Here is a 115,343-nt window from a genome sequence, read left to right on the forward strand (position 1 = left end):
CTTAGAATCGTGTTTAAAAAAGAGTTTGTTGCTGGTTAGGGTTTTTTAAGAGAATAGGGTGTTTTTAGGGTTTGGAAGGTAATAGAGGATAAAAATTTAAAATTTTCTAAGTTAAAATTACGTAAAATATATTAGCAATATTTTTGAAAAGATGTCGAAAATTTGAAGGCATCAAAATGGATTTTATAAAATTTCTTAATCATTTTCAACCCATATCTAAATCTTCTCAGCAAGCTAGTGTATATAAATCTTTTAAGTTGAATTTAAAACCAAAGATTCTTAATGAAAAAGACGAAAATTCCTCTTCATTTCAAGATCAAAAAACAGATGTAGCTCAAACTATGCTTCAAAGATTAGAAGATGAAAAAGTTTTCAATCAAAAGGTAAGTGATAAAGTGAAAAAAGCTGAAAGAGGTATGACTACTATATATTTTAGAGATCCTATTACAAATAAACTCGTTCGTAGTGCTTTAAGTTCAACAGCCATCAATAAAATGGGGATTGAATTTGACAAAGAAGATATGACTAAAAGACTTGATGGATCATATATATTAAGTGGAAAAGCTGAAAATTTCGTGGCTGGATGGTATGCTGATATAGCATATACTAGAGCTTATGTGGCTAGCGATAGAAATAATGATGGATATTTAGAAGATTATGAGCTTGAAGATACGAAAAGTGGTTTTGTAGCACAGGAAACAAATTTAGGACTTTTTGTGCAATCTTATACACAATTAAATGGTAGCGTGGATACTCTATTTGGTTTTGAAAAAGATTTTAGAGAAATGCGTCCAGATGATACTAAAGATACAGATTATGCTGGTAGAACTATAGGTTTAGAGCTTGATAAAATGATAAGACAAGATGGAGATTTTAATGGAGAGCTTAGTTTTAGCGAAACTGGCATGCAAGCAGTAAAAACCAAAGCTCCAAATTCTGGATGGACTGAAAGCGTAGGTATGTTAACTTTAACTAAATTTAATCAAACTAATACAATAGAAATTAAAGATATCTTGGATAAATTAGGTAAAGGTGTAAAATATGATGATTTAAGTGAAGATGAAAAATCTTTACTTAAAATGCAATTATCTGATAAAATTTTTGATGAAGTTGAAGATAAAGAAACTGGGGGTAAAAAACTTGTTTTTAATCCGGATAAATTTAAAATTTTCTATGAAGGTTTTGTGGATTTATTCAAACAAAGAAGTGCAAAAATGCTAGGTTTAAAACCTAAAGATGCAACTAAACTTAATTATGACAATCTTGGTGAAATTGTCAACGAAATGAAGCAAACTTATTTTGATACAAATTCTACAAGTTATGGAAAAATATCTGATTTGATTAAAATTTGGGCTTAGTTTTTATAATTATCTTATAAAGTGTATTGTTATTTTTATTTTGATATATTGTATTCTTATAAAAAAGTAACTAATAAAAGTTTAGTCATATAGACTAAATAAAATTAAGTATATTTTTTTATATTTATACTTGACAAAATAACACTCAATGTTGTATAATACTTCTAGCAATCAAAAAATAGAGTGCTAAAAATTTAAGGAAAGAGCTATGAAAAGCCGAGATAAAAAGGATTTGATTTTAGATTCCATCATCCAAACTTATCTTTTAGATAATGCTCCTATTGGTTCAAATGAATTGAATTTAAATCTTTGTATTCCTGCTTCAACTATACGCGTTTATCTTAAAAGGCTTAGCGACGAGGGGTTGATCACTCAGCTTCATATAAGTAGTGGTAGAATTCCTACTATTTTGACAATGCAAAATTATTGGCAAAGTTTTTGGAAAAAAGAACAAGATCAAGATATCAATATCAAAAGTGAGAATTTTTTAAAAGAGTTGAGCAAAGAATTTGAAATTTATTGTCTTGTTTATGGTGGTAGAAGCTTAGTACTTAAAGAAGTGCTTGATCTAAATGCTAAGTTTATAGTGCTTGATTTTAAAGAAGAAGAGCTCGTTTTAAAATATGAAAAAGAAGCATGGAATTTTTTACAAAGTCTTATAGGATTAGATCTTTTTAGTATAGAAAGAATAGCTTTGAGAGTTCATTTTATGGATCTTGTAGAAAAAATAGCTAGCTTAAGACAAAATTTGATTTGCTATAGAAGTAATGAAGAAAGAGCTTATCAAATTTATCAAAATGATGAATTTGTTAAGCTCTTAGATTGTGGAGTTCATCGTTATTTTAAAGAAAGTCTTGAATTTGAACCTTTATTTAAAGAAGGTTTTATGGGGCTTAAGGTGGATGCGCAGTTTTTGGGTGAAGATGTAAATATTATCTTAGCAGGTAGTGTTTATACGGATTATAAAAAAATATTACAATACATAAAGGAGGCGGCGTGAGCGAGCAAAAGCAAGAATTTGAAAACGAAAACGCAGAAAATTCTGAACATTTGCAAGATGAGAATTTGCAAAATATCGAAGATGTTGAGCAAAACAAATTGCAAAAAGACTATGATGAATTAAAAGACAAATATATGCGTGCAAACGCTGAATTTGAAAATATTAAAAAAAGAATGGAAAAAGAAAAGCTAAGCGCTATGGCTTATGCAAATGAAAGTTTTGCAAAGGATTTGCTTGATGTTTTAGATGCTTTAGAAGCAGCTATCAATGTCGAATGCCATGATGAAATTAGCTTAAAAATCAAAGAAGGAGTGCAAAACACTTTAGATTTGTTTCTTAAAAAACTTGAAAAGCATGGAGTGGCTCTTATCAAAGAAGAAAAAGAGTTTGATCCAAATTTACATGAGGCAATGTTTCATGTAGATAGTGAAAATCATCAAAGTGGTGAAGTGGTTACCGTGCTTCAAAAAGGCTATAAAATAGCCGATCGCGTAATCCGCCCAACTAAAGTTAGTGTAGCAAAATAAATTTTAAAAAAAGGATAAAAAATGAGTAAAGTTATAGGTATAGATTTAGGAACAACCAATTCTTGTGTTGCTGTGTATGAACGCGGCGAGAGTAAAGTAATCCCAAACAAAGAAGGTAAAAATACAACTCCTTCTGTGGTAGCTTTTACAGATAAAGGCGAGGTTTTAGTAGGAGATAGTGCAAAACGCCAAGCAGTAACTAACCCTGAAAAAACTATTTATTCTATTAAAAGAATTATGGGTTTGATGATCAATGAAGACGCGGCTAAAGAAGCTAAAAACAGACTTCCTTATCATATCACTGAAAGAAATGGTGCTTGTGCGATTGAGATCGCAGGTAAAATTTATACTCCGCAAGAAATTTCAGCAAAAGTTTTAATGAAACTAAAAGAAGATGCTGAAGCTTTCTTGGGCGAGAGTGTTGTAGATGCGGTTATTACCGTGCCTGCATATTTTAACGATGCGCAAAGAAAAGCGACAAAAGAAGCAGGAACGATAGCAGGACTTAATGTATTAAGAATTATCAATGAGCCTACTTCAGCAGCTCTAGCTTATGGACTTGATAAAAAAGATAGTGAAAAAATTGTGGTTTATGATCTAGGTGGGGGAACTTTTGACGTTACTGTGCTTGAAACTGGAGATAATGTGGTAGAAGTTTTAGCAACAGGTGGTAATGCTTTCTTAGGAGGCGATGATTTTGATAATAAACTTATTGATTTTCTAGCTAATGAATTTAAAGATGAAACAGGCATAGATCTTAAAAATGATGTTATGGCTTTACAACGCTTGAAAGAAGCAGCAGAAAACGCTAAAAAAGAATTAAGTTCAGCTAATGAAACTGAAATTAATTTACCATTTATCACAGCAGATGCAAGTGGGCCAAAACATTTGGTTAAAAAACTCACTAGAGCTAAATTTGAAGGTATGATTGATTCTTTAGTGGCTGAAACCATCACTAAAATCAATGAAGTAGTAAGTGACGCAGGTCTTAAAAAAGATGAGATCAAAGAAATCGTTATGGTAGGAGGCTCTACTCGTGTTCCTTTAGTGCAAGAAGAAGTGAAAAAAGCCTTTAATAAAGATCTTAATAAGTCTGTAAATCCTGATGAAGTTGTGGCTATCGGTGCGGCGATTCAAGGTGCGGTTATAAAAGGTGATGTAAAAGATGTGCTTTTACTTGATGTTACTCCGCTCTCTTTGGGTATAGAAACTCTAGGCGGGGTAATGACTAAGATTATCGAAAAAGGTACAACTATTCCAACTAAAAAAGAGCAAGTTTTCTCAACCGCTGAAGATAATCAAAGTGCTGTAACTATCAATGTTTTACAAGGGGAAAGAGAATTTAGTCGTGATAATAAATCTTTAGGAAATTTCAATCTTGAAGGAATTCCACCAGCACCACGCGGTATGCCACAAATCGAAGTTACTTTTGATATCGATGCAAATGGTATTTTAACTGTTTCTGCAAAAGATAAAGCAACAGGTAAGGCTCAAGAGATCAAAATCACAGGTTCAAGCGGACTTAGCGAAGAAGAAATTAATAACATGGTAAAAGATGCCGAACTTCACAAAGAAGAAGATAAAAAACGTAAAGAAGCTGTAGATGCTAGAAATGCAGCTGATAGCTTGGCACATCAAGTAGAAAAATCTTTAAGTGAGTTGGGTGAAAAAGTTGCTGCTGCTGATAAAGAAAATATCCAAAAAGCTCTTGATGATTTGCGCGAGACTTTGAAAAATCAAAATGCAAGCAAAGAAGAGATTGAAAGCAAAATGAAAGCTTTAAGTGAAGTTTCTCATAAGTTAGCTGAAAATATGTATAAAAAAGATGAGCCAAACACAGCCAATGATAAAAAGAAAAAAGATGACGATGTAATCGACGCTGAAGTTGAGTAATCTTTCAAAATCAAAATCTTCATTCAAGCCTTGTTAAAAGGCTTGAACTCAATTCTATTTTATCTTATTTAATTTTTAAAAATTTTTTAGTAGTGATTTTATATAATATATTATTAATAAAAATATAAGGAACACATCATGGAACAAAGCCAATTCCAGCCCATTGTCAACTTTATATGGAGTGTGGCAGATGATTTGCTTCGTGATGTTTATGTAAAGGGCAAATACCGCGATGTTATCTTACCCATGACAATCATAAGAAGAATTGATGCGGTTTTAGAGCCTACAAAAGATAAAGTTCTTAAAACCTACAATACCTATAAAGATGAATTTGAAAATTTAGAAATCTTTGCTAGGTGGAAAACAAGGGAATAAACTAGGCTTTTTTAATTATTCTCGATTTAATCTACAAACCCTTCTAAACGATCCAAAAAACATAAGAATAAATTTTGAAAATTATCTTGATTGTTTTAGTGAAAATATCAAAGATATCATTTTAAAATTTAAATTCAAAAACCAACTCGATACCTTAGAAGAATCCAATATACTTTTTGGTGTTATAGAAAGATTTTGCTCGCCTAAGGTAAATTTCGGTATAGAAGATATTTTAGATGAAAAAGGTAATGTTATCCATAAAGGCTTGAGTAATCTTGGCATGGGGTATGTTTTTGAAGAGCTTATCCGTAAATTTAACGAAGAAAATAATGAAGAAGCCGGAGAGCACTTTACCCCAAGAGAGATTATAGAGCTTATGACTCATCTTGTATTTTTGCCTGTAAAAGAGCAGATCAAACAAGGAACATGGCTTATTTATGATAATGCTTGTGGAAGTGGTGGTATGCTAACAGAATCAAAAGAATTCATCACAGATCCTGAAGGACTTATACAGTCAAAGGCAAATATTTATCTTTACGGACAAGAAATCAACCCTGAAACTTATGCTATATGCAAAGCAGATATGTTAATAAAGGGCGAAGATCCAGATCATATAAAATTTGGTTCTACCTTAAGCAATGATCAACAAAACTTACAATTTGATTTCATGCTTAGCAATCCGCCTTATGGTAAGTCTTGGGAAAATGATCAAAAAATTTTAGGCGTAGAAAAGAAAGGCTCAAATTCAACTTGCAATGACCCAAGATTTAGCGTAGGTATCACAAGCAAAAGCGATGGGCAAATGATGTTTTTGCTCAATATGCTTAGCAAGATGAAAACAGATACTCCTTTAGGCTCTCGCATAGCAAGCGTGCATAATGGCTCATCACTTTTTAACTCAGATAGTGGTATGGTAGCCATAAGAAAACACATCATAGAAAAAGACTATCTTGAAGCTATAGTCGCTCTACCTACAAATATGTTTTACAATACAGGAATTCCTACCTTCATATGGATCATCACTAACAAAAAGCCAGAACATAAAAAAGGTAAAGTCCAGCTTATAAACGCTACAAGCGAAGAGTATTTTTCTAAGATGAAAAAGTCTTTAGGCTCTAAACAAAATGAAATGACAAAAGAACATATAGAAAAAATCACTAAGTTATTTTTAGAAAATGTTCCTAACAAAGACTGCAAAATTTTTGACAATGAAGACTTTGGCTATATTAAAATCACCATAGAAAAACCAAAAAGCATAGAAATTTTAAAAGATGATGAAAAATTTGCAAAATTCAAAGACAAAGATAAAATCTTAGAAAAATTACAAGAATTAGAGCAAAACCCACAAGATTTTGAAGATAGAAACGAATTCATAAGCTTTTTAGGTGTAAAACTCAAAAAAAGCGAAGAAAACCTCATCATCGATAGTGACAAAACCAACAACACCGAAAAGATTCCACTCAAAACAAACATACAAAACTACTATGACACAGAAGTAAAACCCTATGTGAAAAATTCTTGGATAGCTTGGGATAGTGCAAGTGTGGGTTATGAAATACTTTTTAACAAATACTTTTATACCTATACTCCACCAAGAAAACTAGAAGAAATAAACAGCGAATTAGAAAAGCTAGAAAAAGAAGTGCAAGATCTTTTAAGAGAGATCATGCAATGAAAAATTTCAAAGATAGCGGTATAGAATGGCTTGGGGAGATTCCGCAAGATTGGAAAGTAAAAAGATTGCGTTATATTGGATATGTTTTTGGAGGACTTGTAGGAAAGACATCTAAAGATTTTAGTGATGAATATATAAAAGGTTTTAAGCCTTATATAACTTTTAAAAATGTATGCGATAACACTATAATAAACTTTAATAAAATAGAATATGTAAATATAAATGATTTAGAAAAACAAAATAAAGTAATAAAAAATGATATTTTATTTTTACAAAGTAGTGAAACACTTGACGAAATTGGAAAAAGTGCAATTTACTTAAATGATGAAGAAATTTATCTAAATACTTTTTGCAAAGGATTTAGAATTAAAAATTCAGCATTTCCTATATTTTTAAATTATCTTTTTAATAGTTTAACTTATAAAAAATATTTTATATCTAATTGTAGCGGTTTTACAAGAATTAATTTAAGACAAGAACATCTTTTGGATATTCCTTTAATTCTTCCACCCCTAAAAGAGCAAGAACAAATCGCAAATTTTTTAGATGAAAAATGTGAAAAAATAGATTTATTGATAGAAAAAACCGAAAAACAAATAAAACTCATAAAAGAATACAAAACCACACTCATAAACCAAGCCGTTTGCGGTAGGATTGATTTATAAAAAGGAGGAAAACAATGAAAGAAAAATATCAGATATTATCCGCTTTGGTAGTTTTTGATTCTTTACAAAAACAAGGAAAAAATTTATTTGAAATATTAGATTCTTTTATTATGTTTACAATATGCGATAAAAATCTAAATAATTTTACTAGTATTGAGATATATGAATGTCTAAAGAATGAATTTGAATTTGATATACCTAAAGCTGTTATAGAGCAAAGATTAAAAGCAATGACAAAAAATCAAAAATTACAATTAGATACAAATAGTAAAAAATATTCTAATTGTATTGCTGATGATAGTACACGACATATAAAAGATGAATTAGACAAAGTAATAGATGAAGAAAGAAAATTAATAGATCAATTATATATATCTATAGATTCTAATACTATATTAAATAATAGAGAAAAAGAGGCGTTAAATAAAGAATTGATTAATTACTTTTTAGGAAATACGCTTAATAATTATGAAAATGATATTAATAAATTTGTAATTAAAAATATGCATAATCCTATATTAAATAATATATCTAATGGTATTATTTTATATAACGCATTAAGATATAAAGATACATTTGATAATAAAAAATGGGAAAAATTAAATATTTATATAAATATGGAAATTATTTTTCATTTTATGGGATACAATGGAACATTTTTTTCTTCAATAATAAATGAATTATTTGATTTAATTATAGAAATCAATAGAAATAAAAAAGTAATTTATTTATATTATACTCAAAGAGAAGAACAGCGGATAGAAAATTTTTTCAATGCTTTAATAAAAAATCAAAATATTGAAAATAAATTAGCAGCAAAAACAATAAAAAATAGTTGCGGCAATGATGTATTAAAAATTAGGGAAGAAAAAGCAAAATTATTTAAAAAACTTCAAGAAAACACTATATTAAAAAAAGAAATTGACGAGGTAGATTTTAATTTAGAAAAAAATCAACAATACAATATTGTTTCAAGTGATATAAAAGAAAAGTTACCTGAAATTGATGATGAAAAAATAGAATTTTTAAATAAACTAAATATATTAAGAAAAAATAATGGAGCAACTATAGAAAATTCCAAATATTTATTTTTAACTGATGAAAATGAATATAAGGATATTTCAAAATACATAAAAACTACTTTTAATAGCAAAATTCCTATTGCAATACAAGTAATGTTCTTGACTAATATTTTATGGTTAAAACTTGGCAAATTTTCTAAAAGTAATAATAAACCATTAATTTTTAAACCTGAAGTAAGAGCTAGAATATCTATAGCGCTAAATTTGCATAATCGTAATATTAATTTATATAATGAGCTTGACAAAAGAATAAAAGATGGCATGGATGTAGAACTAGCTAAAGAAATTTTGCCTGAAATACTATTATCAGATGTTAAACCTGAAGACATTGATGAAGACAATATAGTTTCTATTTCTAATATGAGTGGCGATTTGGATTATTTTATCCGGCAACATAGTATTAAAGAAGAAAAAATAAATACAATGAAAAATGAAATAGAAACTTTAACCAATGAAGTTAATAAAGTAAATAATGAACATAATAAACTACAAAAAGAAAATGAAGAATTAAAACAAAACAATAAAAGTAAAGATGACGAAATTAAAAACTATAAATATAATGAACTAAAATATAAACAAAAAGAAATTGAAAGAAATAAAAAAGATCTTAAAAATGCGAAAAATTTTCGCAAGTTTATGATTTTAGCATTTTTTATATTTTTATGCATATGTGGTTATCTTGCTGAAAAAAATGAAATTTTAAAACCTATATGGAATATTGTTATAAATATTATCTTACTTTTTTTAAGTAGCATATTAGGCAATAAAATATTCTTTGCAGATAAAATAAAAAAATACGAAGAAGATTTAAAACAATTAGAAGAAGAAATATAAGGAAAAAACAATGACTAACTACCAAGAGAAAGATTTAGAAGATTTCATAGAATCATATTTGTTAGAAAACCATGCCTATATCAAAAGAACAAATGAAAATTACGATAAAAATTTATGTTTAGATATAGAGCTTTTTGAGAATTTTTTACAAGCTACGCAAAGTGTAGCACTCGAAGAGCTTAAAAAGCGTTGTGGGCAAAACTATAAAAAAGAACTTTTTGATCGTATTTTCTCACAGATCAAAGCTAAAGGCATAGTCAAAGCCTTGCAAGGCTATGTGGAGATCAAAGGCATCAAAATTTACCTAGCCTTTGCTAAGCCAAATACCAATGCAAACGAAGAAAGCGTGAAAAAATACGAGCAAAACACCCTTTCTATCATACGCCAGCTTTACTATAGCACGCAAAATAAAAACTCCCTTGATATAGTGATCTTTTTAAATGGCTTGCCTCTTATCACCATAGAGCTTAAAAACCATTTCACCGGACAAAATGTCTTTCACGCCATAAAGCAGTATAAAAAAGACAGAAACCCAAAAGAAGCTATATTTAACTATACGATAGTGCATTTTGCGCTAGATCATGATCTTTGTTACATGAGTACGAAATTAGATCAAGATGCGACTACATTTTTACCTTTTAACCTTGGTTTAAACAATGGTAGTGGCAAAATAGGCCTAGCAAATGGAGCAGGTAATCCGCCAAGTGATGGTATAAAAACAGCTTATTTGTGGGAGAAAATCTTTAAAAAAGATACTTTGCTAAATTTATTTTTTAATTTTGTGCAAGTTGTAAAAAAGAAAAATGAAGAAATCATCATATTTCCTAGATACCATCAATTCGATGTAGTAGAAAAGCTACTCGCCCATGCAAAAGAAAACGGCACAGGGCAACGCTACTTGATCCAGCATAGTGCAGGAAGTGGCAAGAGTAATTCTATATCTTGGCTTGCACATAATCTCGTAAGCTTGCATAGACTTGAAAAAAATATCTTTGATTCTATCATCGTAGTAACCGATAGAAAAGTGCTTGATAGTCAAATAAGAGAAAATGTAAAATCCTTTTCGCAGACAAAAAATTTAGTAGAAGCTATCACTCATGGAAGCAAACAGCTTAAAAATGCTTTAGAAGAAGGTAAGAAAATCATCATCACAACCATACAAAAATTTCCTTTTATTTTAGATGAAATCAAAACTTTAAAAAGCAAAACTTTTGCTATCATTATCGATGAAGCTCATTCAAGTCAAAGCGGAAGCAATGCTCAAAAAATGGCAGAAGCCATAAGGGATAAAAGCGGCGATGAAAGTCAAAATTTAGATGATGAAATTTTAGAAATCATAAAAAATAAAAAACTCCAAAGTAATGCTTCTTATTTTGCATTTACCGCTACGCCTAAGTCAAAAACCTTAGAAATGTTTGGTATGCCTTGTGATGTTAATGGAGAACAAAGGTTTATCCCTTTTCATCTTTACTCGATGAAACAAGCCATAGAAGAAGGATTTATACTTGATGTACTAAAAGGTTATACAACCTATAAAAGTTATTATAAAATCATATCTTGTACAAATGATAATCCAAAATACGATAAAAAAAGAGCAAACACAAAACTAAAAGCCTATGTCCAAAACAATATCAAAACAATCGAACAAAAATCACAAATCATGTGTGAGCATTTTTTCCAAAATAGCTTTAAAAAGATAAATGGTAAAGCAAAAGCTATGATTGTAACAAGCTCAAGAGAAAATGCTGTAAAGTATTATCTTGTTTTTAGGGAATATTTAAGAAAAAATTATCCACATTTTAAAGCCATTGTAGCTTTTTCAGGTGAAGTAAATTTAGAAGGTGAAATTTATAGCGAAAGTGCTTTAAATGGTTTTGCGGAAAATGTTTTAAAAGATGAGTTTAAAAAAGATGAGTATCGTTTTTTAATCGTTGCGGAAAAATACCAAACCGGATTTGATGAGCCATTATTACATACTATGTATGTGGATAAAGCATTAAGTGGGGTAAGTGCAGTACAAACTCTATCAAGACTAAACCGAACTTGCAAAAACAAAGAAAACACTTTTGTGCTAGATTTTGTAAATACTCATGAAGATATAGCAAAATCTTTTAGTGTGTTTTATGAGCAAACTTATTTAAGTGAAGCCACAGATGATAATAGAATTTTTGATTTAAAGGCAAATCTAAATGAGTATGAAATTTATACCCAAGAAGAAATAGATGATTTTGCAAATGCTATTTTAAGAAAAGAAAAAGAAAATATCATTCATGCAAAATTGGACATAATGCTAGATAGATTTAATCAAAAAAGTGATGATGAAAAATTAGATTTTTATAATAAAGCAAAAACTTATCTTAAAGAGTATTCTTTTCTTGCACAAATATTGCCTTATGAAGACATAGAGCTTGAAAAACTCTATATATTACTTAAAAAACTTGCTAGTAAGATCATCTTGCCTAAATCAGAGGATTTAGCTAAAGTAATTTTAGATAATGTGGATTTTGATAGTTATCGCTTACAACTTGATAAAACACAAGATATCATTTTGCAAGGAAATGGAGAGCTAAAGCCTTCATTTGCAGATGGTTCGAGCAAAAGTGTTGAAGCTGAATTAGAAGAACTTTTAAACATCATCAAAGATTTTAATAACAAATACGCAAATATAGACTTTAATGAAAGCGATAGAATCGCTAAAATCTTATACGATATAAAAGATGATATAGCAAAAAATGAAAGAATACGTGAAACTTTTAGCAAATCCGATATGCAAAATTCTCGTATCGAGTTCGATGCACTTTTAAAAGATAAAATTCAAGATATCTTGGAGTTAAATTTAGAACTTTTTAAACAATTTAATCAAAATATAGAATTTAAAGACAAGATAGCAAATACCATGTTTAATATGGTTTGTAATGATTTTTAAAGTATAAAGTTGTCAAAAAAAAGGATAAATTTTTGTGAGTGTAGATTTTTTTAAAACCTTTGATATTTCTAATGCACAACGATCAAAAGCTAAAAAAGTGCAGGGTAAAAAATATGAAATTTTTCTTAATGAAAATGAGCAAAGTCTTATAACTCCTAAAGTGTCTTTTAAAGAAATTTTGAGGTATTATTATCTTTATCCAAAAAATGCCATTCCTTCTTTTAAATTACCTTTTTTTAAGCCTGATTTGAGTGATTTTAGCACCCCACATATTACTTGGCTTGGGCATTCTTCGCTTTTTATAAATTTTAAAGAATATAAAATTTTGATTGATCCTATTTTTAACACTCATGCTTCGCCTATTTCTTTTATCAACAAGGCTTTTAAAAATGCTCCTGTTTATAATGTAAATGATTTTAATGAAATTTTTGCTGTGATTATCACGCATTCGCATTTTGATCATTTAGATGCTAAGAGTATAAAAGCTTTAAAAGAAAAAGCACGATTTTTTATCACACCTTTAAAAGTGGGAAATTATCTAAAAAGCTATGGGGTGAGTGAGAAAAAAATCATAGAGCTTGATTGGTGGAGTGGCATAGAATTTGGTGATTTAAAAATCATTGCAACACCTGCACAACACAGTTCAAGTAGGGGAGATGGTAAAAACAAAACCCTTTGGGCTTCTTTTGTGATGGAATTTTTAAGTGTAGATAAGAGAGTGTTTTTTAGCGCAGATGGAGGGTATTTTACACATTTTAAAAAAATAGGTGAGTATTTTGGAGATTTTGACTTAGCTTGTCTTGAAAGCGGACAATTTAATATCGCCTGGCCATATTCACACTCTTTTCCTGAGCAAATTTTAAAAGAAGCAAAAGATCTTAATGCAAAAGCTGTCATGCCTATACATTGGGGGAGATTTTTAGCAGGAACTCATGCGTGGAATGAGGTGGTAAAATTTCTTTATGAAAATTTAGATTTACCTCTTATCACGCCAAAAATGGGTGAGGCTTATAAAATAGGGGTTAAATTCGAACAGGATTTTTGGTGGAAAGAAGGATAAATTAACACAAGTTTATAATTTATATTTTGGTTTTTGCTATAGTTTTATAAAACTAAAAAGGAGATTTTATGAAAATCATTCAATGGAATGGAGCAGAATTTATCCCAAAAGAAGTGAAAATCAATGTTTTAATTGACAATGAAAAAGGCAAAGAAATTCAAATTTTATTAGCTAAAGATAGTGTGATGAAAGAGCATAAAGCTCCTTTTGCTATACATGTTCAAGTTTTAAGCGGTAAAATTTGGTTTGAAATGGAAAAGGAAAAATTTGAATTAAATGCTTTAGATATGATAAGCCTAGAGGCAAATGTAGCACATTCTTTAGGTGGATTAGAAAATTCTATAATAAGGTTGAGTTTAAATAAATCAGATAGTGTTCAAAGGGTAAATGCTGTGCTTATTAAGCCTTAAAGTAATTTTAAGACTTAATAAGAAGCAATGAAATTTGCTATTCTTTCTAAACCTTTTTTGATAAGCTCATCGCTTGTGGCATAAGAAAGTCTGAAGTATCCATCCATTCCAAAACCTATACCTGGAACAACGGCAACTTTTTCTTGTTCAAGCAATTTTTGGCAAAATTTCATAGAATCTTTTTCTATTTTTTGTATATTTACAAAAAGATAAAAAGCACCTTCTGGTTTATAAACACTGATATTTGGGATTTGTTTAAGCATATCTAAGGCTAAGTTACGGCGTTTTTCAAAGGCTTGACGCATTTTTTCTATATCTTCATCACATTCTCCATTTAAAGCAGGAATGGCTGCATGTTGAGTGATGGAGCAAATATTCGAAGTGCTTTGTCCTTGAAGTCTTTTAACGGCTGAAATTAGGGCTTTATTTTTGCTTGCCATATAGCCAAAACGCCATCCTGGCATAGCTCCACATTTGCTAAGTCCGTTAATAGTCACAGTGCGTTTTAAAGCATCTTCGCTTACACTTGCAAAAGCTACAAAATCAAAACTATCATAGCGAAGTTTTTCATACATTTCATCACTTAAAACAGTAATTTGAGTTCCTTCTAAAACTTTAGCAATTTGAGTTAATTCTTCTTTAGAATAAATCGATCCTACAGGATTTGAAGGAGAATTTAGCATCAAAACCTTGGTTTTAGCTGTGATAGCTTTTTTTAGTTGTTCAGCGGTAATTTTAAAGCCATTTTCTTCCAAGCCTTCTATAAATACAGGTTTTCCGCCTGAAAATTTTACCATTTCAGGATAGCTTACCCAGTAAGGACTAGGGATAATGACTTCATCATCTTTTTCTACTAAACATTCTATACATTCAAAAAGAGAGTGTTTTGCGCCTACATTGGTGATAATTTCATTTGTTTCATAATCAAGATTATTATCTTTTTTAAATTTGGTTTGAATAGCTTTTAATACTTCAGGAATTCCCGCAACAGCAGTGTATTTTCCACATCCTTTTTCAATAGCATTTATGGCGGCATTTTTGATGGTTTGCGGTGTGTCAAAATCAGGTTCGCCTGCTGAAAAACTAATGATATCCTCGCCTTTAGCTTTAAGTTCATTAGCAAGTGCAGTGATGGCTAAAGTGATAGATTCTTCTAAAACTTGAGATCTTTTTGTAAGCATTTTTCAATCCTTAATAGTTTTTGTTTAATTTTAGCAGAAAATTGCATTTTTGTAATAAATTTAATTTAAAAATGAGTTATAAATTTCAGCAAATGTGAAAATTTGTATTAATTTTGTAGGAAAAATTAATACGCATAATAATATGTATAATTTTATGTATTATAAAAAATTATTATTTTTGTGATTCAGGTCGTTTTAATATAAGATTTTCAAGTTCTAAAATTTTCTTTTCTAACTTTTCTAGTTTGTCATCGCAATTTGCATCTATAGCTCTAATGTTTTTATTTTTACGCTCTTCGATAATATAAGCAGGAATTCCAACGGCAGTTAAATTTGCACCTACATCTTTAACCACTACAGCATTTGAGCCTATTTTGGCATTTTCTCCTATGGTGATATTGCCAAGTACTTTTGCACCTGAGCCTATGATCACTCCTTTTTTGATGGTTGGATGGCGTTTGATTCCTTTTTCAAGGCTTGTTCCACCTAAAGTAACGCCTTGATAAATTAAAACATCATCTTCTATGATCGCTGTTTGACCTATAACCACCCCATTGGCATGATCTATAAAAATACGTCTTCCAAGTTTTGCTCCAGGATGTAAATCTACTCCAGTTAGAAATTGCGAAATTCCACTAATCATTCTGGCAATGCGTTTAAAATTTCTTATGTAAAAAAAATGTGCAAAACGGTAATTTACCACAGCCCATACTCCAGGGTAATTAAAAAAAAGTTCTATAGAAGAATTAAAAGCTGGATCTTGTGCCTTTGGTTGAGAAAAATCTTCTTTTATAATACCCCAAAAATTCATCTAAACTCCTATACTTTTTAAATAACCATTATCATTTAAGAAGAGATAAAGTTCCCCTAAAATATGTTTTTTTTGTTTGTCATTGACAAGCTTAGAATTACTTATGCGTTCATTAAGTATATTCATGATAGCGTGTATATCATAGTCTAAATCTTCTAAGGCATCAAGTATGGATTGTGCTTCTATAATCCCCTCAACTTCATAGCCTTTTTCATTGATACTTATAATAGCTTCAGTAGGATGAGTAAAAAGATTGTGTTTCATTCCAAGTACTTCTTGATAGGCACCTACAAGGAAAAACCCTAGAAAATAATTTTCTTTTTCTACATCTACATCGTGTAAAAATAAAGGCTTATCTTTAGAGTATGAAATTTCTCCATCACTATCGCAGGTTATATCCCAAATACTTGCACTTCGAGTCGGTTCTTCATCTAAGCGATCAAGTGGCATGATGGGGAAATTCTGTTCTAAGCCCCAAAAATCAGGTATGCTTTGAAAGAGCGAAAAATTTACCAAATACCTTTCTTGTACTTCATCTTGTATGGCAAGTAAATCCGCAGGATTTTGCTTATCGCCTAAAAGCAAGATGGCTTTTTTTGTAATCAAATGAGTTAAAATTTCAGCATTGGAGCGATCTTGTAAATCCACATAGCCCAAATCAAAAAGAGTTAAAATACTCTCTAAATGATCTATGCTATCGTGCAAGTATTCTAATGCATTGGAAGGTTTTATGCTTTTATAAAGATCATAAAGCTCATCGATAAGTTTTGGATTTTGTTTTTTAAGTATGAGTTTGTTTTCTGCATATTCTTGAGAAAAAAGTTCCAATACAGGAGCGATTAAAACAGCGTGATTAGCTGCTACAAAACGTCCACTTTCTATAAAAATATCAGGTTCTAAATCTTTTTTTTGTTCAGCTATGTTTTTTAGGATAAAAACTACATCGTTAGCGTATTCTCTTAGGGTGTAATTTCTACTTTTTTCATTTTTAAATTGTGAGTATTCTACAGCCAAACCACCACCAAGATTAATAGCTTTTAGATTTTTAGCCCCCATTTTTCTAAGTTCTGTATAGATATTTCCTGCTTCATTTAGGGCTTTTTTTAAAGGATGAATTTCGGTAATTTGTGAGCCTAGATGAAAGTGAATCATGGTAAATTGTTCTAAAAGTTTGTTTTCTTTGAGTAAATTTACTGCTTCTATGAGTTCAGTGGATGTAAGTCCAAATTTAGAATTAATCCCACCGCTTTTTGCCCAAATTCCAACTCCAGCAGAATGCAAACGCACGCGTAAGCCTATATTTGGTTTAGGTTTAAAGCGTTCTTTGGCTATGTCTATGATAGCTTCAAGTTCATTAAGTCCTTCTATGGTTAAAGTGATATTATGTCCCATTTCAGCTGCGATAAAGCCTATATTGATAAGTTCTCTATCTTTAAAGCCATTTACTGTAATAGGTGCGCCTTCGTTATTATAAGCCATAGCGAGTAAAAGCTCTGCCTTAGAACCTGCTTCAAGTCCGTAGTTATAGTCTTTTCCAAGCTTTACAAGATTTTTTACAAAACCAGGGTATTGATTGACCTTTAAAGGATAAACAGCGTTAAATCCTCCTTTATAGCCAAATTCCTTTCTTGCTTTATTGAAATTTCCGTAAATATTTTCAATTTGTTTTTGAATAAGATGAGGAAATCTTAAAAGTAAAGGCCCCTTGTATCCATCGTCTCTTAATTCTTTAACTATATCAATAATAGCAGGTTTTTTCTCATGATTGATACAAACTTTACCATTTTTGATAATAAAATTTTCATTTCCCCAAATATCAATACCATAATCCATTATAAAACCTTCTTTAAGTCTGAAATTTTAATCATTTTTTCTTCTTTTTTTGCTAAATTTTTATAAAACAAACTTTCATTTTGTGCTTCATTTTCTCCCATACAAAGAAAAATTTCAGCATTATTTTTATCCGCGTTTTCGAGATGTTTAGCTAGTTTTCTTGCCTCATAGCTTAAAAACACTTTATATTCTTTTCTTAAATTTGTAGCGATATGCAAAAGTTTTTGGATATAAATTTCATCCATAGCACAAAGATAAATTCCTTCTCTTTGGACTTTTTCTTCTTTTTGTTCTAAAATAGCTATAATTCTTTCTATGCCCATGGCAAAACCTACACCATAGCCACTTTTTCCGCCTAAATATTCTATCAATCTATCGTACCGCCCGCCCCCTGCTATGGCTGCTTTTGCACCAATTTCATCGCTAATGAATTCAAAAGCCGTTTTAGAGTAGTAATCAAGCCCTCTAACAAGCTTAGGATCCACTTCAAAATCCACTCCATTTTCTTTTAAAACGTTTTGTAAAATTTCAAAGTCTTTTTGGCAAGATGAGCATAAATTTTGATTTAAAAGCGGAACATCGTTAAGTAGGCTTTGGCAATGCTCATTTTTACAGTCTAAAACACGAATGGGATTTAAGTTTTTTCTACGCAAACAATCCTCGCAAAAACCTTCTTTGCTATCTAAAAAATGTATTAAATTTTCACGATATTTTGGCATACATTCTAAACAACCTAAAGAGTTAATCAGTAGTTTAAATTTAATATCTAAGCGTGAAAAAATTTCTACTAACATTAAAATAATACTTGCATCTTCATAAACGCTTGCGTTTCCAAAACTTTCAACGCCAAATTGATGAAATTCTCTTAAGCGTCCCTTTTGGGGTCTTTCATAGCGGAACATGGAACCATGATAAAACCATCTTTTCACACTAGTGTTTTTATCGAGTTTTTTTTCTATATAGGCACGCACCACCCCAGCAGTTCCTTCAGGACGCATACAAACATGATTTTCGCCTTTATCGATAAATTCATACATTTCTTTGCCTACTATATCAGAACTTTCTCCTACGCTTCTTTTAAAAAGGGTGCAAAGTTCTAAATGCGGTGTATTGATAAAAGTAAAGCCATAGTTTTTAGCTACTTCTTCACAGGTTTTAATCACTTTTTCATAATAATATGCATCTTTATCTAATAAATCTTTCATTCCTTTTAAAGCGTTAATCATTTAAAAATTCCTTTATTTGTTGGTGTAATTTTTCTTTACTTTCTTTTGCGTCAAGTGTTAAAATTTCTACAGAAATTTTTTCTTTTAAAAAATGAAGCACTTTTTCGAGTTTATCTTGCACGCTTAAAAAATACTCAATGCCACGTTTTTCTATGCTATCTAGTTCTTTTTGACTGAGGCGTTCTTGGATAAGGTTTGCATCTCCTTTTAAAAAGATAATTTTTTGTGGAAAAAAATTTTCTAAAGCAAAACTATTTAAAGCAAAAAGCAAATCGTTTTCAAAATCTTTGGCATAAGCCATGCCTGAAATAAAACTTCTATCGCTAATAATGAGTTTGTTTTGATTGGTTTTTAAGATTTCTTCAAAATGTTGAGCACGATCAGCTAAAAAAAGCAAGAGTTCAGCTCTTTTGCTAATAGGATGAGTTTTATTAAGTAAAATTTTTCTTAAATGTTTTCCAAGTTCTGTTCCGCCAGGTTCGAGTGTAAAAATGGCGTCTTTGTAAATTTCTTTTAAAAGTGAAATTTGCGTACTTTTTCCTACGCAGTCAATACCTTCAAAAACTACATACAAGATTGATCCTTTAAAAAAGGTAGAATTTCTTTTGGAACAAGAGAACTTACATCGCCCCCATGTGCTACTATAGAGCGAACAATAGAACTTGAAATAAAAGCATGTTTTAGACTCGGCATAAGATAAATGGTTTCCATATCTTCCCAAAGTGCGTGATTTGCATAGCCAATTTGCAATTCGTATTCAAAATCACTCACCGCTCTAAGTCCACGGATTATAGTATTAACTTTTAATTCTTTGGCTAAATCTACAAGTAAATTATCAAAAGCAATGATTTTAACATTTTTTAAATTTTGTGTTGCAAGCAGGGCTAGTTCTTTGCGTTTTTCTAAATCATAGCAAGGTTTTTTATGTTCACTTTTTGCTATGGCAACGATGACTTCATCAAAAATTTTTAAAGCCCGTTTTATAACATCTAAATGCCCGTTGGTAATAGGATCAAAAGTCCCAGGATATAAACAAGTCATTTTTGCTCCAATTTTTTTTAAAAATATAACAAATTTAAACTAAAAATTTTGCCATTTTTCATATAAATTGTGTTTTATTTCTAAAAGATCTAGCCATTTACCTACGATAAAATTTTCCATTTGTTCTAGATTGTTTGCTTTAGAATAACTTGCGATAATAGGAGGTGCGATAATAACTCCCATTTGGCTAAGTTTTAACATATGTTCTAAATTTAAAGTAGAAAAAGGCATTTCACGTATGCCTAAGATGAGTTTTTTTCTTTCTTTTAAGGCCACTGCTGCAGCACGCATTAAAAGAGTGTCTGCAAAACCAGCGTGAATTTTTGCTAAACTTGAAATCGAACAAGGAGCAATGATAGTTTTTTCTATTCCAAAAGATCCACTTGCTACACTTAGACTTAAATTTTTATCATCTAAAAAATGAGTGTATTTAAAATTTTCTTGACAAATTTCTTCTAAATTTGCTTCATTTTCAGCTTTGAAACTAAGTTTTGCACCTTGAGTTAAAATACAATAAAGTTCGCATTGATTTTCTAAATTTTTTAATAATTTTAAGCCTAAATTGACACTGCTTGAACCAGAAATTCCTAATAAAACCTTCATTGTATAATCATCCTATTTTTACCCACTACGATGCCTTGCATAACTTTACCTTCTTTGTTTTTTGCACGAATCCTTTCGCCCATATTTGCACTTTGCAAAGCCACAAGTTCGATTAAAACATCAACATTTGCTTCACTTAAAACTCCGATTATAGGATCATTTCGGCGTATTAAAGCTGTGGTTTTAAACATATTTGCTCTTAAAATGGCGTTTTTGTTAATATTGCTTTTAGCTACAAGATTATCTACATCATCTAAGGTTAAGGCATTTAAAGGAACTTTATCAAAATCAATCAATACGCTTTTATAGTCAAAAGCTCCAAGTTTATCTCCTCTTTTTATAGCGCGTTCGCTTTTTAAAACTTCTAAATTTGCTTGAATGAAATATCTAAAAAATACATTTTTTTGTATATTTTGCGGAGTTTTAAATTCAGCCCTTAAAAAGCCTTGTGCTTGATTAAAACGCCCATTAGCGATTCTTAGAAATTCATATTGATCAAAATCTTTAGGCAATGATGTTATTTTTAAATCAATTTGAGAAATTATAATTTTAGGAAAATTATTTCTAAATTCTTTAGCTAGTGCTGTTTTGATTTCTTCTAAACTAGTTGCTTGGATATAATTTATCACAATAAAAAAAGTTAAAAAAATAATTTTCATTTTTATCCTAAGAATTATAATGCAATAAATAGTATTTTAGCTTTTATAAGTTTAACAAAGCCTTTAGAAGGCTTTGTATAGAGTTAAAAAGTAGGGATAACAGAGCCTTTGTATTTTTCTATGATAAAATTTTTAATTTTATCGCTTGTTAAAATTTCTTTAATAACAAGACTTTTTTGACTTGTTTCTTCACCTTTTCTTGCAGCTAAAACAATAGCATATAAACTATCTTTATCTTCTATAAAAATACCATCTTTTAAAGGGTTTAAACCTGCTCCAAGAGCATAGTTTGTGGTAATAACAGCCAAATCAGTATCATTTAGGGCTCTTGGAAGTTGTGCGGCTTTAAGCTCTATAAATTTAAGTTTTTTTGGATTTTTACTTATGTCAATAGGGGTTTTAAGGGTGTTTTGACTTTTAAATTCTATTAAATTTGCTTTAGCTAGTAAATCAAGGGCTCTGCTTTCATTGGTAGCATCATTAGGTATAGCGATTTTAGCACCATTAGGAATGTCTTTTATCTTTTATGGAGTTAGAATATATAGCCATAGGAACTAAAACAATAGCACCTAAAGAACTTAAATTTGTTCCTTTGTGGGCTGTCCGTCCGTTCCGTTACTTCCCCCTGTGCTTCAAGGTCTGGTCGGATTCCCTGCAACGGCAGAACTCCGTGTAGGATAATTCCACATAGCCGCCACTTTCTCTGATATATACCTTTCTTGGTGCATATTTCACCATAAATACCTCCCATCTGAATTTTTGAAATGTAAAAAATCCAGATGGAGAGGCGGAGAACGACACCGCATATCAGAAACAGCCCTACGGCACTTTCCAACAAAAATCGACAAAAGAAAAACCGCAAAGGCTCTGTGACCTTTACGGTTATAGGAAATAGTAATTCTATTGTATGGAGATTGTACTTCTACTTTCAAGGTGAGAAGTACCGTTGCACTGGCAGAAATTTTTTTAACTGGTTTCCTGCCGTTCTCTGATATGCTATGTATTGATAAATTTTGCTTCGTATGAGCAGATAGATAACTGCCCGAAAAAAGGACATAAAAAAATCCCTCCAAATTTAAAAACAAATTCAGAGGGTAATTTAGGGTATAACAAAATAACCCACCCGAATATCGTTTTTTTTATTTGGTGAGTTTGTTCTTTCAAATACGAAACAAAAAGAGCCGATGATTCGTGAATTGTTCCACAATTTCATCGGCTCTGCGTCTTAAGCGTCTGGCTCTTTGATGACAGTTATCTTCAAGTTGTCAACTTTAATCAATCTTTCTTGTCTGCATTTTGGACAATAAAGGGGATAATTCTCCAAAACAGTGTCCTTCCTAATTTTATTACGGGTTTTGCTCCCACAAACAGGACACAATATCCATTCGCATTTCATCATAATTAGTCTCTAATCCTTTCAAATCTCATTTTATATGACTTTTGCAAGCTGTTAAGCTAACTTGTGGAACATATGCCGAACCTTATCTATACGGCTATTCGGGCGGCGGGGTTGGCAAATAAATTTACCAATAGCTGGCTGGTATCCTTTTAACTCTGTCAAGCAGACTCCCTGCCCATTTGTGAAACAAGTTAAATCGTTCCTGTATTCTTGAATACATCTAGCAGGGATTTCTCCTTTCAGAATGACCTCGTCATTCTTTATCTGAGTACTTACAATATCTGCACAATACCTTGGAGCATCATGATACGCCCGTGAGAGATATTCCTGCGGTGCATAAATTTCAAAGTGGAGATATGGCTCTAATAGTTCTGTCCCTGCTTTTTTTAAAGCCTGCTCCAATACGATAGGGGAAAGCAGCCGAAAGTCTGCGGGGGTACTTACAGGACTATAATACAATCCATATTCAAAACAGATTTTACAGTCTGTCACTTTCCATCCATACAGCCCCTGCTCGCAGCCATAAAGAACCCCCTCCATAACCGCATTTTGGAACGATTGATTTAAATATCCAAGTGAAACTCTGCTTTCATACTGCACTCCGCTTCCAATAGGGAGCGGCTCTATGGACAACCCGACAGAAGCCCAGAAAGGATTTGGCGGGACTTCTATGTGGATGGTATATTCTGCTTTTCTAAGCGGTCTTTCCATATATATAACAGTAGGCTCTTTTATTTCTGCCTCCACATGATATTTTTCCTCAAGGATGGCACAAATGACTTCCATCTGCACATTCCCCAAAAAAGAAAGTATAATCTCATGCGTTGTAGTATCCACATAATATTTTAAAAGAGGGTCGCCATCTGAAATTTCTGTAAGTGCCCCAAGCAATATTTCCCGCTGTTCAGATTTCTTTACTGCAATCGTTGTTTGGAGCATAGGGAGAGGATTTTCAATAAATTTTCTCTGCGGCAACAGTATTTCGTTCCCCAAAATACTGTTTAGCTGCAAAACATCATTTGGTAAAATTACAATATCACCAGAGCAGGCTGTATCGGATGAATATAATTCACCGTTTGTCGGAACACACATCTCTGTGATTTTTATTTTCTCTTTTTCAGATATTCTAATAACATCCCTCAAATGCAATGTTCCGCTATATATACGCACATAAACAAAACGCCGCCTTTTCTCTGAATATTCAATCTTAAAAACCTGCCCGCATAGTTCAGATTGACCTTCAGGCGTTGATGAATAAAATTTACTGGCAATTACTTCTATAAGCTGCCGAATCCCCAGATTGTTTTTAGCGCTTCCGTGATAAACGGGAAATAACGTTCCGTTTTGGAATCTCCTGTTTTCTTCCTGTTCCAGTTCTGACATTTTAAACGGTTTCCCTGACATATATTTCTCTAATAGTTCATCGTTTCCCATAATTACCGCATCCCACTGTTCCATATCGTCATTGTCCGTTACATTTATATGGGGATGCTGCCCAACCTTTTGCTTCACTATAATTTCCGAAGAAAGCTTTGCTTTCATTTCCCGATATACCATTGGCAAATCAATCCCCTCTTGGTCAATTTTATTGATGAAAAAAATTGTCGGAATCTTCATTATCTGTAGTGCATGAAACAGTATACGGGTCTGTGCCTGTATGCCATCCTTTGCAGAAACTAATAATACTGCTCCGTCTAATACGGATAAAGAACGGTATACTTCCGCCAAAAAATCCATATGGCCTGGCGTATCTATAATGTTGACTTTTACATCCTCCCACTGAAAAGATGTCACTGCTGTCTGGATAGTGATTCCCCTTTGACGCTCCAAATTCATTGTATCTGTCCTTGTTGTGCCTTCATCTACGCTCCCTAGTTCTGCAATTGCACCACTGGTATACAATAAACTTTCCGTTAATGTTGTCTTTCCTGCGTCAACGTGAGCCAGAATGCCTAAGTTAATTATTTTCATGTGATTTTCCTCCTATCAACACTCAAAAAAGGGCATAAAAATACCCAGTGATAAATACTCCTATCACTGGGTAAATAACTCCAATAGCCGTTTTCCCCTCCGGCATTATAGCCAACAAAAAAGAGTATCAAGGGTAAACGCTGCGGTCTATGACCGCCCTTGACACTCTTTTCCTTATGGCTTTGATGATAAACAAGGGGAAATGGCTTCTTGTGGCATTTCTGCCCCTGTGATATAATGAACGACGCTACCGCCCCCAGACAGGTAGAGAAAGGGGGTGAACCGCATGAGTGAACTTCTGTCATTTTTTCTCTCTGTTTTGGCAAGTGTAGTTGCCTACTACATCTGCAAATGGTTGGACGGAGAAGAATAACTGGTAGCCAGCCTTGGGATTAAGCCACCCACCCAGAACGGAATAGAAAAGCCCCGGAGTTGCGACCTCCGGGGCTTTTTGCTGTGCCACATGAGCACTTCTGTCATTTTCGCCTACTGGCATTATACCATATGCCTTTCGGCATTTCAAGTATGCCCTACTTCCACCACTTGTAAACTGTGGGCTTGCTCAATCCTGTCTCCCGTATGCAGTCTGCTTTCTTTCCGTCCGGGTGCTGACGCTGCCATTCTTCGACAATCTTCGACTTTTCTCCGCTGCCTTTTGGTCTACCATTTCCCTCTCTCCAATCCCTATCCTGTCTTTTCATACGAATATCACGAATTGCCCTTGCTTCTTCTAAGTGATCAGCCTGTTTTTGGTAATTCCTTTTATTCGCTGGCATAGGAATAGCCGATACTCTTTCCGCTTCACTTCGATTATATGTGACATAATTTTCTTGATAAAACTGCATAGCGTCCATTATATCACGCTTAGTAAAACGGTTATGCTCATCATCTGACATATCATCAAGAAACTGCAATAGGGAAAAAGCGTCCGTAAAAAGCTCATCTTCCGGAATATCGCACTTAACGGCATAGGACGCCAAAACGCAAAGGCAGCTGTATCTATGCCCTACAGAAGCTCCCTCTTTTATTTTCCGCAGCCACCAATCATATAAGTCCCTTTTGATATGCCAACGCTCACGGTATTAAAATCATCTAAAAAAGGTTTATGCTGATATAAATTTGCATCTAAATCTTTCTCATTTAAAGCGATATTAGGTATATTATAGTCATTAAATTCCTTAACTATTAACTTCCAACCTTTTTCTTGAAATAAGGGTTTAGAGAAATTTAAAATTTCAGCATAAGGCGTTGGTGTTGCACCTATGATTATGGTTTTATCTGCCCCAAAACTAAGGCTAATTGTAAATAAAACACTTAAAAATATTTTTTTAATATTCATGCTATACTCCTAAAAAGCTGGGATTAATATATCTTTATAATGTTTATTAATGATGGCTTTAAATTTATCGCTTCTTAAAATTTCATCAATTACTTTGGTTTTTTCGCTATTTTTATCTTCTGAGCGTACCGCAACATAATTTACATAAGGGCTATTTTTATCTTCCCTAAAAATAGTATCTTTACTTGGATTCAGACCGGCTCCAAGTGCGAAATTAGAATTAATTATAGCAATATCAACATCATCTAAAGCTCTTGGAAGTTGTGCGGATTTAAGTTCTATAAATTTAAGTTTTTTTGGATTTTTGTTTATGTCCAATGGGGTTTTTAGAGTATTTTTGTTAAGCTCTATTAATTTTGCTTTCTCTAAAAGCTCTAAAGCTCTGCTTTCATTGGTCGCATCATTAGGTATAGCAACTCTAGCACCTTCTTTAAGATTTTCTAAATTTTTGATTTTTTTACTATAAACTCCTACTGGAGCTATAAGTACAGGCGTTGTTGCAATTAAATTTGAACCTTTTTTTAGGTTGTATTCTTCTAAAAAAGGTTTGTGTTGATATAAATTTGCATCAAGTTCTTTTTCCTCTAATGCACGATTGGGCAAAATATAGTCTGAAAATTCTACTATTTTAAGCTCATACCCTTTGTTTTTAAAATCATCTTTCATTAGTTCTAGTAAGCTACCAAAAGGATTTGGAGTGGCTCCTATAGTAATGTTTTGTGCAAATAGACTAGATAAATTTAGAATGCAAGCGAGTATAATAATTTTAAATAAATTCATAAAAAGTCCTTTGTATTTAAAAAAAGTCCCTAGGCAAGGGACAAAATTAAAAAGCAGGTAAAACAGATCCGTTGTATTTTTCTATGATAAATTGTTTGATTTTATCACTTTGTAGAGCTTGGATTAAGGCTTTGATTTTTGGATCGTTTTCATGTCCTACTCTTACAACAAGAATGTTTGCATACGGGCTTTCTTTATCTTCGATAAATACGCTATCTTTTGCAGGATTTAGATTTGCAGAGAGAGCGTAGTTGGAATTAATTACAGCAAAATCAACATCATCTAAAGCTCTTGGAAGTTGTGCGGGCTTTAATTCTACAAATTTAATTTTTTTAGGATTGTCTATAATATCAAGAGGTGTTTTTAAAGCCTTATCTTTAAATTTTACCAAACCTTTTTTTGCAATAATATCTAAAGCTCTACTTTCATTGGTTGGATCATTTGGAATGGCGATTTTAACCCCTTCTTTAATATCATCTAGACTTTTATATTTCTTGGAGTAAACAGCCATAGGTTCTATGTGTATGGCAGCTACTTTGATAAGTTTGGTGCCTTTGTTTTTATTAAATTCTTCCAAATAAGGAGTATGTTGGAAAAAATTTGCATCGGCTTCTCCATTATCAACAGCTAGATTAGGTAAAACATAATCTGTAAATTCTTTGATTTCAAGTTTATAGCCTTGTTTTTCTAGATCAGGTTTTGTTTGTTCTAGGATTTCAGCATGAGGGACAGGGGTTGCTGCAACTGTGATGGTTTCTAATGCATTTGCATTAAGACTTAATGTTAAAATACTTGCTATAAATAAAGATTTGATTTTCATTTTTTTCCTTTTTAGTCATTTTGTGCTTGCTTTAATCTTAATAAATTCACTCTGACTATCAGGAAGAAGCATATAAAAACTTGTTGATAGTCAGATTAACGCATCTGATACATCATTTTAATTCCTTTAATTTTTTGTTTAAATTTTACTTAAAAAAACTTATATTTATCTTAAAAGGAGATATGATCTCCTTATTTTTTGAAACCTTTATAAAGCAAACTTCCTAAAAATAAGATAAAAACAATTACTTGCCAAAAGAAATTTTCATCATTGTTTATATTGATAACTATGCTAACTCCAAGTAAAATCAATAGAGTGGCAATGATATATGTAGTTTTACTATTTTTAGCCCAAGTATAAAATAAATTACCTAGAATTTGAACTAACTGAACTAATATAAGTAAAATAACTACAGTTTGAATCATAACTTCTTTGTTAAATCTTTCATAACCATAGCGAATAGCGACATCTCCCAAACCTCCACCACCGACAGTTCCAGCAAGAGCAGAAAAACCAATGGTAAAGATCAAAGTTAGGGTAATTCCACTAATTATAGCAGGAAGAGCTTCACTAAAGATAACCTTGAATATAATTTGAATATTGCTAGCACCATAACTTTTTGCTGCTTCTATGATTCCTTTGTCTATTTCTTTAAAAGCGCTTTCAAGCATCTTTGCCAAATAAGGAGCTATTCCGATAGCTAAAGGAACTATGGCAGCATTTGTGCCTATGCTTGTGCCTACTATGATTTTAGAAAGCGGTAAAAGAACAACTATAAGAATTAAAAATGGAAAGGCACGCAGTATATTTGTAATAAAATCTAAAATACTATAAGCGATTTTATTTTCTTTAATTCCGTTTTTATCCCAAATAGCAAGTAAAATTCCAGGAATGATAGCCAGTAAAAATCCGAATAGTACAGCCATTAAACTCATATAAATTGTTTCATTAAGCGCAGGTTTTAAAATGTTTTCATAATTTTCACTGAAACTTGTAATAGAACTTAAACTCACTTCTTTAATATCCTGCCAAGAAAATTCATTAAAAAATTGAGAAATTCTACTAAAAAAAGCACTGATGATAGAGATGTTTTCTTCATTCATGATGCCACCTCCCATAATACTCCACTTTTTTCTATGTAATCAAGAACCTTGTCTTTATCCTTTTCATTTATATTTATAACTAAATTTCCTAAGGCTTTTCCATTCAGTTTTTCTATTTTGCCCCAAACTATGTTAAAGTCTATATTTAGAGTTCTTGCCATATGAGTGATGACGCTATTTTGGGCAACTTCTTTTGGAAAGTAAAGTTTGATATTAAGTCCGTGTTCAGGTAAGAAATCACTTTCTCCTAAAAATTCTTTCATTTTGTCATTAGGTCTTAAAAAAAGCTCATCAATTGCTCCGCTTCCTATGATTTGTCCATGTTCAAGCAATAAAGCTTTTTGAGCTATGTCTTTTACCACATCCATTTCGTGAGTTACTAAAACAACAGTAATTCCAAATTCAGTATTGATTTTAGATATAAGCTCTAAAATATTTTTTGTAGTGTTTGGATCAAGAGCCGAAGTAGCTTCATCGCTAAGTAAAATTTTTGGGTTTAAAGCTAAGGCTCTAGCAATAGCAACGCGTTGTTTTTGCCCCCCACTTAGTTCTCTTGGGTAGGATTTGTTTTTATGATCAAGTCCTACGATTTCAAGCAAAGAATTGACTTTTTGGGCAATTTCTTTTTCGCTCATGTATTCTTTATTAAAAAGCTTGGCATGAAATTTACACTGAGTATAGTGTGTTCTTAAAGGCATAGCAACATTTTCAAATACATTTTTGCGCTCCATTAGGGCAAAATTTTGAAAAATCATCCCTATATCTTTTCTAAGCACTCTCAGCTCTTTTGATTTTTTTTGACTTAAATCTTTAATTTCTTGATCAAAGACTTTTAAGCTTCCTTCTTGATAATTCTCAAGTCCATTAATACATCTTAAAAGAGTGGATTTTCCAGCTCCACTATGACCTACTATGGCGTAAATTTCACCCTTTTTAATCTCCAAAGAAACATCGTTTATCACGAGTTCTTTGCCATAATATTTTTTTAAATTTTTTATTTTTATCAAATTTTCAACCTCTTAGATTTTGAAGTTCAACTGATATTTTTTCAAGTTGAATTTTTAAATTTTCTAGAGCTTCTTTATTTTGCTCAACCACCTCTTTAGGTGCGTTAGCGATGAATTTTTCATTTGAAAGCATGGAGTTAAGCTTGAAACTTTCTTTTTCAAGCTTATTTTTTTGATTTTCAAGTCTTGTTAAAATACCACTTAAATCAACATTTTCAAGCGTAATAAAAATTTCTAAATTCTCGCTAACATCACATATTGCCTTTGGTAATTTTTCTTCACTAAATTCTATTTGCTCGCACTTTGCGAGCATCATGATAAAATTCATATAAGCTTTGATTTCATTTTTGATTTTTCTATCGTTAAATTTGATATAAGCTTTTTCTATTTTAGAATTTCCAAGATCGATTAAACTTTTAGCACGGCGGATACCAACTATGCTTTCTATAAGTAAAGAAAAGATTTTTTCTATATTTTTATCTTGTTCTTTAAATTTTGGATATTTGCTTATCATAATAGAAGGGCTTGTTTTAAGTTCTGTATCGCTTAGTTTATGATATAAATATTCACTGATAAAAGGCATAAAAGGATTTAAGAGCTTTAAAGCTTCTTTGAAAATACTACCAAGTTCTTTAACACTCGATTTTTCTGCTTTGCTAAGCTCTATACCCCAATCGCAAAAATCATCCCAAAAGAATTTATATAGAGTATTGGCTGCATCATTAAAGCGATAATTGTCTAAATTTTCTCTTACATCCTTAACACAAGTTTGAAATTTGGCATAGATATATTTTGCTAATTCTGAATGAAGTGTGATATTTTCCAAATCTTCAAATTTACTTTCATTTAAAAGCAGATAATTTGTAGCATTATAAATTTTATTTGTAAAATTTCTAACTTGTAAAAGTTTATCATTACTAAGTTTAATATCGCGTCCTTGTATAGCAAGAAGCGCTAAAGTAAAGCGTAAAATATCGGCACTATATTCTTTAATACTTTCATTTGGGTCGATAACATTTCCAAGGCTTTTGCTCATTTTTCTACCTTGCTCGTCTTTCACAAGAGCGTGTAAATAAATATCTTTAAAAGGAAGTTTATGTAAGGCATTAGTGCTTTGAAACATCATTCTAGCTACCCAGAAAAATAAAATATCAAAACCTGTAATGAGTAAAGAATTGGGATAAAAATCTTTTAAATCCTTTTCAGACCAAATTTTATCTTTACCCCAGTTTTCATTTCCCCAGCCTAGAGTACTCATAGCCCAAAGCCCCGAAGAAAACCAAGTATCAAGCACATCTTCATCTTGTTTGAAATTTTGACTTTGGCATTTCGGACAAGTTTTAGGCGTATGTTGGCTTGCCCATTCATGAGAGCATTCGCAATAATACACAGGAATTTGATGTCCCCACCAAAGTTGTCTTGAAATACACCAATCTCTTAAATCTTTCATCCAGGCATTAAAGCTATTTATCCAGTGATTTGGGTAAAATTTACTTTCTCCAAGCGCAACTTTTTCTATACTTTCTTGGGCGATTTCTTTTTTTACAAACCATTGTTTGGAGATATAAGGTTCAACTATATTGTTACAACGATAACAATATCCTATTTGATTGTTATGCTCTTCTATTTTTTCTATAAAACCAAGACTTTCAAGTTTAGCTACGATTCTTTCTCTTGCTTCTAAGCGTTCTAAACCTTGAAACTCTAAACAATGCTCGTTTAAAATTCCTTTTTCATCAAAAACACTTATAAAATCTAAATTATGTCTAAGTCCTACTTCATAATCATTCATGTCATGAGCGGGAGTAACTTTTACAACTCCTGTTCCAAATTCTTTTTCTACATGTTCATCAGCTATAATTTTAATGGCTTTTTTGCTTATAGGCAAAATCACTTCTTTGCCCACAAATTTAGTATAGCGTTCATCATCAGGATGCACCATAACTGCAGTATCGCCAAAAAAAGTTTCAGGACGCGTTGTGGCTACTACTAAAAATTCATCGCTATCTTTTAAAAAGTATTTAATATGATAAAGTTTTCCTTTATTTTCTTTGTATTCAACTTCTATATCACTTAAAGCGCCATCGTGAGTACACCAATTGATCATATAGTTTCCACGTACAATAAGTCTTTTATCATAAAGTTCTACAAAGGCTTTTTTTACGGCATTAACCAAACCTTCATCCATAGTAAAACGCAAGCGACTCCATGCAGGAGTGATGCCTAGTGTTCTCATTTGGTCTAAAATTTTTCCACCGCTTTGCTCTTTCCACTCCCAGACTTTTTCTATAAATTTTTCTCTACCTAGTTCTTCTTTTTTAATGCCTTGAGCAAGGAGTTGTTTTTCTACAACATTTTGAGTAGCAATACCTGCGTGATCAAGCCCTGGTTGATAAAGAACCTTATAGCCATCCATTCTTTTGTAACGCGTCATAATGTCTTGTAGAGTAAAGGTTAAAGCATGTCCTATGTGTAAAACTCCAGTGACATTAGGAGGAGGCATCATAATGCAGAAATTTTTATCTTTTTCTTGTATGGTTTTATTGCCATCGATCTCAAAATATCCGCGTTCTTCGCAAATTTGATAATACTCTTTTTCTAAATTTTTATCATACATTATTTGCCTTTATTGTTTTAGCTTATTTAATAGAGCTAATTTCTATAATTTCACAAAACGGGAAGAAATATTGTGCTGTATTAAGTCCAGTTTTCAAACTTTTGATATGTTTAGAAAAATCACTTCCTTTGCCATCTTTTTTAATTTGAAGTTTAAGTCTTTCTAAAATTTCTTCACGTGCTACATGTTCATTTAATTCTTTTGGATTGTTTAAATATGGGCTTAATCTATCTAAGCTAATATATTTATAAGCTTTTTTCATATCTGAAAAGATAATTTCTTTGTTATAGATAGTTAATTTCATTTCCCCTTTTGGTAGCATTTTAACAAAAATACTTAGATAATAATCTTTTGCATTATCTTGTATAACGCTTAGCATATCTTTTAACAGATTGATTCTATATTGGCTTAAAAATTTTCCATCTAAAATATAAACTTTCATATTTTCTGTACTAAGTTCAGGTTCTAAACGACTGTTTTTTCCTATGCTTAGATACTCTCTAGCGGTATTTAGATATTTATTTTTGTTTGACTTGTTTGATTGAAGTTCTTTTTTTACGGCTCTCTCTCTTTCTAAGATCTTTTGTTGTTTGCTGATTTCTTTTTTAAGAGCTTCTATTTTGGCTTGTTTATTTTCTTGTTTTAATTTTTCTTTATCTGTATCTAAAATTTGTTTATTTTCATTTGTATTGATATTATTGCTTATGTTGGTGTCATTATTTAAGCTTTGATTGTTTTCACTTATTGGTGTATTAAATGTATTGTTACTTAAGCTTTGATTTTCATCTAATGGGTTTGTTTCTTGCTTTTGGATGGTATTGTTATTAATATTTATATCTGATGAACTATTGTTGGTTTGGATCGAGGGCGAATAGGAATTATCGTAGTTATTGGTATACGATTTTTGCTCGGTGTAAGTGTTGGTGTTTAAGGTGTAATTCTTTGGTTTTGAATATTCGAAAAGATAATAATAGGTTCCACCTAATATCACAATAACAGCAATTAATATGCCAACAATAATAGAAAAAATTTTCAAATTCATTTGCTATCCCTTAAAAACAGAAAGTTAAATAATTTTAGCATTGTACTATAATCTAATATAAAGTAATTTTAAATTTTTATATTTTTAAGTAATTTTTTTTTATAATTTTAACTTTTATAAGGAAAATAATGCCACTTTCAAAATTAAATAATGAACAATATCTTGCTGCTACTGCTGATTTTGGACACAATCTTGTTATTGCAAGTGCAGGGACGGGAAAAACTTCTACTATTGTTGCAAGAATTTCTTATCTTTTAAGCAAGGGAGTGGCACCTCAAAAAATCATGCTTTTAACTTTCACAAATAAAGCCAGTAAAGAAATGATAGGGCGTTTAGGGAAATTTTTTGATAAAAATATTACCAGTAAAATACTTGCAGGAACTTTTCATAGTACGGCTTATACCTTACTTAGAAATGCGGATAAAAATATAATTTTAAAGCAAGCAAGCGAGTTAAAAACTCTACTTAAAAGTGTCTATGAAAAAAGAACTTTTAGGCATTTAAGTGATATAAAACCTTATCAATCAAGTTATTTATATGATCTTTATTCTTTGTTTCAAAACAAAGCACACAATCAAGATTTTTATACTTGGTTTTGCCAAAACTACGAAGATCAAAGTATTTATGCTGAAATTTATGAAGATATTTTAAAAGAATATGATAATGAAAAAAAGCGTTTTAATTATGTAGATTTTAATGACTTACTTATCAATCTAAAAGAGCTTTTAAAAGAAGAAAAATATGAATTTGATGAAATTTTAGTAGATGAATATCAAGACACAAACACTTTGCAAAGTTCCTTAATAGAGGCTTTTCATAGTAAAAGTTTGTTTTGCGTAGGGGATTATGATCAAAGTATTTATGCTTTTAATGGAGCGGATATTAATATCATAGGTGGGTTTAAAGATCGTTTTAAAGATGCAAAAATTTTTTCTTTAAATAAAAACTACCGTTCATCAAGAAGTATTTTAGCTTTGGCTAATAAAGTGATTTTAAATAACGAAAGATTATATCCAAAAGAACTTATTGTTACAAGAAATGATGAGTTTAAAGCCCCATCTTTGCTTACTTTTGAAGAATTATTTGATCAGTATCAAAATATAGCCAAAATGATACTTACAAGCGGAGTAAGTTTGGAAGAAATTGCCGTGATTTTTCGCAACAACTCAAGTGCTGATGGGGTTGAAGTAGCATTAAGGGAGCAGGGCATTGCAAGTGTGAGAAAGGGAAGTGGAAGTTTTTTTGAAAGTTTGGAAGTTAAAGCTTTTAGCTCCATGCTTGCGCTTGTGGTAAATCCTAAAGATATCATGGCTTTTATTCATTTGGTTCAATATACCAAAGGTGTGGGTGGAGTTTTAGCAAAAGAAATTTTTGACGCACTTTTAAAATTAGGGCATGGAAATTTAATAAAAGGTTTTTTAGATCCTGATAAAAATGTAAATTTGCAAAATCATCAAAAAAGAAATTATCAACTTGGGCTTTTTGCAGATTTGGAAGAATTAGCCAGCGAAACTCGTTTTAAATTTGAGAGTGAATTTGATGCACATCCTATTTTAAGACTTTCAAAAATCAATGATTTGTGCGCTAGAAATTTGGAAAAAATCTATCTTTTTTTAAAAAAAGCTATGGAAATAAAACATTCTTTGACTTTAGTCAATTTAATTTGTGAAAATTCTTTTTATAGAGAAATTTGCGAAGAACTTGCAACCAAAAGAGCGACAAATAAAGCAGGGCAGGTGGATTTATTAAGAAAGAGTGAAAATTTAGAAAAAATAGAAACAAAATTCAATGTTTTAAAAGAGCTTACAAAAAATTATAGCGATATTTACAAGTATTATAATTTTCTAACTTTAGGTGCAAGCGAAATGAGTAGTGGCAAAGGAGTTAATTTGCTTAGCGTGCATGCAAGTAAGGGCTTGGAATTTGATCTTGTTTTTGTGATTGATCTTGCGCAAGGTCGCTTTCCTAATCAAAAGCTTATGGGAATGGGTGGAAGCTTAGAAGAAGAAAGAAGACTTTTTTATGTTGCGGTAACTAGGGCAAAAAATATACTTTATTTAAGCTATGCTAAATATGATAAAAACAAAAAAACTTCTTTTACTCCTTCTCGTTTTCTTATAGAAGCAGGGCTTTGCAAGGGAGAGTTAACTATAGATTGATAGATTTTTCTTTCAAGTAAGTTATATTATAAAGAAAGGTTTATTTTATGAAAAAAATATTAATTTTAAGTTTAGTAGCAGCAAGTTTTTTAAATGCTGAAATTTTAGTTTATGGTCCAGGTGGTCCTGCTTCTGTGCTAAAAGAGCTTGCTTTAAAATTTGAGGAAAAAACAAAAGAAAAGGTGATTGTAACCGCAGGTCCAACTCCAGCTTGGATAGATAAAGCAAAAGAAAATGCAGATTTGATTTTTTCAGGCAATACTTCAATGATGGATGATTTTGCTAAAAAAATTCCAAGTTTAAGTTTGGAAAATTTAAGCGTTTTAAATGTGCGTCCATCAGGTATTATCGTGCGTCCAAATAATCCAAAAAATATTAAAAATTTTGAAGACATTTTAAAAGATGGCGTAAATGTTATGGTGGTTGATGGTGCAGGACAAGTTGGACTTTATGAAGATATGGCTTTAAAAAGTGCAAAAAGAGAAAATTTGGTAAAATTACGTAAAAATATAAAAATTTATGCTAAAAATTCCAAAGTTGCTGTAGATGAGTGGAATAACAATCCAAATATTGATGCTTTAATCATTTGGTCTCATTGGGCAAAGGCTTTAGGCGATGATAAAGCTTTATTTATCAAAGATAAAAATGCAGTGATTTATCGTGCAGCTGAAATAGCTCCTACAAAAAAAGGTTTAGAAAATAAAAAAGCTTTAGAATTTGTAGATTTTATTAAGAGTAAGGAAGCTCAAAAAGTGTGGAAAAAATATACTTGGAAAGAAGTAAAATAATTTTCAGTGAAATTAAAAATAATTAATGTTTATAGGATATAATCACTCCTAAAACATTAATTGTAATAATGTTTAAAATATCAAAAAAGGAAATTAAATGAGTACAGTAAATTTTAAAGGAAATCCTGTAAAACTTAAAGGAAATTCAGTAGAAGTTGGAGCAGATTCTCCTAAGGTAAATCTTAAAGCTAAAGATTTAAGCGTGATTGAAATCGGTGCAGCGGGTAAAACTCAAATCATTTTAAGTGTTCCAAGCTTAGATACACCAGTTTGTGCTACAGAGGCTAGAGAATTTAATAAAAAAGTAGCCAGTTACAATGGTGCTGAAGTGATTGTAGTAAGTATGGATTTACCTTTTGCTATGGGAAGATTTTGCAGTACAGAAGGTATTGAAAATTTAAGTGTTGCAAGTGATTTTGTGGCAAAAGAATTTGGTGAAAAATATGGTGTTTTGATAAATGAAGGTGCTTTAGAAGGGCTTTTAGCTCGTGCCGTATTTGTGATTAAAGAGGGTAAAGTGGCATATAAAGAACTTGTAAATGAAATCACAGAAATGCCAGATATTGCAAAACTTGATGCATTTTTTGGTGGTTCTAGCTGCTGCGGTGGTTGTGGTTGCCATTAATTTTGATTAAGCCCATTCTTAGGGCTTAATTTTTACATCTTCATTTTTTTATTATTTTAAGTTGATTATTTTTAATATTTATTTTGTGTAAGAATAATATAAAAAGGACAATAAAACTCCTATAAAATAGAGCTTTAAAATTATTATTTTTATTAAAATTTCAAGAGATTTTTATACTCCATTTTTTATAATAAGATGATTTTTTTATTTTGGAGGAATAAGGATGAATAGAAGGGATTTTATTAAAAATACCGCTATTGCAAGTGCTGCTAGTGTTGCAGGACTTAGTGTTCCAAGCTCTATGCTTGGCGCGCAAGAAGAAGATTGGAAATGGGATAAGGCTGTTTGTAGATTTTGTGGAACTGGCTGTGGAATTATGATAGCCAGAAAAGATGGCAAAATCGTAGCAACAAAAGGCGATCCTGCAGCACCCGTAAATCGCGGACTTAATTGCATCAAAGGTTATTTTAATGCTAAAATCATGTATGGTGAAGATCGCCTTGTTATGCCTTTGCTTCGCATGAATGAAAAAGGCGAATTTGATAAAAAAGGCAAATTTCAACAGGTTTCTTGGCAAAGAGCTTTTGATGAAATGGAAAAACAATTTAAAAAAGCCTACAATGAACTCGGCGTTACAGGTATAGGGATTTTTGGTAGTGGGCAATACACTATCCAAGAAGGTTATGCTGCTTTAAAACTTGCAAAAGCGGGTTTTAGAACAAACAATATCGATCCAAATGCAAGACATTGTATGGCCTCTGCAGTGGTTGGTTTTATGCAAACTTTTGGTGTAGATGAGCCATCAGGCTGTTATGATGATATAGAACTTACAGATACTATCATCACTTGGGGAGCTAATATGGCTGAAATGCACCCAATCCTTTGGTCAAGAGTAAGTGATAGAAAACTAAGTAATCTTGATAAGGTCAAAGTTGTTAATCTAAGCACTTTTTCTAACCGTACTTCAAATATTGCTGATATTGAAATTATTTTTAAACCAAATACAGATTTGGCTATTTGGAACTACATAGCAAGAGAGATTGTTTATAATCATCCAGAGGCTATGGATATGAAATTTATCAAAGATCACTGTGTATTTGCAACTGGTTATGCTGATATTGGTTATGGTATGAGAAATAATCCAAATCATCCAAAATTTAAAGAAAGTGAAAAAGATACAGTTGAAAAAGAAAATGTAATCACTTTAGACGATGAAGAGGCTACTTCTTTATCTTATCTTGGCGTTAAAGCGGGTGATAAATTCGAAATGAAACATCAAGGTGTGGCTGATAAAAACTGGGAAATTTCTTTTGAAGAATTTAAAAAAGGTTTAGCCCCTTATACTTTGGAATACACTGCAAAGGTAGCCAAAGGTGATGATAATGAGTCTTTGGAAGATTTTAAGAAAAAACTTCAAGAATTAGCTAATCTTTACATAGAGAAAAATCGCAAAGTCGTAAGTTTTTGGACTATGGGCTTTAATCAACATACAAGAGGTTCTTGGGTAAATGAACAAGCTTATATGGTGCATTTTTTACTAGGAAAGCAAGCTAAACCAGGTAGTGGAGCCTTTTCTTTAACAGGGCAGCCAAGTGCTTGCGGAACGGCTAGGGAAGTAGGGACTTTCTCGCATCGTTTGCCTGCAGATATGGTTGTGGCAAATCCAAAACACAGAGAAATTTCTGAAAAAATTTGGAAAGTTCCTGCAAAGACCATCAACCCAAAACCAGGTTCTCCTTATCTTAATATCATGAGAGATTTAGAAGATGGAAAAATTAAATTTGCATGGGTGCAAGTGAATAATCCATGGCAAAACACTGCAAATGCAAATCACTGGATCGCAGCAGCAAGAGAAATGGATAATTTTATTGTTGTAAGTGATTGTTATCCTGGAATTTCAGCAAAAGTAGCTGATCTTATTTTACCAAGTGCTATGATTTATGAAAAATGGGGTGCTTATGGTAATGCTGAAAGAAGAACTCAACATTGGAAACAACAAGTTTTACCTGTAGGTGCTGCCATGAGTGATACTTGGCAAATTTTAGAATTCGCAAAACGCTTTAAGCTTAAAGAGGTTTGGAAAGAACAAAAAGTAGATGATAAACTTACCTTGCCAAGCGTTTTAGAAGAGGCAAAAGCTATGGGTTATAGCGAAGATGATACACTTTTTGATGTGCTATTTGCCAATAAAGAAGCAAAAAGCTTTAATCCAAACGATGCTATCGCAAAAGGCTTTGATAATACTGATGTTAAAGGCGATGAGAGAAAAATTCAAGGCAGTGACGGAAAAGAATTTGCAGGCTATGGCTTTTTCGTTCAAAAATACCTTTGGGAAGAATATCGTAAATTTGGCTTAGGACACGGCCATGATTTAGCGGATTTTGATACCTATCATAAAGTAAGGGGTTTAAGATGGCCTGTGGTTAATGGCAAGGAAACACAGTGGAGATTTAATACTAAATTTGATTATTATGCTAAAAAAGCGGCTCCAAATTCAGATTTTGCTTTTTATGGTGATTTTAACAAAATGCTTACAAATGGAGATTTAATAGCTCCTAAAGATGAAAAAGAGCACAGTATTAAAAATAAGGCTAAAATTTTCTTTAGGCCATTTATGAAAGCACCTGAAAGACCAAGTAAAGAGTATCCATTCTGGCTTGCAACAGGAAGGGTTTTAGAGCATTGGCATAGTGGAACTATGACTATGCGTGTGCCTGAGCTTTACCGTGCTGTCCCTGAAGCGCTTTGCTATATGAGTGAGAAAGATGGAGAGAAATTAGGCTTAAATCAAGGTGATTTGGTTTGGGTGGAATCTCGTCGTGGTAAAGTAAAAGCAAGAGTAGATATGCGTGGAAGAAACAAACCGCCTGTAGGACTTGTGTATGTGCCGTGGTTTGATGAGAATGTATATATCAATAAAGTTACTTTGGATGCGACTTGTCCGCTTTCAAAACAAACTGACTTTAAAAAATGTGCTGTAAAAATTTATAAGGCTTAATTTAGGGTTTTGATTAAATGAAAGGTAGAAGAGAATTTTTCGTTAGCGCCTTTAAGGCTGCATGTTTATGTACAGGAGGTGGATTTTTGGTTAATTTGACTTTAAAAGCCGATGATAATTATGCCTTGCGTCCTCCTGGGGCTGAAGATGAAGCTAGATTTTTAAGCAAATGTATTCGTTGTGGGCTTTGTGTAAAAGCCTGTCCTTATAATACTTTAAAGCTCGCTAGCTTGTTAGATAGTCCAAAAAATGGCACGCCTTTTTTTAGAGCAAGAGAAATTCCTTGTTATCTTTGTAAGGATATTCCTTGCATTAGAGAATGTCCAACTGATGCTTTAGATAAAAAGCATTTAGAGCAGGGTATAGAATCCTTGAAAATGGGTATTGCTATTGTTGATAGTGCTTCTTGTGTGGCACACTGGGGAATTCAATGTGATGCTTGTTATAGAGCTTGTCCTTTGATAGATAAGGCTTTAAAACTTGAGCTTAAACGCAATGAACGCACCGCCAAACATGCTTTTTTACTACCTAGTGTGGATCATGAAGTGTGTGTAGGTTGTGGGCTTTGTGAACTTGCTTGTATTACTGAAAAACCGGCCATTCGTGTTTTACCAAGGGAGTATGTATTGGGAAAAGCAGGATCTCATTATGTAAAAGGCTGGGATGAAAAAGATGAAGGTCGTATAAAAAATGCAGATACTTCAAAACATTTTAATGCTAAAAAAGCAACCAATTATTTAAATGATGGAGAACTGTGATGAAGTATTTAATTGCTAGACGCATCGTTCAGCTTGGAATTTTAGCGCTTTTTAGTTTTAAAGCTACAGATTTTATCTTACAGGGAAATTTAAGTTCTTCTAGACTTTTTAATACCATACCTTTAAGCGATCCTTTTGCGGTTTTGCAAATTATTTTAGCAAGCTGGAGTATAGATTTAATGGCTTTAATAGGAGCTTTGATTATATTTTTTATCTATGGTTTGCTTTTAGGAAGGGTTTTTTGCTCTTGGGTTTGTCCTGTTAATTTAATCACAGATTTTGCTGCTTTTGTGCGAAATAAATTAACCCTTAATAATAAATTTTTAATTTTGCCTAAAAATTTACGCTATTTTGTATTAGTCTTGGTTTTAATCCTTTCTTTTGTATTTTCATTGCCTGTGTTTGAAAGTTTTTCTTATATAGGAATGATACATAGAGGGATTATTTTTGCTACAAGTTCTTGGATTTTTGTAGCCTTTATACTTTTTTGTATCGATACTTTTTTAAGCCCTAGAGCAATTTGTTCACATTTTTGTCCACTAGGAGCTTTTTATGCTTTTATTTCTCGTTTTGCTTTGCTTAAAATAAAGCATGATAGTGATAAATGCACTAAATGTTATGAATGTATCCGTATTTGTCCTGAAAAACAGGTTTTGTGGATGGTTGGAAAAGAAAGTGCTAGCGTGAAATCAGGAGAGTGTATAAGGTGTGCAAGATGTATAGAAGTTTGCAATGATGATGCTTTGAATTTTAATATTTTTGATTTAAGGAATAAATAATGAAGAAGAAATTGGTTTTATTAGGAAGTGCTGCAGTGGTATTTTTTGCCGCTTGCGCAATGAATAGTGGGGTAAGTTCAGAACAAATTGGACTTAGAAAAGCAAGTTTAGAAAATGAAAATAAAGTAAATTTAGTGGAGGCAAATTTCACAACTTTACAGCCTGGGGAATCTACTCGTTTTGAGCGTTCTTATGAAAATGCACCACCATTAATTCCGCATGCTATTGAAGATTTGTTACCTATAACTAAAGATAACAATATGTGCTTAAGCTGCCATGATAAGGCTATAGCAGCAGATGCTGGTGCAACTCCACTTCCTGCTAGTCATTATTATGATTTTAGACACAACAAAACCACAGGAGATATGATTAGCGATAGTCGTTTTAATTGTACTCAGTGTCATGTTCCACAAAGCGATGCAAAACCTTTAGTGGGAAATAGCTTTAAACCTGAATTTAAAAATGAACAATTAAAAAGTCGTTCAAATTTAATTGATGTGATTAATGAGGGTGTAAAGTAAATAAATGAAAAAATTTCTTTTTATTTTGAGTCTTTTTTGTGTTTTATCTTATGCTTATGAGCTGAAATTAAATGCCAATATAACAGCTTTAAAACTAGATAAGCAAAACTTATATATAGGCACTGATAAAGGTGAAATTTTACAATATAACATTAAAGATAAAAGTTTAAAAGAACTTTTATCTTTGCCAAAGATTAAAAATTATTATGGTGATGATTTTGCTAAAATTTACAACATTGATATTTTTAAACATACACTTTTAATACTTAGCGAGGGTGATTTTGGTGCTAAAAATTTAAGTTTTTATAAGGAAAATTTACAAATCAAAAAGCTCGAAGAAAATAGCATAATAAAAGCATTTTTTATCAATGAAAACACTTATCTTTTGATTTCTATTGGTTCTGAAATAGAATTGATTGATAAAAGTTTAAAAAATATAAAAAAATTTAATTTTTCTCATTCTAGTCTTAATGATGCAGTTTTAAATGAAGATAAGAGTATGCTGGTTGCAGGTTTTGAGAGTGGTGAAGTGGAGCTTTTTGATTTGAAAAATTGGAAGATGTTAAAAAACTATGATAAAATGCATAAAGATAATATCTATCAAGTAGATTTTAAAAATAATGTTATTTTAAGTTGTGGAACGGATAGGCGTATAGGAGTTGTAAAAAATGAAGAGCAAAATTTTTTGCAAAAAGATTTTTTGATATATACTTGCGCTTTAAGTCCTAATGGAGAATTGGCTGTTTATAGCGATAATGAAGCTGGAGTTAGTGAAGTTTTTAGCACAAGTGATTTTAAGCCTGTTAAAACTTTTAATAATGAAAATTTGATGAGTGAGTTTATTATTTTTTTAAACAATAAAGATTTTATCGTTTCAGGCTTTGGTGATAGTATAATGTTTAGGAGTATTGATGAATAATCTTTCTAGTGTTTTGATTTTAGCAAAAGAAGAATATATAAATGATTTAAAAAAGGCTATATCTGAAATTCCTTTTTGTTCTGTAGAACTTTGTGAAAATGAAAAGATTATAGTTGTGATTGAAAGTGAAAATTTAGAAGATGAATTAAACTCTTATAAAATGCTTGAGAAATTGCCAAATATTATCAGTATTAATATGGTTTTTTCTTATCAAGATTTAAATGATGATATCCAAAAAGCAATCAATAGTGGTGCAATAGAAACAATAGAAAAAAATGAAAATGCTGAGAATATTCGCTACTATGGTAGTGTATTTAATCAATTTTCTTAAAGTGTAAAGTATATGGTATTTTTAATCCCATTGCTTATTGTAATTGGTGTTATTTTTGGAATTGATTATGTGTATTTTAAAAATCAAGATTTAAAAGTGCAAGTTAAAAAAGAACAAAAAGAATTAAATTCTAGCTTAGAGAAAGAAAAAAAAGAATATATAGAAAAATTGTTTAAAACAAAATAGACATTAAAAATCATATTATTTTCTTAAAGATAAATTAAAAAGCTTTTTGCTAGAATTAAAGAAAAATTTTAGGAAACAGTGATGAAAAATACAGTCACTGAAGCTTCTATCTATGAGGCTCAAGGGTTAAAAGACGAAGCTTTAGAAATTTATAAAAATATCTTAAAAGAAGATCCAGATAACCAAAACGCTATCGATGCGGTTCGTCGTCTTAGTGGTTTTAGATCCAAGCATAAAGATTTAAACACTCAAATGTTGGATTTTTTTATTAATATGAAAAGCGATGAAGAAATTAATGAATTTAAAAGGTGGTTGATAAAAATATGAATTTGGAAGATTTAGCTAAAAAAACCATTAGCGAAGTTAGCTCTATCATGGAAGAGCAAAGAAGACAAAATGAAATTTTAAAAGAACAAGAATTAAGCAGAAAAACTGAAATAAAAGATGAATTACCACCTATGGAGTTTGTATGCGAAGAACTTGATACTCCGCAAGACTTAGAAGATAAAATTTCTATGGCAAAATTTGAAGAAGAGCAAAAAATACAAAATAATATTGAAATTTCTACTCAGGAAAATAAAGAGTTTAAAAAAGAAGAGCCTTTTTTACAAAGTGAAATTTTAAATCCCAGTGTTATGACAGAGGTTCAAACGCTTAATGAGGATATTTTTTTAAAACATCTTAGAGAGAGAATTTTAGTTCTTTTTGAAGGTTTAAATAGCATAAAAAAAGATGATCTTGAAAATAGGTTAAACTTGACCATAAATTTTTTAGAGTTTTTACTTGCAAATATCGAAGATAAGCTTAAAAAATAATCCCGATTTACAGTTTATTGCTGAGTTTTTAAAGCCTTATACTAAACGAGTGTATTTGGTTGGAGGCAGCGTTAGGGATTTGTTTTTAGGCTTAAAAATTTGTGACTATGATATAGAGCTTTATGATATAAAACCTAAAGATTTTGAAAAGATTATGCAAAAATTGGGCGCACAAGGCTTTGGAAAAAGTTTTTTTGTGTATAAGTTTAAAAATTATGATTTAGCTCTTGCTAGAACCGAAAACAAAATAAGCCATGGACATAAAGGTTTTAAAGTTCAAATTTGCAATGATGAAAAACTTGGCGCCAAAAGACGCGATTTTACCATAAATTCTATGATGATTAATCTTTTTAACGATGAGTTTTTAGATTTTTATGGAGGATTAAAAGATCTAGGAGCAGGCTTTTTAAGGCATATTGACAAACAAAGCTTTCAAGAGGATAGTTTAAGAGTATTAAGAGCGGTAGTATTTGCTTCAAGGTTTAACTTTAAGATAACTAGTGAAAGCTTGAAATTGATTCAAAGTATGGATATAACTGATCTTAGCAAAGATAGGATCAATGCGGAGCTTTATAAATTCTTTAAAAGCCCTAGACTTGATGTTGGCTATAGATATTTGCAAGAACTTGACTTAGAGAAACAGGTTTTCGGCTTTGAGAGTGTTTTTAAGAGTTTGGAATTTCAAAATTTACTCAGACAAAGTAGAGAATTTGTAAAAAGCGATGCTTTATTCTTGTATTTGTATTTGAATTTTTTTAATTTAGAAAAAGATATATTTTTTAAAAGAACCAAACTTAAAAAAGAATACCTAAAATACGCAAATCAAGCTTTTTATCTTGATGATATAAGTGATTTTGAACTAGCAAAAATTGCTTTTGAAATGCCTTTGAAGGAATGGCTTGGACTTTGGAGTAAAAAGCGTATTGAGCAAGCTAAAAGATTAAGGCTTTATGAGAATAAGTTTGAAAGTAAAATTTTAGCAAAAGATTTCATAAATGCTGGATTTTGTGGTAAAATTCTTGGTCTAAAGCTTCAAGAAGCAAGAGAGAATGAATTAAAAGAATATATAAAAGGTTTAGCTAAATGATTTCTGTATTAAAAATTTGTACCAAAGATCAAAAAGGTTTAATCTATAGAATTTCTGATGTTATTTTTAAATATCATATCAATATAGTAAAAAACGATGAATTTGTAGGCGAAGGAATGTTTTTTTTTCGTGCTCTTTTAGAAGGTGAATTTGATAAAGAAGCTTTTATAGGAACACTTGAGGCTATGCTTGGACAAGAAGCCTTGATAGAGCTTTGCGAGAAGAGAAAAAAAGATATTGTTGTTTTTGCTACTAAAGAAAGTCATTGTTTGGGAGATTTGCTAATAAAGCATTATAGTAATGAACTTGAAGCAAATATCAAAGCTGTGATTTCAAATCACAACTCTTTAAAGGATTTAGTTGAGAAATTTGAAATTCCTTATCATTTTATCAGTGCTGAAAATTTAGATCGTAAAGAGCAAGAAAATCAGATTTTAAAATGTCTTGAACAATATAAATTTGATTATTTGGTTTTGGCAAAATATATGAGAATTTTATCTCCTGATTTTGTTGAGCATTTTGAAGGTAAGATTATAAATATTCACCATTCTTTCTTACCTGCATTTATAGGAGCAAATCCTTATAAACAAGCCTTTGAAAGAGGGGTTAAAATAATTGGAGCTACGGCACATTTTGTAAATAATAATCTTGATGAAGGTCCTATTATCACTCAAGCTGTTTTACCTGTAAACCATGAATTTACTTGGCAAGATATGCAGCAAGCAGGTAGAAATATAGAAAAAGATGTTCTTTCAAAAGCACTTGATTTGGCTTTTGAAGATAGAATTTTTATACATAATAATAAAACTATAATATTTTAATGCGATAATTTTACTATAGTTTTATTTAAAGCATTAAAAAAATAATCAATATCCTCTTTTTCATGCGTATAATGCAAGCTTATTCTTAACCAACCTGGTTTTGTTTTAAGTTTTTGATTATCTTTTAAGCCTAGCAAATCATGACCATAAGGCCCAGCACAAGCACATCCAGCGCGTGTTTCTATGTGGTATTTTTTACTAAGTTCGTAAGCGATATCAAAAGGAGAAATTCCTTTGATATTGAAAGCAAAAATAGGCAATCGGGTTTTTAAATTCTTTGCGTATAAAATTAAATTAGGTATAGTTTTTAGTTTTTCAAAAAAATAATCTTTTAAAATTTCTTCTTTTTTTTCTATATTTTTAACCCCTATAGAATCTTTGATTTTAAAAGCTAAGCTAGCGCGAATGAGTTGTAAAATTCCAGGTGTTCCTCCTTCCTCTAAAGCTTCTTCATTACAAAGGTAGCATTGTGAAGTGCGAGAAACATAGCCCACAGTTCCACCTGCTGCAAAGCTAGGCTTGTTTCCACAAAGATCTTTTTTGATGGCCAAAAGTCCAGAACCGCCAATACCACCGATTAATTTATGAGAACTTATAAACAACGCATCATAGTATTGACAAGATATGTTTTTATAGGGAATAAAACTAGATGCATCAAAAGCAACTATCCCTTTAAATTTACGAACCATTTCAGAAATGCGTTTGTAATCACTTAGTATCCCAGTAACATTTGAAGCTAAAGAAAAGCTAGCGATTATTTTTCTTTTTTTGTTTTTTTGTAAAGTTTTTTCTAGAAAATCAAAATCAATTTCCCCATTTTTATCCAAGGGAATTCTAATACATTCGCACAAGCCTTCTCGAAATGAAAGTTCATTAGAATGATGCTCATAAGGCCCTACGATAACTAAAGGTAAGGTATTTTTATCAATTTGCGTAAAATATCTTTCTTTTACAAGAGGGGGAATGTAAATGCCGATCAATTCTTGAAATTTTTTAATAGCACTGCTTGATCCTGTTCCGCAAGCTATAAGGGCAAAATTTTCATCTAATGATAAACTTTTTTTTATATCTTTTCTTGCTTGTTCGTAAATTTGTTGAGTTTTAAAAGAATTCAAAGAGCTATCAGAATGTGTGTTTGCATAGGTTGGGAGAATTTTTGAAATTTCTTTTTCTACACATTTTAGAGCTAAAGCACTTGCTGTGAAGTCAAAATGCAAAATACCTTTTTTTAAGATCAATTCTTTTTTTAAATCTGAAATTTGCAAATACAATCCTTATAAAAATTTGCTAAAATTATACTATAAAAATGCTTTATAAAAGGAAAAATATAAAATTTAAGAACTTTGTAGATTTGCATAAGAATTTGTCTTTAAGTAAGCTTTTTGATTTTTATAGTGTGTTTGAAGGTTTTGAAAAATTAAACATTTTAAATTTTGAAGACGATGTATTTACAAATATAGAGCGAATTTTGCTTGATGATTATCTAAAAATCAAAAGTTATTTCGCCTTGGATGAAACAAGTTCTTACGCTCTTACTTTACTAGCTAAAAACAATCGCAAGCGTTTTTCTATCAATAGAAAAATTCAGCATTTTAAAGCTTTATCTACACTTAAATATCTTTTAGAAACAGGTATAATAAAACTTGAGTATAGTAAGGAAGCTAAAAAAATAAAAGATAAAAGACAAAAAATCAAAAAAGAACTAAGATCTTATGTTGTCCAAGATAAGATTATATTTAGCAACCATTTTACTCGTTTCTTTTTTTATTTTTTAAAGCCCAATGAAAAGCTTATTTTGCAAAATCGTTATAAAGAAGTTTTAGAATGCATTAAAGAAAAATTTGAACTTTATCAAAGTTTTTGTTTTGAACAGCTTTCTAGAGAATTGCTTGAGAAAAAATTCAATATCAATGGAGTGCAAAGTTACTGGGATAAGAATTTAGAACTTGATCTTTATTATCAAGATGAAAATTTGTGTTTTGTCGGAGAAGTTAAATTTAAAAATAAAAAAATTTGTAAAAATATTTTAAATCTTTTAAAATCAAAAGCAAAGTCTTTAAATTTGGCTCCAAATTATTATATTATAATCTCAAAAAATGGTTTTAGCAAGGAATTTGATAAAATATGCGAACAGAATTTGCTTTTATTTGATTTGAATGATTTTAAGATTTTATTAGAGGAATGATAAATGAATGAAAGTATTTTAAAAAGTTTAGACTCAAATGAAAAAGAAACCCTACAAAAAGGCTTAGAAAGTCTTATAGAACAAACTTATGTAATAGAAAATGAATACAAAACTTTAAATGAAAACTATAATTCCTTACGTGCAATGGTTGATGAGATTATAGAGGTATTGCCTAGTGCGCTTTGGATTTTAGATAAAGAAAAAAATATTATTTTACAAAATCAAGAAGCCTTGAAAAATCCAAAATTACTTAGTATCATTAGTCTTGATAAAATTCGTGATGAGCTTGAATTTGAAGGTAGGTTTTATGCGGTAAAAATCATAGCACATAATGAAAAAACTATAGTTTCAGCTACAGATATTAGCGATGAAAAACGCAATGAAAGGCTTGCAAGCATGGGTAGTGTAGCGGCTCATTTGGCACATGAGATAAGAAATCCTATTGGATCTATATCTTTACTTGCTTCAACCCTTTTTGCTCGTAGTGAGCTTAAAAATAAGCATATAGTTCTTGAAATCCAAAAGGCTATTGCCAGAGTAGAGCGTATCGTAAATTCAACTTTACTTTTTACTAAGGGTGTGCACATCAATGCTTTAAATTTTAATCTTTTAGAGTTAAAAGAAGAGTGTGAAAGTGCCATTAACTCTTATAATTTTACTTCTCAAATAGACTTTGAAATATCTTTTTTGGATAAGCAGATTTGTGCTGATAAAGCTCTTCTTGGTTTGGTTTTACAAAATTTGATTTATAATGCTATTGATGCGATAGAAGAAAGCGAATGTGAAAAACCTATGATTAAAATTTTAGCAAGTTGTGATAATGAAAAAATATGCATCAGAGTGTATGATAATGGTTGTGAAATAAAAGATGAGAAATTGGTTTTTGAAGCTTTTAAAACAACAAAACTTAAAGGAAATGGGCTTGGCTTGTCTCTTTCTAAAGAAATCATAAACGCTCATAAGGGAGAGTTAAGTTTTCAAAGCGATCCTAAGAATTTTTATTTTACCTTGCCTTTGGTGTGATAAATATTTTCTTTTCACCCCAAAACGGAACAGATCTTGCTTATATTATTTTAATATATTTAGGTTGAAGGCAGAAAAATCTAAATCAAGGAATTAATATGAGTATCTTTAGCATCAATGATAACTCAAACTATAATTCTATACTTTCACAAGCAAAAGCTAATAAAGAAAGTAAAGAAAATTCTAAAATAAGTTTTGCTAATGCTTTTTTAAAACAAAATGCTAGTAAATTAAATGAAATTCAAAATGCAAATTCACAAACTCTAGCAAGAAGTGAAGTATTAAATTCTACTAATACAACAAATACTAGCAATAACACTAATTTTAGTATAAGTAGTAAAACAAATTCTCCTAACTATGATATATCAAGTGAATTTAAAAACTCTATTTATACTCTAAAATACAAACAAGCAGATATAAGCACTTCTACCAATACAGCCTATGGTTACAGTGTAGATAAAGATGGTTATATGGGAAGTGATTTTAACAAAGCTGCGGGACTTCCTGAAGATTTTAAGATACATAAATCTACTTTGGATGAGATTAAAAAAGCTGCCGAAAATGATCCTGTTGCTTCAAGTATAAAAGAATACTTAGGCGTAAGCGAGTATTATACTAATATCGATATGGCTGAAACCATAAAACAATACTACAATCTTTTTTCTAATGCTTTAAGCCAAAGCTTTCCAAGTGATAAAACAAGTTTTAGCCAAGCAGATATAAATTCTATGCCTAGTGGTTATGGTGTAAGTGGAACGCAATGGATGGACTTTAATGATCCAAGCAATAGAATGAATATTACAGGTTTAAGAGATTTTTCAAATTCTTTAATTTCAAATGTTTATAAAACCCCTGAACAAGCAAAAGAAGCTGATGATCTTTGGGTTGATTCAGGATATATGATTGATGGATTATTGCCTAAAACTTTAGGTTTATCCTTAGAAGAAATCAAAAATGTTTCTAAAGGTGAAGATTGGCAGTTTAATCCTGATATGTCAGTTTATCCACAAAATGAAGATGGAAGTTATTCTAAAGAAGCTTTGTTTATGAGTTTTTTAAAAGCTCAAAATGGACAACCTGTTGAGAGTCCAAAAACCACACTTAATCCAACAATAGAAGCTTACAATAGAGCTATGGCTAAAGAGAGTTTTTCAACTACTAGTGTAGATATAGGTGATATTATGACAGGCAAAGTAGATTTTGCAAGTCTATTTAAATATCTAGCTAGTAAAAATGGAAAATTAGAAGGGCAACTTTATATGTATGAAAATAACATTCCTAAAGAATCTGCTATGGGTAATTGGGCTTTAGACGCTGAAATTAAACAAGCTCTTGCTAATGGTTGGAAAGCAAGTAGTGAAAGTATAAATTCTTATGTTGGATCTATAATGGATAGATTAAATAATCTTATAGGACAAACTAGGGTTTAAAGAAGTATTTGCACGAAGTCAAATTAAAAATGATGACATTTGCAAATACTTATGCAAATCACATAAAGCTAGGCGCATCGTTTGAAAAGAGTATTAAATCTCCGTTTTTTGTTTCTTTAGCCAGAGTTTGAACTAGCTGACTCTTTTCTTTAAGTATAATGGTTTTTATTTTTAACTCTTTTTTGAAAATTTCAGCATTGATTTGTGCGCTAATGATAACAAGATCAAAACACTCATTGATGATTTTAGCAAGTTTTATATTTTCTTCTTCGCTTACTTCCACTATACCAGGACTTACTAAAACTTTTCGTCCTTTATAGCTTTTACAAAGTTTATAGCTTGTGCTCATACCTTTAAAATTTCCATTAAAACCATCATCTATGATAAATTTAGGCTCTCTTGAAAGCACTTGCAAGCGATGTTCTACGGAGTTTATATTTAAAACTTGCTTTTGAATTTTTTCTAGCTTTATGCCAAGATAATGAGCACAAAGTATACAAACACAAAGATTTTGCGCGTTAAAATTCCCTAAAATTTGACTTTTAAAATCATAGGATTTATTTTCTATATTTACCCTAAATTCTAAACCTTCAAGACTTGAATGAATAAGACTTAATTTATCATCATAAAGGCTAATGAGTTTATCTTCTTCTTTTTGGGCGCTAGAGTGTAAAAAAGCCTTTTCTAGTCTTTTGGAATTTAAGGCTTCAAGTTTGGTTGAGCGGATATTTTCAACACTTTTAAAATACTCTAAATGTGCATTGCCTATCTCTCCTACTATGCTGATGTGAGGTTGTAAAAAACGCGTGATTTCATCGATATCGCCTTTAAGTCTAGCGCCTGCTTCAGCTATGTAAATTTGAGTATCTTGGCTTAAATTGGTATTGATATCAGCAACTATACCTAGCAAGGTATTGACAGAGCGTGGTGTTTTGTAGCTTTTAAAGTCATCTTTTAAAAGTTCGTATAGAAAATTTTTAATACTTGTTTTTCCAAAACTTGCGGTAATGAGTATGATTTTTAAATTTTCATTGGCTCTTAGTTTGGTTTTGGCTTGTTTTTTATAATATAAATTTGTAAAAAACTCATAAATTTTAAGACTCAATAAAGCAAAAGGAAGGCTAAAAAGATTAAAAAGAAAAGAAAAACGCAAAGCAAGTATAGTAAAAATAGCATTATAAACAAAAACAAAAACAAAAAACCATTTAACCTTGCTTGTAAAAACAAGCTTTTTATCTATACCTTTGTTCCAAAAATACAAAATTGGAGCATGGATCAATGCAAAATATGCCAAAGAGTATAAAGGAAAAGCTAAGAATAAAAAATAAGGAATAAATAAAAAATACAAATGCCACAAAGGTTTATGATAATGAAAAAACATGCGTTTAAATTTATAAGAATACCATTGTAAAGCACTCATAAGATAAAAAGCTATACAAAAATTAAAAAATAAAGAATTAATAAAATAAAGAGTATTGATAAGCATTTAAATTTCCTTAATTTTTTGAGCTATGAAAGCAGAATGTTTTAAAAAGAAAAAATGATCCCCCTCTAAAGGATAAAAAGTGCTATTTTTTAAAAATTGATGCATTTTCTCGCCACAATATAAAGGCGTAGCTTCATCGCTTTTTCCCCAAAAAATCAAACTTTTAGCCTTTTGCTTGGCAAAAATTTCACTAAAATCCTCATCAACAACCTTTTTAAAGGTTTCATACATCATAGGACTAAGATTTGCTCCATCTTTACTAGCAAAATAGCGATAAAATTTTCCCAAACCAAAGAGTTTTAAAATTTTAAAAATACGGATTTTAAAACGCACTTTTAGGGATTTTTTAGCCAAAATTCCCGCACTTGAAAGTAAGATTAGGATGTCTTTTTCTTTTGCGAGTAGGGTACTTACTTTTCCGCCAAAAGAATGCCCCATGAAAAAACAGATATTGAGTTTTTTTTGTTTTAAAAAAAGTTCTGTGATATTGGCATAATCTTGAGTGTTTAAAATTTCTTCCACACTTGAATTTCCAAAACCTGCTAAATCCATATAAATTTGACAAAAATCTTTTAAAAAAGGACAAAAACTTTGCTTCATAAGTTCTTTATTGGCTCCCCAGCCGTGTAAGATAAGTATTTGCGGTAAGGAAAGATCGCCTAAAATTTCATAAGAAATTTGATAAGTTTTGTTTTTATAAGAAAGTTGAGTTTGAGCCATTTTAAGCCTTTTGATTTTTGTAGATATTTTCTAAAAGTTGCATGGCATTTTGTAAGCGTTCAAATTCCTTCATACTAAGCATTACAGCTTCAAATTTGTTATTTTTTAAAATAACTATTTTTCCACTTTCACTTTTTTTGAGTTTTTCCATAATGGGGCTAAAATTTCTTACTACCTCGGTGGCAGTGTAAATTTCATCTTGCTTAAAAGAGAGCATTTTTCTTCCTAAAATACGCTAAATTTTATGTATAATTTAGCGTATTTTGACTTAAAAGCTTATAATTTTCCTTTTTGTCCGTTAATGGAGTGAAGAAAATTGTAGTTGATTTTTATCATTTTTTCAAGTGAAATTTGATCAGCTAAAGCGTTTAAAGTGGTATTAAAATCTTTAAAAAGATAATTAGCCAAAGAACCAGGATTTGGGTTGATTTCATTTAAATACACTTCATTATCCAGTATAAAAAAATCGCAGCGTATTAAAGCGCCTTTAAACAAAGGATTGTAGATCTTTTTAAAACTGTCTTTGAGTTTTTCTTTTAATTCTTCGCTTAAATCTGCTTCTATAAGCTCATTGTGTCCTGAAAAGCTAAGATATTTTTGTTCAAAGTCTAAAAATTCTTTTTTCTTTGGCTCTTCTATGATGGAAAAAACAAACTCATCATTGATCATACATCCTGCAAGATTGTATTCTTTGATATTGTTTTTAAATTCTTCTACTACAAGATCATTATCAAATTCAAAACCTACATCTTTGGCGTATTCTAAATCTTTTTCATCTTTTACTATGCTAATACCTATACTACTTCCAAGTCTTGCAGGTTTGATAATGCAAGGAAAACTAAGCTTTTCTTTAGGGTTTTGCCCTTTTTTTAGCATGGTATAATCAAGTGTTTTTACTCCAACGCTTTTGGCGTAAAGTTTGGTAAGTTCTTTGTTAAAAGATAATACACTAGCTTCAAGTCTAGGTCCTATAAATTTAATAGAATAAAACTCAAATAAAGCTGCAATTTTTCCATCTTCTCCATCTCTACCATGGATAAGATTGATCACGCATTCGCACTCTAGTTTATTTTCTTTTAAAAAACCTTTGCTAAAAAAACCTCCTTGTTTGATGAAGAGTTCTTTTTCATTTTTATAAGTTTTGGTGCTAAAAGTTTTAGAATTCATTTTTTCACTTGGGATATGATAAAATCTTCTTTCTTCATCGCAAAAAATAAATTCTAAATTTTGATTGATAACTTTTTTAAGTACTACAGCACTTACTATACTGATCTCATGTTCATAAGAATTTCCGCCAAAAAGTATTGCAAATTTCATTTTATTCCTTTATCCTAGTTTTTTAAGAGCTTCTTTGATGAGTTCGCTTGTGCTTGTTGCTTGAGCACTTGCTAAAACACTTATGATTTTTTCTTGTTTAAAGCCTAGAGTAAGAAGTGCGGCTAAGGCTTCGCTTTTATCATCGCTTACATTTTCAAGTTTGGTTTTTGTGTCAGAAAGTTCTACTATAATGCGTTTTGCACTTTTTGGACCTATGCCAGGTACTTTTTTAAGCACACTTTCATCGCCTAAACTTAATGCTCTGTAAAAAGAATTTACATCAAGACTAGAGCATAGCGTCATAGCAGTATTTGCACCCACTCCATTGACTTTTAAAAGCATTTCAAACATTTTTTGCTCGTCCTTATCCAAGAAGCCATAAAATTTATTAGAATCTTCTTTGATGATTTGAGTAATAAAAAACTCATGCTTTTCTTGAGTTTGAATTTTAGCAGAACAAAAAAGCGAAATAAATATCCCATAGCTTAAACCACTAGCGCATTTAACAATGATAAAAGTAGGTTCTTTTTTTGTGATTATTCCTTCGATGCCGACAACCATGCTATATCCTTTTCTTCATAATCTAATTTTTTATGTATTTCTATACTTTCTTGGTTGTTTTGTATGACTTTTTTAATACCTATAAATTTAGCACTTTCATTAACAAATGAAGAGTAAAAAATATCTTCTTTAGGCTCTAGAAGTGAAAATTTGATCTCATTCATATCAGTCCATTTGCCACTTTTATTTATAAAAGTTGCTTCAAAAAGCATTTTTTGTAAATTGATTAATTCTAATTGTAAAGATTTTTTGCGTTCAAGAAGTTCTTTTTCTTCATTTTGTAGTTTATTTAATTCAAGATTTTGTAAAGAGAAATCTTTTAGAGCTTTTTCGTATTGTACAGGAACATTTTGACCTTGATTTTTAAGTTCTGCTATCTTTTTTTCAACGCTTAAAATTCCATTTTTGCTTGATAAAATGTATTGTCTTATTTTATTTATTTTATGATTTAACTTAGAAATTTGCTCTCCTAAAATCGCAAATTCTTCATCATAATTTTTATCAAGAGTTTTAATTTTGGCATGAAATTTATTGTTATCCCCGTTGATGCGTTCTATTGTAGTGTTTTCAAAAAACACACAAGAATTATTACTTTCTAAATTTTCTATATAGATTTTATCAGCTTGTATATTTCCACCTAAACTTTTTTTAATTCTCACTTCTTTGGCTTTGATTGTTCCCCCTTCGAGCAAATCTATATTTAAAATTTCGGCTTCTGCAAATCCTCTATGAGTTTTTATATAGGCTTGTTTGGCTTGAATTTTGGCTTTAGAGTGTGTAGTGCCTTCAATTTTCATTTTAGTGGCATTAAGTTGAGTGTTGCTTCCTATGCTTCCGACTACATTTAATTCTTCACATTCTATCCCAACGCCAGAATTTACAGCATCTTTTACTTCTGAAAGAAATTTTATATTGATTTTGACATTTTTGTCTAGTCCAGCTCTTATAATCCCTATATTTTTAAAATCTACCCCATTAAAATCTAGTTCATTGGCGATATCAAATTTTTCACCATCTTGTACTACATAACCTTTTTTTAAAGCTATATATTCTGTGTATTCATCTTGCTCTACTTGTTTAAAAGCCGAAGAACAAGAAAAATTAACTTTATTTTCATTTGCGGCTAAAACTTTTAAGGTGTGTAAATTTAAGTCTTTTCCTTCTTTACCTTGTTTAAATTTGGTGTGTTTTAAAACAACTTCATTTTCATCAACAGCAATAATACCTGAGCGTTTTTCATCGATAGTGTAGTTTTTGGTTTTTTCTTTATAAGTTAAGATCAGAGATTCGTCTTGACTTTCTATAGGATCAATACCTTGTGCAACGGTGATTTGTATAGTTTTATTTAAAGGGGTATTTTTATGTTGGTTGCAAAAAGACATTAAATTTTTCTTAAAATCAAAAATGCGGATACCTATCAAAAATTTAAGTTTCAACATCTTTTTATAAATATTTTGCAAAAGTTCTAGTGCTAGTTTTTCATGAAAGTCTAAATTTGCAAAATCAATTTGAGCAACTATTTTGGTTAAATTTTTATTCGCAACTAGTTTGACTGCTTGAGATGCTTTGCTTTGGTTTATACCATGGAAAATTTCTATTTTGTATTCTTGCTTGATTTGAAGATCATTTTTTAAAAAAATTTCATCTTTATCAAAAAGAGTTAATTCTTTTTCAGAGATTTTTTCCCATTCTAAATCTCCAAAACGATATTGTGTAGAAAATGCCAATAAATTAAAATCAAGCTCATTTAAGTTAAGGTTTGTTCGTGAAGCTACGCTTAAAAGCTCTCGAGCTGGATTTTCTGTATAGGCAATAATTTTTTCATCCAAAGCCAAAACTTTCCCCTTGTAAAAAATTAAGAATGTAATTATAGTCAATTTTTAATCAATTTTAGTTAAAATAGTTCTCTTTATATTTTGAAATTTATGAAAAAATTTAATGAAGAGTTTAGTATTTAAAAATTTTATTATCAATGCTTTAGGAATTTTATTTTCAAGAATTTTAGGGCTTGCTAGAGATGTTTTAATAGCGCTTTTTTTAGGAGCAGGGCTTTATAGTGATATTTTTTTTGTGGCTTTAAAAATGCCTGCTTTTTTTAGAAGAATTTTTGCAGAAGGGGCTTTTGGACAAAGCTTTTTGCCTAATTTTGTAAAAGCGAAAAAAAAGGGAGCTTTTTGCGTTAGTGTAATGATGCAATTTAGCCTTATAGTTTTTTTATTTTGTCTTTTGGTAAGTTTTTTTTCCTCTTTTTTTACTAAGCTTTTTGCTTTTGGGTTTAGCGCAGATACTATAGCTTTAGCGGCTCCTTTGGTGGCGATTAATTTTTGGTATTTGTTTTTTATTTTTTTAGTTACTTTTTTAGGAGCTATTTTAAATTATAGACAAAAATTTTTCATTACCTCTTTTTCTGCGGCATTATTTAACTTAAGTATTGTTATAGCTGCTTTTTTTGTGGATAAAAATGCACCGCAAAATACACTTTATTATTTTTCTTATGCAACGGTTTTAAGTGGGGTGGCACAGCTTATTTTACATTTGCTTGTTTTAAAAAACAATCCTGTAATCCGTGCTATGGCTTTAAGTATAAAATTTAAAAAAGCCAAGGCGAAATTACAAGGTTTTTATGGCAATTTTTTTCATGGAGTTTTAGGTTCTTCTGCGACTCAATTTAGCTCATTGCTTGATACAACCATAGCTAGTTTTTTAATGAGCGGGAGTATTTCTTATCTTTATTATGCAAATCGTGTATTCCAACTCCCCCTTGCACTTTTTGCTATCGCTTTAACTCAAGTTTCTTTTCCAAAAATTTTAAAACATTTAAAAAGTGGTCAAGAAAATTTAGCCTTAAAATTTATGCAAAGAGCATTAGCGCTTTTAAGCATTTTGCTTATTGCTTCTAGTATTGTAGGTTCTGTGTTTGCTTTGGAAATTTCAAAGCTTTTATTTGAAAGAGGAAATTTCACTCACGAAGATAGTGTGATTACGGCTTATGTTTTGATTGCTTATCTTATAGGGCTTTTACCTTTTGGTTTGCAAAAGCTTTTTTCTTTGTGGCTTTATGCAAAATTTAAACAAAAAACAGCAGCTTGGATCGCGGTAAAATCTTTAATTATCAGTGCTTTATGTTCTATGGCTTTTATATTTTTGATTAAAGATGAAAGTTTAAAGGTTATTGCAGTAGCACTTTCAAGCTCTATTAGTGCTTTTTATTTGCTTGGAGCTAATATCAAAGAATTTGGTTTTAAGAAATTTTTTGCTTTAATATCTATTAAAATTTGCTTATTAGTTATAGTTGCTTTGATTGTTTTTACGATCTTGCTTATTTTGATTAAACCTTATATTTTAAGTTTTTTTATAGGAATTTTTACAAGTTTTAAAGGAGTTTTTTAATGAGATTATTAGACAGTGTAACAAAAGAGAAAATAAAACTTGATAAAAAAGATATTAGTATTTACTTATGCGGGCCTACGGTTTATGATGATGCACATTTAGGACATGCAAGAAGTAGTGTTTGTTTTGATCTTTTGCGTAGGGTTTTACTTGCTCAGGGCAATAGGGTAAAATTTGCTAGAAATTATACAGATATTGATGATAAGATTTTGAAAAAAATGGCTCAAAGTGGTCAAACTTTAGAGGAAATTACGGAATTTTATATCAAAAGTTATGAAGAGGATATGAGGGTTTTAAATGTATTAGATCCTGATTTTAAACCTCGTGCAACGCATTATATAACAGCTATGCTTGATTTGATTAAAAAGCTTGCTAAGGATGGGTTTGTTTATACTCTAGAAGATGGAATTTATTTTGATACAAGTAAAGATGAAAAATATTTAAGCCTATCAAATCGCAATTTAGAAGAAAACATCTCTCGTCTAAGTAATGAAGTGCAAAAAAGAAATGAAAGCGATTTTGTGCTTTGGAAATTTGATGAAAATTTTTACGAAAGTGAATTTGGCAAAGGGCGTCCAGGTTGGCATACTGAATGTGTTGCTATGATTGATTCTATTTTTGAAAATACTCTTGATATACATGCTGGAGGGATAGATTTGCTTTTTCCTCATCATGAAAATGAAGCTGCGCAATGTCGTTGTGGATGTAAGAGAAAATTAGCAAATGTTTGGCTTCACAATGGTTTTGTAAAAATTGATGGCGAAAAAATGAGTAAAAGTTTAAATAATAGTTTTTTTATAAAAGATGCTTTAAAAGAATTTATGGGCGAGGCTTTAAGATTTTATCTTTTGAGTTCTCATTATAGATCTCATTTTAATTATTCTTTATCGGATTTAGAAAATGCTAAAAAACGTTTAGATAAATTTTATCGCCTTAAAAAAAGATTAGATTTAGGTGAAATTTCTGATTTTGATGTTTTAAATGATATTGAAATAAAAAGTGAAATTGCTAAGCAAATTTTAGAGATTTTAAATGATGATTTAAATATTTCTAAAGCCTTAGCTCTTTTGGATGATTTTATAAGTAATGCAAATTTAGAGTTGGATAAAGAAAGCAAAAATAAAATTTTAAAACAAAATATCAAAGAAGCTTTAAGTGAGCTAGCTAAAATTTTTGGCTTTGGTTTTATGGATACAACTTTATATTTTCAATGGGGTGTAAGCAAAGAAGAACGAGAAGAAATTGAAAAGTTAATTTTAGAAAGAATTGAGGCTAAGAAAAACAAAGATTTTAACACAGCTGATGCAATAAGGGAACAATTAAGTAGTAAAAAAATCACTCTTTTAGATACTCCAAATGGAACAATTTGGGAGAAAATAAATGCATAATGAGATGAATTTAAAAGAGGTTTTAATACGCTTTAAACCCTTTTATAAAAGATATTGGAAACAATTTGCTATAGCTATTTTTGGTATGATTTTGGCAAGCGGAGGAACTGCTGGAAGTTTTTATGCTTTAGAGCCTATTTTAAATTATATTTTCGTTGAAAAAAATGAAGCTTTACTTTATACAGTGCCTTTTTTGCTAGTATTGATGTATTTTTTTAAAAATCTTGGAACTTATTTGCAAAGTTTTTATGTTTCTTTTATAGGAACAGATATGTTAAGAGTATTGCGTGCTAGGGTCTTAAAAAATATTTTACGCTTGGATATGGATTTTTTTAAACGCTATAGAAGTGGAGAGCTTGTAAGTCGTTGTACTAATGATATTAATGCGCTTCAAAGCATAGTATCAAACATTATTCCTGATTTTTTTAGAGAGCTTTTAACTGCTATAGGACTGCTTTCGGTAGTCTTGTATCAAAGTCCTACTTTGGCTTTTTTTGCTTTAGTGATTTTGCCTTTAGCTATTTTCCCTTTGGTGTGGTTTGCTAAAAAACTTAAAAAATATGCAAGAAATATACAAGAGACAAATTCGGATTTACTTTCTTATTTGGGTGAAATTTTTTCAAATATTGAATTGATCAAAGCTAATGATAATGAAAAAAAAGAAAGTGATAAATTTGCCAAGCATAATGATACTTTATGTAAATTAAACCTAAAATCCGCACGTATTGATGCACTTACAAGTCCTTTAATGGATATGATGGGTTCTGTTGGGGTTGCTGTGGTGATTATTGTAGGGGGTAGAGAGGTTATCAATGGTTCTATGAGTGTGGGAAGTTTTATCAGTTTTATTTCAGCACTTTTTGCGATATATACTCCTTTAAAGCGTCTTTCGTCTTTATATGGAAAGCTTCAAGGTGCTGTTGCGGCAAGTGAAAGAACTTTTTATTTATTGGATTTAGAACCTCAAATTAAAGGTGGAAGCAAAGAATTAAAAAACATTGAAAAAATTAGCTTTGAAAATGTTGAATTTGCTTATGAAAACCCGCATAAAAGTGTTTTAAAAGGCGTAAATTTTGATTTTGTTAAAGGGCAAATGCTTGCTCTTGTAGGGACAAGTGGGGGTGGTAAATCTTCTATTATTAATCTTTTGATGTATTTTTATGAAAAGCAAAAAGGTAAAATTTTACTCAATCAAGAAGATATCAGTACTTTTACCATAGAAAGCTTACATGCTAAAATAGGACTTGTAACGCAAAATATTTATCTTTTTAATGATAGCTTTGCTGCAAATATTGCTTATAGCGAAGAGTTAGAAGAAGAAAAAGTCGTCCAAGCTTTAAAATTGGCCAATGCCTATGAATTTGTTAAAGAAATGGGCGGGATTTGGGCTGAAGTGAAAGAACATGGTAAGAACTTAAGTGGAGGGCAAAAACAAAGAATAGCAATCGCTAGAGCTTTATATAAAAATCCTGATGTGCTTATTTTTGATGAAGCAACTTCAGCTTTGGATAATGAAAGTGAAAAAGCCATAGTTAAAACTATAGAAAATTTAAAACAAGACAGATTGATTTTAGTGGTTGCACATCGTTTAAGCACTATAGAAAATGCAGATAAAATAGTAGTATTGGATAAGGGTAAAGTATTGGCAATAGGTAAAGATGAAGAGCTTTTACAAACTTGTTCTTTGTATCAAAAATTTAAAAGCAAAGAAAAAACAAAGCCTAGCTTTAGTTAATTTTAGTTAGAATTTCAAAAAGGATTAAAAATGGCTTATGAAATGATAAAACCTTTACTTTTTAAGTTAAACCCTGAGCATGCACACGCTTTGGTTGAATATAGCTTAAGGACTTTAAGTGTTAGTTTTCCAGGAGCTTTAAGTTTTTTAGCGCATAAATATATAGTTGATGATGAGAGTTTAAGGCAAAATTTACTTGGACTTGATTTTAATAATCCTGTGGGTTTAGCAGGAGGCTTTGATAAAAATGCGACTATGATAAGACCTTTGAGTGCTTTAGGATTTGGCTTTTTGGAAGTGGGAACTTTTACTCCAAAACCTCAAGAAGGCAATGAAAAACCACGCCTATTTAGACTTGTAAAACAAGAAAGTATACAAAATGCTATGGGTTTTAACAACGAAGGTGCTGAAAAGATTGCTTTAAGGCTTGCAAAAACCTATCCTTTTGTTTTGCCTTTAGGGGTAAATATAGGGAAAAATAAAATCACTCCAAATGACAAAGCCTTGGAGGATTATTTTACTTTGTTTAGAGATTTTAAGGATTTGTGTGATTATTTTATCGTTAATATCTCATCTCCTAATACTAAAAATTTAAGAGAGTTGCAAAATGATGATTTTTTAAATACCTTGCTTGAAGAAGCCAAGAAAATCACTTCTAAGCCTATTTTGATAAAAATTGCTCCTGATATGAAAATAGATGATGCTTTAAATTTATGTGAAAATGCCATTAAAAAAGGTGCAGATGGGTTTATATTAGCCAATACTAGTGTTGATTATAGCTTGTTAGATAATAATCGTACTTTTGGTGGTATTAGCGGAAGGCTGATTACGGAAAAAAGTGGTATTTTTTTCAAAGAAGTAGCTAAAATTCTTTTTGGCAAAACCTTGCTTATTGCAAGTGGAGGGATTGATAGTGCTGATATTGCTTATGAGCGTATTAAAAATGGGGCTAATTTGGTGCAAGTTTATACAGCTTTGATTTTTAAAGGCCCTTCTTTGGTAAAAAATATCAATCAAAATCTTATAGAGCTTTTAAGAAAAGATGGTTTTTTACACATTAGCGAAGCTGTTGGGGTAAATTTAAAATGATTGCTTATGAAAAAATTCAATTAAAAAACAAGCTTGAAATTTATGCTTTGCCTGTAAATAAAAATAGCAATGTGATTAGCGTTGATATTTTTTATAAAGTGGGTTCAAGAAATGAGATTATGGGAAAAAGTGGCATAGCTCATATGTTAGAACATTTAAATTTTAAAAGTACTAAAAATTTAAAAGCTGGTGAATTTGATGAGATTGTTAAGGGTTTTGGTGGTGTGGATAATGCAAGCACAGGTTTTGACTATACTCATTATTATATTAAATGTGCGAAGAAAAATTTAGATAAAGCTTTAGAGCTTTTTGCAGAACTTATGGCGAATTTAAATTTAAAAGATGAAGAGTTTCAGCCTGAAAGAGCAGTGGTTTTAGAAGAGCGTAGATGGAGAACAGATAATAACCCTTTGGGATATCTTTATTTTAGACTTTTTAATCACGCATTTATGTATCATCCTTATCATTGGACTCCTATAGGTTTTTTTAAAGATATAGAAAATTGGAGTATTGAAGATATTAAAGAATTTCACAGCATTTACTATCAACCTAAAAATGCGATTTTGCTTGTAAGTGGCGATATAGAAAGTAAAGAAGTTTTTGAGCTTTCAAAAAAACATTTTGAGAAGATTAAAAATACTAAGACTATACCTAAAATTCACACAAAAGAGCCTAAGCAAGATGGAGCAAAAAGAATATATTTGCATAAAAACTCAGATACTGAACTATTAGCCCTTGCTTATAAAATTCCAAATTTCAAACACAAAGATATACCTGCTTTAAATGCTTTATCTGAGCTTTTAGGAAGTGGGAAAAGTTCTTTAATGAGTGAAATTTTGATTGATAAATTAAATTTAATCAATGATTATTATGCTTATGTTAATGATTGTATAGATGAAAATTTATTTATTTTTATTTGTAATTGTAACCCCAATGTTAATGCAGAAAAAGTAGAAAAAGAGCTTTTAAAAATCATTGATAAACTTAAAATGGGTAAAATTTCTCAAAAAGATTTGCAAAGAGTAAAAAATAATGTTAAAAGTGATTTTATTTTCTCACTTAACAATGCTAGTGCAGTGGCAAATATTTATGGTTCATATCTAGCAAGAGGAGATATCAATCCTTTGTTAAATTATGAGAAAGATATACAAAATTTGGAATTAAAAGATTTGATTTCTTGTGCTAAAAAATATTTTATTCAAGAAAATTCAACTACGGTAATTCTAAGAAAGGATTCAAATGGATAAAAATATTATCATTGGGGCGATGACTGCTCTTATTACACCGTTTAAAAATGGAAAAGTTGATGAGCAAAGTTATGCAAGATTGATTAAAAGACAAATAGAAAATGGCATCGATGCAGTAGTTCCAGTAGGAACAACAGGAGAAAGTGCAACTTTAACTCATGAAGAACATAGAACTTGCATAGAAATAGCCGTTGAGACTTGCAAAGGAACTAAAGTTAAGGTTTTAGCAGGTGCGGGAAGTAATGCAACTCATGAGGCAGTGGATTTAGCTAAATTTGCTAAAGAGCATGGTGCTGATGGGATTTTAAGCGTGGCGCCGTATTATAATAAACCTACGCAACAAGGACTTTATGAGCATTATAAGGCTATTGCACAAAGTGTAGATATTCCTGTGCTTTTATATAATGTTCCAGGAAGAACAGGTTGTGAAATTTCAACGGATGCTATTATCAAGCTTTTTAGAGATTGTGAAAATATTTATGGAGTAAAAGAAGCGAGTGGAAATATCGATAAGTGCGTGGATTTGCTCGCGCACGAACCTAGAATGATGCTTATTTCGGGAGAAGATGCGATCAATTATCCTATACTTTCAAATGGTGGAAAGGGAGTGATTTCAGTAACTTCAAATTTATTACCCGATATGATTAGCGCTTTAACTCAATTTGCTTTAGATGAAAATTATAAAGAAGCTAAAAAAATCAATGATGAGCTTTATAATATTAATAAAATTTTATTTTGCGAAAGTAACCCTATTCCTATTAAAACGGCTATGTATATAGCTGGATTGATAGAAAGTTTGGAGTTTAGACTTCCTCTTTGTCCTCCAAGTAAGGAAAATTTTGCTAAAATTGAAGAAGTGATGAAAAAATATAAGATCAAAGGATTTTAATGAATACAGAATTTCAAGGAAAAACTTTAGTAATCAGCGGTGGAACTCGTGGGATAGGTAAGGCTATAGTTTATGAATTTGCTAAAGTGGGTGCAAATATAGCTTTTACTTATAATTCTAATGCACAAATTGCTGATGAAATGGTGCAAGATTTGGAGAAAAATTATAAAATCAAAGCTAGAGCTTATGAATTTAATATTTTAGAACCTGAAACTTATAAAGAACTTTTTGAAAAAATTGATGCGGATTTTGATAGAGTGGATTATTTTATCTCAAATGCTATCATTTCAGGACGTGCTGTTGTAGGTGGTTATACTAAATTTATGAAGTTAAAACCAAAGGGAATTAATAACATCTTTACAGCTACTGTAAATGCTTTTGTTGTGGGTGCACAAGAAGCAGCTAAAAGGATGGAAAAAGTAGGGGGTGGAAGTATTATTTCTATTTCATCTACAGGAAATTTAGTGTATATAGAAAATTATTCAGGTCATGGTACAGCAAAAGCTGCTGTAGAAGCTATGGCAAGATATGCAGCTACTGAACTTGGAGAAAAAAATATCCGTGTAAATGTCGTAAGTGGTGGGCCTATTGAAACTGATGCTTTAAGAGCTTTTACAAATTATGAAGAAGTAAAACAGGCTACTATAAATTTGAGCCCTTTAAATCGCATGGGGCAGCCTGAAGATTTAGCCGGAGCATGTCTTTTTCTTTGTTCAAGTAAGGCAAGTTGGGTGACAGGACATACTTTCATCGTTGATGGTGGTACAACTTTTAAATAAAAATTAAGAAAAATCAATGGATTTTTCTTAAAAATATTTTTTAATCAAGTTTTAATTTCCACCCTAAAAAAACGCTTAATAATGCAAGTAAAAAAATAAAATTTAAGGTCCAATTACCAAAACCTATAAAACCTATAGACAATACACTATAAAAAAATCCCCCCACAGCTGAATAAATACAAATCGTACTTAAAGATCCATTTTCTGCCATTTTTTTACATGGGCAGATTTTGTAAAATTTTTTATCGTTAAATTGATTTTTCTTTTTATTTCCCAAAAATAAACCAAAAAGGGCAAAAAGATTTAAAAAAATAAAAGCATATAATAAAATTTGATCTAATTCCATTTTAAATATACCTTAAAAGTATCTAAGCCAAGAGGGTAAATGGACTTGTTCTTCTTTTAAAGTAGTCTCTTGTCCATGTCCTGGCAAAAGTTTAAAATCTTCTTTGTAAGTCATAACTTTTTCTAAGCTTTGTTTCATTAAATTTGCATCTGAATAAGGAAAATCCCATCTTCCTATGCTTCTATAAAATAAAAAATCTCCACTAAACATGATATTTTTACCTACAATTTCTATCATGGTGCAACCTGGTGTATGTCCTGGTAAAAAGTGAAATTTAAAATCAAGTCCGCCTATAGAAATGATATTTTCATCATCAATCAAATAATCCGCTTTGCTAGGCATAAAACCTTGATTAAAAGGATCTTCAAGCATAAAAGCATCATTTTTATGAATATAAATGGGGATTTGATAGGCTTGTTTTACTTTTTCATTATCCCAAACATGATCGTAATGTCCGTGAGTGTTTAAAATTGCTAAAGGATTTTTTACATGTTTTTTGATGAAATTTAGTGCATCAAAACCAGGATCGATGATAATTTCTCCATGCTCATCAAATAAAATATAACAATTTGTCTCATAAGCTCCACAAGCTTGTTCGATAATTTGCATTTTTTACCTCTTTAATAAAAAATTTGCCTTAAATAAATATAATTATACATTAAATTTTTAAAAGGCAAGCTTTATGGATTGGCAAAAGATAACAGAAAAAATGTGTGATTTTATACAAGAAAAAGTGAAAAATTCTCAAAGTCAAGGTGTTGTTTTGGGGCTTAGTGGCGGGATTGATTCTGCTTTAGTAGCAACGCTTTGCAAAAGAGCTTTAAAAGAGAATGTTTTTGCTCTTTTAATGCCAACTCAAATTTCAAATAAAGCCAATCTCGAAGATGCTTTAAGGCTTTGTGCGGATTTAAATCTTGAATACAAAATCATAGAAATTCAAAGTATTTTAGATGCTTTTATAAAACAAAGTGAAAATACTACTCTAGTATCTTTGGGAAATTTTGCAGCGCGTATTAGAATGAGTTTGCTTTATGATTATTCTGCCTTGAAAAATTCTTTAGTCGTAGGTACTTCTAATAAAAGTGAATTGCTTTTAGGTTATGGTACGATTTATGGGGATTTAGCTTGTGCTTTTAACCCTATAGGATCGCTTTATAAAAGTGAAATTTATGCCTTAGCAAAATACCTTAATTTGCATGAAAATTTCATCAAAAAAGCTCCAAGTGCGGATCTTTGGGAAAATCAAAGTGATGAGGCGGATTTAGGTTTTTCTTATGTAAAAATCGATGAAGGTTTAAAAGCCTTAGAAACTAATGACGAAAAACTTTTAAGAACGCTTGATCCTTCTTTGATTGCCATGCTAAAAAATCGCATGCAAAAAAATGCTTTTAAGGGAAAAATGCCTGAAATTTTGGAAATTTAAACAATGAGTGAAGAAAAAAATTATGAACTTTGGCTTGATAATTATTTTTTTAAGCCTAATTTTTGGCAAAAATGCCTTGCTTTTATACTTTTTCCTTTAAGTGTGTTTTATGCTTTTTTTGCGATTTTAAATACTTTTTTTCGTAAAAAAATAGTTTTTAAAAAACCTGTTATTAGCGTTGGTAATTTAAGTTTTGGAGGTAATGGAAAAACCCCGCTTTGTAAAGCTATAGCAAGGGAATTTGATGGCGTTTTTATAGTGCTTAGGGGCTATAAAAGAAAATCTAAAGGTTTGTTTGTTGTTAAAAATCAAAATGAAATTTTATGCACCTTAGCACAAAGTGGCGATGAAGCTATGGAGTATGCTTTTGAAGAAAATATCAAAGGTGTGATTGTAAGTGAAGATAGGGTAAAAGGTATTGAAAAAGCTTTTGAGTTGGGAGCTAAAATCGTTGTACTTGATGATGCTTTTTCTAAATTTCATATTAAAAAATTTGATATTTTACTTGAAAGTAAAATCAAACCTTATTTTAATTTTACTTTGCCAAGTGGAGCTTATCGTTTGCCAAAATTTTATGAAAAAAGGGCTGATTTTATTGCATTAGAAGGTAGGGATTTTGTGCGTTATTCTTTTGTAAAAGAAAATCCAAAGGCTGTTTTGGTAACTGCTATTGCTAAACCTTTTAGATTGCATGAGCATTTTATCAAAGCAAGGGCTTGTTATTTTTTTAAAGATCATTATGAATTTAAAAAAGAAGAATTAGAAAATTTGCTAAAAAAACATAATTGCGATACACTAATGCTTACTTTTAAGGATTTTGTTAAAGTTAAAGATTTTGGTTTTAAATGTCAAATTATAGAATTAAATATAGAATTAAAAGATTCATTAAGAGAAAAAATAAAAACTTATATCAAGGAGTTTGAATAGTGAAATTGGTCGAGAGTAGAAATGTAAATAATATATCAAGTTTTAAGGAAGCTTTGATTAACCCAAACGCCCCAGAAGGAGGGCTTTACTCACCTTTAAATTTGCCTATTTTTGAAGGAGAAAAATATGCCAATTTGTCTTATAAAGATTTTGCTTTAAAGCTTATAGAAAGTTTTGGTTTTGGTGAAGAAGAGCTTTTCAAAAAGGCTTTGAAAAGTTACGAAAGCTTTGATGATAAAAATACACCTATTTCTTTGCAAAAAATCTCTGAAAAAACCTATATTAACGAGCTTTGGCATGGGCCTACAAGAGCTTTTAAAGATATGGCTTTACAGCCTTTTGGCGTGCTTTTAAGCGAATTTTCAAAGGATAAAAATATTTTAATTATTTGTGCTACAAGTGGTGATACAGGACCTGCAACTTTAAAAAGTTTTGAAAATGCAAAAAATGTTAAAGTAGCTTGTATGTATCCAAAAGGTGGTACAAGTGGAGTTCAAGAGTTGCAAATGCGAGCTTTAGATAAGGATAATTTGAAAGTTTTTGCTATAGATGAGGATTTTGACGCAGCGCAACGCACTTTAAAAGAATTGCTTTTTTCAAAAGATTTTCAAAATGAAATTAAAGCTTTAAATTATGAGCTTTGTGCAGCAAATTCTGTAAATTTTGGACGTATTTTATTTCAGATTATTTATCATTATTATGCGAGTTTAAAACTTTTTAATGAGTTTTTAGAAGAAGTGCAAATCATCGTTCCAAGTGGAAATTTTGGCAATGCTTTAGGAGCTTTTTATGCTAAAAAAATGGGAGCTAAAATTTCAAAAATCAAAATTGCTTCAAATGCGAATAATATTTTGAGCGAATTTTTTAATCAGGGCATTTATGATTTGCGTGAAAAAAGTCTTAAGAAGACTATTTCTCCAGCTATGGATATACTTATTTCATCTAATATCGAAAGACTTTTGTTTGCGAAATTTAAAGATAAAAGAACTAAAGAACTGATGAATTTGTTAAAAAATGAGAGATATTTTAAACTTGAAAAAGAAGAATTACAAAGTTTGCAAGAAGATTTTGAAGCAGATTTTTGCACCGATGAAGAATGTATGCAATTTATCAAACAAAGCAAGATTTTAATCGATCCGCACACTGCAACTTGTTTTAAAATGCTAGATCCTTTAAAACCTAGCATTATCACTTCTACAGCAGAATGGACAAAATTTACTCCAAGTATGATAAAAGCTTTATATGATAGGGATTCTAAGAATGAAAAAGAAGATTTAAAATTTATAGCTAAAGAGTTTAATGTCCAAGTTAAAGATGAAATTTTGGCTTTATTTGATTTGAAAAATAGCGATGAAAAGGTATTTGAAGCCAGAAATATAAAAAAAGAAATTTTAGATTGGATGCAAAAATGATTATTATTCCTGCAAGATTAAAATCAAGTCGTTTTCATGAGAAAATTTTATGTGATATAGGTGGAGTGCCTATGTTTGTGGCTACTGCAAGAAGAGTAAGTAGCGTGGATGAAGTTTGTATAGCTTTAGACGATGAAAAGGTTTTAAGTATCGCTAAAGAATATGGTCTAAATGCGGTTTTAACAAGCAAAGATCATGAAAGCGGTACGGATAGGATTAATGAAGCTTGTAAGAAACTAGCTTTAAAAGATGATGAGATTATTATCAATGTCCAAGCTGATGAGCCTTTTATAGAATGTGAAAATTTATTAAAATTTAAAGAATTTGCAAGTTCTTGCTTGGATAAAAAAGCTTTTATGGCGAGTTGTTATAAAAAAATCACTCAAGAAGAAGCTATGGATCCTAATCTGGTTAAAGTGCTTTGCGATAAAGAAGGGTATGCCTTGTATTTTTCAAGAGCTAAAATCCCTTATGAAAGAGAAAATTACGAGGAAAGTTTTAAAGGACATTTAGGCATTTATGCTTATAGTGTCAAAGCTTTAAGGGAATTTTGTTCTTTATCAAGTTCTGCACTTGAAAGAGCGGAAAAATTAGAGCAATTAAGAGCTATAGAAAATGGTAAAAAAATCAAAATGCTTGAAATTTCAACAACAAGCATGGGGATTGATACTAAAGAAGACTATGAAAGGGCTTTAAAAATTTATTTAGAAAAATAACTCCACCCCAAAACGGAACAGATCTTGCTTATATTATTTTAATATATTTAGGTTGAAGGCAGAAAAATCTAAATCAAGGAATTAATATGAGTATCTTTAGCATCAATGATAACTCAAACTATAATTCTATACTTTCACAAGCAAAAGCTAATAAAGAAAGTAAAGAAAATTCTAAAATAAGTTTTGCTAATGCTTTTTTAAAACAAAATGCTAGTAAATTAAATGAAATTCAAAATGCAAATTCACAAACTCTAGCAAGAAGTGAAGTATTAAATTCTACTAATACAACAAATACTAGCAATAACACTAATTTTAGTATAAGTAGTAAAACAAATTCTCCTAACTATGATATATCAAGTGAATTTAAAAACTCTATTTATACTCTAAAATACAAACAAGCAGATATAAGCACTTCTACCAATACAGCCTATGGTTACAGTGTAGATAAAGATGGTTATATGGGAAGTGATTTTAACAAAGCTGCGGGACTTCCTGAAGATTTTAAGATACATAAATCTACTTTGGATGAGATTAAAAAAGCTGCCGAAAATGATCCTGTTGCTTCAAGTATAAAAGAATACTTAGGCGTAAGCGAGTATTATACTAATATCGATATGGCTGAAACCATAAAACAATACTACAATCTTTTTTCTAATGCTTTAAGCCAAAGCTTTCCAAGTGATAAAACAAGTTTTAGCCAAGCAGATATAAATTCTATGCCTAGTGGTTATGGTGTAAGTGGAACGCAATGGATGGACTTTAATGATCCAAGCAATAGAATGAATATCACTCACCTAAGAGATTTTTCAAATTCTTCTATTACAAATATTTATCAAACCCCTGAACAAATGAAAGAAGCTGAAAGTTTATATATACAATCAGGATCTTTAATAGATGGCATAAATGGACATAGTTTTGGTTTATCTTTGGAAGAAATCAAAAATGTTTCTAAAGGTGAAGATTGGCAATTTAATCCTGATATGTCAGTTTATCCACAAAATGAAGATGGAAGCTATTCTAAAGAAGCTTTATTTATAAGCTTTTTAAAATCATATGGTAGCGGACAACCCGTTGAGAGTCCAAAAACTACACTTAATCCAAAAGTAGAAGCTTATAATAGGGCTATGGCTAAAGAAAGTTTTAATGGTGATAGCGTTGCTTTAAATGACATTATGACAGGCAAAGTTGATTTTGCAAGTTTATTAAAAGGCTATGCACAAGATGGCTGGCTTGATGCAGATATATATGCAATGGAAAAAGGAGTTGCTTGGCAAAATGCAATCATAGGTTATGGTGGAGCTTTGTTTGATAATCAGTTTAATCAAGCAAAAGCTAATGGCTGGAAAGCAAGCAGTGAAAGTATCAATTCTTATGTTGGATCTATAATGGATAGATTAAATAATCTTATAGGACAAACTAGGGTTTAGAAGTTTTAATTTTTTAAGTTTGAAACAAATTGCTAATAACAAAATAAGATAAAATTAGTATAATTTTTTTACAAAAAATTTTGAAAGGAAATTATGAAAAAAATTATTTTGATTTTTATCTCTTTTTTTGCTTTAAATTTGAGTGCAAAAGATTTGGTTGTAGGAATGGAGCTTGGATATCCGCCTTTTGAAATGAGCGATAAAACAGGCAAAGCAAGTGGAATTAGTGTGGATTTTTTAGAAGCTTTTGCAAAGAAAAACGGCTATAAACTTGTAGTAAAAAATATCGCTTGGGATGGTTTGATACCTGCTTTAAAAACAGCCAAGATAGATCTTATCATATCTTCTATGACAATTACCGATGAGAGAAAGAAAGTGGTGGATTTTAGCATTCCTTATGCTAAGGCAAATTTGGCTATTTTAACTCCTTTGAACTCTGATATTACAAATATCAAAGATTTAGATAAAAAGGGCAAAGTTTTGGCTTTAAAGCGTGGTTCTACAGGGCATTTATATGCGGTTAAAAATTTAAAAAATGCAACTATTAATTTATTTGATAAAGAAAATGCTGCTATTTTGGAAGTGATTCAAGGTAAGGCTGATGGATTTTTTTATGATCAACTTACGATTTATCGCACTTGGCAAAAACATCAAGATACAACTAGAGCCATTTTGGCACCTTTTCAAGAAAATCCTGAATTTTGGGGTATAGCAGTGCAAAAAGGTAATGCAGAACTTAAAAAAGAGCTTGATGAATTTATTGCAGAAAGCAAAAAAGATGGGCTTTTTGATTCTTTAGGAGAAAAATATCTTAAAGATGTTAAAGATACTTTTAAAAAGAATAATTTAGAATTCTTTTTCTAAGAAGGATTTTCCTTCTTAGGTTACAAAGCTTTCCACAAGCCTTTGCACTAGCAAATTCCATCCATCCACTAATACAAAAATTAAGAGTTTAAAAGGTAAAGAGATCATAGTAGGAGGTAGCATCATCATACCCATAGCCATTAAAACTGAGCTTACAACCATATCTATGACTAAAAAGGGTAGGTAGATTAAAAACCCTATTTCAAAAGCGGTTTTAAGCTCTGAAATCATAAAAGCAGGAACTAAAACTGTAAGGGGAACATCATCTATGGTTTTGGGATTGGGTAGATTGCGTATGCGATAAAAAAGAGCTAAATCTTTTTCGCGAGTATTTTTAAGCATAAAATCTTTAAAAGGCTTTGCTCCTTTTATAAAAGCCTCTTCATAGCCTATTTTTTCTTCTAAATAAGGTTTTATACCTTCATTATAGGATTTTGTAGCTACAGGTTCCATGATAAAAAAAGTTAAAATTAAAGCCAAGGTTACTAAAATGGTATTAGGTGGCATACTTTGCGTCCCCATAGCTTGTCGCAAAAATGAAAATACCACAATAAGACGCAAGAAAGAAGTCATAACAAAAACAATACTTGGAGCGAGCGCAAGTATGGTTAAAACAATCACTATATTTAAAGTAGTAACAAGCTGATTAGGTGTATTGGGTGCACTTAAGCTTAAATTTACTGTAGGGATAGTTGCTTCAGCAGCAAATAAGCTCATGCTTAAAAGTAAAAATAATAATATTTTTTTCAAAATTTAAAAACCTTTTTTTGTTTTTTACTAAAGAAATTTAAATTTTATCTTTTGATGACTAAAAACTAGTTTAAGGGTATTAGGATTTTAACTTTAAACTGCTAAAATAGTCTTTTAGACTTCTTAATAACAAAGGTAAAAAATGAAAACTTCTATTTTGATTTTAGCGGCAGGATTAGGCACTAGAATGAAATCACAAAAGCCAAAGGTTTTGCAAGAGCTTTGTCAAAAAAGTATGATTTTACACATTTTAAAAAAGGCTTTTGCTTTAAGTGATGATGTAAGTGTAGTTTTATCGCATCAAAAAGAACGCGTTGAAAAAGAAATTTTAGAACACTTTCCAAAAACACAAATTTTAGAGCAAGACTTGCAAAATTATCCAGGAACTGCGGGAGCTTTAAGGGGGTTTGAGCCTAAAAATGAAAGAGTGTTGATACTTTGTGGCGATATGCCTTTGGTTGAGCAAACAAGTTTGGAAGCTTTGTTGGGTAATAATGCAAAATTAAATTTAGCAGTTTTTAAAGCAAGAGATCCTAAAAGTTATGGCAGAGTGGTGATAAAAAACGATAGCGTTGAAAAAATTGTTGAATTTAAAGATGCAAATACGCAAGAAAAAGAGATAAATACTTGCAATGCTGGGGTTTATGTGATTGACTCGAGGCTTTTAAAAGAGCTTTTACCTTTGATTGATAATAATAATGCGGCAAAAGAGTATTATTTAACCGACATTGTAAAACTAGCAAAAGAAAAAGATGTGATGATTAAAGCGGTTTTTGTAGATGAATATGAATTTATGGGGATTAATGATAAATTTGAACTCAGTATAGCTGAAAATTTCATGCAAGAAAAAATTAAAAAACACTGGATGCAACAGGGTGTGATTTTTCATTTACCGCAAAGCACTTTTATAGGTGCAGATGTTGAATTTGTAGGTGAATGCGAAGTATATGAAAATGTAAGGATAGAGGGTAAAAGTAAGATTATAAACTCTATCATTAAAAGTTCAAGCGTGATAGAAAATTCCATCGTAGAAAATAGCGATGTAGGGCCTTTGGCACATTTGCGTCCAAATTGTGAGTTAAAAAACACTCATATAGGAAATTTTGTAGAATGCAAAAATGCAAAGTTAAATACCGTAAAAGCAGGGCATTTGAGCTATTTGGGAGATTGTGAGATAGATAGTGGAACCAATATAGGCTGTGGGACTATCACTTGTAATTATGATGGGGTAAAAAAGCATAAAACCATCATAGGAAAAAATGTTTTTGTGGGTTCTGATACGCAATTTATCGCACCTGTAAAAATCGAAGATGAAGTGATCATAGCAGCAGGAAGCACAGTAAGTGTCAATGTAGAAAAAGGTGCTTTATTTATCAATAGAGCAGGGCATAAGATGGTAAAAGATTATTATTACAAGAAATTTCAAAAATGAAAACCATACTTTTGGCTATTAGTGGCAGTATAGCTTTTTATAAATCTTACGAGCTTATTTCTTTGTTTAAAAAAGAAGGCTTTAGGGTAAAAGTTTTGCTTTCTAATGGTTTGTTAAAATTTGCTAGCAAAATGAGTTTTGAAGCCTTGGCTGATGAGATTTTATGCGAGGAAAATGAAAGTTGGCAAAACTCAAACAATCACATAGCTTTTAGCAAGGATGTAGACCTTGTTTTGTTTGCCCCTGCAAGTGTTAATTCTATCAATAAACTTGCTTTTGGTATAGCGGATAATCTTTTTATCCAAACCTTAATCGCAGCAAATAAACCTCTTATCATAGCTCCTGCGGCAAATACAAATATGTTTCATCATTTTAGCACGCAAAATTCTTTAAAGATGCTTAAAGAAAATAAAGCTTTGATTATAGAGCCTATTTGTAAAGTTTTAGCTTGTAAAGATGAAGGCGTAGGAGCCTTAGCTGAAGTTAAGGATATTTTTAATATCACCAAAAGAGAACTTTTAAAAGAAAAGTTTTGGTGCGATAAAAGCGTAGTTATCACAGGTGGTGGAACAAAAGAAAAGATCGATGATGTGCGTTGTGTGAGTAATTTTTCAAGTGGAAAAATGGCAAAAGCTATAGCTGACGCTTTTTATTTTTTAGGAGCTAGGGTAAAACTTTTAAGCTCTGTGGAATTTGATACTCCTTATGAGCTTTGCAAATTTGAAAGTTCTAAGGATCTAAAAGAGCTTTTGGATAAAAATTTAAATCATGACTTTTTGATTATGACGGCTGCAGTGAGTGATTTTATCCCTCAAAGTGTAAAAGGAAAAATTAAAAAAAATGAGCATTTACAGGGTTTAAATTTACACCTATCTTTAAATGAAGATTTGCTTAAAACTTGCAAATTTCAAGGTAAAAAGATAGGTTTTAAGATGGAATTTGATTCTCAAAATGCCTTAGAAAATGCGAAAAAATCTTTAAAAGATAAGCAACTTGATATGGTTTGCCTTAATATCATTGATCAAAAAAATTATTTTGGAAGTGATCAAAATGAGCTTTATTTTATCACTTTAAACAATGAAAATAAAAGCACTTTGCAAAGCAAAGAAAAATTGGCATTTGAATTAGTAAAATGGTGTGAAAAATTATGAGTATGATTAATTCTACCCTGCCTATACAAATGAAAGTTTTGGCTAAATCAGGCTATGGACATTATACGCTTTTGTTAAATCACAAAAAGATTCAAACTAAAAGCATGATAGAGCTTGAAATTGGTGCTGAATATTTAGCTGAACTTTATATGCAAAATGGTGGAGTTATACAATTTAAACATCTTTCAAAGCGTCCTAATTTCAAACCTTTTGAAGAGGGATTGGCTTTGATAATCGCTATTTTAGAGAATAAAATTTCTTATAAAAAATTCATCATACAAAATCTTTTAGATTGTAAAGATATAGAGCGTTATCAGATATTAAAAGAAATGCTTTTTGCAAGTTTTGAAAATATTTATCATATTCCTTTTATCTTTGAAAATAAATCTTGTTTGTTTCAAATGCGTAAAAGAGCAAAATATTTAGAAATTTACTTATATTTTAGTGTTTTTGGAGCTTTGAAAATTTTGATAGATTCACAAGGTGTTAGCGTTTTTACACCTTTTGCCAAGGTACAAAAATTTTTAAACGAACATTTAGATTTTAATGTATCGCAAGAAAACAAGATTGAACCTTTGTTTGTTTTCAAAAGGCTTTTTGATTTTAAAGGATGAAAAATGAATGAATTAAAACACCTTGCTGTTGTTATGGATGGTAATAGGCGCTGGGCTAGGGCTAAGGGTTTTTTGGCAAAACTTGGATATTCCCAAGGAGTCAAAACTATGCAAAAATTGATGGAAGTTTGCATGGAAGAAAATATTTCAAATTTAAGCCTTTTTGCTTTTAGTACGGAAAATTGGAAGCGTCCTAAAGATGAAATTGATTTTATTTTTGAACTTTTAGATCGTTGTTTAGATGAAGCTTTAGAAAAATTTGAAAAAAATAATGTGCGTTTAAGAGCTATAGGTGATTTATCGCGTTTGGAATATAAAGTAAGAGAAAAAATTACCTTAGTTGAAGAAAAAACAAAGCATTGTGACGCACTTTGTGTTAATTTGGCTATAAGTTATGGTGCAAGAGATGAAATTATAAGAGCTGCTAAGCGTGTGATCGAAAAAAAACTTGAGCTAAATGAAGAAAATTTAACGCAAAATTTAGATTTACCTTTAGATGTGGATTTGATGCTTCGCGTTGGAAATGCTAAAAGACTTTCAAATTTCTTACTTTGGCAGTGTTCATATGCTGAAATTTATTTTAGTGAAACTTTATTTCCATCTCTTACCAAGAGAGAATTTAAAAGGATTATTAAAGAATTTAGAAATAGAGAAAGAACTTTTGGAAAATGATACTTTTCATAATAATTCTAGGGGCTTGTTTGGGTTCTTTTTGCGCAAGTTTGGCAAGTAGGATAATTGAAAAAAAACCTTTTTTTATCTCGCGCTCTTTTTGTTTTTCTTGCGATACAAAATTAAAATACTATGAAATTATTCCTATTTTTTCTTATGTTTTTTTAAAGGCAAAATGTCAAACTTGCAAATGTCATTTGCCTATTTCTTTATTAATCAATGAAATTTTAGGCATAATTTTGCTTATTTTGGTTTATTCTTTAAGTCAAAATTTTTATGATTTTTTATTTTTATCTCTATTTTTATTTAATCTTTTCTTACTTTCTTTAATTGATATTAAACTCAAAGCCGTACCACAAATTTTACTTTGGAGCGCTTTTTTATTTGCTTTTTTTTACGCCTTTAGGGAAAGTGAAATTTTACATTTTTTGATTTTTAAAGAGTTTAGCGGAGGTTTTTTACTAAATGCTTTTAGTTTTGGAGGATTTGTTTTTTTATTAAAAAGTTTGGTTTTTTTTCTAATGAATTTCCGAAAAAAAGATGAAATTTTAGAAAATTTGGGTGATGCTGATATTATCATTATGTCTTGTATAGGTGGAATTTTAGGTTTTGAGTATGGATTTTTAGTATTACTTATAGCTTCTATTTTAACTTTGCCTTTTTTTATTTTTTTTAAAATTAAAGCAATAAAAGAGCAAGAACTTGCTATGATACCCTTTTTAAATATCGCTTTTGTGGCAGTTTTATTTTATAAAAACTTAGGATTATTCTAATGAAGCTTAGTTTAAGATATGTTTTAAATCAATTTTTAAGTACGAATTTGTCTATATTTTTCGTACTTTTTGCTATTGTATCTATGGTGTTTTTTATTCAACTTGCAAAACTTACTTCAAGCATAGAGATTAGTTTTTTGGATCTTTTAAAGCTTTATGGGTTTATGTTGCCTAGAATTTTAATTTTTACCTTGCCTATATCTTTTTTTATTTCTTTAACTTTGGCTTTGTTTAGGCTTTCTAAGGAAAATGAAAGCATAGTACTTTTTACTTTGGGATTTTCACCAATGATTTTGGCAAAATTTTTCCTTAAAATTGCAAGCTTGATTAGTGCTTTTATGCTTGTTGTGGCTTTGGTAATGATACCTATAGTATTTGAACTTCAGGATAACTTTGTAAACTATAAAAGCACTCAAGTGAAATTTAACTACAAAACAGGAGAATTTGGACAAAAATTTTTAGACTGGATGATTTTTATAGAAAAACAAGATAGTGATAAGTATGAAAACATAATTATGTATCGCCCTAAACATAAAACAGATGATAAAGAACAACTTATCATAGCCAAAGAAGCGCATGTGCAAAGAAAAGATGATAGCTTTGCTTTTAGCTTAAATCAAGGCAAAATGTATAATTTTGAGCAAGGTCAAAGTATTTTTAGTGGAGAATTTGACACTTTAGTAGTAAATACTCAGTTTAATACAGACAATCTTCAAACAAAGAAATTTTATGAATACTGGAATGATTTAAACGAAAATCCACAAAGAGCAAGAGAATTTGTGATTTATACAACTATAGCCTTGTTTCCACTTGCTAGTACGCTTTTTGCGCTTTGTTTTGGTTTGGTTACTTATCGTTATGAAAAAGGCTATGTGTATTTAGGTATGTTTGGAGTGATTGCTATATATTTTGGACTTTTAAGTTCTTTTTCTCAACCTCCAATTTTGGCTTGCCTTGGAATTTTTTCTTTAAGTTTATTTGTTTCGGCTTATTGTTTTAAGAAAATGATTTTGAGTCGTTATTGATGAAAATAAAAATTATATTTTCTTATGATGGCTCTGCTTTTTTAGGTTCTGCTACTCAGCCTCATAAAAAAGGTGTTCAAGATGCTTTAAGTGGTGCCTTATCGCATTTGGGTATTGTTTCACCTCTTTTGATGGCTTCTCGTACAGATAAAGGAGTACATGCAAGCTATGCTGTAGCTAGTGTAGAATGCGGAGATTATTTTACAAATTTAGAATATCTTCAAAAACAGCTTAATAAATTTTCCCATCCTTTTATCCATATCAAAAAAATTGAAAAAGCAAAAGATGATTTTGAAGTAAGATTTGATGTAAAAAGTAGAGAATACCGCTATATATTTTCTCACTCTTCTTATAGTCCTTTTATGGCTTCTTATGTACATTTTTATCCTAAATTTGACTTAGATAAGGCTAATGAGCTTTTGGGTTTTTTTGTGGGAAAAAAGGATTTAAAGTTTTTTTGCAAAAGTGGAGGAGATAATAAAACGACTTTAAGAGAAATTTTTATTGCTAGAGCTTATGCTTATAAAGATTTTAGCATTTTTCATTTTAAAGCTAATGGTTTTTTAAGAGGGCAAATTAGATTAAGCGTAGCAAGTGTTTTAAAGGTTTTAGAAGGAAAAATGAGTGAAAAAGAACTCAAAGAACAGATTGATGCTAAAAAGCAATACAATCACTTTTTAGCACCGCCAAATGGGCTTTATTTAAGCCGTATATGTTATTAAAAACTTTCATAGAAATTAAACGCCTTTTGGGTTAAAATTTTTCTTATTTCTTCTTGATGTTCTTTGCCTTTGGTTTCTAGGGTAATTGAAATCATCGCATCGCCATAATCAAGCTTGGTGGAAAATCTATCATAGTCGATTTTTACTATATTTGCATTGGCTATTTTTAAGCTGTCTGTAAGGTGTAATAATGCCCCAGGTTTATCTACTAAAGTAACATGAATTTGCATTTTTCTGTAAGATTTAAATAAACCTTTTTCTATGATGATATTTAGCATTTGTGCATCGATATTGCCTCCGCTTAAAACTACGCCAATTTTTTTATGATTTTGTGTATTTATTTTTTGATGAAGTAGGGTGGCTACACTCGCAGCTCCTGCGCCTTCAACTATGATTTTATGTTTTTCAAGTAAAAACAATACCGCATTAGCGATTTCTTCATCATCAACTTGGATAAAATCATCTACGCATTCTAAAATAATATTAAAATTAATAGGATTTGCATCACGCACAGCAATACCATCGGCTATAGTGCGTACGCTTTTTGCATTTTTGATTTTTTTAGCATGAAAACTTTCATACATTGCAGGAGCTCCTTTGGCTCCAACGCCGATGATTTTAATGTTTGGATTGATTTGTTTAGCTGCACTTGCGATACCACTTATAAGTCCTCCACCTCCAACAGGTGCGATAATCATATCAAGATCACTTATTTCATCAAGCATTTCAAGCATCAAAGTTCCTTGTCCTGCCATTACAAATTCATCTTCAAAAGGATGGATAAAACTAAGATTATTTTCTTTAGCATAAGAGATTGCAAAAGTATAGGATTCATCAAAATTATCCCCTTTGAGTATCACCTCTGCTCCTAAGGCTTTTGTAGCAGAAACTTTTAAGAGCGGAGTGGATTCTGGCATTACAATAACCGCTTTAATGCCAAATTTTTTTGCACTAATGGCCACGCCTTGAGCATGGTTTCCCGCACTTGCGGCAATGACTCCATGTTGTTTTTGTTCAGCGCTAAGATTGGCTATTTTATTATAAGCTCCACGAATTTTATAAGCACCTGTAATTTGTAAATTTTCATTTTTAAGATAAATTTCACTTTGACAAATATCACTTAAAAAAGAAGAGTATATGAAAGGAGTTTTGTTTACAAACCCTGAAATTTGTTGTTTTGCTTTGTAAATTTTATTAAGCTCTAACACTATTTTTCCTTTGTTTTAAAATACGGATATTCTAGCATAATGCAACGATTTTGTATAAAATTTATATCTAATTTTTTACATTCTTTTTTGGCTGTTTCATTACTAATACCAAGTTGAAGCCATAGGTTTTTAATATTTTTTTCAACAAGCTTAGGAAGAATTTCTACTGCCACTTCGCCTTTTCTAAAAAGTATAAGTGTATCGATTTTTTCTTCTATTTGATCTAAATTTCTATAAACTTTTTCATTTAAAATAAACTCTTCTTTAGGATAAATAGGAAAAATTTTATAATTTTTTCTTTGTAAAAATTCTGCTACCCTATAAGAAGCTTTTGTCTTATCTGGACTTAAAGCAAATATGGTAATATTTTTACTTGTATTTATAATATAAGAGATAGTTTCTTTTTCATTCATTATTAACCTTTGTTTTGGTATTTTATCTTAAACGATTAAAAAATTAACTAAAGTGAATTCAAAAAATGAAAAAAGTGTTATAATATAGCAAATTCCGAAGTTTAATAAGGAGGGAAAAATGGAAGAATTTTATCCATATACTTTAACAATCCATCTTCTTTGTGCTATTTTGTTTATAGGTTATTTGTTTGTTGATGTATTTGTTTTGGGTGTAGTTAAAAAGAAAAATCCTAATTTTGACAAAAGTCTTTTTAGTGCTACTGGGGTTAAAATAATGCCTTTTGTGGTTCTTTTGCTTTTTTTAAGCGGAGGTGCTTTGGCAGGTTTTCATTTTAAACCTTTAAATTTACTTTTTGCTATAAAAATTATTTTGGCTTTTGGAATTTTATCTTTAGTTGTTTTTTCTTTATTTTGTCATTTTATATTAAAGAAGAAAAACCCGCTTGGTGCTTTTATCCATCCTTTTGTATTTGTGCTTTGTATCGCGATAGTAATACTGGCTAAATTAATGAATTATTTTTTTATACCTTGCTAAGAAATACTCCACATTCAAGATGTGGAGTATTGGCAAATTGATCAAAAAGAGCAAACTCTTCCACTCTATGTGTTAGGCTTAATTCCTTTAAATTTTCTTTTAAAGTGATAGGATTGCAAGAAATATAAATAATATTTTCATATTTTTTTATTAAGTCAATTACGCTTTTATCAAGTCCTACACGGGGTGGATCAACTAAAACATGAGAGAAATTAAAATCATCTAATCGAATATCTTTTAAACGAAAAAATTCTCTTTCTTTTTTGATAGCAAGACTTAATTCTTCGCTTGAAAGTCTTGCAAAGCGGATATTTGTTGCACTGTTAAGCTCGCAATTTTTTAAAGCAAAATTAATATTGCTTTTTGAAATTTCAGTGGCTAAAACTTTAAAAAAGAATGGTGCTAAAGCTAAAGTAAAATTTCCATACCCACAGTAAAGCTCAAGTAAATCCATTCTTTTTTTTTGAGTGCTTAAAATTTCACATACCCAAGTAATCATTTTTTCATTTATAGTAGTGTTAGGCTGAATAAAACAATCATTGTTAAATTCATAAAATATTTTTCTATCTTGAATATTTAAAGTTTGTCTTAGATTTTCTGTTTTAAAAATAAGTTTTTTGCCTTTACTTCTTGCTATAAGGTTGATATGAAGAATATTGCTTAAATTTTCTAAATTTGACTTTATATCTTCTATATTTTTATGATAGAGTAAAGTTACGCTAAGTTCTTGCTTTGTGGTTAAAAACTCCACGCCAAAGAGTTTCTCTTTTAATTTATTATCTTGACGCAAGTATTCTAGAAGTTTTGGCATAAAAGCACAAATTTTTTCATCAGCAAAATCTAAATATTCTATAATGTACTTTTTTTTGCTTTTTGGATCAAACATTGCATAAAAAAGCGTATCATTTTCATGATAAAATGAAAGTTCAGCTCTTGTACGATAATGTTTATCTTTTGAGGCAAAAAGTTTAAATTCCTTTGTATAAAATTCTTTAAAATATTTTTTTATGAAAGAATGTTTTTCATCTAAAGTAAGAAAATTTCCAAAATTTTCAAGACTCATGGAACTTTCTTTCCGATGAGTCTTAGTAAAAGCGCAATAAGTATGAAATTCAAAGGCAAGACAAACCAAACACTAAGTCCTAAAGATACAGGAATATATCCAGTGATTAAAGAAATACCACAGATAAATAAAGCATAAGGAATTTGTGTTCTTACATGCTCCATATGATCGCATTTTGCACTCATAGATGAAAGGATTACATTATCTGAAATTGGTGAGCAATGGTTTCCAAAAATCGCACCTGTTAAAACGCAGCTTATATTAATAACCATATAATGATGCATAGCATTTGCATCCATACCATTGATTTTGGCGATTTCATGAGCTAAAGGCACAGCCAAAGGCATTAAAATCCCCATAGTTCCATAGCTTGTTCCTATGGCAAAAGAAATGGCTGAAGCAAAAGCAAAAATAGTAGCAGGTAAAATAAACTCAGGCAATTTATCTGCAAGCAAACTAGTGATAAATAAAGAAGTTCCTAGATCTTTTACTATACTTGAAAGCGACCAAGCAAATAAAAGCAATACTATAGTAAAAATCATGGTTTTCCAGCCATATATCCAAGTTTCTACTGCTTCTTTAAGATTGAAAATTTTACGACGCACCCCGATAAAAATCGCTACAATAGCAGCAAACAAAGCAGCTTGGAATAACACCACAGAAGAATCAGCATTTCCAAAAGCAGCCCTAAAAGTTTCAAAAGACAAAGGATTGGCAGTTGCTTTTGCAAGTTCTTCACCTTCTAAAGTGCTAAGTCCATTAAAATAAAATCCTAATATAGCTAAAATGATTAAAGTAAAAATAGGAACAATAGCATCAAAAGCACGAATTTTAATACCTTCTTTTGGTGCTAAAAACTGATCTTCTAATTCAGCAGTATCTAGTGTGCCTGATTTAGGTAGAGGAGCAATTTGCCCTGTGGTTCTTGCACGCACTTCAGCCTTGTACATAGAACCAAACTCACGTCCCATGATTGCAGTCATGACTACAAAAAAAAGCATGAAGATATTATAAAAACGATAAGGTATGGTTTCGACAAAAATTCCAAAAGCACTAATATCGCTAATGCCTATGTGTTCATAAGCGGTTTTAATTAAGGAAACTTCTAAGCCTATCCAAGTGGAAATTACAGCTATTCCTGCCACAGGAGCTGCGGTAGAGTCGATAATAAAGGCAAATTTTTCACGAGAAATTTTAAATTTATCCGCCAAAGGACGCATAATTGGACCTACGATCAGTAAATTAGCATAATCATCAAAAAATATTAAAAGCCCTAAAAACCAAGTATTAACTTGAGCTGATACAGCTGATTTGGCTCTTTTGGCAAATTTTAATGCTACAGCTTTTGCACCACCCATTTTTGTGATAAGCGCCACAAGACCACCTATACAAAGAATTTGTAAAATGATTCCCGCATTTACTGGATCAGAAGTTGAACCTAAGATATAAGAAATAATCTTTGAAAAAGATTCTACTGCAGTATTATAAAAATTTACAAAAGCTAAATGTTGTGCTTTGAAAATATTTGCAGAAAGGCTAAGTAGAAAAGTTCCACTTAAAACTCCAGCAAAGAGTGACAAAATAACATCTTTTGTGATAAAAGCTAAAGCAATAGCAACTAAAGGTGGTATAAGCGTAAAAACTCCAAATAAATTAGCATTTGCAGCTGCTTCTGAGGAGTTTGCAAATGCAACTAAAGGTAAAAACAATAAAACTAAAAATTTATTCATTCATCTCTTTCTATATAAAATCCATTCCAAGTTTGTGTGACAGGCATAAGTTCGATTTCATTAACATTAATATGGCTTGGTAGGTTAATGATAGACATTACCACTTTGGCAATATCATTAGCGCTGATAAATTGCGTATTTTCATACACTGCATCAGCTTTTTGAATATCTCCTTTAAAACGTACTTCACTAAATTCAGTTTTGCAAAGTCCTGGAGCAATATTTGTTACTTTGATATTGCTTCCTCTAAGATCATTTCTTAAGGCCAATGAAAATTGTCCTACAAAGGCTTTGGTTCCGCAATACACATTGCCTCCAAAATAAGGATTGCGTCCCGCAACTGAACCTAAGTTAAAAATATAAGCATTTTTTTGTTTGCGAAGTATAGGAATAACAGCTTTTGCAATATATAAAAACCCTTTGATGTTTGTATCTACCATAGTGTTAATATCTTCAAGGTTTAATTTATCAAATTCATCTACCCCTAAAGCTAAACCTGCATTATTAAAAAGCACATCAATTTCTTGAAATTCTTTGGGTAAATTTTCAATAGCCTCAAAGATTTCTTTTTGATTTCTTACATCTATGCAAAGCGTGTAAATCTTATCTTTGTGAGCATTTTTTAACTCTTCTAGACGCTCTTTGCGTCTAGCAAGGGCGATTACTTTGTAGTCTTCTTGTATAAAAGCTTCAACGCAAGCTCTACCAAAACCTGAACTAGCTCCTGTAATAAATGCGGTTTTCATTCTAAACTACCTCCGTAAAATAGATTTTCGTTTGCTTTTAAACCCAAGCTTTTTAGATAATCAGCATTTTCTTTTTTACCTGCTGCTAGCGCAAAGTCAAGTGCATTAAAACCAAGATCATCAACAGCATTAAAATTTGCTCCTTTTGAAATAAGAAGTTTTAAAATTTCAACATTTCCATAGGCTGCAGCATGCATTAAAACATTTTTTGAAGTGTGCTCTAGAGCACAAAATGTAATAAAATAAGGCGTATTTGAACCTATGTTCGCACTTAATGCTAATTTTTCATTGTTATTAATATATTTTTGATTAACATTTGCTCCATTATCAAGAAGTAGTTTTATGATATCAAGACGATTAAACTCTATGGCATAAAAAAGTGGGGTTTTACCAAAGGCATTGGCTTGATTAACATTCGCTCCATTTTGGATTAAAAAATTTGTATTTTCATAATTTTCCAATGCATAAAAAATAGCACTTTCATAACCTTCGTCAATCCTAGCACCAAAACGAATCAAAAGTTCTAAAATTTCTTTTTCTCTTTGATTTAGAAGCGCTGCTTGCAAGGCTATAGTAAGATCATCTTGGCTTGGATTATTTGAAAAAATAAAATCTTGTATATAAGATACTGAATAATTTTTATTTGACATGATTTTTGCTAAAGGACTAATGTCTTTGTAAATTTTTGTTTCACCAACAGCCCAATTTAAAAATTCGTTTAAGGCATTGCTAGTATAGTAAATATTACTACCTTTGTCAAAATTAAAATTACTTTCAAAATACTTTTCCAAAGGTTCTATAGCATTATTGTATTCTTGCCAAAAAGCTTTGTAAAGTCTAAAATTTCCTATGCTTTGATATGCCCAATATCTAAAATAAGATTTTAAAATATCATATTTTTTTTCTAAATTTTCGGGTGTATCTAAAGTTTTTTGATAAGCGATGGGATCGATAGCTATTTTTAATAATAAAAAATCAAATTGTTGTAATTTTGGCAAATAAGCCACACCATTACAAGAGCTATTGCTTCCGCGAATTTCATTGGAAATTGCATAGAGTTTTTTTGTAAAATCTTGATTTTTTAAAGATTCTTTACAGCTTGAAGCTATATTTAAATAATTTAAATTTGAACTTTGATTTAGCAATGTTTTATTATTTTTAATGTTGTCGCAGTTAATGGCATCGCTAGCCATTAAACTTGCAAAACAACAAAAGGAAGTGAATAATAACTTCAATATTTTTCCTTTGAAAATTTTAATTTTGTTATTTAATCCAAATAAGTATTAAATTTGAATTAATTTTCAAGTTTGAAATTTTCAATCTCATTAAAATTTAAATATCTATAGATATTTGCCTTATGCTCATCACTTAGTTTTTCGCTGACAATTTGTAAGTATTCTTCCTTGCTTGGAATTTTACCCAAAATCGCACAAACTGCCGCAAGTTCTGCACTGCCTAAATATACTTTAGCACCCATTCCCATACGGTTGTCAAAATTTCTTGTAGAAGTTGAGAAAACTACAGCTCCATCATTTACTCTAGCTTGATTACCCATACATAAAGAACAACCAGGAACTTCTATTCTAGCACCTGCTGCGCCAAAGATGCTGTAATAACCTTCATTGGTAAGTTGTGCTTTATCCATTTTTGTTGGAGGCACTACCCAAAGTCTGGTTTTAAGTATGCCTTTATCTTTTAAAATTTCTCCTAAAGCTCTATAATGTCCTATGTTTGTCATACAAGAACCTACAAAAACTTCATCTATATTTTTTGGACGCTTATCATCGGCTAAAATTTCGCTTAAGGTTGCCACATCATCAGGGTCATTTGGACAAGCTAGGATTGGCTCTTTAATGTCATTAAGATTAATATCTATAATATAAGCGTATTTTGCATCTTTATCTGCTCTTAAAAGAGTAGGGTTTTTAAGCCATTCTCTCATTTTTTCAGCCCTTCTAGCAAGGGTAGCTTTATTCTCATATCCTGCTTCTATCATAGCTTCAATTAAAGAAATATTGGATTTGATATATTCGCTTACACTTTCTATGCTTAAATCCACACTGCAAGCAGCTGCAGATCTTTCAGCACTTGCATCACTAAGTTCAAAAGCTTGTTCGACTTTTAAGTTTGGTAAGCCTTCTATTTCTAAAATTTTTCCTGCAAAAATATTTTTCTTATTTTTCTTTTCAACGGTAAGTTGTCCTTGTTTGATTGCATAATAAGGTATAGCATTAACCAAATCTCTTAAGGTAACTCCAGCTTGTAATTCCCCGCTAAAACGCACTAAAACACTTTCAGGGACATTTAAAGGCATAGAACCAGTAACCGCAGCAAAAGCCACAAGTCCACTTCCTGCAGGGAAAGAAATTCCTATAGGAAAGCGTGTGTGAGAATCCCCACCTGTTCCTACGGTATCTGGCAATACAAAACGATTAAGCCAAGAGTGGATAACCCCATCACCTGGTTTTAAACTCACCCCACCACGACTTGTCATGAAATTGGGCAAAGTTTTATGTAAATTTGAATCGCTTACTTTTGGATAAGCAGCTGTATGGCAAAAGCTTTGCATAACAAAGTCTGCATTAAAACCTAGGCTTGCAAGTTCTTTAATTTCATCTCTAGTCATAGGACCTGTGGTATCTTGAGAGCCTACAGTTAAAGTCATAGGTTCTATATACATACCTGGACGCACACCTTCAACTCCACAGGCATGACCTAGCATTTTTTGAGCTAAGGTATAACCACCGCTTGAAGATTTAGGTTGTTCAGGTTTGGTAAAGATATTTTCGCTTTCCATGCCTAAAAATTCTCTAGCCTTAGCACAAAGCCCACGACCTATGATAAGTGGGATTCTTCCTCCTGCTCTAACTTCATCTAAGAGAGTGTTTGGACTGAGTGTAAATTCTGCGATTGTAGAGCCATTTTTTATGATTTTTCCCTCATAAGGATGAATTTCAAACTCATCGCCCATTTCTAAGTTTGTTACATCGCAGATGATAGGTAAAGCTCCGCTATCTTGAGCAGTGTTAAAGAAAATCGGTGCTATGGTTGAACCCATTACTATACCACCGCTGTGCTTGTTTGGTACCCCTTCTATTTCTTTTCCTAAGTGCCATTGTATAGAATTTATTGCTGATTTTCTACTCGAACCTGTTCCTACAACATCACCTACATAAACTACTTCACGACCGCTTTTTTTAAGCTCTTTGATTTTCTCTAAGGATCCTGCTTGTCTTACCTTTAGCATGGCATTTGCATGCAAAGGAATATCGCTTCTTGTAAAAGCATCTCCTGCAGGACTTAGATCGTCGGTATTTGTTTCGCCTGCTACTTTGAAAACTATACATTTAATCACTTGAGGTAATTTTTCTTTTTTGTTAAACCAGTCCGCATTTGCCCAGCTTTGTAAAACTTCTTTAGCGTGTGGATTGTTTTTACTAAGTTCAGCTATGGTATGAAAATTATCATGTACAAAAATAATATTTTTCAACACTTCTGCAGAATCTTTGGCTATGTTTTCATCTTTTAAGGCATCGATTAAAACTTTAACATTATATCCGCCTAGCATAGTTCCAAGCATTCTTAAGGCTCTTTTTTTGTCTATATTTGGAGCACTGATTTTGCCTTTAAGTATAGAATCTAAAAATTCACATTTTACTAAAGCTGCATCATCAACACCAGGATTTACTCTATTTTCTAAAAGATTTGCAAGCTCTTCATTATTTTCATTTTCAAGTAGTTTACAAAGTTCTTTAGTTTGATTTGCATTTAAAGGAAGGGGTGGTATACCCAAAGCGGCTCTTTCTTCAACAAGTTTATTGTATTCTTGCATAAAAGACATTTTCTACTCCTTAAATATTTTTTATTATAATTGTAGCTCTTTGAAGGATAAAAAATGTTTAAAGTTTATTATAAAATGCCTTTATGTTACCTATCTTTACATAGTGATGGAAAATTTTTAACTAGAGTCGATTTTTGTGATAATAAAAGATCAGAAAAAAATTGTAGTTTGCTTGACTTAGCAAAATATGAACTTGATTTATATTTTACTCATAAGCTTAGAAAATTTAGCATTCCTGTTTTGATACAAGGTACAGATTTTGAATCAAAGGTTTATAAGGCTTTAATGAAAATTCCTTATGGTAAAATAGCTACTTATAAAGATATAGCAGAAAAAATTAATCATCCAAAAGCTTTTAGAGCTGTTGGAAATGCAAATTCTAAAAATCAAATTCCTATTTTTATACCTTGTCATAGAGTTATTGCAAGCAATGGCATAGGAGGATATAATGGAGGGCTTGAAATAAAAAGATTTTTGCTTGAAAATGAAGGAGTGAATTTAAAATAAGCTTGGGGTTTGATTTTTTTTGTTTTCAAATTCTTGTTCAAAAATATCATAATTTTCAAGAATTAAACAATATTTAAAATTTTTTAATTTTCTTAAATCTGAAAGCTGATTATAGGAAAAATCGCAAAATAAAGAATTTTTAGAAGCAATTTTAAAGTCTTTTATGTTTTTAAATTTTTCTTTCCAGAATTCAAAGGTATTTTGGTTGTTACTTACAATAAACGCTTGAGAGCTTGAACCAAAAGGAGTGATTTCAAATTTATCGTCAATAAAATAAATTTTAAAATCATCAATCTTATTAAAATCAAATATTATTTTTTGATTTTTTTCTTTTAAAAAAGAAATAATTTTTGCAAAACTATTTGCGTAAAAAAAAGGCAAATTAAGATTTTTAAAATATAAATTTTCACAAATCAAAGTTGTAAAAAAAAAGCTAGATCGCGATAATAAAGTAAAATTAGCATCTTTTAGACTATGAGAATAGGCGCAAAGTTTATTTAAGTAATTTTCTTCACAGCAGCAAAAAATTTCACCCTTTTTTGCTTTGATTAGTTTTTCAAAATCAGCAAAAATATTTCCTTTTAAAATGTTAAAATAAAAAGCCTTGCAAAGACTTAGTTCGTAAGATTTAAAAAGCAAAAATTCACATTCTTTATCTTCACAAAAAAAGCGTAAAAATCTTACAAGAGCTTGTTCTAGATTTTCTACTCTAAAGTAAAAAATGTCTTTATCTTCAATAGTAATGTCATTTTCTGTAATTATAGCATAAGCGCCTTTTTTTACAGCTTGGGTAATTTCTTTTTTATCGTTATTAAAGAAGGCAAAGCCTGCTTTAAGTTCGTTTAAATTTATGGCAAAACCCTCCACGCTTAAAACGCTACCTTCATGAATGAGTGTTGCGTTTAAAAGTTCTCCTAAATTGCTAATTTGCATATTTTAGCCTACTAAAGAACCGTTTTGTACAAGTTGTTCAGGGGTGATTAAAACAAGTTTATCTCCGCTTTTTGCAGAAAGTATCATACCATCGCTTTCATGTCCAAAAATTTTAGCTTTTTTAAGATTACTTATAACACATACTTGTTTACCGATTAAATCACTGGCTTTATAGTATTTTGCTATGCCTGAGAGTACTTGACAGATTTCTTTATTGTCAAGTTCGAGTTGAAATTTTAAAAGTTTTTCACTCCCTTCTATATTTTGACAATCAAGTACCTTAGCAACTTTGATTTCAATTTTTGCAAAATCATCGATTTTTATTTTAGGACTTTCTTCTTTTTTAGGTTCTTCTTTAATTTCTTGTTTTAAAAGAGCTTTTTCTACTTTTGGAAATAAAGCTTCGCAAGGATTTGCTTTAAAATCTAAAAGTTCATTATCAAGTATCATTTTTGCATAATTTGTAGATGAAATTTCAAAATTTAAAGCTAAGGCCACCTTTTGACAAGACTTTGGTAGAGTAGGGCTTAGTAAAAGACTTGTTTTAGCTAAAATATTTGCACAAAGTGCTACTAAAGCATTAGCTTGTTCGCGTTTGTTTTCTTTGATTAAATTCCAAGGTTCGTATTTGCTAATGGCTAAATTTGCCACACTTAAGGCTTTAAAAAGTTCTTCTAAATAACGATTACACTGTAAGTTTTCTAAAAATTCTACCGCTAAATTTAAGTGTTCTTTTGCTTGATTTAGTTCGGCATTGTAAAATTTTAAAACACCTTCTTTTGAAATATTTCCTTGATCATATTTTGTACTCATACCTATAATGCGATTAAGTAAATTTCCAAATTCATTGCTGAGTTCAGCATTGATACGATTTATCAGCATATTTTCGCTAAAATCCCCATCATTACCAAAAGGCACTTCTCTAAGCAAGAAATATCTAAAAGCTTCGCTTCCATAAGCATCAACTATTTCTTTAGGTTTTACAACATTGCCTTTAGATTTGCTCATTTTTTCACCTTCTTTAGTCCACCAGCCATGTGCACCTATAAATTTTGGCAAAGGTAAATCCACGCTCATTAAAAAAGCTGGCCAATAAATGGCATGAAAACGCAAGATATCTTTTCCTACTAAATGCACATGCGCAGGCCAAAATTTAGCATTTTCTCCCTTGCTTTGAAAATCAAGAGAACTTATATAGATAAAAAGTGCATCAAGCCATACATAAATAATATGTTTATCATCATTAATTTCTTGAGGCAGTTTAATCCCCCAATCAAAACTTGTTCTTGTAATGGAAAGATCTTTAAGGCCGCTTTGGACAAAATTTATAAGTTCGTTTTTTTTGTTTTTTGGTAGGATGGGATCTTTTTCTTCATACCATTGTAAAATTTTATCTTGATATTTTGAAAGTTTGAAAAAATAGCTTTCCTCTTTTAAAATTCTAGTTTGTTTGCCACAATCTGGACAAGAACAATCATTGATAAGCTGACTTTGAGTAAAAAAGCTTTCACAAGAAATACAATAGTGTCCTTCGTATTCATCTTTATAAATATCACCTTTTTGCCACATTTTTAAAAACATAGCTTTAACGAATTCAATATGCCTTGTATCAGTTGTTCTTGCGTAAATATCATAGGTGATTTCAAATTCATCCCATAATTTTTTAAATTCAAAACTGATTTTATCAGCATATTCTTGAGGGGTGGAATTTCTTAGTTTGGCAGCTTCTTCGATTTTTTGTCCATGCTCATCTGTTCCTGTTAGAAATCTTGTTTCATGTCCTTGCAAACGATAAAATCTTGCTAAAGTATCGGCTATGATGGTAGTATAAGCATGACCTAAATGAGGCACATCATTTACATAATAAATTGGTGTTGTAATATAACGCATTTTTTTCCTTTAAAAGTCAAATCCGCCTTCGGTTTTACCCTTAGACATACTGTTATAGACTGCATCAACATAATTTTTTCTAGTTTGGCAGTTAAAAATTTCATCGCAATTATAACAAGAGTTTAGATTTTTTGAGTTTTGACATGAAAGTAAAATTTCTTTTTTTTTATCCATATCAAGTTCAAATTCATCTCTAGTTTCATTCATTGTAAGCCTTTAAAAGTTTTGAAATTTCATATTCTGAGCCAAAAAAACAAGGAGTTGTAGCATGGATTTTATCAAATTCAAGTTCAAGTAAGGAGTGATTTTTTCCATTTGTAGTTTTTCCGCCTGCTTTTTCTATAATAAAGGCTAAAGGAAAGACTTCAAAAAAAGCACGAAGTTTGCCATTAGGCGCATCTTGTGTTGCAGGATAACTAAAAATCCCACCCCCTTTTAATAAAATTTGATTGATATCGCTTACCATGGCTCCAGAATATCTTAAGCGGTATCCTTCATCAAAAAGACTTTTGATAAAATTAGCGTGTTTTTCTTCCCAAAATTTTTGCGTTCCGCCTGTAGCATTAATTTTGCCTTTTTCATTCATTTTAAGATCTTTTATAAAAATAAATTCATTATTTGCATTTAAGCGATAAAGTTTTGGCTGATCTTTGCAAATCACAAGTTCTAAGCGCGCTCCATACATACTATAAAGTGCAGCTCTTAAATTTTTAGCACTTGCTTTTTCTTCATAGATGGCAAAAATAGAACCTATGGCAAAATTAACATCCATTAAGCTAGAACCATCTAAAGGATCATAAGCTACGATAAAATTTGCCCTCTCGTTAAGCATTAAAATTTCGTCTTTTTCTTCACTTATAATGGCTTTAATGCTTGAACATTGACTTAGGGTTTTTGTGATGATTTCATCGCTTAAAACATCAAATTTAAGTTGGGTATCGCCTGTAAAATTTTGATTTTGACTGTAGCTTGTATCGGGAAATTTTAAAGCGTTAGAAATTTCTAAAACCGCTTTTTGTATATAAGAAATCACTTCTTGCATTTTATAATTCTCCTTGTAAATTTTTAGCATTTTTAAGTATGTATCGACAAATAGCTTGTATATCGTTTAAATCAAGCCAAGTAAGATAAGGGTGAGAAATTTTTTCATAGCTTGCAATGGCGTTTGAGAAAGTAAAATAACTTTCATCAATTTCTTTGCAAAATACACTAATGCGTGGTAAATCAAGAGTTTTCAATCCTTCAACCAAACAAATGTCAAAATCAGGGCTTAATTTTAAAGCTTTTAAAATATCTCTATTTTCATGAGAAAAAAAAGTTGTTCTTGTAGGACTTAAAACCATGACTTCAGCTCCACTTTGAAAAAATTTAAAACTATCTTTACCGTTAAAATCAAATTGAGCTTTATCGGCAGGATCATGTTTAATGATTAAAACTTTTAAATTTTGTTGCAAAAAATTATCAGCTATTTTGGTGATGAGTGTAGTTTTTCCTGAATTTGAAGGCCCGCTAAAAGCTATGATAAGTTGTTTCATAAAATATACTCTTAATTTTTTTTATAAAATTATATCTTTTTAAACCAAAAAATAGGGTTAAAAGGCTACAATAATACTAAAAAATATGGAAAAAGAATGAAAATTTATAGTGTAATTTTAGGTGCTTTTTTGCTTGGAGCTTGTTCTTTAAAAGATCAGGCGATTGTGGATATAAATTTAAAATCTCAAACTTTAATGTTTACTCAAAAATACAAAATCACACAAGATAAGATTAATGCCATTGTAACCATGTCTTATTTAAACCCAATTCTAGACAAGATAAGTAAAGATGATGTATTGGCCTTGTCTTTTACTCCAAATACATTAAAAATTCAAAATTTAGAAGTTTTTATCAATAATAAAAAAGCCAATATTGAAAAACTGGATGATGAGTATTTAAAATATATAATACAAAACAACTATACTGATTATTTTAAAGTATCTCTTCCTAGTGTCAAGGAAGAGACTAGGCTTATAGCTAAGATTTGTTTAGATCATTTGCCTTGTTTTGAATTAAATTTTCAAAAATATCCGAAATCTTTATACTATCGTTCAGAAGATGTCGATACACAATATAATTAGCTAGAACTTTTTTTCCGTAAATTCGGCTTTCTTGATAAGGAACTAGCTCCATAGACAAGAAAGGTTCAAATTTGCCCGTCTTAAACATATCATTTCTTGCAAGCATACGGTTAGTAAATCCTATACCACCATTATAAGCATAAGCGACAAAAAGTGGAGATTTTAAACGTGATTCAAGGTAATTTAGATGATAATTTCCAAAGTAATATGCTATTTCAGGTTTAAACATAAAATCTTGATCGAAATTTGGAATTTTTAATTCTTTTTCCCCTATGTGATTGGCTAAAAATGGCATAAATTGCATCATGCCTAAAGCATAAGAAACTGAAATAGCAGTTGGAATAAAACGACTTTCTTGTCTGGCAATAGCCAAAATTAAAGCTTGTCTTGTTTTATTATAGTCTTTTATATTGTCATAATAAGGCATTATAAAATAATGTTTTTTAAAATTATTTTTGCGTTCTAATATGTAAGCATAAATAGGCAAGGTTTCTTGTGTGTCAAATTCTTTTGCCAAGACATCTAGTTGACTTGCGTTAGCATCGCGAATTTGTTTGTTTATTTTTTGCCAAGCAAAAGGATCTTGCATATTAAAATTATTTTTTTTCTTGCTTGGATTAAGGCTTTCTATCTTTGGAAAAGGTGTGTTAGTAAGTTCTTTTGCGTAAAGACTATAAATATTTAAAGAAGAACTTTGCGATAAAATTTTTAAATCTTCTTCATTGTTTTTAATCAACCACATCCAAAATATAGCATTGTCTTTGTTACTTTGCGATTTAAAACTTTGAGCCGCCTTTTTAAAAAAGTCATAAGCAAGTTCTGTTTTATCATAGGTTAAGGCATTGACTCCTAAATAGAAAGCAGAATCTTCACTTACATTTTCAGGATTTATTTCTAGCATAGAATGTCTAAATTTTGGATTTTCTTTTTTAATAATAATATTTTGTGCAAAATCTTTAAAACCAATGTGGTATGGTAGTTTATTGACTAAACTTGTATTTAAATCTAAGTCGTATTTTTTAGAATAATTATAAAGTTTAAAAAAGCCATTAATATCTTCTTTTTGTACCATATAGCTCATAGGATCAGAAGTATTAAAAGCTAGCAATAAATTTGTCAAATCAGGTCTTTGATTTTTAAAGGTTTGAGCTAAAGTAGTTCGGTCTTTGGAATTTAAACTCGCTATAAAAACTAATGAATTTAAGCGCACGCTTTGACAAGTTAAATTTGCATCTAAGATAGTATTTGCTGTATAGGTATAGCATTTAGCATATTTTGGGTTGATATAAGGCTTTAAAGGGATGATTTTTTCAAGTTCGGATTTAATTTTTCCTATATAGCGAAAAATATGAGAATTTAAATCCTGTGCATCTTTTTTACTGATTTTATTTTTTTCTAAAAGCCTATAAATATAATAATCCTTAGCAAGTGAATTTTCTTCTTTTTTGAGTTTTTCTATGCTATATTGTGTAGCATTTAAACTTGAAAAAATAAATAAAAAAACGAGTATTTTTTTTATCACAATATACTCCTTAAGATATTCCCAAGAAAAATGCCAAGAAACTGCAATGCTAAGACTATAATCAAAGGTGCAAGATCAATATTGCCAATGCGTGTTGGAATTTTTCTAACTAAGGCGTAAGCAGGATAGCTTAATTTATATAAAATTTGCACTATGGGATTATAAGGATCAGGGTTTACCCAGCTTAAAAGTGCTGTGATGATAATAATCCAAGTATAAATGTTAATGACAATTTGTAGTACTTGAAAAATAGAAATAATAAAAGAGTCTATAACCATAGTTAAATCCTTGCTAATTCGTGAATAAAATTTTTAATATAAGGATAAAGATCGCTAAGTTCAGGTCCGTGGATACTTCCTGTTAAAATTATCCTTAAAGGCATGAAAAATTTTTTACCTTTTAAGTTGCTTTTGCTTAAAAGTTCATTTTTAAAATCTTCATAGTTTTCAAAAAGTTCAATATCTTTTAAGAGTTCTTTTAAAATTTTACATTCTGTTTCAAACTCTCCAAAGTCTTTTGTGCTAAAAATAGCCTGCATTTTTTCTTTAAGTTCTTTTATGGTGCTTGCTTCTTGAGTGTAAAATTTAGCAAGTTGTGCAAGATCTTTGTTTAAATCTAAAATTTTATTAAGCTCATCATCTTTTATCATTTTGATATGTTCGCGATTGATTTGTAAGAGTTTTTTAAGATCAAATCTTGCGGGAGCTTTTGAAACTTTAGAAATATCAAACCATTTTATAGCTTCTTCTAAGGTAAAAATTTCACAAGGAGTTTTATTGCCTAGCATGATCAGATAATTTGCGATTGCACTAGGTAAAATTCCACTTTCAAGTAGCCATTTTACAGAAGAATGTGCTTCTCTTTTGCTCATTTTAACACCTTCTTCGTTTAAAATGATAGGCAAGTGCGCATAAGTTATGGCTTTATTATAGTCTAAACTTGCGCGGATATGTTCTTGTTTTGGAGTGTTTGAAACATGATCTTCTCCGCGTATAATACAAGTAACATTTTCAAGCATATCATCAACCGCACAAGCAAAATTATAAGTTGGAGTTTTATCCGTTCTCATAATCACAAAAGAGTCTATGTTTTCAGGTTCAAAACTTAATTCACCTTTGATAAAATCTGTAAATTTCATAGTGTGAGTAGGTTTTTTAAGACGGATAACAAAGGGTTTTTCACATTCTAAAACATCGATATCGGCTAGTTTTTCACAAGTGCCATCGTAGCGATAAGCTTTACCTTGTTTTTTAGCTAGCTCTTTTTTTGCTTCAAGTTCTTCTTCAGTACAAAAACAAGCAAAAGCTTTTTTTTCACTTACAAGTTTTAAAGCCATTTGGCGATGGAATTTTAAATTTTCACTTTGTATATAGTAATGCTGCCATGAAATACCAAAAAGATTTAAAATTTCTTTGATTTCTTCTTCTTTTCCTGCTATATTTCTAGTCTTATCGGTATCTTCAATACGTAAGATAAAATCCATATTTTTTTGTCTTGCACAGATATAGTTAAAAATTGCTGCGCGTAAATTTCCTATGTGCATATCACCTGTGGGAGAAGGTGCAAAACGGTACATTTTATAGCCTTTAAAATTATTTAAAAGTTTATTATAACAGAAAAATTTATACGGATATTTAATTTTACTTGGTTATAATACTTTTATGATATTTTTAATTTTTTCTTTCATTGTATTATTGATTTTTGGCTTAGCAAATGTTTATATTTATAAAAGATTAATCAAGAAAATTACTCTTTTTAAGTATTTTTATAAAATTTTTGTCTTTATTTTTATTGTGCTTTTTTTGGCCCAAGCTGTGTTTTTAATATTTCGTAGAGATGAATATTTAAGTGATACTTGGTATGAAATTTTAGCCATGCTTTATGCGCCGACTTATTGTTTGTTTTTTATGACTTTAGCTTGGGATTTTATTAAATTGATTTTAGCTCTTATAGGTAAAAGAGATAAAAAATATAATCTTATTTTGCGTTTGATTTTCGAGTTTTCTCTTATAGTTTTAAGTGTGTTTTTAATTTATGTAAGTATAAATAATGCTCTAAAAACACCTGAAGTAAAGAGTGTTGATGTTGAAATACCAAATCTTAAACAAGATTTAAAAATTGCCATGCTTACTGATATACATTTGGGTAAAAATTTGCATGAAAATTTTTTAGACAAGCTCATCACTAAAGTGAATTTGCAAAGTGCTGATATGGTTGCAATAGTAGGAGATCTGATTGATACTAATCCTAAAGATTTAAAAAATTATATCTCAAAACTTAATGATTTTAATTCCACTTATGGAACTTTTTATGCTTTGGGAAATCATGAGTATTATCATGGTATCAATGAAGTTTTGGATTTACTTAGAAAACATACTAATATGAAAATTTTAGTCAATCAAAATTTAGATTTGGGTTTTATAAATATTGCTGGACTTGGGGATTTAGCCGGACTTAATAAGGGTTTATATGCTCCTGATTTAGCAAGAATAAAAGTGGATTTAAATACAAGCAAACCTAGTGTTTTACTCACACATCAACCCAAAACAGCTTTGCTTTATGATTTAAGTGATTTTGATCTTGTTTTAAGCGGGCATACACATGGAGGGCAAATTTTTCCTTTTATGTTTTTAGTTAAACTTCAGCAAGGTTTTGTTCATGGGCTTTATGATTTAGGAGAAAAAACCAAGCTTTATGTGAGTAGTGGAGCAGGATTTTGGGGGCCAAGTCTTAGAGTTTTTGCTCCGAGTGAAATAGTGATTTTAAATTTAAAAGGAAAAAAATGAGTTTTTCAAAAGAAAGTTCGAGACTTTTTGGTTTTGTAGCGGGGATTAAATTTCCTAAAATGATACAAAAAGTTATTAATGAAAATTATGTTAAGTATTTTAATATCGATATGAGTGAATTTAAATCTCCTTGTGAATACAAGAGTTTAAATGCTCTTTTTACAAGAACTTTGCAAATTCCAAGAAAACTTGAAGAAGGTTTTATCAGTCCAAGTGATGGCAAAATTTTAGAGTGTGGAAGTACTTTTTTAGCAAATGAAGAACATTTTGCTTTTTCTATAAAAGGGCATACTTATAGCGTTGAGGAGCTTTTAAAAGATAGCTTTGAAAAAGATGAACTTAAAAATGGGCTTGATTATGTCAATATTTATCTTTCCCCAAAAGATTATCATCGTTATCACAGCCCTTGTGATATGCAAATTTTAAGCGCAACTTACACAAGTGGAGTGCTTTATAGTGTAAATGAAAAGCATTTAGAACGCATTAGTAATTTATATGTAAAAAATGAAAGAGTAAGTTTGAAATGTCAAAATGAAAAAGGCATTTTTTGGCTTGTTTTTGTGGGAGCACAAAATGTAGGAAAAATGCGTTTTAATTTTGATACAAGCATACAAACCAATGCTAAAATTTCTCATAATTTTACTAGAAAATATGAAAATTTAAATTTCAAAAAAGGCGAAGAACTAGGAAATTTTGAACTGGGTTCTACTATAGTTTTAATCTCTCAAAAAGGACTTTTAAATTTTAATTTAAAGATAGGGCAGGGTATTAAATTTGGAGAAAAAATAGCGGATTAGTTTTTAGGAGTTTTATTTGCCATTTGATAGATAAAGGCAAAAACTTCAGCCACAGCTTTATACATATTAGGTGGAATTTCATCACCTAAGTCAAGCTTGCTTAAAATTTCTATTAAATCTTCATCTTCTTTAATGGGAACTCCGTGTTCTTTAGCTAAAGAAATAATTTTAGCAGCACTTTCGCCTTTGCCACTTGCAAGCACTTTTGGTGCAGAGTTTTTTTCTTTTTGATAGCCTAGGGCTACAGCTTTTTTAATCGATCTTTTGATTTTGCTCATACTTTTTTATCCATACCCATTTCAAGATCTAAATTTTTCATATTTCTAGTATCAAATTTACTTCTTATGATATCACCTACAAAGAAATTTGCACTTAAAAGTCCTGCTTTATTAATATTTCTTTTAAGCTCATGGGCATTTTCATAGATGGTTTTTCTAAATTCAATATTTTCTGCCATAATATTAATATCTATATATTTTTCATTGTTTAAAGAAATGAGAATTTCCAAATCCCCAAGTTTTGCAAATTCGAGTTTAATTTGAGCAAAAAATTTATCCTTTTTTCCGCGTCTAAACATAATTTTAGAATCATTTAAATCATCCCAAGAAAAAGGCAGATAAGTATTGATAGAATCATTGGCTAAAGACATAAGCTGATTGATTTCAATTTGTGCTAAAAGACGATTAGCTTGATTATATACAGCTTCATTACCTTCATTTTTAGCCAAATTTGAAATTTGCAAAAGTGTTGATTTTACATCATGATGTAAAGATTCAGCTATATCTTGTTCTGTTTTTGGTTTAATTTGCGCTAGATCTTTGGTAGAAAGATTGAGTTTGTGTTCGAGATTTTTAAGTTCTGCTTGATTAAGTTTGGCATTTTGAGTATAGGGTTCAAGTTCTTTCAAGCTTTCATTAAGTCTGCGAGAAAGATTGCTTAAATTTTTACTTAAATCTTGCACTTGTTCTAGATCTAAATTCTCTACATTAAATGCTAAATTTTTTACAATATTTTGTTTTATAAATTCCTGATTTTTAAAAATATTTTGCATAGTTTGGTTATTGTTAGATTGAATATTTTGAGAATTATTTAAATTTTGCGTGTTGTTTGTATTAGGATTTGAAGTGTTGACATTTGTATTGATTGAAGTTTTATTTTCTGTTTTTGTTTCATAAAATTTTGGATTTTCTTTGATATTTTCTTTTGATTTTTCTTGTTTTTCATCTTTGATTTTTTCTTGGTTTGGAGTAGAATTTTTTATATCATTATCTGGCTTATTTTCTGTTTCATTATTTTGAATATCATTTTTTGTATCTTGAGTATCTTCTTCGTGAGTTTTTATATCAGAATCTAAATTTTCATCTTCTTTTATATTGGCTTCTTTTTTAGGTGAATTTTCTTCGTTTTTTAAATCTTGCTTAATATCGGTTTTAGTATCATCTGTGAGAGTTTCTTCTTTTGATGTTTTTATATGTTCTTCCCCATCTTGGTTTTTTGTGTTATGATTAAGTTTTTCTTCTTTCATATTTTCTTTGTTACTTAAAAGATTTTCTAAAATATTTTCTTTATCTTGTATTTTAGAAGCTTGATTGCCTAGTGTATTTTTTAAAGTATTTTCAAGTTTTTCAAAGGCGGTAGCAGTTTGCTTAAGGATGTTTGGATCTTTTATCATTAAATTTTCTGGTTTATTAAGAGCTTTGAAAAAATCATTTTTGATGGAATTTAATTCTTTTAAAATTTTATTAGCTATAGGGGTGATTTTTTCTTGAGCATGACTGGGATTTTTACTTATATAATTTTTAAAATTTTCCAATTTAGAACTTAAATTTAAAAGTGCTTTAAAAGAACTTTGATTTAAAATTTGCTTATTTTCATTTTTGTTAGAATTGATAATATTTTTTAATTCTTTTAAAGTGTCTTTTGGGTTTAAATTTGCATTTGCAAGTTGGGCTATCTGAATACTTAGTTTTTCACTACTAAGACCTTTGATTGTACTTAAAAGAGAGTGAAAACTTTTGGGCAGCAATTCTTCGTTTAGGGCATCTTTTAATTTAGCTTCTAAAAATACGCCTGAATTTTTAAACAAAGGAGCTAAGTTGTTGTTTTTTATTTCACTGGCAGGTTTTAAAATTTGATTTAATCTGTCTAAAACTTGTGTAAAAGTATCGCTTTTTGCAAGTTCTGTGCTTAAAGTTTTTAATTCATTAGCAAAATTAGGAGCTAAATTTAAATTTTTTCCTTGTTTAAGCACAGGGGAATCGGGGTTTTTTTGAGCATTGATTTGATCTAAAAGTTTATTAACAAGTTCTTTTAATTTGGTGCCTGTTTCATTTTGAACAAATTTTGCTAGTATTTCTTCACTGCTAGCATCCTTGCTTAAACCTAAATTTTGCTTTAAAGCTTGCGCAAGTGCTTCTTTTGGATTGTCCTTTAAATTTGTTTTATCTTTTGAAGTAGAGTTATCTACTTTTAAATCATTTTTTTGCGTATTGGCAATTTGACTTGCTAGTTGAGTATTAATCATCAAATATCACCATATTTCCAGGCTTTTTCTTAAATTTTTTATTTAAAATATTTGGTTTATTGATAGCAAAAAGAATTAAAAATGCTAAAGAAACTATATAAAACCATATAAAACCTTTGATTTCAAAGTATTGCATTAAAAAACCTAAAATTAAAGGGCCAAACAAAGAGCCCAAAGAATAGCAAAAAAGAACCCCACGACCTAACTCTACGCCTTTATTTTTACTTACTAAAACATCATTTGCTCTAGCAAGTGCTAAAGCATATAAACAAAATATTCCTACACCAAGAGTAATTCCTAAAAAATATTGCATATACAAGTGAAGTTTAAAAAAGATAAATATAAGCATAGTGATAAATCCTATGCTTGCACAAGTGATAATGGCAAATTTGCGACCAAGTTTATCTGAAATAGTTCCTATGATGGTTTGTGCAATAAAACCACCTAAAACCCCACAAAATATAAAATAAGAAACCGCTTTTGCATCAAAACCTTGCAAAAGTATAAATAAAGATGCCATAGAAAAAAAGCCATTTATAAGCATTCCGGCTATAAAGCTTGTGACGATAGCCAAAGGGGCTATATCAAAAATTTTAGGTATAGAAATAGGACTTGATGCGGGCAAAACAGGTTCTTTGATTTTAATCAAATTTAAAGGCAAAGATGAAAGTAAAATCAAAGTTGCACTGAGAATAAATACACTATGTTTGCTTAAATTTAACGCTATGATTAAAACTCCAATACCAAAAGCAAGATAAAAAACAATTTCATAAAAACCTAAAATTCTAGATCGAATGGCATTTTTGCTTTTTTCATTAAGCCATGATTCTATGACCATTAAAAGTCCATAGTAGCAAATTCCTATGAAAAATCTTAAAACAGCCCAAAAAATAAGATTTTCGCTTACTGTATGAAGCATAGCTGAAATTCCAAAAATAGCACCAAATAGCCCAAAAGAGCGTATATGACCTATACGAGAAATAATTTTATGAGCACTGATAGTTCCAACAAGAGCGCCTACAAAAAAACAAGAACTTACTACTCCAACAGCTAAAGAACTTTCTCCGTTTTCTTTTAATATAACACCTATAGAGCTTACTATCAAGGCATTACCTGCAAATAAAAATGCCATACCAGCAAAAAGTGCTGTCATTGATTTAATAATTTTTTTTGGACTCATACTTTTTTATATATAAAATAAAAATAAACACACAAACTAGCAAGGATGAAATTCCACAAATATAAGCAAAGATATCTAATCTATCTTGGCGATGTAAAAATAAAAATCCAGCAACCAATATTACATAAGCCATCAATTTAAAGAGAGTAAAAAACATAGCAAAAAAATGGATTTTCTCTTTAACATTTGGCTTTAAATCGTCTTTTAGAACTTTAAAATGAATAATTTTTGATAAATTTTGTTTTTTTTTGACAAAAAGCGATGAAATGAAATTAAAATCTTTTTCATAATTTTTTGATTTTTTTATAATGACTTTTTTATAATTTAAATAAGAAGCAAAAATAATCAATAAAACACTAAAAAAAGCTATTTCATAGCTTAAAAATGTATCTAATTTAAAATGATTTAACGATGAAAATATGATCCAAAAAAATAAATGAATAATGGCAAAAATACAAAATAGAGCTTTTTTATGTTCCATTATTTGTTCTTTTCTTTTTGAATTTTTTCTTTGATCAACTCATCTCTTTCTTTAAATTCTTCATAGCTTTTTACTTGAACTTTATAAGCTTTGTAAACATTAAGTATAGCAGCACTGATCCCCCAAAAAACTCCAAGCCAAAAAAGCCAAGGATAAGGAGTAAATTTTTTAAGTAAATATCCTATTCCCACACCTATAAATACAGCAACAACCATAGAGATGCCAAGACTTAAACCATCCGCAGCTTCAAGAGTTTTGCGAATGATTTTTTGTCTTTTACTGTTGGAATTTTCTAAGTGATTTTTTTCTTCTTTTAAAATATTGCTCATATTCTTTTAAAGCTTTCCCTAACAGCCTCTAGTGTTGTATCTATAATTTTATCATCCATTTTTGAACATATAAAGCTTGTTTCAAATTGAGAAGGTGCTAAATAAATTCCATTTTCAAGCATATTTTTGTGAAATTTTGAAAATAATGCTAGATCGGATTTTAATGCATCTTGGTAGTTTGATACAGGATCTTTGGTGAAAAAGTATCCAAACATAGAACCTACATGACAAACTTGCAGTGGAAGTCCTTTTTCATCTGCTAATTTTTTCATTCCTTGGGTAAGTTTTTTTGCTAATTTTCCAAGTTTGTCATAAAGCTTGGTTTTCTTTTTGGCTTTTGTAAGACTTGCTATGCCTGCAGCCATTGCTAAAGGATTTCCACTTAAAGTTCCTGCTTGATAAACTCCACCCAAAGGACTTAAAATATCCATAATTTCAGCTCTAGAAGCAAATGCTGCTGCAGGTAGACCGCCTCCTATTACCTTACCAAAAGTAATTATATCTGCTTGGATATGATTGATTCCATAGGAACCAAGGTAAGATGCTCTATATCCACTCATTACTTCATCAAAAATCAGCAGAGTTTGATTGTTTTTACAGATCTTAGCAAGTTCTTCTAAAAAATCTTGTTTAGCTGGAACTAAGCCCATATTTCCAGCAATAGGCTCAATGATAACACATGCAATATCTTTATTTTTTTCAAAAAGTTCTTTAACGCTATTTATATCATTATATTTTGCTACTAAAGTGTGTTTAGCTACATCTTCTAAAACACCTAAAGAACTAGGAGAGTTAAAAGTAGCAGCACCACTTCCTGCACTCACTAATAATGAATCAGAATGCCCGTGATAACATCCTTCAAATTTTAAAATTTTATCTTTTTTAGTAAAACCACGGGCAAGACGAATAGCACTCATGGTTGCTTCTGTTCCGCTACTTACAAAGCGGATCTTTTCTAAATGAGGAAAATCAGATAAAACAAGCTTAGCAAGTTCAGTTTCTAATAAAGTCGGAGCTCCAAAACTTGAACCTTTGTGAAGTGCTTTTTGGCAAGCTTTTTGTATATCTTTATCACAATGTCCAAAAAGTAAAGGCCCCCAGCTTTGAACATAGTCTATATAAGATTTTCCATCTATATCAAAAATATAAGCACCTTTTCCATGGGAAATAAATTTTGGCTCACTTTGAACATTTGCAAAAGCACGAACTGGAGAATTTACACCACCTGCGATGAATTTACACGCTTCTTTAAAAGCTTTTTTGTTTGTCATTTTTCTTCCTTGCTAAATTGCTTGATGTAATTATATAAAGTTACAATTTCATCATTTGTTAAAGAGTAATTTGGCATGATTGATTTTGCGTCTTTACTCTGATTAAGAGAATTTTTAAAATTCTCAAAACTAAGATTTTGTATACTTGGAACTTTATAAGCTGTTTTAATACCATTTTTCATATAATATCCTAAAATTTGTTCGCTTCCATCTGCTCCATGGCATTCTTTGCAACTAATACCCCTTGGATTTTCATAAAGCATTTTAGAGTATTCTTTAAGAGTGATAAAATCAGCACCAAAAAGACTAATACTAAATAAAAAAAACATTAAAACAATTTTCAAAGTTTCACCTTGTTAATGAAGTTTTAATATGATACAATTTTTACTTTAAAAAAGTGATTAAATTTATAGAAGGAAAATAATGACTTTGCTTGATGGTAAAGCTTTGAGCGCAAAAATTAAAGAAGAATTAAAAGAAAAAAATCAATTTTTGAAAAGCAAAGGGATTGAAAGCTGTTTAGCTGTTATCTTGGTTGGAGATAATCCTGCAAGTCAAACTTATGTAAAATCTAAGGCTAAAGCCTGCGAAGAATGTGGAATTAAATCTTTAGTTTATCATCTTAATGAAAATACTACGCAAAATGAACTTTTGGCATTGATTAATACCTTAAATCACGATGATAGTGTTCATGGAATTTTGGTTCAGCTTCCTTTGCCTGATCATATTTGTAAAGATTTAATACTTGAAAGCATTATAAGCAGTAAAGATGTTGATGGTTTTCATCCTATTAATGTAGGATATTTAAATTTAGGCTTAGAAACTGGGTTTTTGCCTTGTACTCCACTTGGAGTTATGAAGCTTTTACGGGCTTATGAAATTGATTTAGAAGGAAAAGACGCTGTTATTATAGGTGCTTCAAATATAGTAGGTCGTCCTATGGCTACTATGCTTTTAAATGCTGGAGCTACAGTAAGCGTTTGTCATATCAAAACCAAAGATTTGAGCTTTTATACTAGACAGGCTGATTTGATTATAGTAGCAGCAGGTTGTGTGAATTTACTTCGATCGGATATGGTAAAAGAAGGAGTGATTGTTATTGATGTTGGAATCAATCGTCTTGAAAGTGGAAAGATAGCAGGAGATGTAGATTTTGAAGAAGTATCTAAAAAATCTAGTTATATAACTCCTGTTCCAGGTGGAGTAGGTCCTATGACTATAGCCATGCTTTTAGAAAACACAGTTAAATCTGCTAAAAATAGACTTAATTAGGGAAAATCTATGGAAATTTTAAAGAGATTATATAAATTTTCGCAGTCTTGGACTGGAACTGTAGTTATTGTTCTTTTGGTGATTTTTTTCTTTATACAAGCTTTTGTTATTCCTTCTGGTTCTATGAAAAACACCTTATTGGTAGGGGATTTTTTATTTGTTAAAAAATTTAGCTATGGTATCCCAACTCCTCATATTCCTTGGTTGGAAATTCCTGTTTTGCCAGATTTTAATAAAAATGGACATTTGATAAAAGCACAAGGGCCACAAAGAGGAGATATAGTTGTTTTTAGAAATCCTAGAAATGAAAAAGAACACTTTGTAAAGCGTTGTGTAGGTACAGGAGGAGATAGGATAGTTTATGCAAATAAAACACTTTATGTAAGAATGCATGAAGGTGATGATTTTATGAAAGAACATTATCCAAATGATCTTGTTACTCTTGGAGGGCAAATTTATGTAAAAGAACCTTATAAACAAAAAGGCATTCATTATGATCCAAAAAAAGATATAGAAAGTGATATCTTGCGCTTTCTTAGCATAGGTGATTTTGCTATGTCTCCAACTTATATTAAAGAACTTGGAAATCATATAGGTTTTAGCGGCGGAAATGCTTATGTTTTTGATGTACCTGAAAATGAGTATTTTATGATGGGTGATAATCGCGATTATTCTTATGATAGTCGTTTTTGGGGTTCTGTTCCTTATAGGTTGATAGTAGGTAAACCTTGGTTTGTATATTTCTCTTGGGATAAAGATAAAAATGTTCGCTGGGAAAGGATAGGGCGTTTTGTTGACACCTTGGAAAATGATGAACAATATATCCATGATCATGATGATGAGGATAAATTAAGCTAATGTTTGTGAAAAACACAAACATTATATTTTTAAAAGCGTGATTTCATCACCTTTTTTTAATTCACTTGTATTTTCTTCGCTTATAAGTAAAAACTCACTTTTAATAAGTGGAAGTATCATACCAGATCCAAATTTATTTTCATTAAATGGTGTAAAAATATCTTTTTCTAAATTTCCTAAGATGAGATTATTTCTTCCACTTTTAAGCTTTAAATCCATACCCATTTTGGCGTAAAATGTTAAAGGATTATCTAGGTTTCCACTTAATAAATCAATGATTTTTTTAGCAAAAATAAAACAAGAAAGATAAGCTGCCATAGGATTTCCTGGTAAAATCAATACGAAATTTTTACCCTTTTGATAAAGCTTAGTAGGCCTTGCAGGGCGTGCTTTTAGTCCTTTAAAAAGCGGAGTAAAGCCTAATTCATCTAAAGCTTTTTCCATAAAATCAGCCTCGCCAACGCTTGCACCTCCTGAAGTGATTAAAAGATCAAAATTTGTATTTTCTAAAGCCTCTTTAGTGCTTTTAAAATTATCTTTGATAATACCTAAATAAGAAGCATTTTGAAGCATGGTTAGTAAAGGCAAAGCATTGGCATTATAAATACTTTCTTCATCGCATTCTTGCCAAGGTTCTTTAAGTTCATTTCCACTTGAAAAAATACCTATGCGAATTTTTCTTATGACTTCTATTTTATAAAGCCCTTGAGAAGCAAGCAGGGCGATATGTTTATCATTAAGTTTGGTGCCTTTTTGAAGTAAAATTTCACCTTTTTTTAATTCTTCGCCTTTATAGCGATAGGCATTGTATTGTTTAGGGGCTTTTTTAATGATGAGTTTATTTTCTTCTATATACTCATCTTCTAACATTAAGATAGTATCAGCATTTTTGGGCATTTTAGCCCCTGTCATGATTTTATAGCATTCATTTTTAGCAACTGTATAAAAATTTTTATCTCCTGCAAAAATAGTCCCTTTAATCTCCAAAGCCTCATTGATATCAGCATAATTAAAAGCATAGCCATCAAGAGCAGCATTGTCAAAACTGGGTAGATTTTTTCTAGCGTATAAATCTTTAGCTAAAATTCTATCTTTTGCTTTTTCAAGGCTAATAAGCTCACTTTCATCTAAGCATGAAATTTGATCTTCTAAGTCTTTTAAGGTTTCAAAGATATTTTTCATTCTTCAAGCCTTGTGATTTTTACACCTAAACCTTTAAATTTTTCTTCCAAATTTTCATAACCCCTATCAAGATGGTAAATTCTATGGACTTTGCTTGCGCCTTTGGCTACAAGAGCCGCTAAGATAAGGGCTGAGGAAGCACGCAAATCTGTAGCCATGACATCAGCAGCGTTAAGTTCTTTTCCGCCTACTATAGTAGCAATATGACCATTGAGTTTAATATCCGCGCCCATTCTTAAAAGTTCACTTACATGCATGAAACGATTTTCAAATAGTCTTTCATCAATAATACTAGTTCCATTAGCTTTTAAGGCTAATGCCATAAACTGCGCTTGCATATCGGTTGGAAAGCCTGGATATTCACTTGTCATGATTTCTACAGGTTTAATTTCTTTAGCAGGAAGTAGGGTGATACTATCTTCTGCAATCAAAGTTTCAAAACCCATTTGATGAAGTTTTGCTAAAACTGCACTAAGATGAGTGGCGTTAACTTTATCTAAAGTAATTTTAGAATTTGTAATAGCCCCTGCACAAAGATAAGTTCCTGCTTCAATTCTATCAGGTATAACGCTAAATTCTTTAAATTCTAAAAGTTCCCCATCGCTACCATAAATTTCAAGCTCATCTGTACCTATGCCTTTGATTTCAAGTCCTGCGTCTTTTAAAACTTCGCAAAGTTGAACTACTTCGGGTTCTTTTGCAACATTTAAGAGCTTGGATTTACCTTTAGCTAAAGCTGCTGCCATGATGATGTTTTCACTACCTGTAACCGTGATTTTATCAAAAAGAATTTCATTACCTTTTAAATTTCCACTAGCTACGACATAGCCTTGTTTGATTTGTATATTTGCCCCCATTTTTTCCAAGGCTAAAAGATGTAAATCAATAGGTCTTTGTCCTATAGCGCATCCTCCAGGTAAAGATACTTCACAATGTCCAAAACGAGCAAGTAAAGGCCCTAGAGTAAGTATGGAAGCACGCATTTTACGCACAATGTCATATTTGGCTATGGTTTGATTAAGAGTGTTTGTGTTTAAAAAAGCACTATTGTTTTGAAAATTAACCTTAGCTCCTAAATTTTCTAGCAAAGATATAAGAGTTTTTATATCAGCAACATTAGGAACATTGTTGATTTTTACTTCATTTTTGGCAAGTATGCTTGAAACAATCAAGGGTAGGGCGGCATTTTTTGCTCCGCTTATTGTAACATTTCCGCTTAGATGATTTGTGCCTTCGATTTCTAGATAAGTCATATTTTTCCTTGAAAAAGTTTAAAAATGCATCATTATAACATTCTTAAACTTTTGAAAAAATATAATCAAGCTTGTTGGCTTTGGAGTTCTTGAATTTGAGCTTGAATTACATCTGCTTGAGATTTTAGCACATCAATTTGTTCTTGAAATGTTGTTTTCATTTGTTCGTTAGCGTTTGTCATTTTTTGAGTAAGTTCTGCAATTTTAGCTAAAATTTCAGCTAATTTTGCTATTAAAGCCTCTAATGCGGGATTTACGCCACCTTTGCTACCTTGAATGGAATTTTGGTCTTTGTGGTTTTCTATTTTTTCTTGACTTACTTTGATTTCATATTCTTTTTCATTTTTTGAATTTGTTTGACTTAAACTTCTTGCTTCATCTGAAATTTGAATTTTAACCACATTGTCACTATGAACATTACTTACCAAATTATTGTTTTTGTTTGTTTGTGTTTGATAATTGCTAAAATTTTTTGTCAAAGTATCTATTTTCATCTTAAATCTTTTTAAATTAATTTATATTGTTATCGGTTTTTTTATTTATAAATTTATATTAATGATAATTATTTTAAGGATATTTTATTTTAGATTTTCATATTTATATTTTAAATGCAAAAAAGTTTAAAGTTTCATAAAATTTTTAAGTATTTTTTTGCCTTTTTGTGTTAAAACTGCTTCAGGGTGAAATTGCAATCCATAAATAGGATATTTTTTATGTTTAATTGCCATAATAATATTTTCTGAATTATGAGCTAAAATTTTGCATTTTTTAGGCATAGAACTGATATACAAAGAATGATATAAGCAAATTTCAATTTCTTTTTTAATACCCTTAAAAATAGGATCTTTTTTAAAATAAAGTTTAGAAATTTTACCATGCGTAGGATTTTCCATTTTAGAAACACTACCGCCAAAAATTTCAGCTATACACTGATGTCCTAAACATATACCTAAAATTTTTTTATTTTTTTTAAAATATTTGATTGCTTTTAGGCTTAATTTAGATTCCTTAGGAGAATGAGGGCCAGGAGAGATAATAAGATGAGTAAAATCAAATTTTTCTAATTCTTTAGCTTTTTTAAAGGCGTCATTTTTTATCACTTTACATTCAAAACCAAGCTCTTTAAGATAATAAATGATGGTGTAACTAAAAGAATCATAATTATCTATAAATAAAATTTTCTTCATTGTAATTTTACCTTTTTTAAACCGCGCACGGAATTAATACAATAAATATTTTCTGCTTCAAATAAATCTTGCTTAAATAATGTTTTTTCTTTTATCAAACCAAGATTGATTAAGAAATTTCTATATACTCCATTTAACATACCGCTTTGAATTTGTGGAGTATAAAACTGAGCGTTTTTTTCTAAGATGAGATTGGTTCTTGAGCCTTCACAAAGTTCATCTTTTTCGTTAAAAAAAGCTATGTCGTAACACAAGTTTTGATGCCATTTGTATGAGTGTTGATTATAAAAAGTACGTAAAGAGCTTTTGTGATAGAGATTGTCACTTTTTGAGTTGATTTTATCATCACTTAAAAGCAAAATATCGTTTGAATTTTGTTTTAAGGCGCTTTGTTGGAATTCGTATCTTCCGTCTTTATATAAAATCAGTTTTAAAATTCCTTCTTTATGTGGATTTTTAAAGGGTAGGGGAAAATGATAAAATAAAGAGTGTTTTTTGTGAAAAATTTTTTCATCGAGTTTAAAAAGTGTAAAATTTTGATATTCTTTATAAGAACTTTTTTGATTTAAAATATTATAAAAATCTTTAAAGAGCTTGTGAGTATTAAAATTAAATTTAAGAGCTGAATTTATAAGCCTTAATAAATGCTCTTTTAAAAATAAAATTTGAGAATTTTTAAAATACATGGTTTCAAAAAGATGAAAATCACAAGGATTTAAGATCGCGCTTTTAAGTTTTAATTCTTCAAATTCATCTTTGAAATTTGAGTCCCAAACCAAGCCACTACCCGTGCTATAAGTATAAATTTCATCTTGTTTTTCTAAGGTGCGTATGGCTACGCTAAATTTATTTTTATTTTTGTGTATTAAACCTATGGTTCCGCAGTAAATACCACGCTCTCTTTGTTCTAATTCTTTAATAAATTTAATACTTTCAAGCTTTGGAGCACCTGTAATAGAACCGCAAGGAAAGAGAGCTTTAAAAATTTGATATAAAGAAATATTTTTTTTAAGTTTTCCTTGTACGCTTGAAGTCATTTGATGTAAAGTAGGGTGGCTTTGAATTTCAAAAAGTTTGGTTTTTAAGCTTTTTTTTGTGATGATTTTTGAAAGATCATTACGCAAAAGATCACAAATCATAACATTTTCACTTAGATTTTTTGTATCATTTTGCAAGAAAATTTTATTTTCTTCATCTTTTATAGGATCTTTATCACGCTTAATTGTGCCTTTCATAGGTTTTGTAAATATTTTTCTTTTTTTGGTTTTGAAGAAAAGTTCAGGAGAGAAGGACAAAATTTCTCTTGCTCCATCTTTTATAAAAGTTTTAAATTCGGTATCTTGTCTAGAAAGCAAAAGTTTAAAAAGTTCGAAAGAATCCATTTTGCTATGAAATTTAAAATTTTGAGTGAGGTTGATTTGATAAACTCTTCCTTTGGAGATTGCCTCTTTAACCTTGATGAAATTTTCTTTGTAATTATCTTGATCTAAAAAATTTATAAATTCAGGAATAAATTTTTCTTCATCAATATATTCTTTTTGAAATTTTTTTCTTTTTTTAAAAGCAAATACCGACAAATAAGCTTTTTTGCTTGTGAAATTTTTATCTTGAAAATATCTATATAGCTCATAATCAGCAAGCATTAAAATATAAAAATCATTTTTATATTTTTCTATAAATTTAAAGCATTTTTTACTTTCTTTGTGGTTAAAGGCTTTTAAAGTGTGTTTTAAATCATGGTAAAAATATTTACCAAAAACAGCGTAGTCTTCAAGAGTCACTTAATTCCTTTGCAACCTGTGCGGCAAGTTTTAATTTATCATTATCAAAATGAGTATAAATTCTTGAGGTATTTAAACTCGCATGTCCTAAAGCTTCTTGGACTAAAACTAAATCTTTTTGCTTTTTATAAAGCAGGGTGGCAAAAGTATGACGCAACATATGAGCACCATTTTTTTGCTTGCGAATTCCTGCACGAAATAAAAGCTGTTCTACTATGCGACTGACATAAGATTGAGTCAGTGGAGTGCCTTTTTTATTGACAAAAAGTAGGGCGTCTTTACTCATATAATTAATACTTACATTTTTAAGCAAATCGTAAATAAGTTCTTTTTTTATCATTACAACGCGATATTTATTGCCTTTAGCTCTTATTCTTATGATATAAAGATCGTTTTCTTCACTAATATCACCCATTTTGATATTGATAGCTTCGCTTACCCGTATGCCTGTAAAAATGATGATTTTAATAATAAGTTTATTGCGTATGGTATTGTTTTTAAAATCTGCATTTTCAATAGCATCAAGAAATTTTTTAAGCTCCTCTTCGCTCATAAATTCGGGTAATTTTACCCCTTTAGAACCTGCTATACTTGCCCAATTTTTAAGATTGATATCGAAAATATGTGCTTTTTCATCTTCTTCGTTTTGCTTGCCTAAAAAATCAAAAAAATTAATCACAGCAATACGGTAATTTTTTTTACTTGCATCTGATAAAGCACCTGTTATACTTGCTAAAACTTCTACAATGAGTTCTTCATCAATCTGTTTTAAAGAGTAAAGCTTGTAAAAATTTAAATATTCAAATACTTTTTTTAAAGGATTAAAATAAGTATTAACTCCACTTAAACCAGCATTTCTTGCTTTTTTTGCTAGAGCGTCAAGTTCTTCAATGTTTTTTACACCTTTTGTAAGAGCAAAATTAACTTCTGCTAAAGCTTGTGGATTTTTTAATTCTTTATTGGATAGTGAGTTGAGTTTAAATTTTACATATTTTGCTAGCCAAAATAAGAATGATTTTTCAAAATTTTCTTCACAATCTAAAGGGTATTTCATAAAAACTTTTCCTAAATCTAAAATTTTAGCTTTTTAACTATAAAAGGTATTTTAGTATTAACTTAGTAAAAAAAAGCTTTTTTAGGAAAAAGTTTGTTTTTATATACAAGGCAAAAAGATTGAAATATTTTTATTAAATAAATCTTATATCAATCATAAAAAGATATGATAAAAGGTAAAAATATGTAAAATTTATAATTTTGTATTGAAAACTATAATTTTCAAACTTTTTTATATATACCTAGATTATTCTACTTTGATATAGATTAAGCTACTATTTTTACATACTTTTATGATTTTACCTTTTGAGTGAAATAAATTTATCCACAAAATATAATGTAAAAAATTGATAATTTTATTTTGTAAATTAAAATTATATTTTACTTTTATTGAAAACTATAAAGAATATTTAAAAATTAAATTATTTTATATTATTATCAAAATATATATAAAAATGATAACTTGTGCATTCAATTTTTTAATCCCCTATTCTTGATTAATATTTTTTTGGTTAAAATTTGCTTTAGAAATTTAATACTTATGAAATAGGCAAAAGACTAATGAGAAATAATTTTGTAATTAATATTTCCAAATGGCAAGATACACGTAAACCTTGGTTGATTTTGATCATAGTTACTATAGGACTTACCTGTATAGCACATTTTTTATTTCAAGAATATCTTTTTATGGAACCTTGCGAACAATGTGTGTATATAAGATTCGATATGCTTGTTATGGCTATAGGTGGTATGGTTGCACTAATCAATCCTACAAATAATATTATAAAAATTTTTTCTTATAGCTTAGCTTTTTATGGAATTTGGCTTGGCTTGGAGCATTGTCTAACTTTAAATCATATCCATGAAGTGGTTCATTCTGAAAATCCTTTTGCAGGTGTAGATGGATGTCGTGAAATTCCTATTTATCCATTTAATTTACCTTTACATGAATGGGCTCCTAGTTGGTTTTTGCCAGCAGGAGAATGTGGGATGGATACCCCCGTAGTTCCAGAGAATGCTTATAATCATCTTAATACTTTTCAAAAATTTTTTATAGGAACTCCACCTGATTTTGAAAATGGGCTTTATAGTAATGGTTGGTATTTGATACCTAGTTTAAAGTTTATGAATATGGCAATTTCCTGTCTTATAGCATTTTTATGTTGCTTTATTGTGCTTTTTACAATGTTTATAGCCTATGTTTTAGATAAAAATAAACCTAATGCTAAAATTTTTGCATTGGCGATTGTTATTTTGGTTTTGGTACTTAAATTTATAGGCGAACCAAAAAATTCAAATCAAAATATAGCTAGTTTAAATCATTTAAATCAAGTCGTTTTAAGATGCTCTTAAAATACGCAACAAAT

General features: G+C 30.4%; 110 protein-coding genes and 3 pseudogenes. 55 read left to right on the plus strand and 58 right to left on the minus strand.

Annotation, left to right across the window (positions count from 1 at the left end; all coding sequences use genetic code 11):
• The first annotated feature begins 176 nt into the window (after positions 1–176).
• The 10 genes and pseudogenes from ELQ12_RS04180 (at position 177) to ELQ12_RS04225 (ending at position 13,805) form a co-directional block, all read left to right on the plus strand.
• Positions 177–1,358 (plus strand): hypothetical protein, encoded by a 1,182-nt coding sequence (locus tag ELQ12_RS04180; RefSeq protein WP_134264583.1) that lies wholly within the window; start codon positions 177–179, stop codon positions 1,356–1,358.
• A gap of 208 nt (positions 1,359–1,566) precedes the next feature.
• Positions 1,567–2,358, plus strand: a complete 792-nt coding sequence (locus ELQ12_RS04185) for an HrcA family transcriptional regulator (protein WP_002880628.1) — start codon at positions 1,567–1,569, stop codon at positions 2,356–2,358.
• Positions 2,355–2,885 (plus strand): nucleotide exchange factor GrpE, encoded by a 531-nt coding sequence (grpE, locus tag ELQ12_RS04190; RefSeq protein ID WP_002790452.1) that lies wholly within the window; start codon positions 2,355–2,357, stop codon positions 2,883–2,885. Before ELQ12_RS04185 ends, grpE begins: the two co-directional genes overlap by 4 nt.
• A 21-nt stretch (positions 2,886–2,906) precedes the next feature.
• Positions 2,907–4,778: a molecular chaperone DnaK gene (gene dnaK, locus ELQ12_RS04195; RefSeq protein WP_002856760.1), complete on the plus strand. Its 1,872-nt coding sequence runs from the start codon at positions 2,907–2,909 to the stop codon at positions 4,776–4,778.
• A gap of 138 nt (positions 4,779–4,916) precedes the next feature.
• Positions 4,917–6,828: pseudogene (locus tag ELQ12_RS04200) on the plus strand (class I SAM-dependent DNA methyltransferase).
• Positions 6,825–7,493 carry a restriction endonuclease subunit S gene (locus ELQ12_RS04205; protein WP_134264584.1) on the plus strand — a complete coding sequence of 223 codons (669 nt, stop codon included), beginning with the start codon at positions 6,825–6,827 and terminating at the stop codon, positions 7,491–7,493. The pseudogene ELQ12_RS04200 and the gene ELQ12_RS04205 overlap by 4 nt, the downstream one beginning before the upstream one ends.
• Before the next feature lie 14 nt (positions 7,494–7,507).
• The gene (locus tag ELQ12_RS04210; protein WP_057043419.1) at positions 7,508–9,409 is read left to right on the plus strand and encodes a hypothetical protein; all 1,902 of its coding nucleotides are present in this window, start codon (positions 7,508–7,510) and stop codon (positions 9,407–9,409) included.
• 10 nt (positions 9,410–9,419) lie between these two features.
• Positions 9,420–12,335, plus strand: a complete 2,916-nt coding sequence (locus ELQ12_RS04215; protein WP_134264585.1) for a DEAD/DEAH box helicase family protein — start codon at positions 9,420–9,422, stop codon at positions 12,333–12,335.
• Positions 12,336–12,369: 34 nt separating this feature from the next.
• Positions 12,370–13,395: an MBL fold metallo-hydrolase gene (locus ELQ12_RS04220; RefSeq protein ID WP_134264586.1), complete on the plus strand. Its 1,026-nt coding sequence runs from the start codon at positions 12,370–12,372 to the stop codon at positions 13,393–13,395.
• 68 nt (positions 13,396–13,463) lie between these two features.
• The gene (locus ELQ12_RS04225) at positions 13,464–13,805 is read left to right on the plus strand and encodes a cupin domain-containing protein (protein WP_070261315.1); all 342 of its coding nucleotides are present in this window, start codon (positions 13,464–13,466) and stop codon (positions 13,803–13,805) included.
• Positions 13,806–13,819: 14 nt separating this feature from the next.
• Here the strand turns inward: ELQ12_RS04225 and ELQ12_RS04230 are convergent, their stop codons facing one another.
• The 20 genes and pseudogenes from ELQ12_RS04230 to ELQ12_RS04340 all read right to left on the minus strand — a co-directional run bounded on the left by ELQ12_RS04230 (position 13,820) and on the right by ELQ12_RS04340 (position 33,237).
• Positions 13,820–14,986: a pyridoxal phosphate-dependent aminotransferase gene (locus ELQ12_RS04230; protein WP_070261316.1), complete on the minus strand. Its 1,167-nt coding sequence runs from the start codon at positions 14,984–14,986 to the stop codon at positions 13,820–13,822.
• 172 nt (positions 14,987–15,158) lie between these two features.
• Positions 15,159–15,797, minus strand: coding sequence for a serine O-acetyltransferase (gene cysE, locus ELQ12_RS04235; protein WP_002880640.1), 639 nt, complete (start codon positions 15,795–15,797; stop codon positions 15,159–15,161).
• Complete coding sequence (speA, locus tag ELQ12_RS04240; RefSeq protein ID WP_074487182.1) at positions 15,798–17,633, minus strand: biosynthetic arginine decarboxylase; 1,836 nt, start codon at positions 17,631–17,633, stop codon at positions 15,798–15,800.
• Complete coding sequence (gene hisS / locus ELQ12_RS04245; RefSeq protein ID WP_134264587.1) at positions 17,630–18,856, minus strand: histidine--tRNA ligase; 1,227 nt, start codon at positions 18,854–18,856, stop codon at positions 17,630–17,632. The genes speA and hisS overlap by 4 nt, the downstream gene beginning before the upstream one ends.
• Positions 18,849–19,430: a dTMP kinase gene (gene tmk / locus ELQ12_RS04250; protein ID WP_070261319.1), complete on the minus strand. Its 582-nt coding sequence runs from the start codon at positions 19,428–19,430 to the stop codon at positions 18,849–18,851. Before tmk ends, hisS begins: the two co-directional genes overlap by 8 nt.
• Entirely contained in the window at positions 19,421–19,897 is a 477-nt protein-coding gene (coaD, locus tag ELQ12_RS04255) for a pantetheine-phosphate adenylyltransferase (protein ID WP_002852633.1), read from the minus strand. The genes tmk and coaD overlap by 10 nt, the downstream gene beginning before the upstream one ends.
• Positions 19,898–19,936: 39 nt before the next feature.
• Positions 19,937–20,500 (minus strand): UbiX family flavin prenyltransferase, encoded by a 564-nt coding sequence (locus tag ELQ12_RS04260; protein ID WP_070243371.1) that lies wholly within the window; start codon positions 20,498–20,500, stop codon positions 19,937–19,939.
• Positions 20,497–21,159 carry a flagellar basal body P-ring formation chaperone FlgA gene (gene flgA / locus ELQ12_RS04265; RefSeq protein WP_044794552.1) on the minus strand — a complete coding sequence of 221 codons (663 nt, stop codon included), beginning with the start codon at positions 21,157–21,159 and terminating at the stop codon, positions 20,497–20,499. Before flgA ends, ELQ12_RS04260 begins: the two co-directional genes overlap by 4 nt.
• 83 nt (positions 21,160–21,242) lie before the next feature.
• A pseudogene (locus ELQ12_RS04270) lies at positions 21,243–21,756 on the minus strand (MetQ/NlpA family ABC transporter substrate-binding protein); the annotation flags it as partial.
• Positions 21,757–22,384: 628 nt separating this feature from the next.
• Positions 22,385–22,558, minus strand: coding sequence for a cysteine-rich KTR domain-containing protein (locus tag ELQ12_RS04290; RefSeq protein WP_002779755.1), 174 nt, complete (start codon positions 22,556–22,558; stop codon positions 22,385–22,387).
• A gap of 51 nt (positions 22,559–22,609) precedes the next feature.
• Positions 22,610–24,529, minus strand: a complete 1,920-nt coding sequence (gene tet(O), locus ELQ12_RS04295) for a tetracycline resistance ribosomal protection protein Tet(O) (RefSeq protein ID WP_010790859.1) — start codon at positions 24,527–24,529, stop codon at positions 22,610–22,612.
• Positions 24,530–24,830: 301 nt separating this feature from the next.
• Positions 24,831–25,025 carry a hypothetical protein gene (locus tag ELQ12_RS04300; RefSeq protein WP_002904440.1) on the minus strand — a complete coding sequence of 65 codons (195 nt, stop codon included), beginning with the start codon at positions 25,023–25,025 and terminating at the stop codon, positions 24,831–24,833.
• Between the two features lie 34 nt (positions 25,026–25,059).
• Positions 25,060–25,443 carry a hypothetical protein gene (locus tag ELQ12_RS04305; RefSeq protein WP_208379389.1) on the minus strand — a complete coding sequence of 128 codons (384 nt, stop codon included), beginning with the start codon at positions 25,441–25,443 and terminating at the stop codon, positions 25,060–25,062.
• A gap of 164 nt (positions 25,444–25,607) precedes the next feature.
• Positions 25,608–25,868: pseudogene (locus ELQ12_RS04310) on the minus strand (MetQ/NlpA family ABC transporter substrate-binding protein); the annotation flags it as partial.
• Between the two features lie 9 nt (positions 25,869–25,877).
• Positions 25,878–26,648 carry a MetQ/NlpA family ABC transporter substrate-binding protein gene (locus ELQ12_RS04315; protein WP_134264589.1) on the minus strand — a complete coding sequence of 257 codons (771 nt, stop codon included), beginning with the start codon at positions 26,646–26,648 and terminating at the stop codon, positions 25,878–25,880.
• A gap of 46 nt (positions 26,649–26,694) precedes the next feature.
• Positions 26,695–27,468 (minus strand): MetQ/NlpA family ABC transporter substrate-binding protein, encoded by a 774-nt coding sequence (locus ELQ12_RS04320; RefSeq protein ID WP_002861418.1) that lies wholly within the window; start codon positions 27,466–27,468, stop codon positions 26,695–26,697.
• Between the two features lie 191 nt (positions 27,469–27,659).
• Positions 27,660–28,571, minus strand: coding sequence for a methionine ABC transporter permease (locus ELQ12_RS04325; RefSeq protein WP_002861419.1), 912 nt, complete (start codon positions 28,569–28,571; stop codon positions 27,660–27,662).
• Positions 28,568–29,578 carry a methionine ABC transporter ATP-binding protein gene (locus tag ELQ12_RS04330; protein ID WP_002872109.1) on the minus strand — a complete coding sequence of 337 codons (1,011 nt, stop codon included), beginning with the start codon at positions 29,576–29,578 and terminating at the stop codon, positions 28,568–28,570. Before ELQ12_RS04330 ends, ELQ12_RS04325 begins: the two co-directional genes overlap by 4 nt.
• Positions 29,579–29,582: 4 nt before the next feature.
• Positions 29,583–32,195, minus strand: a complete 2,613-nt coding sequence (locus tag ELQ12_RS04335; RefSeq protein ID WP_002872108.1) for a valine--tRNA ligase — start codon at positions 32,193–32,195, stop codon at positions 29,583–29,585.
• A 22-nt stretch (positions 32,196–32,217) separates the two neighbouring features.
• Positions 32,218–33,237, minus strand: coding sequence for a hypothetical protein (locus tag ELQ12_RS04340; protein WP_052859186.1), 1,020 nt, complete (start codon positions 33,235–33,237; stop codon positions 32,218–32,220).
• A gap of 128 nt (positions 33,238–33,365) precedes the next feature.
• Between ELQ12_RS04340 and ELQ12_RS04345 the strand changes: the two genes are divergently transcribed.
• The 14 genes from ELQ12_RS04345 (at position 33,366) to purU (ending at position 46,024) form a co-directional block, all read left to right on the plus strand.
• Positions 33,366–35,396: an ATP-dependent helicase gene (locus ELQ12_RS04345; protein ID WP_126217823.1), complete on the plus strand. Its 2,031-nt coding sequence runs from the start codon at positions 33,366–33,368 to the stop codon at positions 35,394–35,396.
• 47 nt (positions 35,397–35,443) lie between these two features.
• Positions 35,444–36,184 (plus strand): AcfC family adhesin PEB2, encoded by a 741-nt coding sequence (gene peb2 / locus ELQ12_RS04350; RefSeq protein ID WP_070243383.1) that lies wholly within the window; start codon positions 35,444–35,446, stop codon positions 36,182–36,184.
• Positions 36,185–36,281: 97 nt separating this feature from the next.
• Positions 36,282–36,809 carry a thiol peroxidase gene (gene tpx / locus ELQ12_RS04355; RefSeq protein ID WP_134264590.1) on the plus strand — a complete coding sequence of 176 codons (528 nt, stop codon included), beginning with the start codon at positions 36,282–36,284 and terminating at the stop codon, positions 36,807–36,809.
• Between the two features lie 223 nt (positions 36,810–37,032).
• On the plus strand, positions 37,033–39,807 hold the full coding sequence (napA, locus tag ELQ12_RS04360) for a periplasmic nitrate reductase subunit alpha (RefSeq protein ID WP_044780312.1): 2,775 nt from the start codon (positions 37,033–37,035) through the stop codon (positions 39,805–39,807).
• Positions 39,808–39,824: 17 nt separating this feature from the next.
• Positions 39,825–40,565 (plus strand): ferredoxin-type protein NapG, encoded by a 741-nt coding sequence (napG, locus tag ELQ12_RS04365; RefSeq protein ID WP_044779449.1) that lies wholly within the window; start codon positions 39,825–39,827, stop codon positions 40,563–40,565.
• A complete protein-coding gene (gene napH / locus ELQ12_RS04370; RefSeq protein ID WP_074469907.1) occupies positions 40,562–41,344 on the plus strand; it encodes a quinol dehydrogenase ferredoxin subunit NapH in 783 nt (260 codons plus the stop codon). The genes napG and napH overlap by 4 nt, the downstream gene beginning before the upstream one ends.
• The gene (locus ELQ12_RS04375; protein WP_010891887.1) at positions 41,341–41,865 is read left to right on the plus strand and encodes a nitrate reductase cytochrome c-type subunit; all 525 of its coding nucleotides are present in this window, start codon (positions 41,341–41,343) and stop codon (positions 41,863–41,865) included. Before napH ends, ELQ12_RS04375 begins: the two co-directional genes overlap by 4 nt.
• Positions 41,866–41,869: 4 nt before the next feature.
• Positions 41,870–42,784 (plus strand): WD40 repeat domain-containing protein, encoded by a 915-nt coding sequence (locus tag ELQ12_RS04380; RefSeq protein ID WP_052859197.1) that lies wholly within the window; start codon positions 41,870–41,872, stop codon positions 42,782–42,784.
• Positions 42,777–43,115, plus strand: a complete 339-nt coding sequence (locus tag ELQ12_RS04385) for a chaperone NapD (protein WP_002867967.1) — start codon at positions 42,777–42,779, stop codon at positions 43,113–43,115. Before ELQ12_RS04380 ends, ELQ12_RS04385 begins: the two co-directional genes overlap by 8 nt.
• A 12-nt stretch (positions 43,116–43,127) precedes the next feature.
• The gene (tatA2, locus tag ELQ12_RS04390) at positions 43,128–43,301 is read left to right on the plus strand and encodes a Sec-independent protein translocase subunit TatA2 (RefSeq protein ID WP_002876097.1); all 174 of its coding nucleotides are present in this window, start codon (positions 43,128–43,130) and stop codon (positions 43,299–43,301) included.
• A 78-nt stretch (positions 43,302–43,379) separates the two neighbouring features.
• A complete protein-coding gene (locus tag ELQ12_RS04395; RefSeq protein ID WP_002859818.1) occupies positions 43,380–43,628 on the plus strand; it encodes a tetratricopeptide repeat protein in 249 nt (82 codons plus the stop codon).
• Positions 43,625–44,116: a hypothetical protein gene (locus ELQ12_RS04400; protein ID WP_044794316.1), complete on the plus strand. Its 492-nt coding sequence runs from the start codon at positions 43,625–43,627 to the stop codon at positions 44,114–44,116. Before ELQ12_RS04395 ends, ELQ12_RS04400 begins: the two co-directional genes overlap by 4 nt.
• Positions 44,085–45,203: a CCA tRNA nucleotidyltransferase gene (locus tag ELQ12_RS04405; protein WP_070261325.1), complete on the plus strand. Its 1,119-nt coding sequence runs from the start codon at positions 44,085–44,087 to the stop codon at positions 45,201–45,203. The genes ELQ12_RS04400 and ELQ12_RS04405 overlap by 32 nt, the downstream gene beginning before the upstream one ends.
• Complete coding sequence (purU, locus tag ELQ12_RS04410) at positions 45,200–46,024, plus strand: formyltetrahydrofolate deformylase (RefSeq protein ID WP_070261326.1); 825 nt, start codon at positions 45,200–45,202, stop codon at positions 46,022–46,024. The genes ELQ12_RS04405 and purU overlap by 4 nt, the downstream gene beginning before the upstream one ends.
• Here the strand turns inward: purU and ELQ12_RS04415 are convergent.
• Positions 46,021–47,295 carry an aminotransferase class V-fold PLP-dependent enzyme gene (locus ELQ12_RS04415; protein ID WP_072223482.1) on the minus strand — a complete coding sequence of 425 codons (1,275 nt, stop codon included), beginning with the start codon at positions 47,293–47,295 and terminating at the stop codon, positions 46,021–46,023. The genes purU and ELQ12_RS04415 overlap by 4 nt on opposite strands.
• A 35-nt stretch (positions 47,296–47,330) precedes the next feature.
• Between ELQ12_RS04415 and ELQ12_RS04420 the strand changes: the two genes are divergently transcribed.
• The 3 genes from ELQ12_RS04420 to ELQ12_RS04430 all read left to right on the plus strand — a co-directional run bounded on the left by ELQ12_RS04420 (position 47,331) and on the right by ELQ12_RS04430 (position 50,662).
• Positions 47,331–48,209, plus strand: a complete 879-nt coding sequence (locus ELQ12_RS04420) for a DUF234 domain-containing protein (RefSeq protein ID WP_074497847.1) — start codon at positions 47,331–47,333, stop codon at positions 48,207–48,209.
• 3 nt (positions 48,210–48,212) lie between these two features.
• Entirely contained in the window at positions 48,213–49,232 is a 1,020-nt protein-coding gene (gene flgS, locus ELQ12_RS04425) for a fla regulon two-component system sensor histidine kinase FlgS (RefSeq protein WP_002859823.1), read from the plus strand.
• 98 nt (positions 49,233–49,330) lie between these two features.
• Positions 49,331–50,662: a hypothetical protein gene (locus ELQ12_RS04430; protein WP_134264591.1), complete on the plus strand. Its 1,332-nt coding sequence runs from the start codon at positions 49,331–49,333 to the stop codon at positions 50,660–50,662.
• Between the two features lie 58 nt (positions 50,663–50,720).
• Here ELQ12_RS04430 and murF read toward each other — a convergent pair whose 3' ends face one another.
• The 6 genes from murF to ELQ12_RS04460 are packed head-to-tail and all read right to left on the minus strand — an operon-like array spanning position 50,721 to position 56,581.
• Positions 50,721–52,148, minus strand: a complete 1,428-nt coding sequence (gene murF, locus ELQ12_RS04435) for a UDP-N-acetylmuramoyl-tripeptide--D-alanyl-D-alanine ligase (RefSeq protein ID WP_134264592.1) — start codon at positions 52,146–52,148, stop codon at positions 50,721–50,723.
• Positions 52,149–52,868, minus strand: a complete 720-nt coding sequence (locus ELQ12_RS04440; RefSeq protein ID WP_002881137.1) for an alpha/beta hydrolase — start codon at positions 52,866–52,868, stop codon at positions 52,149–52,151.
• 1 nt (position 52,869) lies between these two features.
• Complete coding sequence (locus ELQ12_RS04445) at positions 52,870–53,085, minus strand: type II toxin-antitoxin system Phd/YefM family antitoxin (RefSeq protein WP_002852622.1); 216 nt, start codon at positions 53,083–53,085, stop codon at positions 52,870–52,872.
• A 59-nt stretch (positions 53,086–53,144) separates the two neighbouring features.
• Positions 53,145–54,185 (minus strand): D-alanine--D-alanine ligase, encoded by a 1,041-nt coding sequence (locus ELQ12_RS04450; protein ID WP_070261063.1) that lies wholly within the window; start codon positions 54,183–54,185, stop codon positions 53,145–53,147.
• 9 nt (positions 54,186–54,194) lie between these two features.
• A complete protein-coding gene (gene ruvA / locus ELQ12_RS04455; protein ID WP_070261064.1) occupies positions 54,195–54,746 on the minus strand; it encodes a Holliday junction branch migration protein RuvA in 552 nt (183 codons plus the stop codon).
• Positions 54,722–56,581: a flagellar assembly protein A gene (locus ELQ12_RS04460; RefSeq protein ID WP_126229461.1), complete on the minus strand. Its 1,860-nt coding sequence runs from the start codon at positions 56,579–56,581 to the stop codon at positions 54,722–54,724. Before ELQ12_RS04460 ends, ruvA begins: the two co-directional genes overlap by 25 nt.
• 103 nt (positions 56,582–56,684) lie before the next feature.
• On the opposite strand from ELQ12_RS04460, the gene murJ reads away from it, so the two are divergent.
• Genes murJ through ELQ12_RS04495 form a run of 7 tightly spaced genes read left to right on the plus strand, consistent with a single transcriptional unit; the run spans position 56,685 to position 65,263 of the window.
• Positions 56,685–58,136, plus strand: coding sequence for a murein biosynthesis integral membrane protein MurJ (gene murJ, locus ELQ12_RS04465; protein ID WP_070261066.1), 1,452 nt, complete (start codon positions 56,685–56,687; stop codon positions 58,134–58,136).
• A complete protein-coding gene (gene cysS, locus ELQ12_RS04470) occupies positions 58,136–59,524 on the plus strand; it encodes a cysteine--tRNA ligase (RefSeq protein WP_052949985.1) in 1,389 nt (462 codons plus the stop codon). Before murJ ends, cysS begins: the two co-directional genes overlap by 1 nt.
• Positions 59,517–61,259 (plus strand): ABC transporter ATP-binding protein, encoded by a 1,743-nt coding sequence (locus ELQ12_RS04475; protein ID WP_070261067.1) that lies wholly within the window; start codon positions 59,517–59,519, stop codon positions 61,257–61,259. The genes cysS and ELQ12_RS04475 overlap by 8 nt, the downstream gene beginning before the upstream one ends.
• A 30-nt stretch (positions 61,260–61,289) precedes the next feature.
• Positions 61,290–62,348, plus strand: coding sequence for a quinone-dependent dihydroorotate dehydrogenase (locus ELQ12_RS04480; RefSeq protein WP_070261068.1), 1,059 nt, complete (start codon positions 61,290–61,292; stop codon positions 62,346–62,348).
• Positions 62,345–63,595 carry a pitrilysin family protein gene (locus ELQ12_RS04485; protein WP_070275153.1) on the plus strand — a complete coding sequence of 417 codons (1,251 nt, stop codon included), beginning with the start codon at positions 62,345–62,347 and terminating at the stop codon, positions 63,593–63,595. The genes ELQ12_RS04480 and ELQ12_RS04485 overlap by 4 nt, the downstream gene beginning before the upstream one ends.
• Complete coding sequence (gene dapA / locus ELQ12_RS04490) at positions 63,588–64,484, plus strand: 4-hydroxy-tetrahydrodipicolinate synthase (RefSeq protein ID WP_134264593.1); 897 nt, start codon at positions 63,588–63,590, stop codon at positions 64,482–64,484. The genes ELQ12_RS04485 and dapA overlap by 8 nt, the downstream gene beginning before the upstream one ends.
• On the plus strand, positions 64,484–65,263 hold the full coding sequence (locus ELQ12_RS04495) for an enoyl-ACP reductase (RefSeq protein ID WP_002938094.1): 780 nt from the start codon (positions 64,484–64,486) through the stop codon (positions 65,261–65,263). The genes dapA and ELQ12_RS04495 overlap by 1 nt, the downstream gene beginning before the upstream one ends.
• 40 nt (positions 65,264–65,303) lie before the next feature.
• On the opposite strand, the gene ELQ12_RS04500 is transcribed toward ELQ12_RS04495, so the two are convergent.
• A complete protein-coding gene (locus ELQ12_RS04500) occupies positions 65,304–65,609 on the minus strand; it encodes a hypothetical protein (RefSeq protein ID WP_002867958.1) in 306 nt (101 codons plus the stop codon).
• Between the two features lie 12 nt (positions 65,610–65,621).
• Positions 65,622–66,218, minus strand: a complete 597-nt coding sequence (locus ELQ12_RS04505) for an MBL fold metallo-hydrolase (RefSeq protein ID WP_044779406.1) — start codon at positions 66,216–66,218, stop codon at positions 65,622–65,624.
• A gap of 73 nt (positions 66,219–66,291) precedes the next feature.
• On the opposite strand from ELQ12_RS04505, the gene ELQ12_RS04510 reads away from it, so the two are divergent.
• The 6 genes from ELQ12_RS04510 to ELQ12_RS04535 all read left to right on the plus strand — a co-directional run bounded on the left by ELQ12_RS04510 (position 66,292) and on the right by ELQ12_RS04535 (position 72,378).
• A complete protein-coding gene (locus ELQ12_RS04510; protein WP_044780328.1) occupies positions 66,292–67,032 on the plus strand; it encodes an NAD+ synthase in 741 nt (246 codons plus the stop codon).
• A gap of 3 nt (positions 67,033–67,035) precedes the next feature.
• On the plus strand, positions 67,036–67,959 hold the full coding sequence (locus ELQ12_RS04515) for a tetraacyldisaccharide 4'-kinase (protein ID WP_002861451.1): 924 nt from the start codon (positions 67,036–67,038) through the stop codon (positions 67,957–67,959).
• The gene (gene thrC, locus ELQ12_RS04520; RefSeq protein WP_070314189.1) at positions 67,959–69,371 is read left to right on the plus strand and encodes a threonine synthase; all 1,413 of its coding nucleotides are present in this window, start codon (positions 67,959–67,961) and stop codon (positions 69,369–69,371) included. The genes ELQ12_RS04515 and thrC overlap by 1 nt, the downstream gene beginning before the upstream one ends.
• A complete protein-coding gene (gene kdsB / locus ELQ12_RS04525; RefSeq protein WP_002856736.1) occupies positions 69,368–70,087 on the plus strand; it encodes a 3-deoxy-manno-octulosonate cytidylyltransferase in 720 nt (239 codons plus the stop codon). Before thrC ends, kdsB begins: the two co-directional genes overlap by 4 nt.
• 86 nt (positions 70,088–70,173) lie before the next feature.
• Positions 70,174–71,514: a hypothetical protein gene (locus ELQ12_RS04530; protein ID WP_134264594.1), complete on the plus strand. Its 1,341-nt coding sequence runs from the start codon at positions 70,174–70,176 to the stop codon at positions 71,512–71,514.
• A 93-nt stretch (positions 71,515–71,607) separates the two neighbouring features.
• Positions 71,608–72,378, plus strand: a complete 771-nt coding sequence (locus tag ELQ12_RS04535; RefSeq protein WP_002861461.1) for a transporter substrate-binding domain-containing protein — start codon at positions 71,608–71,610, stop codon at positions 72,376–72,378.
• Positions 72,379–72,393: 15 nt separating this feature from the next.
• On the opposite strand, the gene fliP is transcribed toward ELQ12_RS04535, so the two are convergent.
• Positions 72,394–73,128, minus strand: a complete 735-nt coding sequence (gene fliP / locus ELQ12_RS04540) for a flagellar type III secretion system pore protein FliP (protein ID WP_052950005.1) — start codon at positions 73,126–73,128, stop codon at positions 72,394–72,396.
• 142 nt (positions 73,129–73,270) lie between these two features.
• Here fliP and glmU point away from each other — a divergent pair, with 142 nt between their 5' ends.
• Genes glmU through truA form a run of 7 tightly spaced genes read left to right on the plus strand, consistent with a single transcriptional unit; the run spans position 73,271 to position 79,517 of the window.
• Positions 73,271–74,560, plus strand: a complete 1,290-nt coding sequence (gene glmU / locus ELQ12_RS04545; RefSeq protein ID WP_070261291.1) for a bifunctional UDP-N-acetylglucosamine diphosphorylase/glucosamine-1-phosphate N-acetyltransferase GlmU — start codon at positions 73,271–73,273, stop codon at positions 74,558–74,560.
• Positions 74,557–75,711, plus strand: coding sequence for a bifunctional phosphopantothenoylcysteine decarboxylase/phosphopantothenate--cysteine ligase CoaBC (coaBC, locus tag ELQ12_RS04550; RefSeq protein WP_070261292.1), 1,155 nt, complete (start codon positions 74,557–74,559; stop codon positions 75,709–75,711). Before glmU ends, coaBC begins: the two co-directional genes overlap by 4 nt.
• Positions 75,708–76,325, plus strand: a complete 618-nt coding sequence (locus ELQ12_RS04555; protein ID WP_044779277.1) for a hypothetical protein — start codon at positions 75,708–75,710, stop codon at positions 76,323–76,325. Before coaBC ends, ELQ12_RS04555 begins: the two co-directional genes overlap by 4 nt.
• 3 nt (positions 76,326–76,328) lie before the next feature.
• Complete coding sequence (gene uppS, locus ELQ12_RS04560; protein WP_044779276.1) at positions 76,329–76,997, plus strand: polyprenyl diphosphate synthase; 669 nt, start codon at positions 76,329–76,331, stop codon at positions 76,995–76,997.
• Positions 76,994–77,770 (plus strand): A24 family peptidase, encoded by a 777-nt coding sequence (locus tag ELQ12_RS04565; protein WP_044779275.1) that lies wholly within the window; start codon positions 76,994–76,996, stop codon positions 77,768–77,770. Before uppS ends, ELQ12_RS04565 begins: the two co-directional genes overlap by 4 nt.
• Positions 77,770–78,795 (plus strand): LptF/LptG family permease, encoded by a 1,026-nt coding sequence (locus ELQ12_RS04570; protein ID WP_002861467.1) that lies wholly within the window; start codon positions 77,770–77,772, stop codon positions 78,793–78,795. The genes ELQ12_RS04565 and ELQ12_RS04570 overlap by 1 nt, the downstream gene beginning before the upstream one ends.
• The gene (gene truA / locus ELQ12_RS04575) at positions 78,792–79,517 is read left to right on the plus strand and encodes a tRNA pseudouridine(38-40) synthase TruA (RefSeq protein ID WP_074487121.1); all 726 of its coding nucleotides are present in this window, start codon (positions 78,792–78,794) and stop codon (positions 79,515–79,517) included. The genes ELQ12_RS04570 and truA overlap by 4 nt, the downstream gene beginning before the upstream one ends.
• Here the strand turns inward: truA and ilvA are convergent.
• Together ilvA and ELQ12_RS04585 are read right to left on the minus strand one after the other, a co-directional pair.
• Positions 79,514–80,725, minus strand: coding sequence for a threonine ammonia-lyase (ilvA, locus tag ELQ12_RS04580; RefSeq protein WP_044779273.1), 1,212 nt, complete (start codon positions 80,723–80,725; stop codon positions 79,514–79,516). The two genes, truA and ilvA, sit on opposite strands and share 4 nt — an antisense overlap.
• Positions 80,725–81,138, minus strand: coding sequence for a CoA-binding protein (locus ELQ12_RS04585; protein ID WP_126240042.1), 414 nt, complete (start codon positions 81,136–81,138; stop codon positions 80,725–80,727). The genes ilvA and ELQ12_RS04585 overlap by 1 nt, the downstream gene beginning before the upstream one ends.
• 118 nt (positions 81,139–81,256) lie before the next feature.
• On the opposite strand from ELQ12_RS04585, the gene ELQ12_RS04590 reads away from it, so the two are divergent.
• The gene (locus tag ELQ12_RS04590) at positions 81,257–81,673 is read left to right on the plus strand and encodes a membrane protein (protein WP_002861471.1); all 417 of its coding nucleotides are present in this window, start codon (positions 81,257–81,259) and stop codon (positions 81,671–81,673) included.
• On the opposite strand, the gene trmA is transcribed toward ELQ12_RS04590, so the two are convergent.
• Genes trmA through ELQ12_RS04615 form a run of 5 tightly spaced genes read right to left on the minus strand, consistent with a single transcriptional unit; the run spans position 81,660 to position 89,053 of the window.
• Positions 81,660–82,736: a tRNA (uridine(54)-C5)-methyltransferase TrmA gene (gene trmA / locus ELQ12_RS04595; RefSeq protein ID WP_134264595.1), complete on the minus strand. Its 1,077-nt coding sequence runs from the start codon at positions 82,734–82,736 to the stop codon at positions 81,660–81,662. The two genes, ELQ12_RS04590 and trmA, sit on opposite strands and share 14 nt — an antisense overlap.
• The gene (locus ELQ12_RS04600) at positions 82,733–84,466 is read right to left on the minus strand and encodes a Na+/H+ antiporter NhaC family protein (RefSeq protein WP_134264596.1); all 1,734 of its coding nucleotides are present in this window, start codon (positions 84,464–84,466) and stop codon (positions 82,733–82,735) included. The genes trmA and ELQ12_RS04600 overlap by 4 nt, the downstream gene beginning before the upstream one ends.
• A complete protein-coding gene (locus ELQ12_RS04605; protein WP_052858706.1) occupies positions 84,463–85,212 on the minus strand; it encodes an SDR family NAD(P)-dependent oxidoreductase in 750 nt (249 codons plus the stop codon). The genes ELQ12_RS04600 and ELQ12_RS04605 overlap by 4 nt, the downstream gene beginning before the upstream one ends.
• Positions 85,209–86,447 carry an ankyrin repeat domain-containing protein gene (locus ELQ12_RS04610; RefSeq protein ID WP_070261294.1) on the minus strand — a complete coding sequence of 413 codons (1,239 nt, stop codon included), beginning with the start codon at positions 86,445–86,447 and terminating at the stop codon, positions 85,209–85,211. The genes ELQ12_RS04605 and ELQ12_RS04610 overlap by 4 nt, the downstream gene beginning before the upstream one ends.
• Positions 86,448–86,506: 59 nt before the next feature.
• Positions 86,507–89,053 carry a bifunctional aconitate hydratase 2/2-methylisocitrate dehydratase gene (locus tag ELQ12_RS04615; protein ID WP_070252938.1) on the minus strand — a complete coding sequence of 849 codons (2,547 nt, stop codon included), beginning with the start codon at positions 89,051–89,053 and terminating at the stop codon, positions 86,507–86,509.
• A 54-nt stretch (positions 89,054–89,107) separates the two neighbouring features.
• Between ELQ12_RS04615 and ELQ12_RS04620 the strand changes: the two genes are divergently transcribed.
• Complete coding sequence (locus ELQ12_RS04620; protein WP_002856786.1) at positions 89,108–89,560, plus strand: methylated-DNA--[protein]-cysteine S-methyltransferase; 453 nt, start codon at positions 89,108–89,110, stop codon at positions 89,558–89,560.
• Here ELQ12_RS04620 and ELQ12_RS04625 read toward each other — a convergent pair.
• The 5 genes from ELQ12_RS04625 to mobB are packed head-to-tail and all read right to left on the minus strand — an operon-like array spanning position 89,552 to position 93,918.
• Complete coding sequence (locus tag ELQ12_RS04625; RefSeq protein WP_134264597.1) at positions 89,552–90,493, minus strand: hypothetical protein; 942 nt, start codon at positions 90,491–90,493, stop codon at positions 89,552–89,554. The two genes, ELQ12_RS04620 and ELQ12_RS04625, sit on opposite strands and share 9 nt — an antisense overlap.
• A gap of 3 nt (positions 90,494–90,496) precedes the next feature.
• A complete protein-coding gene (gene metG, locus ELQ12_RS04630) occupies positions 90,497–92,383 on the minus strand; it encodes a methionine--tRNA ligase (RefSeq protein WP_134264598.1) in 1,887 nt (628 codons plus the stop codon).
• Between the two features lie 9 nt (positions 92,384–92,392).
• Complete coding sequence (locus tag ELQ12_RS04635) at positions 92,393–92,590, minus strand: hypothetical protein (RefSeq protein ID WP_070242810.1); 198 nt, start codon at positions 92,588–92,590, stop codon at positions 92,393–92,395.
• Positions 92,583–93,425: a class 1 fructose-bisphosphatase gene (locus tag ELQ12_RS04640; RefSeq protein WP_070242811.1), complete on the minus strand. Its 843-nt coding sequence runs from the start codon at positions 93,423–93,425 to the stop codon at positions 92,583–92,585. The genes ELQ12_RS04635 and ELQ12_RS04640 overlap by 8 nt, the downstream gene beginning before the upstream one ends.
• Before the next feature lies 1 nt (position 93,426).
• Positions 93,427–93,918 carry a molybdopterin-guanine dinucleotide biosynthesis protein B gene (gene mobB, locus ELQ12_RS04645; RefSeq protein ID WP_053872921.1) on the minus strand — a complete coding sequence of 164 codons (492 nt, stop codon included), beginning with the start codon at positions 93,916–93,918 and terminating at the stop codon, positions 93,427–93,429.
• Positions 93,919–94,014: 96 nt separating this feature from the next.
• On the opposite strand from mobB, the gene ELQ12_RS04650 reads away from it, so the two are divergent.
• Positions 94,015–94,500: a hypothetical protein gene (locus ELQ12_RS04650; RefSeq protein ID WP_134264599.1), complete on the plus strand. Its 486-nt coding sequence runs from the start codon at positions 94,015–94,017 to the stop codon at positions 94,498–94,500.
• On the opposite strand, the gene ELQ12_RS04655 is transcribed toward ELQ12_RS04650, so the two are convergent.
• From ELQ12_RS04655 to gltX, 3 genes are read right to left on the minus strand one after another with little or no spacing between them, the layout of a single operon-like run.
• Positions 94,397–96,022, minus strand: a complete 1,626-nt coding sequence (locus ELQ12_RS04655) for a lytic transglycosylase domain-containing protein (RefSeq protein WP_134264600.1) — start codon at positions 96,020–96,022, stop codon at positions 94,397–94,399. The two genes, ELQ12_RS04650 and ELQ12_RS04655, sit on opposite strands and share 104 nt — an antisense overlap.
• The gene (locus ELQ12_RS04660; RefSeq protein ID WP_002852501.1) at positions 96,019–96,300 is read right to left on the minus strand and encodes a YggT family protein; all 282 of its coding nucleotides are present in this window, start codon (positions 96,298–96,300) and stop codon (positions 96,019–96,021) included. The genes ELQ12_RS04655 and ELQ12_RS04660 overlap by 4 nt, the downstream gene beginning before the upstream one ends.
• A 2-nt stretch (positions 96,301–96,302) precedes the next feature.
• Positions 96,303–97,598, minus strand: a complete 1,296-nt coding sequence (gltX, locus tag ELQ12_RS04665) for a glutamate--tRNA ligase (protein ID WP_070261297.1) — start codon at positions 97,596–97,598, stop codon at positions 96,303–96,305.
• Between the two features lie 85 nt (positions 97,599–97,683).
• Here gltX and ELQ12_RS04670 point away from each other — a divergent pair, with 85 nt between their 5' ends.
• Both ELQ12_RS04670 and ELQ12_RS04675 read left to right on the plus strand, forming a co-directional pair.
• Positions 97,684–98,808 carry a metallophosphoesterase gene (locus tag ELQ12_RS04670; RefSeq protein WP_070261298.1) on the plus strand — a complete coding sequence of 375 codons (1,125 nt, stop codon included), beginning with the start codon at positions 97,684–97,686 and terminating at the stop codon, positions 98,806–98,808.
• A complete protein-coding gene (locus ELQ12_RS04675; RefSeq protein WP_070261299.1) occupies positions 98,805–99,605 on the plus strand; it encodes a phosphatidylserine decarboxylase in 801 nt (266 codons plus the stop codon). The genes ELQ12_RS04670 and ELQ12_RS04675 overlap by 4 nt, the downstream gene beginning before the upstream one ends.
• Here ELQ12_RS04675 and ELQ12_RS04680 read toward each other — a convergent pair.
• From ELQ12_RS04680 to ELQ12_RS04710, 7 genes are read right to left on the minus strand one after another with little or no spacing between them, the layout of a single operon-like run.
• Positions 99,602–99,883 carry a FlhB-like flagellar biosynthesis protein gene (locus tag ELQ12_RS04680; RefSeq protein WP_002852641.1) on the minus strand — a complete coding sequence of 94 codons (282 nt, stop codon included), beginning with the start codon at positions 99,881–99,883 and terminating at the stop codon, positions 99,602–99,604. The two genes, ELQ12_RS04675 and ELQ12_RS04680, sit on opposite strands and share 4 nt — an antisense overlap.
• The gene (locus ELQ12_RS04685; RefSeq protein ID WP_134264601.1) at positions 99,880–102,129 is read right to left on the minus strand and encodes a flagellar hook-length control protein FliK; all 2,250 of its coding nucleotides are present in this window, start codon (positions 102,127–102,129) and stop codon (positions 99,880–99,882) included. Before ELQ12_RS04685 ends, ELQ12_RS04680 begins: the two co-directional genes overlap by 4 nt.
• Positions 102,122–103,309, minus strand: a complete 1,188-nt coding sequence (locus ELQ12_RS04690; protein ID WP_134264602.1) for an MFS transporter — start codon at positions 103,307–103,309, stop codon at positions 102,122–102,124. The genes ELQ12_RS04685 and ELQ12_RS04690 overlap by 8 nt, the downstream gene beginning before the upstream one ends.
• Positions 103,287–103,790: a membrane protein gene (locus ELQ12_RS04695; protein ID WP_002882316.1), complete on the minus strand. Its 504-nt coding sequence runs from the start codon at positions 103,788–103,790 to the stop codon at positions 103,287–103,289. The genes ELQ12_RS04690 and ELQ12_RS04695 overlap by 23 nt, the downstream gene beginning before the upstream one ends.
• Positions 103,790–104,119 carry an AtpZ/AtpI family protein gene (locus tag ELQ12_RS04700; RefSeq protein ID WP_002852414.1) on the minus strand — a complete coding sequence of 110 codons (330 nt, stop codon included), beginning with the start codon at positions 104,117–104,119 and terminating at the stop codon, positions 103,790–103,792. The genes ELQ12_RS04695 and ELQ12_RS04700 overlap by 1 nt, the downstream gene beginning before the upstream one ends.
• On the minus strand, positions 104,116–105,390 hold the full coding sequence (gene hemL / locus ELQ12_RS04705) for a glutamate-1-semialdehyde 2,1-aminomutase (RefSeq protein ID WP_070286003.1): 1,275 nt from the start codon (positions 105,388–105,390) through the stop codon (positions 104,116–104,118). The genes ELQ12_RS04700 and hemL overlap by 4 nt, the downstream gene beginning before the upstream one ends.
• Entirely contained in the window at positions 105,387–105,734 is a 348-nt protein-coding gene (locus ELQ12_RS04710; RefSeq protein ID WP_002852485.1) for a c-type cytochrome, read from the minus strand. Before ELQ12_RS04710 ends, hemL begins: the two co-directional genes overlap by 4 nt.
• A gap of 79 nt (positions 105,735–105,813) precedes the next feature.
• Here ELQ12_RS04710 and folD point away from each other — a divergent pair, with 79 nt between their 5' ends.
• Both folD and lepB read left to right on the plus strand, forming a co-directional pair.
• Positions 105,814–106,662 carry a bifunctional methylenetetrahydrofolate dehydrogenase/methenyltetrahydrofolate cyclohydrolase FolD gene (gene folD / locus ELQ12_RS04715; RefSeq protein ID WP_052858680.1) on the plus strand — a complete coding sequence of 283 codons (849 nt, stop codon included), beginning with the start codon at positions 105,814–105,816 and terminating at the stop codon, positions 106,660–106,662.
• 9 nt (positions 106,663–106,671) lie between these two features.
• Positions 106,672–107,520 (plus strand): signal peptidase I, encoded by an 849-nt coding sequence (gene lepB, locus ELQ12_RS04720; protein ID WP_070242820.1) that lies wholly within the window; start codon positions 106,672–106,674, stop codon positions 107,518–107,520.
• 21 nt (positions 107,521–107,541) lie between these two features.
• Here lepB and ELQ12_RS04725 read toward each other — a convergent pair whose 3' ends face one another.
• The 6 genes from ELQ12_RS04725 to ELQ12_RS04750 all read right to left on the minus strand — a co-directional run bounded on the left by ELQ12_RS04725 (position 107,542) and on the right by ELQ12_RS04750 (position 113,977).
• Entirely contained in the window at positions 107,542–108,702 is a 1,161-nt protein-coding gene (locus tag ELQ12_RS04725) for a molybdopterin molybdotransferase MoeA (protein ID WP_070252950.1), read from the minus strand.
• Positions 108,699–109,955, minus strand: coding sequence for a UDP-N-acetylglucosamine 1-carboxyvinyltransferase (gene murA, locus ELQ12_RS04730; protein WP_070261305.1), 1,257 nt, complete (start codon positions 109,953–109,955; stop codon positions 108,699–108,701). Before murA ends, ELQ12_RS04725 begins: the two co-directional genes overlap by 4 nt.
• Before the next feature lie 65 nt (positions 109,956–110,020).
• On the minus strand, positions 110,021–110,449 hold the full coding sequence (fspA2, locus tag ELQ12_RS04735; protein WP_070261306.1) for a flagellum-secreted nonflagellar protein FspA2: 429 nt from the start codon (positions 110,447–110,449) through the stop codon (positions 110,021–110,023).
• A 126-nt stretch (positions 110,450–110,575) separates the two neighbouring features.
• Positions 110,576–111,142, minus strand: a complete 567-nt coding sequence (locus tag ELQ12_RS04740; protein WP_052858673.1) for an aminodeoxychorismate/anthranilate synthase component II — start codon at positions 111,140–111,142, stop codon at positions 110,576–110,578.
• Positions 111,139–112,923: a bifunctional anthranilate synthase component I family protein/aminotransferase class IV gene (locus ELQ12_RS04745; protein WP_070261307.1), complete on the minus strand. Its 1,785-nt coding sequence runs from the start codon at positions 112,921–112,923 to the stop codon at positions 111,139–111,141. Before ELQ12_RS04745 ends, ELQ12_RS04740 begins: the two co-directional genes overlap by 4 nt.
• On the minus strand, positions 112,913–113,977 hold the full coding sequence (locus tag ELQ12_RS04750) for a tyrosine-type recombinase/integrase (protein WP_070261308.1): 1,065 nt from the start codon (positions 113,975–113,977) through the stop codon (positions 112,913–112,915). The genes ELQ12_RS04745 and ELQ12_RS04750 overlap by 11 nt, the downstream gene beginning before the upstream one ends.
• Before the next feature lie 560 nt (positions 113,978–114,537).
• Between ELQ12_RS04750 and dsbI the strand changes: the two genes are divergently transcribed.
• Complete coding sequence (dsbI, locus tag ELQ12_RS04755) at positions 114,538–115,329, plus strand: protein-disulfide oxidoreductase DsbI (RefSeq protein ID WP_044779246.1); 792 nt, start codon at positions 114,538–114,540, stop codon at positions 115,327–115,329.
• Positions 115,330–115,343: the final 14 nt, after the last annotated feature.

It is taken from the genome of Campylobacter sp. US25a (assembly GCF_004379075.1).
Taxonomy (GTDB): Bacteria; Campylobacterota; Campylobacteria; order Campylobacterales; family Campylobacteraceae; genus Campylobacter_D; species Campylobacter_D jejuni.

Excerpts from the sequence above, each read along its gene's own strand:
- ELQ12_RS04475 (WP_070261067.1), top strand. The coding sequence starts at position 59,517 with ATGCATAATGAGATGAATTTAAAAGAGGTTTTAATACGCTTTAAACCC.
- tatA2 (WP_002876097.1), top strand. The coding sequence starts at position 43,128 with ATGGTATTTTTAATCCCATTGCTTATTGTAATTGGTGTTATTTTTGGA.
- ELQ12_RS04535 (WP_002861461.1), top strand. The coding sequence starts at position 71,608 with ATGAAAAAAATTATTTTGATTTTTATCTCTTTTTTTGCTTTAAATTTG.
- ELQ12_RS04340 (WP_052859186.1), bottom strand. The coding sequence starts at position 33,237 with ATGAATTTGAAAATTTTTTCTATTATTGTTGGCATATTAATTGCTGTT.
- murA (WP_070261305.1), bottom strand. The coding sequence starts at position 109,955 with ATGACTTATCTAGAAATCGAAGGCACAAATCATCTAAGCGGAAATGTT.
- ELQ12_RS04515 (WP_002861451.1), top strand. The coding sequence starts at position 67,036 with ATGAGTGAAGAAAAAAATTATGAACTTTGGCTTGATAATTATTTTTTT.
- ELQ12_RS04325 (WP_002861419.1), bottom strand. The coding sequence starts at position 28,571 with ATGAATGAAGAAAACATCTCTATCATCAGTGCTTTTTTTAGTAGAATT.
- kdsB (WP_002856736.1), top strand. The coding sequence starts at position 69,368 with ATGATTATTATTCCTGCAAGATTAAAATCAAGTCGTTTTCATGAGAAA.
- ELQ12_RS04400 (WP_044794316.1), top strand. The coding sequence starts at position 43,625 with ATGAATTTGGAAGATTTAGCTAAAAAAACCATTAGCGAAGTTAGCTCT.
- ELQ12_RS04585 (WP_126240042.1), bottom strand. The coding sequence starts at position 81,138 with ATGAATGAAAAAGAAACTATCTCTTATATTATAAATACAAGTAAAAAT.
- ELQ12_RS04505 (WP_044779406.1), bottom strand. The coding sequence starts at position 66,218 with ATGCAAATTATCGAACAAGCTTGTGGAGCTTATGAGACAAATTGTTAT.
- flgS (WP_002859823.1), top strand. The coding sequence starts at position 48,213 with ATGAATGAAAGTATTTTAAAAAGTTTAGACTCAAATGAAAAAGAAACC.
- uppS (WP_044779276.1), top strand. The coding sequence starts at position 76,329 with ATGAATGAATTAAAACACCTTGCTGTTGTTATGGATGGTAATAGGCGC.
- ELQ12_RS04485 (WP_070275153.1), top strand. The coding sequence starts at position 62,345 with ATGATTGCTTATGAAAAAATTCAATTAAAAAACAAGCTTGAAATTTAT.
- lepB (WP_070242820.1), top strand. The coding sequence starts at position 106,672 with ATGGAAATTTTAAAGAGATTATATAAATTTTCGCAGTCTTGGACTGGA.
- ELQ12_RS04450 (WP_070261063.1), bottom strand. The coding sequence starts at position 54,185 with ATGAAATTTGCAATACTTTTTGGCGGAAATTCTTATGAACATGAGATC.
- cysE (WP_002880640.1), bottom strand. The coding sequence starts at position 15,797 with ATGAATTTTTGGGGTATTATAAAAGAAGATTTTTCTCAACCAAAGGCA.
- ELQ12_RS04690 (WP_134264602.1), bottom strand. The coding sequence starts at position 103,309 with ATGAGTCCAAAAAAAATTATTAAATCAATGACAGCACTTTTTGCTGGT.
- folD (WP_052858680.1), top strand. The coding sequence starts at position 105,814 with ATGACTTTGCTTGATGGTAAAGCTTTGAGCGCAAAAATTAAAGAAGAA.
- murF (WP_134264592.1), bottom strand. The coding sequence starts at position 52,148 with ATGCTTATCAATACTCTTTATTTTATTAATTCTTTATTTTTTAATTTT.
- trmA (WP_134264595.1), bottom strand. The coding sequence starts at position 82,736 with ATGAGTCTTGAAAATTTTGGAAATTTTCTTACTTTAGATGAAAAACAT.
- napA (WP_044780312.1), top strand. The coding sequence starts at position 37,033 with ATGAATAGAAGGGATTTTATTAAAAATACCGCTATTGCAAGTGCTGCT.
- ELQ12_RS04385 (WP_002867967.1), top strand. The coding sequence starts at position 42,777 with ATGAATAATCTTTCTAGTGTTTTGATTTTAGCAAAAGAAGAATATATA.
- ELQ12_RS04635 (WP_070242810.1), bottom strand. The coding sequence starts at position 92,590 with ATGAATGAAACTAGAGATGAATTTGAACTTGATATGGATAAAAAAAAA.
- gltX (WP_070261297.1), bottom strand. The coding sequence starts at position 97,598 with ATGTACCGTTTTGCACCTTCTCCCACAGGTGATATGCACATAGGAAAT.
- ELQ12_RS04440 (WP_002881137.1), bottom strand. The coding sequence starts at position 52,868 with ATGGCTCAAACTCAACTTTCTTATAAAAACAAAACTTATCAAATTTCT.
- peb2 (WP_070243383.1), top strand. The coding sequence starts at position 35,444 with ATGAAAAAAATATTAATTTTAAGTTTAGTAGCAGCAAGTTTTTTAAAT.
- ELQ12_RS04495 (WP_002938094.1), top strand. The coding sequence starts at position 64,484 with ATGAATACAGAATTTCAAGGAAAAACTTTAGTAATCAGCGGTGGAACT.
- ELQ12_RS04205 (WP_134264584.1), top strand. The coding sequence starts at position 6,825 with ATGAAAAATTTCAAAGATAGCGGTATAGAATGGCTTGGGGAGATTCCG.
- ELQ12_RS04380 (WP_052859197.1), top strand. The coding sequence starts at position 41,870 with ATGAAAAAATTTCTTTTTATTTTGAGTCTTTTTTGTGTTTTATCTTAT.
- ELQ12_RS04570 (WP_002861467.1), top strand. The coding sequence starts at position 77,770 with ATGAAGCTTAGTTTAAGATATGTTTTAAATCAATTTTTAAGTACGAAT.
- hemL (WP_070286003.1), bottom strand. The coding sequence starts at position 105,390 with ATGACAAACAAAAAAGCTTTTAAAGAAGCGTGTAAATTCATCGCAGGT.
- ELQ12_RS04215 (WP_134264585.1), top strand. The coding sequence starts at position 9,420 with ATGACTAACTACCAAGAGAAAGATTTAGAAGATTTCATAGAATCATAT.
- ELQ12_RS04605 (WP_052858706.1), bottom strand. The coding sequence starts at position 85,212 with ATGAAAACCGCATTTATTACAGGAGCTAGTTCAGGTTTTGGTAGAGCT.
- ELQ12_RS04335 (WP_002872108.1), bottom strand. The coding sequence starts at position 32,195 with ATGTATGATAAAAATTTAGAAAAAGAGTATTATCAAATTTGCGAAGAA.
- ELQ12_RS04590 (WP_002861471.1), top strand. The coding sequence starts at position 81,257 with ATGGAAGAATTTTATCCATATACTTTAACAATCCATCTTCTTTGTGCT.
- ELQ12_RS04210 (WP_057043419.1), top strand. The coding sequence starts at position 7,508 with ATGAAAGAAAAATATCAGATATTATCCGCTTTGGTAGTTTTTGATTCT.
- ELQ12_RS04180 (WP_134264583.1), top strand. The coding sequence starts at position 177 with ATGGATTTTATAAAATTTCTTAATCATTTTCAACCCATATCTAAATCT.
- glmU (WP_070261291.1), top strand. The coding sequence starts at position 73,271 with ATGAAAACTTCTATTTTGATTTTAGCGGCAGGATTAGGCACTAGAATG.
- ELQ12_RS04650 (WP_134264599.1), top strand. The coding sequence starts at position 94,015 with ATGAAAATTTATAGTGTAATTTTAGGTGCTTTTTTGCTTGGAGCTTGT.
- ELQ12_RS04685 (WP_134264601.1), bottom strand. The coding sequence starts at position 102,129 with ATGATTAATACTCAACTAGCAAGTCAAATTGCCAATACGCAAAAAAAT.
- ELQ12_RS04420 (WP_074497847.1), top strand. The coding sequence starts at position 47,331 with ATGCTTTATAAAAGGAAAAATATAAAATTTAAGAACTTTGTAGATTTG.
- ELQ12_RS04530 (WP_134264594.1), top strand. The coding sequence starts at position 70,174 with ATGAGTATCTTTAGCATCAATGATAACTCAAACTATAATTCTATACTT.
- ELQ12_RS04345 (WP_126217823.1), top strand. The coding sequence starts at position 33,366 with ATGCCACTTTCAAAATTAAATAATGAACAATATCTTGCTGCTACTGCT.
- ELQ12_RS04260 (WP_070243371.1), bottom strand. The coding sequence starts at position 20,500 with ATGAAGGTTTTATTAGGAATTTCTGGTTCAAGCAGTGTCAATTTAGGC.
- napG (WP_044779449.1), top strand. The coding sequence starts at position 39,825 with ATGAAAGGTAGAAGAGAATTTTTCGTTAGCGCCTTTAAGGCTGCATGT.
- ELQ12_RS04675 (WP_070261299.1), top strand. The coding sequence starts at position 98,805 with ATGAGTTTTTCAAAAGAAAGTTCGAGACTTTTTGGTTTTGTAGCGGGG.
- purU (WP_070261326.1), top strand. The coding sequence starts at position 45,200 with ATGATTTCTGTATTAAAAATTTGTACCAAAGATCAAAAAGGTTTAATC.
- ruvA (WP_070261064.1), bottom strand. The coding sequence starts at position 54,746 with ATGGTTGTCGGCATCGAAGGAATAATCACAAAAAAAGAACCTACTTTT.
- hisS (WP_134264587.1), bottom strand. The coding sequence starts at position 18,856 with ATGATTAACGCTTTAAAAGGAATGAAAGATTTATTAGATAAAGATGCA.
- ELQ12_RS04750 (WP_070261308.1), bottom strand. The coding sequence starts at position 113,977 with ATGAAATACCCTTTAGATTGTGAAGAAAATTTTGAAAAATCATTCTTA.
- dapA (WP_134264593.1), top strand. The coding sequence starts at position 63,588 with ATGGATAAAAATATTATCATTGGGGCGATGACTGCTCTTATTACACCG.
- ELQ12_RS04680 (WP_002852641.1), bottom strand. The coding sequence starts at position 99,883 with ATGAGCAAAATCAAAAGATCGATTAAAAAAGCTGTAGCCCTAGGCTAT.
- mobB (WP_053872921.1), bottom strand. The coding sequence starts at position 93,918 with ATGAAACAACTTATCATAGCTTTTAGCGGGCCTTCAAATTCAGGAAAA.
- murJ (WP_070261066.1), top strand. The coding sequence starts at position 56,685 with ATGAAGAGTTTAGTATTTAAAAATTTTATTATCAATGCTTTAGGAATT.
- ELQ12_RS04430 (WP_134264591.1), top strand. The coding sequence starts at position 49,331 with ATGAGTATCTTTAGCATCAATGATAACTCAAACTATAATTCTATACTT.
- ELQ12_RS04565 (WP_044779275.1), top strand. The coding sequence starts at position 76,994 with ATGATACTTTTCATAATAATTCTAGGGGCTTGTTTGGGTTCTTTTTGC.
- cysS (WP_052949985.1), top strand. The coding sequence starts at position 58,136 with ATGAGATTATTAGACAGTGTAACAAAAGAGAAAATAAAACTTGATAAA.
- dnaK (WP_002856760.1), top strand. The coding sequence starts at position 2,907 with ATGAGTAAAGTTATAGGTATAGATTTAGGAACAACCAATTCTTGTGTT.
- ELQ12_RS04320 (WP_002861418.1), bottom strand. The coding sequence starts at position 27,468 with ATGAAAATCAAATCTTTATTTATAGCAAGTATTTTAACATTAAGTCTT.
- ELQ12_RS04740 (WP_052858673.1), bottom strand. The coding sequence starts at position 111,142 with ATGAAGAAAATTTTATTTATAGATAATTATGATTCTTTTAGTTACACC.
- coaBC (WP_070261292.1), top strand. The coding sequence starts at position 74,557 with ATGAAAACCATACTTTTGGCTATTAGTGGCAGTATAGCTTTTTATAAA.
- fspA2 (WP_070261306.1), bottom strand. The coding sequence starts at position 110,449 with ATGAAAATAGATACTTTGACAAAAAATTTTAGCAATTATCAAACACAA.
- ELQ12_RS04725 (WP_070252950.1), bottom strand. The coding sequence starts at position 108,702 with ATGAAAAATATCTTTGAAACCTTAAAAGACTTAGAAGATCAAATTTCA.
- ELQ12_RS04660 (WP_002852501.1), bottom strand. The coding sequence starts at position 96,300 with ATGGTTATAGACTCTTTTATTATTTCTATTTTTCAAGTACTACAAATT.
- ELQ12_RS04700 (WP_002852414.1), bottom strand. The coding sequence starts at position 104,119 with ATGAGCAATATTTTAAAAGAAGAAAAAAATCACTTAGAAAATTCCAAC.
- coaD (WP_002852633.1), bottom strand. The coding sequence starts at position 19,897 with ATGACTTGTTTATATCCTGGGACTTTTGATCCTATTACCAACGGGCAT.
- ELQ12_RS04290 (WP_002779755.1), bottom strand. The coding sequence starts at position 22,558 with ATGATGAAATGCGAATGGATATTGTGTCCTGTTTGTGGGAGCAAAACC.
- ELQ12_RS04600 (WP_134264596.1), bottom strand. The coding sequence starts at position 84,466 with ATGAATAAATTTTTAGTTTTATTGTTTTTACCTTTAGTTGCATTTGCA.
- dsbI (WP_044779246.1), top strand. The coding sequence starts at position 114,538 with ATGAGAAATAATTTTGTAATTAATATTTCCAAATGGCAAGATACACGT.
- ELQ12_RS04670 (WP_070261298.1), top strand. The coding sequence starts at position 97,684 with ATGATATTTTTAATTTTTTCTTTCATTGTATTATTGATTTTTGGCTTA.
- ELQ12_RS04300 (WP_002904440.1), bottom strand. The coding sequence starts at position 25,025 with ATGCCAGTAGGCGAAAATGACAGAAGTGCTCATGTGGCACAGCAAAAA.
- ELQ12_RS04625 (WP_134264597.1), bottom strand. The coding sequence starts at position 90,493 with ATGCAAATTAGCAATTTAGGAGAACTTTTAAACGCAACACTCATTCAT.
- ELQ12_RS04695 (WP_002882316.1), bottom strand. The coding sequence starts at position 103,790 with ATGGAACATAAAAAAGCTCTATTTTGTATTTTTGCCATTATTCATTTA.
- ELQ12_RS04615 (WP_070252938.1), bottom strand. The coding sequence starts at position 89,053 with ATGTCTTTTATGCAAGAATACAATAAACTTGTTGAAGAAAGAGCCGCT.
- metG (WP_134264598.1), bottom strand. The coding sequence starts at position 92,383 with ATGCGTTATATTACAACACCAATTTATTATGTAAATGATGTGCCTCAT.
- ELQ12_RS04225 (WP_070261315.1), top strand. The coding sequence starts at position 13,464 with ATGAAAATCATTCAATGGAATGGAGCAGAATTTATCCCAAAAGAAGTG.
- ELQ12_RS04620 (WP_002856786.1), top strand. The coding sequence starts at position 89,108 with ATGTTTAAAGTTTATTATAAAATGCCTTTATGTTACCTATCTTTACAT.
- ELQ12_RS04185 (WP_002880628.1), top strand. The coding sequence starts at position 1,567 with ATGAAAAGCCGAGATAAAAAGGATTTGATTTTAGATTCCATCATCCAA.
- ELQ12_RS04510 (WP_044780328.1), top strand. The coding sequence starts at position 66,292 with ATGGATTGGCAAAAGATAACAGAAAAAATGTGTGATTTTATACAAGAA.
- ELQ12_RS04445 (WP_002852622.1), bottom strand. The coding sequence starts at position 53,085 with ATGCTCTCTTTTAAGCAAGATGAAATTTACACTGCCACCGAGGTAGTA.
- ELQ12_RS04500 (WP_002867958.1), bottom strand. The coding sequence starts at position 65,609 with ATGGAATTAGATCAAATTTTATTATATGCTTTTATTTTTTTAAATCTT.
- flgA (WP_044794552.1), bottom strand. The coding sequence starts at position 21,159 with ATGAAAATTATTTTTTTAACTTTTTTTATTGTGATAAATTATATCCAA.
- ELQ12_RS04640 (WP_070242811.1), bottom strand. The coding sequence starts at position 93,425 with ATGCAAGAAGTGATTTCTTATATACAAAAAGCGGTTTTAGAAATTTCT.
- tpx (WP_134264590.1), top strand. The coding sequence starts at position 36,282 with ATGAGTACAGTAAATTTTAAAGGAAATCCTGTAAAACTTAAAGGAAAT.
- ELQ12_RS04230 (WP_070261316.1), bottom strand. The coding sequence starts at position 14,986 with ATGCTTACAAAAAGATCTCAAGTTTTAGAAGAATCTATCACTTTAGCC.
- ELQ12_RS04315 (WP_134264589.1), bottom strand. The coding sequence starts at position 26,648 with ATGAATTTATTTAAAATTATTATACTCGCTTGCATTCTAAATTTATCT.
- ELQ12_RS04480 (WP_070261068.1), top strand. The coding sequence starts at position 61,290 with ATGGCTTATGAAATGATAAAACCTTTACTTTTTAAGTTAAACCCTGAG.
- ELQ12_RS04555 (WP_044779277.1), top strand. The coding sequence starts at position 75,708 with ATGAGTATGATTAATTCTACCCTGCCTATACAAATGAAAGTTTTGGCT.